This window comes from Nonomuraea sp. B10E15, assembly GCF_039871615.1.
Taxonomy (GTDB): domain Bacteria; phylum Actinomycetota; class Actinomycetes; order Streptosporangiales; family Streptosporangiaceae; genus Nonomuraea.
The window spans coordinates 393,612-489,972 of sequence record NZ_JBDPMB010000004.1; the positions used below are offsets into that span (position 1 = coordinate 393,612).

Consider the following 96,361-nt stretch of genomic DNA (forward strand, 5'->3'; position numbering starts at 1 on the left):
CGCCGGAGAGCACTCCGGCCGGCTTGTCGGCGTCCTCTCCCGTGAACAGGAACGAGCCGAGCACCTTGCGCAACTCGGTGTCGGTGAACTGGCCACCGGCCGAGCGCATGTTCTCCAGGAGCGTGCGATCGTTGTCGAGGGTCTCGTGCTCCTGGGCGTAATAGCCGATCTTGAGGCCGTGACCGGGCCTGACCTCGCCGGTGTCGGGCTTCTCCATGCCGCCGAGCAGGCGGAGCAGCGTGGTCTTGCCGGCGCCGTTGAGGCCCAGGATGACGACCCTGTGGCCGCGGTCGATGGCCACGTCGACGTCGGTGAACACCTCGAGCGAGCCGTACGACTTCGACAGCCCTTCCGCCGTGAGCGGGGTGCGCCCGCACGGCTGGGGCTCGGGAAAGCGCAGTTTGGCCACCTTGTCGCTCTGGCGCTCCTCCTCCGTGCCCGCCAGCAGCCGGTGCGCGCGCCGCATCATGTCCTGGGCGGCCTTGGCCTTGGTGGCCTTGGCGCGCATCTTGTCGGCCTGCGCCAGCAGCGCGCCCGCCTGCTTCTCCGCGTTGGCCCGCTCCCGCTTCCTGCGCTTCTCGTCGGTCTCGCGCTGCGCGAGGTAGGCCTTCCAGCCCACGTTGTAGTGGTCGATCACCGAGCGGTTGGCGTCGAGGTGCAGGACCTTGTTGACCGTGGCTTCAAGAAGGGCGACGTCGTGGCTGATGATCACCAAGCCGCCTTGATGGGATCGCAAAAAATCACGAAGCCACCCGATTGAGTCGGCATCTAGGTGGTTTGTCGGCTCGTCGAGAAGGAGAGTTTCCGCTCCGCTGAAAAGAATTCTCGCCAATTCCACGCGCCGGCGCTGGCCGCCGGAAAGCGTTTGCAGCGGCTGCGTGAGCACCCTGTCGGGCAGGCCGAGACTGGAGGCGATGGAGGCGGCCTCCGACTCGGCCGCGTAGCCGCCGAGCACGTGCATCTGGTCCTCGAGGCGACCGTACTGCTTCACCGCCCGCTCGCGCGTGCGGTCGTCGGCGGAGGACATGCCGAGCTCGGCCTCGCGCAGCTTGCGGAGCACCTCGTCGAGCCCGCGCGCCGACAGGATGCGGTCGCGGGCCAGCACCTGCAGGTCGCCGGTGCGCGGGTCCTGAGGGAGGTAGCCGACGCTGCCGGACCTGGTGACGGCGCCGGACGCGGGCAACCCCTCGCCCGCAAGCACCTTGGTCAGGGTCGTCTTGCCCGCGCCGTTGCGGCCGACGAGCCCGATCTTGTCGCCGGGATTGACCCAGAACGTGGCTTTCTCGATGAGCAGGCGCGCGCCCGCGCGCAGCTCGATATCACTGGCGATGATCATGATGGCGGAACACTCCCGAGCTAGGAAACGAGGGTTGGGGCGTGCGACGCCGATCAATCGGGAGTATGCATACCGATCAGTGTAGGGCCCCCGGAGGGGCCCCACCCCTGGTTAATCCTCCGCCAGGTGCTCCGCGATCAGTGCCAGGTTGCAGATCGCTGCCAGGCCGTACTGCGCCGCGCTGTTGGTCGACACGAACGGCGCCTCGCGCACCGGCGACGGCACCTCGGGGCCGTCGACCAGCGTCAGCTCCCACTTCTCCTGGTGCTGCAGCGGGTTGCGGTTGAGCTGGTCGCCCTCGCCGAGGCGGAACTTGCGCCACGCCCACGCGGCCATCCCGGCGTCGCCGGTGCGCGCCGCCGCGTACGCGGTGAGCCTGCTGTGCGCCTGGATCAGCGAGATCCCGCTCAGCCGCCGGCCCACCTCGGCCTCCTGCTGCTCGGGGGTGGCGAGATAGAGGCGGCAGTACTCCAGCCACGCCTCCTCGAAGCCCGGCACGCCCAGATCGAGCGCGATGAGCTCCGCGCACATCTCCGGCAACCCGAACAACGACGACAGGTGCGAGACGGAGATCTGGTCCCGCGAGGTGTCGAAACGGCCCGTCTCCAGGTTCAGCCGGCCCTCACCCGTCAGGAACCGGCGCGGCATCGCCCCGATGTCGGCCATCGTGCCCAGCAGCCGGTCCCTGGCCCGCTCGTCGCCGTGCCGCTCCCACCGGGTCAGCCACGCCGCCGCCAGCGATCCCCAGTCCGTGCCCAGGCCGACCGACAGCCCGGCCGGGTCGGGGGTGTAGACGTCCTCGCGCACCTTGCGCGTGGGGTCGATCGCCAGGAACGTCTCCTCCGGCGTGCTCAGCTCGTCCATGAGGTCGCCGGTGCGCTCGTCGGCGGTCAGGTAGTGGTGGAAGCGGCGGTAGGCGGCGTTGGAGATGCGCAACTGCTTGCAGCTGCAACCCCAGTGCTGCACGTTGTGCCGGCTGCCCAGGCCCTTCCACCTGCCGAGATGGTAGACGTCGACCTCGCCCGTGTGGCGGGTCATGGCCTCGGCGAACCGGAAGACGTCCGCGCGTCCCGTGCGCAGGTACTGCAGCCAGAGCCACAGGTCGGGCGACAGCTCCGAGTTGTCCCACGCGTAGCCGCCCACGTCGTAACGCCAGGTGTGCCGGTCGGGGTCGTAGGTGTGCATGACGTCGCCGTAGTCCCAGAAGCCGTACCACCTGCGCTGCTCGCGCTCGCGCACGTACAGGTCGAACAGGAAGTCCAGGCGGTCCTCGATCAGGGCGCGCGCCGGCGTGGAACGGTCGGGCAGTCCCCACACGCCGAACACGCCGGCCTGCCTGATCCGCTCCGGGGAGACGCGCAGCAGGCCGGGCTCGTTCATGGCGGCGGCGTGCGCGGCGAGGTCCGCGGCCGAGGGCGTGGCGTCGCAGGCGCGCAGGGTCAGCTCGTGCGTACGCGCCACGCCGTGGGCGTCGCCGAAGCCCGGCTCGTAGTCCTCGTACGTGATCTCCAGGCCCTCGAGCTGCTCGGCGAACGTGTCCTGGCCCATCCCGTCGTGGTAGAAGCGCAGGTCCATGGCCGGCGCGGACGGCGACCACAACCAGACGGTGGCGGTGGCCAGGCCGGTGGCGGCGTTCCTGACGTCGAGGCGGGTGGGGTGCAGGCGCCAGAAGTCGCGCAGCCCGAACCCGAGGCCGCCGCTGACGCCGCCGACGTAGCCGTAGCCGCCCGAGCGCGTCCCCGAGGGGATCGTCACCCACGCGTGGCCCTCCGCGGTGCGCTTGCGCAGCGTGTAGCCGTCGGCCGAGCTCTGGTCGAGGGTGTAGTCGTTCCAGGCGGGGATGAGGTGCAGCCGGCTCGCGACGTCGGGGGCGATCTCCCCGGCGGGCCTGCCCTCGACCTGCGCCCTGCGTACGTGCTCGCCGGGGTCGCGGCGCAGGCCGGTCAGGCCGCGTACCGCCTCGGTGAGGAAGCCTTCCGCGCCGGCCAGCCGTACGTGCCTGTCGTGGAGCGGATCGTGCATGACCACGTCGGCGCGCAGGCCGAGCCCGGCCAGGAAGTCCCGCTCAGGGTCGCCGTCGTAGACGAACGTGTGCATGATCCGCACCTGCTCGGCGCCGGCGTGGAAGTAGAGGCGCACGGTGAACGGCAGCCAGTCTCCGTGCCGGCCCTCCAGCCGCACGACGGCGCGCAGGGGGCCGTCCTGCTCGACGGTGACGCTCTCCACGACGCCCTCGCCCTGCTCGCGGACCACGGCGCCGCCCTCGTCGGGGGTGGGCTCACCCTGCCGGAGGCTGACCAGGCGGACGTTCCTGGCGATCTCGCGGCTCCCGCGCGAGATCGAGCGGGCGACCGTCCCGCCGCCGAGCTCCCAGGTGACCACGCCCGTGCTGACGACCAGCCCGCCGCGCTCGCGGGCGACCGTGACGGCCGTCCCGGACGCGGCGGGCTCGCGACCCGGTTCGAGCCGGTACGCCCGCGCGACGTCCCGCTGCGCCCCGATGGCGTGGGCCGACCACTTGACCGAGCCGTCCGGCCAGGTGGCGGTCACCCAGCTCTGCACGGGCACCTCACGGCCCGCGTCGTCGGCCAGGGCGAACGGCGCGTCCCGTGCCACCGTGCCGCGCGGCCACGGGACCCCCCAGGTCGTCCCCTCCTCACCCGGTCGGTCCAGCCAGCGAAGCTCGGTCATGTGATCTCCTTCAGTCGGGGGCTGCGGGCCCTGCCTCATTCCTTGACCGACCCGATCAGCACGCCCTTGGCGAAGTGCTTCTGCAGGAACGGGTAGAAGAACAGGATGGGCAGGGTCGCGATGACGACGACGGCGAACTTCAGGCCCTGCTCCGGCGGCACCCAGGTCCGGTCCATCTGCGACAGGGCGGTGGCGGCGTCGGTGCTGGTCAGCTGCCGCACCAGGACCTGCAGCGTCCACTTGTCAGGGTCGCTGATGTACAGCAGCGGCGACATGTAGTCGTTCCAGATGGCCACCGCGTAGAACAGCGAGAAGGTCGCGATGACCGGCTTGGACAGCGGCAGGACGATCTTGAAGAACACGCCCATCTCGTTGCAGCCGTCGATGCGCGCGGCCTCCTCCAGCGCCTGGGGCAGCTCCTGGAAGAAGCTCTTGACGATGATCAGGTAGAACGGGTTGATCGCCAGCGGCAGGATCAGCGCCCAGTAGCTGTCGAGCAAACCCAGGTCGCGCACCACCAGGTAGGTGGGGATCATCCCGCCGGAGAAGACCATCGTGAAGATGACCAGGTTCAGGACCAGCGTCCTGCCCGGGAGGTACCGCTTGGCCAGCGGGTAGGCCATGGTGAAGGTCAGCAGCAGCTGGACCACCGTGCCGACCGCCGTCACGACGACGGTCGTGAGCAGGGCGCGGACGAACGTGTCGGTGGCGAAGATGTAGGCGTAGGACTCGGTGACGAACTTCTCCGGCCACAGGAAGAACGGGCGCGAGGAGATCTCCGCCTCGCCCGCGAACGATCCGGCCAGCACGTAGAGCAGCGGCAGCACCGTGATGAGCGCCAGCCCGACGAGCACGACGACGTTGAGGGTGTCGAACGTGCGGCTGGCGAGCGAGCCGTGGTTGTCGACCGGCTGCGTGGCCTTGGTCTCGGTCATGGTCGGCATGCCGGGGCTCCTCAGAACAGTCCACGCTGGCCGAGGCGCTTGGCCAGCCAGTTCGAGCCGAAGATCAGGATGACGCCCGCCACGCCCTTGAACAGGCCGACGGCGGTGGAGTAGCTGATGGCGCCCTGCTGGATGCCGGCGTAGTAGACGTAGGTGTCGAACACGTCGGCCACCGAGCGGTTCAGCGAGGTGGTCATGAGCCAGATCTGCTCGAATCCGGAGTCGAGCAGGTTGCCGGACGCGAGGATCGCCATCACGACGACCGTGGGGCGGATCGCGGGCAGGGTGACGTGCCAGAGCTGCCGGAAACGTCCCGCGCCGTCCATGCGGGCGGCTTCGTACAGGTTGGGGTCCACGCCCGCCAGCGCGGCGAGGTAGATGATCGTGCCCCAGCCGGTCTGCTTCCACAGCTGCTGCAGGATGATCAGCGGCCGGAACCACTCCTCCTGCGCCATGTAGTCGACCTTCGCGGTGTCGCCCAGCACGTCGCGGATCCACCCGGAGATCACGCCGAAGTCCGCCGCGAACAGCAGGTACGTCAGCGACGCGACGATCGTCCAGGACAGGAAGTGCGGGATGTAGATCAGCGACTGGACCGACCGCTTGAGGAGGCTGACACGCAGCTCGTTGAGCATCAGCGCGACGATGATCGGCGCGGGGAAGACGATGACGATGTGCAGCAACGCGAGGAACAGCGTGTTGAACATCAGCCGGCCGAAGTCGGGGCCGGAGAAGAGATCCTCGAAGTGCTTGAAGCCGACCCAGGGGCTGCCCGAGTAGCCGAGGAAGGGCAGGAAGTCCTGGAAGGCGATCGTCACGCCGTACATCGGCAGATACTTGAAGAGCACGAAGTAGGCGACGCCCGGGATGAGCATCAGGTAGAGCCAGCGATAGCGCGCCAGCGCCGCGCGGAGCGGCACCTTGCCGGCCCTCCGCCTCTTCGCCTTGGTGGCCGCCTTCGGTGGAGGCGGCGCCAGGTCGGTGGCCACAGCGGCCTCCTTTCATGTGAGAGGCCCGGGACGCGCGGGCCCCGGGCCTCTCGACGCGACGGCTACTGCCCGAGCTTGGACACCAGGTCGTTGATCTCGGCGGCCACCTGCGTGCCGCCGCTGTCGTACCAGCGCTTGATCTCGGCCTTGAGCTGCTCCTCGGTGAAGGTGCCCGACAGATACTTGATCCGGGCGTCCGAGACGATCGTGTCGATCTGCGCGCCCTTCGCGACGGCGGTGGGCGAGACCACGGGCAGCGCCACGTTGTGCACGGCCGTCTTGAGGTCCTCCTCCACCAGCTCCTTCTGGAGCCTGAGCATCTCCTGGTACGGCTCCCCCGACGGCACACGCTGGTAGGCGATCCCGCCGATGGACACGTCACCCTTGGTGCTGAGCTGGATGAAGGCGTCGTCCACGTCGTTCTGGACGGTCTTGACCGCGGGGTCGTCCTCGTTGATCAGCGCGGCGGTGTCGCCGTTCTCGACCTCGAAGTTGCGGCCCTCGATGCCGTTGGTGAGCAGGACCTGGCCCTCCTTGGTCGCCAGCTTGTCGAGGGTCTTCAGCACGTTGTCGAGCTCCGCCTCGGTCCGCACGCTCTGCTTGGAGATGGCCAGGGAGTCGAGGTAGCCGGTGAACGGGTAGGAGAACTTCTTCCCGTCGGAGCGCTTGAGGTTGCCGACCATGGTGACCTTGTCGCCGTAGGTCTCCTTGTCCTGCTCGTAGAACAGGTCGAGCCACTGCCTGGAGCGGATGTTGACGTCGATGATGATGCCGCCCCTGTTCTGCTGGACGGGGTCGTTCCACTTGGCGGCGTCGAGGGTGGCGAAGTCGGGGTTGACCATGCCTCCGTCGACCATCTTCTTCAGCCACCGGTTGGCCTCGAGGAACTCCGGGGTGTCGAAGCCCGGAACGATCTTGCCGTCGCGCTCGCCCCAGCCGTTCGGGGCGCCGAACCAGGTCTCGATCACGTCGTAAGGGCTGGAGCTGGCGTAGTTGCCCGGCCATTTCGGGATGACGAGGCCGTAGGTGTCCTTCTTGCCGTTGCCGTCCGGGTCCTTCTCCGTGAACGCCTTGGCGATCTCGTAGAGGTCGTCGACCGTCTCGGGCTCGTCGAGGCCGACCTTCTCCAGCCAGTCCTTGCGGATGACGACCGCCGAGCGCAGCAGCGGCCGCATCCGGTAGAGGCCGTAGGTCTTGCCGTTGATGGAGGCGTTGAGCGCCGTCTGCGCGTCGGCGGGCTTGAGGTTCGGGTACTTGTCCAGCTTGTCGGTCAGATCCCAGAACGCTCCGGCTTGAGCGGCCTTGACGAACGCCGGCAGGTGCGGGTCCACGACCATGACCTGCGGGATGTCGTCCGAGGCGAGCGTGACGTTCAGCTTCTCGGTGTACTCGGCGTTGGGCACCCAGGTGATCTTGAGCTTCTTGCCGAGGAACTTCTCGACCGCCTGGTGCATCTCGCCCTTGGGGTCCGGCGCGGTGCCGAACAGCTTCGACATGAAGGTGATCGTGCCGGGGTCCGCCTGGGGCGCGTCCCCGCCGGAGCAGGCGGAGGCGGTGAGGGCGACCGTTAGCGTTAACACACCGGCAAGGAGGCGCCGGCGACGGGATGCGCTCATGAGTTCCCTTTCGAATGCAGTCGCGCCTCGTTCTCCTCGAAGAAGCGCTGGCAGAGCCACGTGTTGAGGTAGATCCACGCGCCGAAGCCGACCACCGGCGCCAGGACGGGCAGCACCGCGGTCGCGTAGGCGATGGACGAGAGCACTAGCAGCAACAGCACGGACGAAGCCGGACGCATGAGCGCTAGCTGTGTCGCTTTGGGCCAGTAGGCCCACAGCGGAAGGTCGTAGTGCACGTAGAGCGGCCCGACGTAAGCCCCCACACCGGCCAGCGCGATGAGCGCCACGAAGGTCGCGATCCGCAACGCCCCCATGCTCGGCCCGGCGGCGGACAGGTACAGGTAGTTGCCGATCAGCACGGTGGCGAGCACCGCGACGGGAAGGATCAGCAACGAGGCGCGGACGAACTCACGCCGGTAGACACTCCAGAAGTCCGCCCAATGAATCGATTCACCACGCGCGTGGCGACGTGCGACGGTGTACGCGGCCATGGTGGCGGGCCCGATTCCGAGGACCACGCCGCCGAGCAGCGTGAGGGCGATCCACATCAGGTTCAGCCTGGCCGCCCAGAAGAGCTCTGAGCAGACCGCTTGCACCTTCATTGACATGGCTGGATGGCTCATCCCGCAGCACCTTCTGACGGCGTGTGCGCGGACACGGGGGCGGAGTGTTGCTCCGTGGTTCCCCCGCCGTTACAGGAGGGTGAACCCCGGTGGTGTTGCGAAATTAGTGTTGAATCGACTCAAAGTCAATGACGCGAAATCCGGAGATTTCCGTACTCGCCGATGAGCGGGGCCATCTGCCGGAACCCGATCTTGCCTCCAGCCAGGGCAGGCCCGCCCACAGAACCGTCGTCCGTCCACCGGAACGAGACCAAATCGTTGACCGAGAACGTGACCTCACCACCGCGTACGTCAATGCGCATCGTGTACGGGCCGTCGGCGTCGAGCACCGAGGGCAGCGGGTCGGCCCCCTGCGCGACCAGGTGGAACCCGTGGCTCTTGCGCAGGTTGCAGGTGTGCAGGGCGCGCTCCGACGCCCACATGCGGCGGAAGTAGGAGACGTGATAGGCGTCGATGTCGCCGTGGTGGTACTGCTCGTAAGGGCCGGTGCGGGCGGCCAGGCCGGGGTCGAAGAGGTCGGCGCCGTTCCTGCCCCTGGCGTGGAAGAACATGATGGCCAGGCCCGGCTCCCTGATCGGCAGGAAGTCCCACTCGATCCGCACGTCGGCGGGAAGGTCCGCGGGACACCACAGCACGACGTTGGCCGCCTGGCCGTCGGACCGCGGCCTGCGGCTCTCCAGGCGCATGCGGCCCTGGGGGAAGGACGTGACCCCGTCACCCTCCATGCGGAAGCCCACCAGGTCTTCCGGGCAGGCCAGGGCGTTGCGGTAGAGCTCGGTCAAGAGGGCTCCTCTCAGAGTCGCGGCGCCCCGGGCGCGTGCGGAGCCCTCGGTCGTGGGGCCCCGCCGGATGAAACGGTTCAGGAATGGAGGCGATAGGGCGCGCTGGACTCGCGGATCACCAGGTCGGGCTGGAAGATGACCTGCCGGTGCCGGTGCTGCTCGGGCTCGGCCACCTCTTCGAGCAGCAAGTCGATGGCCGTGCGCCCCAGCAGCTCGCGCGGCTGCCGCACCGACGACAGCGGCACCGCGGCCGCCGCGGCGAAGTCGATGTCGTCATAGCCGATGATGGCCAGGTCGTCGGGCACGCGCAGTCCGTGCGTGGCCATCGCCTGGAGCAGGCCGAGCGCCATCATGTCGTTGGCGCAGAAGGCCGCCGTGGGCCGCTCGGCGGCCGGCAGCTCCGCCAGTCGCTCGCCGATCGCCCGGCCCTCTGAGACGGTCAGCGTGGGGGCGGTGGCGGTGAGCAGCTCGACGTCGCCTCCGGCCGCGGCCACCGCCCCGGCCACGCCCGCGTGCCGGTCGGCCACCTGTTTGACCGACATCGGCCCGCCGACGAACATGATGCGCCGGTGCCCGCGCTCGACGAGGTGCGCGCCGGCGATCTGCCCGCCCAGCCGGTCGTCGACCGCCACCGAGCACTGCAGCCCGGTGGCCGGGCTGTCGACCAGCACCACGGGAGTGCCCCGGTCGGCCAGCTCCTCCAGCCAGGGCGTCTCCGCCTCGACGGGGGTGATCAGGATGCCCATCACCCGCTGCTGTTCGAGCTGGTCGAGGTGGCGGCGCTCGCGACCGGCGTCACCGGCGCTGTTGCACAACACCACCATCGTGTCGTGGTCGTCGGCCACCGACTCGGCGCCCTGGGCCACGTCCACGAAGAACGGGTTGGCCACGTCGAGCACGACGAGCCCGACCGTGCGGCTGCGGCCCACCCGCAGGTGGCGGGCCACCTCGTTGCGGACGAACCCCAGCTTCTTGATCGCTTCGAAGACGCGTTCGCGGGTGGCGGGCGACACGATCTCCGGACGGTTGAGCACATTGCTCACCGTGCCCACCGAGACGCGCGCCAGCTGCGCGACCTCCTTGATGTTCCTGGTCGCCATCGATCCTCACGAGGCCGTGCCGCTGTAAGTGCATGAGCCGCAACCCGGACGTGGTCCGCGGACGCGGCCACCTGCAGAAACCGCTGCCTGCCGGCGGGGGCGGCCGGACACCGCCCACCGTGAACCCGGCCATCATAGCGGCAATCAAGATTGAATTGAATCGTCTCAACCGGGCCGAACGTGCGGTGGCCCCGCCCGCCTGCGCGAGGCGTGGTCCGGATGGGTACGTTCCCCGTCTCCTGGGTGCGAGGTCGTGGCTTCGACGAGCTCTAAGGCTCGGTGAAGACAGCGGTGTCGAGGTCGAAGCCGACCGGGTCGGGGATGCGCACGGTGGATCCCATGGCGACCCGGGTGACGGTTTGGTACTCGCCTTCTTTGGCGTCGCTGAGCACGGTGACGGTGGGTGGTACGGCGATCGGGTCGACCAGCATCATGACGGGTACGCCGCCCGCGGCGTACATGCGAGGCTTTTTCACCCGATCGTCTTCTACGCTGCTCGGCGAGATCACCTCGGCCACCATCAGCAGACCCGAAGACATCAGCTCCCGCTCGCCCCGGCGACGGCAGTCGGGCGGGGCGAGCACGAAATCGGGCTCGACCGGGGTCCGAGGTCCATCGACGCAGACATCCACATTGCCCGCGAAGCCGTCCCAGCCGCGTTGGACGAGCAGAGGAAGCAACGCACGGTAGATCAGCATCGCGATTCTTGCATGCTCGGGGGTGCCGACGGGGCTCACGATCAATCTCCCATCGATGACCTCGGCGCGGAGGCCGGGAAGGGACGGCAGCGCATCGAAAAGCTCGCGGGCTGTGGCGGGGAGACGTGCGGTGTCGGTCTCGGGCGTGAGCCTGCAGGGGCGCCTGCGTGATGCCATGACCATGTTGGGCTCCCTACGTGTTCGTACAGTTACGAAAGGTATCGCATGGTCGAGGTGCCACACAGCCGACCGGTAGGGCTGCTCGCTGTCACGACGAGCCTTTGCCGCCGCCTCCCGCCAGACCCGGATGCTCGTCATCGATCAGGCGGCTGAGGAGCGCCACCTGATCCCGCCCTGGGAGGGACCCGGCCTATTCGGCGCTGACGCCTGAAGGATCCACCACACGGACGCGGACCGCGCGGAACGTGGCCGGAGTGTCCTTCAGCACCGCCAGTTTCGGGTCGGGCACCACCAGGAACGGCTCGGTCTCCAGGGCCAGCAGGGGCGCGAGCCGCCGGTCGTGCCGCAGGCCGCCGACCGCCCGCCGGTCCCCGCCGAGCACCACCGCGTCCAGCTCCGCCAGGTGCGGCGAGAGAACCCGCACCGCCGTCGCCACCGCGTCGTCGAACGCCTCGGCCGCCTGCTTGCGCCGCCTCCGGGCGTAGCGCTGCTGGGACCATCCCCCGGCCGCCGTGCGTCCCTGCACCAGCCGTGACCCCACCTTCGACGCGACCAGCGCGGAGCCGTGGAAGACGCCGGCGGCGTACCCGCCGAGCCGCACCAGGAACACCCCCACCCGCCGCTCCGCCGACGCGTGGGCGACCAGCCGGGTGACGTGCGGCGGCCCAGGGGGCGACATGGGCGGGAAGGGCACGTGCAGCTCGGCCAGCGCGCCGTCGTCGGCGAGCAGCCGGACCACCCGGTCGTCCCCCGAAGGGGAGAAGGGTCCGTGGCGGCCGGCGAACCCGTCGATCCACGGATGCAGGCGCTCCGGCGGCACGGTCACCCACCGGCCGCCGCCGCTGGCCGGACGCGCGCTCATGATCCGAAGGTTAGCCGACACCATCATGGCCGGGCGGCGCGCCCACGGGCGGGAGGAACTCAGTCGCCGCCCGGGCATCGTCCGCGTCCCCGACCTGATCCGGCAGGTCACGTCGACCAGAAGCTGACGACGCGGCCCCGCGGCGTCAGGGTCTCCCCGGCGCGTGCCCAGGCGAGCGTCAGAGGCGGCAGGCGTAGATGTCGGTGACCAGGATGGCCCGCGCGCCGATGTCCCAGAGCTGGTCCATCACCTGCTGGTGGCCCTTGCGCCGGACCATCGCCCGCACGGCCACCCACCCCTCGCGGTGCAGCGGGGAGACCGTCGGCCCCTCCATGCCGGGGGTGAGGGCGATGGCCTCCTCGATGCGCTCGGCGCGGATGTCGTAGTCCATCATGACGAAGTCGCGGGCGTGCACGACGCCCTGGAGGCGGCGTACGAGCTGGTCGAGGCCCTGCGCCTCCGGCGTGCTCTGCCGCTTGATCAGCACGCCCTCCGAGCGCATGATCGGCTCCCCGAACACCTCGAGGCCGACGTTGCGCAGCGTGGTGCCGGTCTCCACGACGTCGGCGACGGCGTCGGCCACGCCCAGGCGGATCGCGGTCTCGACGGCGCCGTCGAGCTTGATCACGCGTGCGTCGACGCCCTGGTCGGAAAGGTATTTGTCGAGCAGCCCCGCATAGGAGGTGGCGATGCGCCGGCCGTCGAGGTCTTTGACCGACGCCATCGTGCCCGCCATGGCGGCCAGCCGGAAGGTGGAGCCGCCGAAACCGAGCGGCATGATCTCCTCGACCGGCGCGCCCGAGTCGATCAGCATGTCGCGGCCGGTGATGCCGGCGTCGAGGGTGCCCTCGCCGACGTAGACGGCGATGTCACGGGGGCGCAGGAAGAACAGCTCGCAGCCGCTGGCCTCGTCGACCACGACGAGCTCCTTGTTGTCCCTGCGCGGCCGGTAGCCGGCCTCTTTGAGCATGGCTTGGGCGGCCTCGCTGAGGGCGCCCTTGTTGGGTACTGCCAGACGCAGCATGTCAGGTCCTTAGTCGTCTTTGTCGCTTCTCCAGGGCTTGCCGGTGACGGGCGCGTCGCGCCCTAGAGATGCTTGTAGACCTGGTCGAGCCCGATGCCCTTGGCGATCATGAGCACCTGCACGTGGTAGAGCAGTTGTGAGATCTCCTCGGCGGCTCTGTCGTCCGACTCGTGCTCGGCGGCCATCCAGCTCTCGGCGGCCTCCTCGACGACCTTCTTGCCGATGGCATGGACGCCGGCGTCGAGCGCGGCCACGGTGCCCGAGCCCGCGGGCCGGGTGGCGGCTTTCTCTGACAGCTCGGCGAACAGCTCTTCGAAGGTCTTCATGGTCTCTCTCGTCGATTGGCTGACGTGCCTGTCAAGCCTAGTCTGCGCCAGGCACTGGCGCCGCCCGGTGTCCGCCACGCGGGACGCCTGCGCCGACGAGAAGGACACATCGGACGATTCATCGCACTGTACCTCAACCATGATGATCGGCCCGCGAAGGCCCCGGCCCGGCCGCGGACAGGCAAGCAGTGAACATCCGGGTGCCGATGCCGGTGCGGGCACGGCACGGTGCTGTGCGTCGCCGGGCTCGGCGCGCTCCCCCACGGGCGCCTTCCAGGCGTTCGAGGCCGTCCACGTCGACTCCAGCGGTGCTTCACCCGCGGCATCGCCCTCAGCGCTCCCAAGGGCTGGAACGGCGCTGCCCGCCGCACCTGGTGAGGTGCGGCGGGCAGCGCGTGGTCACAGGCGTCAGCGCTCGTAGCGACCGGAGTTGCGGCGGTAGCCGCCCTTGCCGCGCTCACCCGGGCGGTAGCCGTCACGCGGCCCCCGGTCGTCCGGGCGCCCGCCGCCGGAGCGGTAGCCGTCGCGCGGCCCGCGCTCGTCGGTGCGGTAGCCGCGCTCGCGGTCGGCCGAGAACGGGCGGCCGCGGTCGGAGGAGTAGCGCGGCCCCGTGCCGGCACGATCGTCGGAGCGGAACCCGCCCCGCTGGCCGCGGTCGTCCTGGCGGTAGGGGCGGTCGTCGGAACGGTAGCCGCCGCGCGGCCTGCCGTCACGAGGCTCCTGGCCCCGGCTGAAGGGACGCTCGCCCTCGGCGTGCCTGCGCGGACGCCGGTCACCGTCGAAATCCCTGCGCGGACGACGGTCGTCACCCGACGCGAAGGGCCGCTCGCCGCCCTCGTCGTGGCGGCGCGGACGCCGGTCGCCGTCGAAGTCGCGGCGCGGGCGGCGACCGCGGCGCTCGGAGCCGTTGTGGCCGCCGTCGCGGCGGGGCCGCAGCGGCTTGCGCACGTCGGGCTCCCAGACGGGGACGGCCTCACCGCTCGGCGTGCGGGCCCCGGTGACCTCGGCGAGCCTGGGGTGGCCCGGCGTGACCTTCAGGCGGAACGGGTGGATGCCGGCGCGCCGGGTGAGGGCGTCGGTCGAGCGCCGCTCGTTGGGCAGCACCAGCGTGACCACGGTGCCCTTCTCGCCGGCGCGGGCCGTGCGGCCGCCCCGGTGCAGGTAGCTCTTGTGGTCCTGCGGCGGGTCGACGTGCAGCACGAGGCTGATGTTGTCGACGTGGATGCCGCGCGCCGCGACGTCGGTGCAGACGAGCACGCCGATGGAGCCCTCGCGGAACTCGGCGAGGATGCGGGTGCGCTGGTTCTGGCGCTTGCCGCCGTGCAGGCCGCCCGCCTTGACGCCGACCCTGGCCAGCTGCTTGCAGAGCCGGTCGACGCCGTGCTGGGTGCGGACGAAGATGATCGTACGGCCCTCGCGGTTGGCGATCGCGGCCGTGACGTCGAACTTGTCGTCGCGCGTGACCTGCAGCACGTGGTGCTCCATGGTGTCGACCGGAGAGGTCGCGGGGGCCACGGAGTGGGTGATCGGGTCCTTCAGGAAGCGCCGTACGAGCTTGTCGACGTCGCCGTCGAGCGTGGCGGAGAACAGCAGCCGCTGCCCGTCGGCCGGCGTCTGCGCGAGCAGCTCGGTGACGACGGGGAAGAAGCCGAGGTCGCACATGTGGTCGGCCTCGTCGAGGACGCTGACCTCGACGTCGGACAGGGAGCACTCGCCCTGCCTGATCAGGTCGCCGAGGCGGCCGGGGGTGGCGATGACGACGTCGACGCCGCGCCGCAGCGCCTCGATCTGCTTGCCCATGGACATGCCGCCGACGACGACCTTCATGCGCAGCCCGAGGCCGCGGCCGAGAGGCTCGAGAGCGTCGTGCACCTGGAGCGCGAGCTCTCGGGTCGGCACGAGGATCATGGCCTTGGGGCGGCCGGGGGCGGGCCGCACGCCCGCGATGCGGGCCATGGTGGGCAGGCCGAAGGCGAGCGTCTTGCCGGAGCCGGTCTGGCCCCGGCCGAGCACGTCGTGGCCGGCGAGCACGTCGGGGATGGTCGCGCTCTGGATGGGGAAGGGGCTGTCGAAGCCCAGCTTGGCCAGCCCGGTGACGAGCGGCTTCGGCAGGCCGAGCAGCTCGAACTCGGAAGGGCCAGGCTCGGGAGTGGTCTCGCCGAGCTCGGGCATGACAGCGTCAAGCATGGTCACGAAAGTCGTGCCTTTCCGTCGAAGTGGCGCGTCACTTCTGCGAAAGGACGAGCCGGGACGTACGGCGCTGGCCGTACATGTTCAAGGGCACCCGCCGTCGGGGCGGGTCGAGAATGAGGGGGACACACCGGGGCACCGGCCGCAGGCGGCGCTAGACGCGCAATGAGACGTCGGGTGCGTCTGGTGCCAACGCCGGGATGTTATCGGATATTCCCCGGATGGGTCCGGACCTTCCAGAACCCGCTCTGGCACACACTGAAACGGCCGACGCTTTACGCCAGCCGTGACAGCAGCAAAGATCAGACGTTAAAGCCTAGCATACGCAGTTGCTCGCGACCCTCGTCGGTGATCTTGTCAGGCCCCCATGGCGGCAACCAGACCCAGTTGATCTTGACATCGGAGACCATGCCGTCCAGCGCGGAGTGGGCCTGGTCCTCGATGACGTCGGTCAGGGGGCAGGCCGCGCTGGTCAGCGTCATGTCGATGGTCGCCACCGGCTGCCCGCCGTCGGACGGGTCGAGGTTGAGCCCGTAGATGAGGCCCAGATCGACCACGTTGATGCCGAGCTCGGGGTCGACGACGTCCTTCAGCGCCTCCATGACCTCGTCGACGCTCGTGTCACCGTCGAAGCCGGTCGGGGTCTCCACTGGCTTGCTCATGACATCTCCTTCGCCGTCGTGAGTGAACCGCCGGGTCGCATCATGCCTTCGTCGCGCTCACTCACGTGGCAGCGCTCCTCACTACAGCGTCTTTGTAGGCCATCCAGGAAAGCAACGCACATTTCACCCGTGCCGGGAATTTGGCGACGCCCGCGAACGCGACCGCGTCGCCGAGCACCTCCTCGTCGGCCTCCACCTTGCCCCTGCCCTGCATGAGCCGGGTGAACTCGTCGACCACGGAGAGCGTCTCCTCGACCGTCGAGCCGGTGGCCAGCTCGTGCAGCACGGACGCGGCCGCCTGGCTGATCGAACAACCCTGGCCGTCGTAGGAGACATCGAGAATCTTACCGGCGTCGCCCACCTTGACCCTGAGCGTGATCTCGTCGCCGCACGTCGGGTTCACGTGGTGAACCTCGGCGTCGTACGGCTCGCGCAGCCCCCGCCCCTGCGGATGCTTGTAGTGTTCCAGGATCAGCTCCTGGTACATCGACTCGCCGATCATGGCTATGCGAACACCTTCTGAACGTGATGGAGGCCACGCACCAGGGCGTCGATCTCGCCCGTGGTGTTGTACAGATAGAACGACGCCCGCGTGGTCGCCGGTATTCCGAAGCGTAGATGCAGGGGGCGCGCGCAGTGGTGCCCCACGCGGACGGCGACGCCGAACTGGTCGTCGAGAATCTGACCCACGTCGTGCGGGTGGATGCCCTCCAGCGTGAACGCCAGCGTGCCGCCGCGCTCCTCAAGCGTGTCAGGACCGATGAGACGCAGGCCGGGCACCTCGCGCAGGGCGTCGAGCGCGTGGGCCGTCAGCGCGCGCTCGTGGGCCTCCACGGCCTCCATGCCGACGCCGGTGAGGTAGTCGACGGCCGCGCCAAGCCCGATGGCCTCGACGATCGGCGGCGTGCCCGCCTCGAACTTGTGCGGGATGGGCGCGTACGTCGAGCGGTCCATCCAGACCGCCTCGATCATCTCGCCGCCGCCCAGGAACGGCGGCATCGCGTCGAGCACCTCGGCCCTGCCCCACAACACGCCGATGCCCGAGGGGCCGACCATCTTGTGACCGGTGAAGGCCACGAGGTCGGCGCCGAGCCCGGCCACGTCCACCGGGTGGTGCGGCACGGACTGGGAGGCGTCGAGCAGGACGAGCGCACCCACCTCGTGGGCCCGCGCGGCCACGGCGGCGACCGGGTTGACGGTGCCGAGCACGTTGGACTGGTGGGCGATCGAGACGATCTTCGTCCGCTCGGTGATGAGGCCGGGGTCGTAGTCGAGCCGCCCGTCGCCGGTGACCCCGAACCACTTCAGCGTCGCGCCGGTGCGCTGCACGAGCAGCTGCCACGGCACGATGTTGGAGTGGTGTTCCATCTCGGAGATGACGATCTCGTCGCCGGGGCCGAGCGTGAACCGCGGATCGGTGGCGGCGGGGTTGCCGAAGGAGTAGGCGACGAGGTTGAGCGCCTCTGAGGCGTTCTTGGTGAAGACCACCTCGTCGCGCGAGGGCGCCCCGATGAAGCCCGCGACCTTGTCACGGGCGCTCTCGTAGGCGTCGGTCGACTCCGCGCCCAGCACGTGCATCGCCCGGCCGACGTTGCTGTAGTGGAGCGCCAGGTGGTCGCGCATGGTCTCGATGACCTGGTTGGGCTTCTGCGAGGAGTTGCCCGAGTCGAGGTAGACGAGCGGTCGCCCGTCGGGCAGCTCGCGGGAGAAGACCGGGAAGTCCTTCCTGATCTTCTCCACGTCCAAGCCGTCGTATGTCATGCAGACGCCTTCGTGTACTGCTCGTAGCCCTCCGACTCGAGCTTGTCGGCCAGCTCGGGGCCACCCTCCTCGACGATCCTGCCGCCCGCGAAGACGTGCACGAAGTCGGGCTTCACGTACCGCAGGATGCGCGTGTAGTGGGTGATCAACAGCACGCCGGTCTCGCCGGTGGCGCGGAAGCGGTTGATGCCCTCCGACACCACGCGCAGCGCGTCGACGTCGAGACCGGAGTCGGTCTCGTCGAGCACCGCGATCTTCGGCTTGAGCAGCTCGAGCTGGAGGATCTCGTGGCGCTTCTTCTCGCCGCCGGAGAAGCCCTCGTTGAGGTTGCGCTGGGCGAAGGCGGCGTCGATGGCCAGCGCGTCCATGCCGTTCTTCAGGTCCTTGGCGAACTGGCGCAGCTTGGGGGCCTCGCCCTGGACGGCGGTGACCGCCGAGCGCAGGAAGTTGGAGACCGACACGCCGGGGACCTCGACGGGGTACTGCATGGCCAGGAACAGGCCGGCGCGGGCCCGCTCGTCGACCGACAGCTCCAGCAGGTCGACGCCGTCGAGCAGCACCTCACCGCCGGTGATGGTGTATTTCGGGTGACCGGCGATCGCGTAGGCGAGCGTCGACTTGCCCGAGCCGTTGGGGCCCATGATGGCGTGGGTCTGGCCGGACTTCACGGTCAGGTTGACGCCGCGCAGGATTTCCTTGTCCTCGACGGCGACCTTCAGGTCACGGATCTCTAGGGTGGACATGTCTTCTATGACTCCTTCGAGAGCGAGACGAGGACGTCATCGCCGTCGATCTTGACTGTGTATACGTTCACCGGCCGGGTCGCGGGCGGGCCCGTGGGCTTGCCCGTACGGACGTCGAAGCACGAGCCGTGCAGCCAGCACTCCAGCGTGCCGTCGTAGACCTCGCCCTCGCTGAGCTTCACCTCGGCGTGGGAGCAGACGTCGTGCAGGGCGAAGACCTCGCCGCCCCTGCGCACGAGCGCGACGGGGGTCTCCCCCACCTCGACGCCGAGCACCCCGCCGTCGGGGATGTCGTCGAGCGCGCACACCTTCTCGAATGCGGTCATCGGGCCAGCTCCGCCTCCACCGCGCCGAGCACGCGCTCGCGGATCTCCTCGACCTGGATCTTCTCGATGAGCTGACCGAGGAAGCCCCTGATGACCAGGCGGCGGGCCTCGTCGTAGGGGATGCCGCGGGCCTGGAGGTAGAAGATGTGCTCGTCGTCGAGGCGGCCGGACGCGGAGGCGTGCCCCGCTCCCGCGACCTCGCCGGTGAGGATCTCCAGGTTGGGCACCGAGTCGGCGCGGGCGCCGTCGGTGAGGATGAGGTTGCGGTTGAGCTCGTAGGTGTCGGTGCCCTCGGCCTCCACCCTGATGATCACGTCGCCGATCCAGACGGCGTGCGCCTCCTCGCCCTGCAGGGCGCCGCGGTAGTCGACGTTGCTCTTGCAGTTGGGCTGCGAGTGGTCGACGAGCAGGCGGTGCTCCAGGTGCTGGCCGGCGTCGACGAAGTAGACGCCCGACAGGTCGGCGTCGCCGCCGGGAGCGGTGTAGGACACGCTGGGCGACAGGCGTACGAGGTCGCCGCCGAGCGTCGCCACGAAGCTGCGGAAGGTCGCGTCCTTGGCGAGCTGGGCGTGGTGGTGGGAGACGTGGACGGCGTCGTCCTCCCAGTCCTGCAGGCTGACGACCTTGAGCGTGGCGCCGTCGCCGACGACGAACTCGACGTTGTCGGCGTAGATCGCGTGCCCCTGGTGCTCGATGACCACCACGGCCTCGGCGAGCGGCTCCACCTTGACCACGATGTGGCCGAACGTGGCGCCGTCGAGGCCGCCGCCGCGCACCTCGACGCGGATCGGCTCGTCCGGCGTGGCCTCCTTGGGCACGGTCACGACCAGCGCCTTCTCGAAGGCGGAGTAGGCCTGCGCGCTGACCCGGTCGGCCGGCACGTAGGCCTGGCCGATGCGGGGGTCGCCGCGTCCCACCCACTCGGCGGTGACGCCGGCCGGGGTGGAGACCTGGGTGAGCGCCTGACCCGTGATCTCTGCCTTGCCGTTGTGCAACCCCTTCAGGCGCGAGAGCGGCGTGAACCGCCACGCCTCCTCGCGCCCGGTCGGGACGGCGAAGTCGGCCAGGTCGTAGGACGCCTTCTCGTGCAGGGTCGACAGGGGCTTCTCGTTCAGGCCCATCAGCCGACGGCTCCTTCCATCTGCAGCTCGATCAGCCGGTTGAGCTCGAGGGCGTATTCCATGGGCAGCTCGCGCGCGATCGGCTCCACGAAGCCGCGCACGATCATGGCCATCGCCTCGTCCTCGTCGAGCCCGCGGCTCATGAGGTAGAAGAGCTGGTCCTCGCTGACCTTGGAGACCGTGGCCTCGTGCCCCATCGACACGTCGTCCTCGCGGACGTCGACGTACGGGTAGGTGTCGGAGCGGCTGATCTGGTCGACCAGCAGCGCGTCGCACTTGACGGTGCTGGCGCTGCCGTGGGCGCCCTCCTCGATCTGCACGAGACCGCGGTAGGAGGTGCGGCCGCCGCCGCGCGCCACCGACTTGGAGATGACGCTGGAGCTCGTGTGGGGCGCCAGGTGCACCATCTTGGAGCCGGCGTCCTGGTGCTGGCCCTCGCCGGCGAACGCGACGCTCAGCGTCTCGCCCTTGGCGTGCTCGCCCATGAGGTAGACGGCCGGGTATTTCATCGTGACCTTGGAGCCGATGTTGCCGTCGATCCACTCCATGGTCGCGCCCTCGTACGCCACGGCGCGCTTGGTGACCAGGTTGTAGACGTTGTTGGACCAGTTCTGGATGGTCGTGTAACGGCAGCGGGCGTTCTTCTTGACGATGATCTCGACGACCGCGCTGTGCAGCGAGTCGGAGGAGTAGATCGGCGCGGTGCAGCCCTCGACGTAGTGGACGTAGCTGTTCTCGTCGACGATGATCAGGGTCCGCTCGAACTGGCCCATGTTCTCGGTGTTGATCCGGAAATAGGCCTGCAGCGGGATCTCGACCTCGACGTTCGGCGGCACGTAGATGAACGAGCCACCCGACCACACGGCCGTGTTGAGCGCGGCGAACTTGTTGTCGCCCACCGGGATGACCGAGCCGAAGTATTCCTTGAAGAGCTCTTCGTGCTCCTTCAGGCCCGTGTCGGTGTCGACGAAGACGACGCCCTTCTCCTCGAGGTCCTCACGGATCTTGTGGTAGACGACCTCGGACTCGTACTGGGCGGCGACGCCGGCGATGAGGCGCTGCTTCTCCGCCTCGGGGATGCCGAGCTTGTCGTAGGTGTTCTTGATGTCGGCGGGCAGCTCGTCCCAGGACGTGGCCTGCTTCTCGGTCGAGCGTACGAAGTATTTGATGTTGTCGAAGTCGATGTCCGTGAGGTCGGAGCCCCAGGTCGGCAGCGGCTTCTTGTCGAACAGGCGGAGGCCCTTCAGGCGAAGGTCGAGCATCCACTCCGGCTCGTTCTTGAGCGCGGAGATGTTGCGGACGACCTCCTCGGACAGGCCACGCCTGGCCGTCGAACCGGCGGCATCCGAGTCGGACCAGCCGAACTTGTAATTCCCGAGGCCTTCCAGCTCCGGGCGGTCGGTGACAGTCACCTTCCGGTCTCCTTGCTCTTGTCTCTATGTGCGGATTCGCCCAGCGTCTGCGGGCTCACGTGTGTCGTGCAGACCCCGTCGCCGTGAGCGATCGTGGCCAGGCGCTGCACCGGGACGCCGAGCAGCTGCGCGAACGCCTCCGTCTCGGCCTCACACAGCTGCGGGAACTCCGCCGCCGCGTGTGCCACCGGGCAGTGATGCTGGCAGAGCTGGTCGCCCCCCGACTTGGCCTTGCTGGCCGAGGCGGCGTACCCCTCCGCCGACAGCGCCTGCGCCAGCACCTGCACGCGCTGGTCCGCCGGCACCGTCCGCATGGCCGGCTCCAGCCGCCTCAGCAGGCTCGAGACCTGCGAGCGGGCGAAGTCGGCCACCGCTTCCTCTCCCATGCGCTCGGCCAGGAAACGCAGCGCGCTCCCGGCCAGGTCGTCATAGGCGTGCTCGAAAGCACTGCGCCCCGCGTCGGTGATGGCGAACAGCTTGGCCGGCCGCCCGCGACCGCGCTGGCCGCGCGGACGCGCCATGCGAGGCTCGATCATCCCGTCGGCCAGCAGCGCGTCTAGGTGCCTGCGGACGGCGGCGGGCGTGAGCCCGAGCCGCTCGCCGAGCGCTCCGGCCGTGACGGGACCATGCTCCAGAATCAGCCTGGCCACACGGGCGCGGGTGCCGCGCTCGTTACCGGGCTCGCTCAGGTGCATGTTTTTCACAACATCAGTGTGCCGTAATTCCTTCCCGCTTCACAAACGGATCCGGAAACGGGGCGAATGCAATTTCTCACGCAGGGTAGGCTTACCTAACTTGCGGGCGGCCCAGGGCGGCGAAGGTCAGGGCCGAGCCGAGGATGAGCGCCAGCATGACACAGGCCATGGGCACGGCACTGGCGGATCCGACCAGCCCGACCAGCGGGGCCGCGACCGCGCCGAGCGCGAACTGCAGCACGCCGAGCAGCGCGGAGGCGCTGCCCGCCACCTGGGCGGGCTGCGAGGCCAGCGCCAGCGCGCCGGTGCCCGGCAGCACCAGGCCCTGGCCGAGCATGATGACGAACAACCCGCCGACGATGTACCACAGGCCGAGCCCGGCCAGCGCAGCCGACAACAGCAGCGCGGCTCCGGTCAGGCCGATGGCCAGCCCGACGAGCACCAGCCGGGCCGGCGGCACCCGCCCCGACAGCCGGCCGCCCAGCTGGGCCGTGGCGGTGAGGGCCAGCGCGTTGAGCCCGAAGATGAGGGAGTACTGCTGGGGCGTGGCGCCGTACACCTCCTGGAGCACGAACGGCGAGCCGGAGATGTAGCTGAACATCGCCCCGAACGCGAGCCCGGCCGTCAGGGCGGAGCCCATGAACGGGCGGTCACGCAGCAGCCGCCAGAACGTGCGCACGGTGTGTTTGAGGCCGCCGCTCTCGCGCTCGGCCGCGGGCAGCGTCTCGCGCACGCCCGCCAGCATGGCCAGCAGCAGCACCAGGCCGATGAGGCTGAGCACCACGAACACGCCCCGCCACGACGTGAACGCCAGCAACTGGGCGCCCGCGATCGGCGCCAGGATGGGAGCCAGACCGCTCACCAGCATGAGCGTGGCGAAGATGCGGGCGATGGCGGCGCCGTCGTACAGGTCGCGCACGACAGCCCGCACGATGACCAGCGCCGCGCCGCCCAGCATGCCCTGCAGCAGCCGGAACGCGATGAGCATGGGCACCGACGGCGCGAACGCGCACAACAGCGAGGCCGCCATGAATCCGGCCACGCCCACCATCAGCGGCACCCTCCTGCCGCGCACGTCGCTGACCGGCCCGGCGATCACCTGGCCGACGGAGACGCCGATGAGGCAGGCGGTGAGGGTGAGCTGCACCTGCGCGGGGGCGCTGAGCATCTCGGAGGTGATGGCGGGCAGCGCGGGAAGATACATGTCGATGGAGAGCGGCCCGATCGCCGACAGCGCCCCGAGGATCAGCAGCAGCAGCCCGCGGCGGCCCTTTCGCTCATGAACGACGGCGGCGGACGTGGCCTCTGCCACGGACATGGATGCCCCTCTCCCTCGCGGACCGGTGGCCCACGAGGGCCGAAGGATCAAACCAGTGCCGGCTTCTCCTAATTCCCGGTCATCAGATATTTCTTGGGGATTTCATGACCCGGACGAGGAACACGCGATCCGGCCGGGCTCACCTGCGGCCGGGACCGCCCGCCGCAGTCCCTAAACTCGTGGCATGGACTCCCCAGCCGTCGAGATCATCGACCTGGTCAAACGTTACGGCGGCACCACCGCCGTCGACGGCCTCACGCTCCGCGCCGAACGCGGGGCGGTCACCGCGGTCCTCGGCCCCAACGGTGCGGGCAAGACGTCCACGGTGGAGATCTGCGAGGGCTTCCGCGAGGCCGACGCGGGCACCGTCAGAGTGCTCGGCCTGGCGCCCGCGCTGCCCGAGCTGCGGCCGCGCGTGGGAGTCATGCTGCAGGCGGGCGGCGTGCCGCCGGCGATGCGCTGCGCCGAGTGGCTGCGCCTGGTCTCCCGCTTCTACGCCCGTCCCCTCGACACCGGCGCGCTGCTCGCCCGGCTGGGGCTGACGGAGCACGTACGCACCCCCTACCGGCGGCTGTCGGGCGGGCAACAGCAGCGCCTGTCGCTGGCCGCGGCCGTCGTCGGGCGGCCGGAGCTGGTCTTCCTCGACGAGCCGACGGCCGGGCTCGACCCGCAGGCCAGGCACGCCTGCTGGGATCTGGTGGGCGAGCTGCGCGGCGCGGGCGTGTCCGTGGTGCTGACCACCCACCACATGGACGAGGCCGAGCGGCTGGCCGACCACGTGGCGATCATCGACAGGGGGCGGGTCGTGGCCGAGGGCAGCCCCGCCTCGCTCACGGGCGCCGAGCGCCAGCTGCGGTTCAGGGCGCGGCCGGGGCTGGCGCTGGAAGAGCTGCTCAACGCGCTGCCCACGGGCAGCGCGGCCAAGGAGTCGCCCGCCGGGCACTACATCATCGAGGGCCTGGTCGGGCCCGAGCTGCTGGGCACGGTGACGGCCTGGTGCGCCTCCGAGGGCGTCACGGCCGACGACCTGCGCATCGAGCGCCGCACCCTCGAAGACGTGTTCCTGGAGCTCACCGGCAGGGAACTGCGATGACCGCTCGGCCCGCACCCGATGGAGGCGCGATGACCACGCTGGACTTCACCCCCGCGCCCGGCGCGGCGCCGTTCCCGCGCATGGTGTTCGCGCAGGCGCGCGCCGAGGTCCGCGCGACCCTCCGCAACGGCGAGCAGCTGGCGCTCACCCTGGTCCTCCCGGTGTTGCTGCTGGCGGGGTTCTCGATGATGCCGCTGATCGACGTCGGCGGCAGCCGGGTCGACTTCCTGACGCCCGGCGTGCTGGCCCTGGCCGTCATGTCCACGGCGTTCACCGGCCAGGCCATCGCGACCGGGTTCGAGCGCCGCTACGGCGTGCTGAAGCGGCTGGGCGCGACCCCGCTGTCCCGAGCCGGTCTCATGCTCGCCAAGACGGCCGCCGTCGTGGCCGTGGAGGTCATCCAGGCCGTCGTGATCGTGGCCGTGGGACTGGCGCTGGGGTGGCGGCCGCACGGGTCGTTCCTGAGCGCCGCGCTGCTCATCGTCGTCGGCACGGCGGCGTTCAGCGGCCTGGGGCTGCTCATGGCGGGCACGCTGCGCGCCGAGGCGACGCTGGCCGCCGCCAACCTCGTCTACCTGGTGCTGCTGGGCGCCGGCGGGGTGGTCTTCCCGCTGTCGAAGTTCCCCGAGGGGATGAGGCCGGTGCTGGAGATCCTGCCGATCTCTGCGCTGACCGGCGGGCTGCGCTCGGTGCTCGCGCAGGGCGTGGCGCTGCCGATCGTCCCGCTGGCCGTGCTGGCGGCGTGGGCGGTGCTGTCGCTCGGGCTGGTCTCGCGCACCTTCCGCTGGGAGTGAAGGGGAGCCCCGGGCGGCGGTGACCGCGAGGCACCCACGCGGGCCTCATCCGGGTTGCGGCCGGGGCGCTTCGGCGCCGAGGGCTCCGTAGCGGCGCCTGGCCAGCGCGGCCACCACGGTCAGCGGGACCGCCGCGACCGCCGCAAGGCCGAACAGCAGCGCGTACCTCCCCTGGTCGGCCAGCGGCCCGGCCGCCCAGGAGGCGGCGGCGCTGCCCACGAACAGCGCCGAGGCGAAGAACGCGATCGTCGTCCCCCTGGCCTCCGGCACCACCGAGGTGGCCCACGTCTGCAGCGACGAGTGCAGGAACGACCAGCCGCCGCCCAGCAGCAGCGCCGTCACGGTCACGGTCGGCAGGCTCACGTGCACGGTCACGATCGCGAAGCCGGCGCACAGCTGCGCGCCGCCCACCGTCATGAGCACCGGCGCGGGCCAGCGTCCCACCAGCCGCTTGACGAGCTTGGACAACGCCCACAGACCCAGCCCGTACGCGGTGATGGCGAGCCCGGCCACGGCGGCGGCGAACCCGGCGTGCTCCAGCGCGGTGGCCAGGAAGGGCATGACGCCGAGCAGGATCGCCCCTTCGACGAACGCCAGCCCGAACACCAGCAGCGCCCATCCGTGCCCGAGCACCGCGCCCAGGTAGCGGCCCACGCCCCGCGCGGCTCCCGCGGGCCCGGCTCGGGGCGGCTCGGGCAGCGAGCGGAGCGCGTACGCGCAGGCCAGCGCGCAGGCGGCGGGCACCACGAAGGCCACCCGCCAGTTCAGCAGGCCGGCGAGCACTCCGCCGAGGCCGGTGGCCAGGGCGGTGCCGAGGGAGGCGGCGGCCATCAGGTCCGTGAGCGCGCGCTGCCGGACCGGCGCCCGGACCGTGTCGCCCACGTACGTCAGGCTGGTGGGGATCACCGCGCCGAAGCAGGCCCCTGCGACGATCCTGGCCGCGACCAGCGCCCCCAGCACGGGCATGAGCGCGGAGACCAGCCCTGCCAGCGCCGCGCCGAGCAGCGCTCCGCGCATCACCCGCACCCTGCCGAACCGGTCGGACAGCAGCCCCCACAGCGGCTGGGACAACCCGTAGGCCAGGTAGTAGCCGCTGGCGGCGGTGACGGACGCCGACAGGGACACGTCCAGGTCCTTGGCGATCAGCACGAGCATGGGGGTGACGGCGAAGCGGTCGAAGCTGCTGACGAACGACGACACGGACAGGGCCGCCGGCGGCCGCTCGATGCTCACGGGGAAGTCTGGGGGTCTCATACGTCCATAGTTCGTTTGTCTAACTAAATGATCGAGTACCACTCTAAGTGGGCAAATGTCGAAGGGCGTCAGTAGGCTCTTGGGGTTGCCCTTTTCACAGGTGAGGAATCCCGTGTCCGCCTTCGCCCTCGACGAACCGTTCGATCGCCGCCCCGGCCTGTCGCGGGCGGGCAGCGTGCTGCGCGCCGCCGCCGACTCGATACCGCCCTCCAGCCTCGTCCTGCTGGGGATCTTCAGCGTGCAGCTCGGCGCCGGATTCGCCAAGGAGCTGTTCGCGGCGCTGCCGCCGAGCGCGGTGGTGTTCCTGCGCATCGCGGCGGGGGCGCTCATCCTGGGCGCGTTCGTCAGGCCGCGGCTCAAAGGGCTGGCCGGACGTGACTGGGCGCTGGGCATCGGCTTCGGCGTGACGCTCGCGGTGATGAACCTGACCTTCTACGAGGCCCTGTCGCGGCTGCCGATGGGGATCGCCGTGGCCATCGAGTTCCTCGGGCCGCTGGGCGTGGCGGTGGCGGCCTCCCGGCGCAGGATCGACCTGCTGTGGGTGGGCCTGGCCGGCGCGGGCGTGGTGCTGCTCGCGCCGTGGGGAGAGTCGGCCTCGGCGAGCTGGGCGGGGATCGCCTTCGCGATGCTGGCGGGGGCCTGCTGGGCCGGGTACATCCTGCTGTCGGCGGCGGCCGGGCAACGTTTTCCCGGCACGAGCGGGCTGTCGTTCGCGATGATCGTGTCGGCCGTGGTGATCGCGCCCGTCGGGATCACGACCGGCGGGGCGGACCTGCTCCAGCCCGAGCTGCTGCTGATCGGGCTCGGCGTGGGGCTGCTGTCGTCGGTGATCCCCTACTCGCTGGAGCTGCGGGCGCTGCGGCGCATGCCCAAGCAGGTGTTCGGCATCCTGATGAGCATGGAGCCGGCCGCGGCGGCGCTGATCGGGGTGCTGCTGCTGAGCGAGTTCCTGCACGTGCAGCAGTGGGCGGCGATCATCTGCATCGTGGCCGCGAGCCTCGGCTCGACGCGGATGGCCGGCCGCGCGAAATAGCGGCGGCCCTCACACGGCGGGATCGCAAGACGGGCCGCCGCGCGCCCGTGGGATGGGGTCTCGGGCGCGCGGCGGGGGGCTCGGCCTCGGTGGGCGGGTGTGCCGAGCCCGGTGAAGGTCAGCGGAGTGCGGGAGTCCGCGTGACCAGGCTGACGCCACCGCCCGGCAGCGGGGATGGCGTGGTCCGGCGGTCCGATGGACCGGGACGACGGGACAGCCGGGCGCCCGCGCGAGGCGCCGCTCAGCCGGCCCGCATCGAGGTTACCCCGATCGGGGAGCACACGATCCCTAAATGTCGGAACTTACCGCTCGGATCACGGGTTAACCCGGATTGTCGGGCTCAGTGCTCGGCCCAGATGCCGCGTACATGACCGATGTGCTCTTCCATGATCTGGGTGACGGCGGCGGCGTCGCCGCTCTTGAGCGCGTCGAGCAGCGCCAGGTGCTCCCTGGCAGAATCGGCCAGGGAGCCCCGCTCGGAGAGCTGGGACAGCCCGTAGAGCCTGGCCCGGGTGCGCAGGTCGCGCACCACGGAGACCAGGTGGGCGTTGCCGCACAGGGCCAGCAGCTCGACGTGGAAACGCAGGTCGGCGTCGACGTACGCCAGCAGGTCGCCCCGCTCGCTGGCCGAGACGATCTCCTCCGCGGTGGGCCTGAGCCGCTCGAACTCCTCGGCCCGCGCGCTGTCGGCCAGCCTGGCCACCGTGGGCACCTCGATGAGCTGCCGGATCTCGGTGAGCTCGTCGAGATCGCGGTCGGACAGCTCGGTCACCCGGAAACCCTTGTTGCGCACCGCCTCGACCAGGCCCTCTTTCGCCAGGTCGAGCATGGCCTCGCGGACGGGCGTGGCCGAGACGCCGAACTGGGCGGCCAGCACCGGCGCGGAGTAGACCACTCCCGGCCGCATCTCACCGGTGATCAGCGCGGCGCGCAGCGCATGAGCGACCTGCTCCCGCAGGCTCTGCCGCTCCCCCACCATCGGCAGGTCGAGCCGGTCGTCGGCGACCATCCCGCCACCCCCTCCTACGTCCAGGCCTCGTAAGCGGCAGCCGCCACCACGAGGTCCTCCCACGCCATGCCCGTGCCTTTGAACACGCGCGGCCCCGGCCCCACGAGCACTCTTCCGGCGATCAGGTCCGCGAGGTTGCCGGCGAGATGACCAGTGGTGATCGTACCTTGGCGGATCGGGACGATCAGGTCACCCGCCTCTTCCATGGCGGCCGCCCTGGCCTCGACGACCACGGTGGCACGCGCGACGAGATCGCCGTCGAGCTCGCGGGCGCCGGGCTCGTGCGACCCTACGGCGACGACGGTGGCGCCGTCGCGGGCGAGCTTACCGGGGAACAGGGGTTCCCTGGCGGTGGTGCAGCAGGCCACGAGGTCGGCCCCCGTCAGCGCCTCATGGCTCCCGCCGTCCTCGGCCGAGGTCAGCGCCCGCGCGTCCAGCCCGAGCGTGCGGCAGTGCACAGCGAGCGCCTCCGCGCGTCCGGGATCGCGCCCGACGACCGTCACCTCCGCGACGGGCGCCACCTCGCGCAACGCCGCCACGTGCCCCCACGCCTGCGGCCCGCTGCCGTACACCACCAGCCGCCGCGCTCCCGGCTCGGCCAGATGGCGGACGGCCAGCGCCGAGACGGCGGGCGTGCGCAGCGAGGTGAGCGCGATCCCGTCCATGGCCGCGAGCGGGGCCAGCGTCTCGCCGTCCAGCAGCAGGTACGTCCCCTGGATCCGGGGCAGCCCCCGCCCGGGGTTGGCCGGCGCGACGGTGGCGGCCTTCACCCCCGCGTACCGCCCGGCCGCGGCGGGCATCAGCAGCAGTTGCCCGGCGGGCACGTCCACGACCGACCGTTGCGGCGTGTCCTCAGGGTCGAGCCCGGCCCTGAGCGCGTCCTCGAGAACCTGTACGGCCCGCGCGGGCGGCACCAGCCGCTCCAGCGTGGCGGCGTCGAGATACGGCAGTGTGCTCATCGCAGGGTGAACCCCGTTCCCATCGGATCGTCGGGATCGAGCTCGAAGGAGTGCCGCCCGGTCCGGTACGCCATGCCCTCGATCTCCGGGACCACCGCGCCCTCGGCGACGCCGGCCACCCGGGCGCGGAAGGTGCTGCCGACGACGCTCGTGTGGATCAGCGGGCCGCGCAGCCCCGAGTCGTGCAGCAGCGCCAGCCGGGCGGCGGTGCCCGACCCGCAGGGCGAGCGGTCCACCTCCCCGTCGGCGAACACCGCCACGTTGCGCTGGTGCGCCACGCCGTCCACGTCGGGCAGCTCGTCGTAGAAGATCACGCCGTAGACGCCGGAGAGCCGCTCGTCGGAGGGATGCCGGGAGGCGGGATGGCCGGCCAGGCCGGCCTTGACGCGCCGGGCGCGCTCGATGAGCGCGGGCAGGTGCCGCGGCTCCACCGACAGCCCCACCGCCGCGGCGGGCAGGGAGGCGTAGATGGCGCCGCCGTAGGAGACGTCGACCGTCACCCCTCCGGCCGGCACGCCGCGGGCGATCACGAACGACGGCACGCTGACGAACGTCACCCCCCTCACCTGGCCCCCGGAGCAGCGCACCCGCGCCGTGACCCGTCCCGACGGCACGTCGACGACCACGTCCGTCTCGCCGTCGGGAGCCGCGTCGGCCAGGCCCTCGCGCACCGCGTGCACGCCCAGCGCGATCGTGCCGTGGCCGCAGGCGGTGGAGAAGCCGTCCTTGTGCCAGAACAGCGCGCCGAACCGCGCGCCGGAGTCGTCGGGCGGGACCAGGAAGCACCCGTACATGTCGGCGTGGCCCCGCGGCTCGTGGCACAGCAGCCGCCGCACGTGGTCGAAGTCCGACATCGCCGTGGAGCGGCGGTCGAGCACGCTGGAGCCGGGGATCCCGGGCACGCCGCCGGTCACGATCCTGAACGGCTCGCCACCCGTGTGGTAGTCGACCGTCGTGATCACGCGCTCTCCGCTCACAGCTCGAATCCGGCGGGGAAGGGGTCGCGGGGGTCGAGGAAGTACTGGGCGGTGCCGGTGATCCAGGCGCGGCCGGTGATCGACGGCACCACCGCGGCGCCGCCGCCCACGGCGGTCTCCTCCACCAGCCGGCCGATGAACCGGGTGCCGATGAACGACTCGTTCACGAAGTCCCGCCCGAGCGGCAGCTCGCCGCGGGCGTGCAGCTGGGCCATGCGGGCGCTGGTGCCGGTGCCGCACGGCGAGCGGTCGAACCAGCCGGGGTGGATGGCCATGGCGTGCCGCGAGTGCTGGGCGTCCGAGCCGGGCGCGGCGAAATAGACGTGGTGGCAGCCGCGGATGCGGCCGTCCTCCCGGTGCACGGGCTCGTCGGCGGCGTTGACGGCCTCCATGGTGGCCAGACCGGCCGCGATGATCTCGTTCTTGGCCTTGCGGTCGAACGGCAGGCCGTAGGAGCCGAGGTCGACGATGGCGTAGAAGTTGCCGCCGTAGGCCAGGTCGTACGGGATCGTCCCGAACCCCGGCACGGTCACGGCGGCGTCCAGCCGGTCGCAGTAGGAGGGCACGTTGCGCAGCGTCACCGACGTGGCCATGCCGTCCTCGACGGCCACGTCCACGGCCACCAGCCCGGCGGGGACCTCCAGCCGCACGGTGGTGACCGGTTCGGTGACCTCCACCATGCCGGTCTCGACGAGCACGGTGGCCACGCCGATGGTGCCGTGCCCGCACATCGGCAACAGCCCTGACACCTCGATGAACAGCACGCCCCAGTCGGCGTCCGGCCGGGTGGGCGGCTGCAGGATGGCGCCGCTCATCGCCGAGTGGCCGCGCGGCTCGGTCATCAGCAGCGTGCGGACGTGGTCGAGGTGGTCGCGGAAGTAGACGCGCCGCTCGGCCATGCTCGCGCCGGGGATCACGCCCACGCCGCCGGTGATCACACGCGTGGGCATGCCCTCGGTGTGGGAGTCGACGGCGTGGAAAACGCGCTTGGTCCTCATCGCAGCCCTTCCGTCACGGGGTCCTCCGGGGTTTCGGGTGAGGGGGTGGATCGTCCGCGAGGGCCGGATCGGTCGCCTCTACGCCCTCGCTGAGCGCGCCGAGGGTGACCGGCTGGGCGATGGGGCGGCGGGGCGGCTGCGGCGGCTCCCCCGCCAGGCACGAGACGGCGTATCCGCAGATGCGGCCCTGGCACCATCCCATGCCCGGCCTGGCCAGCAACTTGATGGAGCGCGCGTCGGTCGCGCCGAGGTCCTGCGCCTCGCGTACGCGGGCCAGCGGCACCTCCTCGCACCGGCACACCAGCGTGTCGTCGCGCAGCCACCCCTGCCAGCCCGGCCTGACGGGGTAGGCCCGCTGCAGCGCCTGCCCGAACGCCCGCCACCGCGCCCGCCGGCGAGCGAGCACCCCGGGCACCCCGGGCCGCGTCCGGGAACCGGCCACGACGGCCAGGCCGGCGATGCGGCCCTCCAGTTCGGACAGCCGCCACCCGCCGACCCCCGTGGGCTCGCCCGCCGCCCAGACACCCGGGACGGTGGTGCGCTGCGCGGCGTCCACGGTGAGCACCGGGCTGCCGTCCACGTCGTGCCGGGTCCGGCAGCCGAGTTGCGTGCCCAGCTCGATCTGCGGCACGAAGCCGTATCCTGCGGCCACGGTGTCGCACTCGACGACGCGGGTGGCGAGGATGTTCCACCCCTCGTCGAGGCGGGCCACGGTGACGGCCTCCACCTCGCGCTCGCCGTGCGCCGCGACCACCGCCTGGCGCGTGCGGTACGGCACCCGGTGCCGGGCCAGGCCCACCGCGTACCGTGCCGCTTCGCCCGCCTTGTCCAGGGCGAGGAGCGGCCGCCTGGCCAGCCCGAGCCCGCTGCCGGCCTCGAACACGCCCAGCACGCGCGCCCCCGCCCCGGCCAGCCCGACGGCCACGGGGAGCAGGAACGGCCCGGTGCCGGAGACGACGATCCGCCGGCCGGCCACGACGCCGCTGCCCTTGAGCAGCGCCTGCGCGCCGCCCGCGGTGAGCACGCCGGGCAGGTCCCATCCGGGAAAGGGCAGCGGCCGGTCGTGCGCGCCGGTGGCGATGAGCAGCCGCCGCGCCCGGAGAGCGACCGGGAGCTCGGCCTCCCTTCCGTCCTGAGCCGGCGATGACCGTGTGACGCAGTGCACGACCAGGGTCCCGTCCGGTTCGCGGGCGGCGCTCCACGCCTGGTGCCGCAGCAGCACGTCGGCACGCTCGCCGAGGGCCCGGCCCTGGCGCAGGAACCGGCCGAGCCCGGGCTCCGCGCCCGGGACGGCGGAGTGGCGGAAGTACTGGCCGCCGAGCCTCGCCCCGGAGTCCACGAGCGCCACCCGCAGGCCCGCCCGCGCCGCCGTGAGCGCGCCCGCGACCCCCGCGGGCCCGCCTCCGATCACCACGAGGTCGTACGTCACGACGTCGCCACCTCGTCCCCGGGCGCGGCCTCCAGGAGGCAGGCCCGCTCGGGCGCCCGCCCGTTGACGGAGATGAGGCAGTCGAAGCAGACGCCGATCCCGCAGAACAGCCCTCTGGGCCGGCCGCCGAAGCGGGTGCTGCGCCACGACCGCACGCCGGCCGCGTGCAGGGCCGCGCCGATCGTCTGCCCGGGGACGACCGGCACGGGCCGGCCGTCGACCGTGATGTGGAACGTCACTGGTCCTCCTCGGAGAAACGTCCGGGCCGGAAGGGGCTCAGGTCGAGGTCGGGCTTCTGACCGGTGATGAGCTGGGCGAGCAGGTGCCCGGTCGCGGGGGCGAGCCCGATCCCCGCCCCTTCGTGCCCGCACGCGTGGTACAGCCCGGCCACGCGCGGGTCGGCGCCGATGACGGGCAGGTGGTCGGGGCAGTACGGCCGGAACCCGCAGTAGGACCTGATGGCCCGCACCTCGCGCAGCGCGGGGAAGAGCGCGACCGCCTGCCCGGCCAGCCGCGCGAGCACCGGCACCGACGTCGTACGGTCGAAGCCGACCCGTTCCCTGCTGGCCCCGACGAGCACTGTCCCCGCGGGGGTGCCCTCGACGACGGCGGACGTCTCCAGCCCCGCCGAGTCGCTGGCGACGTTCGTGACGTAGGCGGCGGTGTAGACCTTGTGCCTGATCAGCGGCTCGCGCAGGGGTTCTGTGACGAGGACGAACCCGCGCCTGGGCAGGATCGGCAGGTCGACGCCCGCCAGCGCGGCCACCTCGCCGCCCCAGGTGCCCGCCGCGTTGATCACCGCGCCGCCGCGGACGTCGCCCCGCGAGGTGCGCACGCCCGTCACCCGGCCGCCGGAACGCGCGACCCCGGTCACCGCGGCGCCCAGCCGCAGGCGCAACGTGCCGCGGCCGAAGCCGCGCGCCCCGTGCCTGAGCAGGGCGGCGGCGGCCAGCATGGGCTGCACCTGGGCGTCCTGCGGGTAGTGCACCCCGCCTGCCAGGTCGCCGGCGAGGTGCGGCTCGTAGTCGCGCAGCGACCCGGCGGGCACCAGGGTGTGCTCGACGTCATGAGCGGCGGCCTGTCCGGCGGCGAGGTGAGCGAGCCGCTCCTGGACCTCGGGGGTCTCGGCGACGACGAGCCCGCCCTTGGCCTCGAACTCGAACCCGCCGTCCCCGCCGTGCCGCTCCGCCAGCGAGCGCCACAGCCGGTTCGACAGGACGGCCAGCTCCAGCTCGGGCCCTGGTTCCTTGTCGGACACCAGGACGTTGCCCTCGCCCGAGCCGGTCGTGCCGCCCGCCACGGGGCCGCGGTCGATCACGGTCACGTCGAGTCCCGCCCGTGCGGCGTAGTAGGCGCAGGCCGCTCCCACCACGCCGGCGCCCACGACGATCACGTCGGACAAACGCCACCACCTCCCCTCAGTAATATGTCACATAGCCAATAACCTTGAGAAGCCCCTTCCGCCCCGTTCAGGGACCGGCCCTCCGGGCCCTTACCATCGATACGTGAAGCTACCCACGGACCATCCCCACCCCCTTGTGCGCCGCCTGTTCTCCTTCTGGGCGCCCACCGAGAGGTCGATGCGCGGCTGGGCCATGGCCTCCGTGGTGGTCAACGCGGGCATCACGGTGACGGGCGCGGGAGTGCGGGTCACCGGCTCCGGGCTGGGCTGCCCGACCTGGCCCAGGTGCACGCCAGACAGCTTCATCCCGGTCGCGCACCCCGAGGTCTCACCGCTCAACATGGCCGTGGAGTTCGGCAACCGGCTGCTCACCTTCCTGGTGCTGGCCGTGGGGGTCGCGTGCGTGCTGTCCGCGCTGCGGATGAAGCCGCGCAGGCGCTCGCTGGTGCTGCTGGCCTGGCTCCAGCCGGTCGGCATCGTGGCCCAGGCGCTGTGGGGCGGGCTGGTGGTCAACACCATGCTCAACCCGTTCACGGTCGGCATGCACTTCCTCATCTCCAGCGGCCTGATCGCCGCCTGCTGGGTGTTGTACGCCCGCGCGGGCGAGGGCGACGCCCCCGCGCGCCGGGTGACGCACCGCGACATCAGGCGGCTCGGGCACGTGCTGCTCACGGCGGTGTTCGTGCTGCTGGTGGCCGGTGTGGTGGTGAGCGGCACGGGGCCGCACTCGGGCGACGCCATGGCCTCCCGCTTCGACCTGGACATCGAGGCCGTGGCGCGCATCCACGCCGACATCGCCTACGTCGTGGTGGGGCTGACGTTCGCGCTGGCGTTCGCGCTGCACGTGAACAACGCCCCGCGCCCCGCGCGCCGGGCGGCGCTGGTGCTCTTCGCGGTGGAGCTGGCCCAGGGCGTGATCGGCTACACCCAGTATTTCCTCGCCGTGCCCGCCATGCTGGTCCTGCTGCACGTCCTCGGCTCGACCCTGGTCTGGATCGCCGCGCTGAGGGTGGTCACCGCGCTGCGCACCCGTTCCCATGAGGCCGCCTCCGCGGGCCCCTCCCCCACCGCGGCGCACGCCGCCGTCTGAGGGGATGAGCCCGGGTTTGGGGCGTTAGGTCCGCCACTCCCCCGCCCCGACGCGCGCGTGATTTGCACGGAAACGTCCGCCGCGCTCCGCACACCACCGCTCCGCGACGTCGCCTCAGCCGGGAGCGCCGGGAGCGTAGCCCGGCGGCGGTGAGCCCCTGGCGACCGAGCCGGCGGGCATCGACCGCGCCGGGAAGTCCGCCCTGGCGGTGCTCATGCACTCCAGCAGCGCCCGCTGCTCCTCGTGGAAGGTCTGCTCGTCGACCACGTGGCGGGCCGCCCGCTCATGCAGCAGGCCCAGCTCGGTGGCGGCCAGCTGGTAGTCGCGCATCGCGCGCAGCCCCCGCCTGCCGCCGTGGGCCTTGGCCCACTGCCTGGCCTGCCGCCGCCGGGTGAACGCCGACAACATGTAGATGTCGGCCTGGGTGACCAGCTTGGTCGGCTCGTACGGCGGGAGATAGCGCTGGATGAGGGCGACGATGCGCCGCCGGTCCCTGAACACCACGCCGATGAGCACGACCAGCACGACCAGCAGCGTCAGGTAGGCCACCACGAGCCCGGGGAAGCCGCCGTAGGAGGCCAGGCCGTTCCACAGGCCGTGCAGGATCATCGCGGCCGACCAGCCGGCCAGGACGGGGAAGATCCGATCGCCGCCGCCGCGCTGGGCCGCGTAGGCGACCGCGACGCCGATCATGGAGCTGAACAGCGGGTGCGCGAGCGGCGACAGGATGCCTCGCAGCACCACCGTGACCGCCAGCCCTTTGACGCCCGAACCGGACAGCGCGGCGATGTAGTAGCTGACGTTCTCGCTCATGGCGAAGCCGAGGCCGACCATGCTCGCGTAGATGACGCCGTCGGTCGGCCCGTCGAGCTCGGCCCTGCGGAACCTGAGCAGGCCCAGCAGCACCAGGCCCTTCATCGTCTCCTCCACCACGGGCGCGCCGAACGTGGCCGCGATGTTGCGGGCACTGGCCTCCGACAGGCGGGCGGTGTCGATGATGTAGTGCAGGTTGAGCGAGTTGACCACGCCGGCGACCAGCACCGCGATGCCCGCGCCCCACGCGAACGCGAAGATCAGGTTGCTGCGCGGCTCCGGCTCCATCCGGTCGAGCGCCAGCACCGCGGCCAGCAGCAGCGGCACCGGCGCCAGCGCCAGCATGAGGGCGATGAAGAACTGCACCGGCGCGCCGTTGAACACCACGTCGAACGAGAACGAGACGAGGGCGCAGATGCCGGTGAGCACCAGCCCGATGATCAACGCGAACGATGGGCGGTCCTTGAACACCCAGCGTGGATCACGGGTCGCCATAGGGTGACCTTAACGGATCAGAGTGCCGGGGTCCGTGCGGGTCGGAGCAGTGCGGGTCAAGGCCGGGCGTGCCGTGGTCGACCTGGAGCGTGGTGTGGCCGATCTCGAAGCGCTCGTGCAGCAGGCGGGCGAGGCGCGTGCGTACGTCGTGGCAGTCGGAGCCCTCCGCCACGATCACGTGGGCCGACAGCGTGGGATAGCCGCTCGTCACGGCCCAGACATGCAGGTCGTGCACCTCCTCGACGTCGGGGTCGGCGGCCAGCACACCGCCGATCTCGTCGGGGTCCAGCCCGCTCGGCGCCGCCTGCAGCAGCACCCGGCCGGAGTCGCGCAGCAGCCCCCAGCCGGCCTTGAGCATGAGGGCGGCCACCACCAGGGCGGCGATCGTGTCGGCCTGGCGGAAGCCGGTCAGCCAGACCACGACACCCGCCACCGCCGTGGCGATGAAGGCGTACATGTCGTTGAGCACGTGCTGGAAGGCGCCCTCGACGTTGAGGCTGCGCCGGTCGGCCCTGGACAGCAGCCAGACGGCCAGCGCGTTGACGGCGATGCCCGCCAGCGCGGTGAACACGACGACGGGCCCCGACACCTCGGGCGGCTCCATGAGCCGGCGCACGCCCTCGTAGACGAAGTAGGCCACGAGCAGAAGCAGCGTCACGCCGTTGACCTGCGCGGAGAGGATCTCGGCCCGCTTCCAGCCGAACGTGTAGGCGCCCCTGGCCGGCCTGGCGGCGATGCGCATGGCGAGCAGGGCCAGCGCGATGGCGGTCGCGTCGGTCAGCATGTGGGCGGCGTCGGAGATCAGCGCGATCGAGTTGGCGATCACACCGGCGATCACCTCGACGACCATGTAGCCGACGATGAGCGCGAGCGCCCCGGCCAGATAACGCCGGTCGGCGTTCGCGCTCAACGCGTGGCCGTGCCCATGTCCGGGCCCGTGCCCATGACCGGGCCCCCGACCGTGATGATCTCCGCTCATCCGGTCTCCTTCAGATGCTCCCGGCTCAGGTCGAGCAGCATGCGGACATGGGCGTCGGCCAGCCGGTAGTAGATCATCCGTCCGGCTCTGCGGCTGGCCACGATCCCCGCCGTACGCAGCAGGCGCAGCGCGTGGGAGACGGCCGTGTCGGTCACCTCGACGGCGTCGGCCAGGTCGCACACGCACAACTCCCCCGCCTCCAGCAGGGCGTAGAGCAACCGGGCCCGGGTCGGGTCTCCGAGCAGGCGGAACAGCTCGGCCAGCCGGGTGGCCTCTTCCGGCGTCACGAGCCGGTCGCGGGTGGCCGCGACCCTGGCGGCGTCCGGCTCCTGCACCGTGCAGCCGTCCAGACCCGTGATAACACCTGAAGAGCTATTCATATGTGCACTATAAAGACCGGGAAGGGCCCGGCGCAACGGCCGGGCGGAGCGTTCAGGCGAGCAGCGGATCGATCGCGACCGCGAGGAAAAGCAGCGCCAGGTAGGCGTTGGACCAGTGGAAGAACCGCATCGGGCGCAGGGCGACACCGCTCTTGCCGGCGTTGAGCCGGCCCAGCAGGCGGTGCACCTCCCACAGGCACACGGCGCCGAGCACGGCCGCCACGACGGGGTAGAACAACGTGGTGCCGGCCACCGGCCACAGCGCCAGCGAGCACAGCACGGTCGCCCACGTGTAGGCGATGGACTCCAGGACGACCCGCCGCTCGGTGGCCACCACGGGCAGCATCGGCACCTTGGCCGCCGCGTAGTCCTCCTTGTAGCGCATGGCCAGCGTCCAGGTGTGCGGCGGCGTCCAGAAGAACACCACCCCGAACAGCACCAGCGGCGCCCAGGCGAGCCGGTCGGTGATGCCCGCCCAGCCGATCATCACCGGCATGCAGCCCGCGATGCCGCCCCACACGATGTTCTGGGCGGTGCGCCGCTTGAGGATCATCGAGTAGACCAGCACGTAGAACAGGATCGCGCCGGTGGCCAGCAGGGCGGCCAGCGCGTTGGTGGTGAGCCACAGGCCCACGGTGGAGAGCACGCCGAGCACGATGCCGAAGACGAGCGCCGCGCGCGGCGACACCTGGTGCCTGGCCAGCGGCCTGCGGCGGGTGCGGCGCATCTTCTGGTCGATGTCACGGTCGACGTAGCAGTTGAGCGCGTTGGCGCTGCCGGCCGACAGGGTGCCGAACACCATGACGGCGACGGACGTCCACAGCGGCGGCAACCCGCCCGCCGCGAGGAACATCACGGGCAACGTCGTGATCAGCAGCAGCTCGATGATCCGCGGCTTGGTGAGCGCGATGTAGGCCTTGACGATCATGCCGATCGAACGCGGCTCGCCCACCTTCGGGGAGGGGGCCGTCGCCTGCCTGTTGGTGAGCACCGTCAAGGCGCTTCCAGCCTGTGCGGGGTCAACGCGTAACCTCTGATTAGAGCGGATCCATGGGTGGGCGCCGTGACGCCTCTGCGAACAACCAAACTGTAGTCGCAGGGTCGGCCGGTCCGGCCAATGGGGGGGCTTGCGCCCCACGTGGGACGCCGGGGTGGAACGGGAATTGATCGTCACCTCCACTCGGTTAGGGTCCCTGTGGGCGGGATAGCCAAACCGGCGTGACCAATGACAACTAGATTCCGGAGATCGAGCACTTGAGCACCGAACTCGTGCCAGCCCTCGAATGGACCGACCTCGACAAGAAGGCGGTCGACGTCGTTCGAGCCCTGGCGATGGACGCAGTGGAGAAGGCGGGCTCGGGTCATCCCGGCACCGCCATGAGCCTCGCCCCCGCCGCCTACCTGCTTTTCCAGCGCGTGATGCGCCACGACCCGACCGATCCCGGATGGATCGGACGCGACCGCTTCGTGCTGTCATGCGGCCACACCAGCCTGACGCTCTACATCCAGCTCTTCCTTTCCGGCTACGGCCTGTCGCTCGACGACCTCAGGCGGCTGCGCCAGTGGGACAGCCTCACGCCCGGTCACCCCGAGCACGGCCACACGGCCGGCGTCGAGACCACGACGGGTCCGCTCGGCCAGGGTCTGGGCAACGCGGTCGGCATGGCGATGGCGGCCCGCCGCGAGCGCGGCCTGTTCGACCCCGGCGCCGAGCCGGGCGCCTCGCCGTTCGACCACCACATCTGGTGCCTCGTCAGCGACGGCGACATCGAGGAGGGCATCAGCCACGAGGCCAGCTCGCTCGCCGGCCACCAGAAGCTGGGCAACCTCATCGTCATCTGGGACGACAACCAGATCTCCATCGAGGACGACACGCTCATCGCCAAGTCGGAGGACGTCGTCGCCCGCTACGACGCCTACGGCTGGCACACCCAGAGCGTCGACTGGACCGAGAACGGCGACTACGCCGAGGACGTCCAGGCGCTCTACGACGCGCTGCAGGCGGCCAGGTCCGAGACCGGCCGGCCGTCGTTCATCCGGCTGCGCACCATCATCGGCTGGCCCGCGCCCAACAAGCGGAACACCGGCAAGATCCACGGCTCGGCCCTGGGCGAGGCGGAGGTCGCCGCCACCAAGGAAGTCCTCGGCATGGACCCCTCCAAGAGCTTCGACGTGCCGGACGAGGTGCTCAAGCACGCCCGCGCCGTCGCCCAGCGAGGCCGCGCCGAGCACGCGGAGTGGGAGAAGGGCTACGCGAAGTGGCGCGCGGCCGACACCGAGCGGGCCGAGGAGCTCGACCGCATCTCCCAGCGGCAGCTGCCCAACGGCTGGGCAGGGGCGCTGCCGTCGTTCGAGGCGGGCGCCTCGATGGCCACCCGCAAGGCCTCCGGCGAGGTGCTCAACGCGCTGGCGCCGGTGCTGCCCGAGCTGTGGGGCGGCTCGGCCGACCTGGCGGAGTCGAACAACACCACCATGAAGGGCGAGCCGTCCTTCATCCCCGAGGAATACCAGACCAAGGAATTCCCCGGAAACCGCTACGGCCGCACGCTGCACTTCGGCATCCGCGAGCACGCCATGGGCGCCATTCTCAACGGCATCGCCCTGCACGGCGGCACCCGCCCCTACGGCGGCACGTTCCTGGTCTTCTCCGACTACATGCGGCCGGCGGTGCGCCTGGCCGCGCTGATGAAGCTGCCGGTCACCTACGTGTGGACGCACGACTCCATCGGCCTGGGCGAGGACGGCCCCACGCACCAGCCGATCGAGCACCTGTGGGCGCTGCGCGCGATCCCCGGCCTCGACGTCGTCCGCCCGGCCGACGCCAACGAGACCGCGTACGCGTGGAAGGCGGTGCTCCAGCACACCGACCGGCCCGCGGCCCTGGCCCTGACCAGGCAGAACCTGCCCGTCTTCGAGGGCACCAGCGCCGAGGGCGTGGCCAGGGGCGGCTACGTCCTGCGCGAGGCCTCCGACGGCCAGCCCCAGGTCCTGCTCATCGCCACGGGCAGCGAGGTGGAGATCGCGGTGAACGCCCGCGACCTGCTGGAGGCGCAGGGCATCCCGACGCGCGTGGTGTCGATGCCGTGTGTCGAATGGTTCAACGGGCAGGACATCGCATACAGGCAGACGGTCCTGCCTGCGTCGATCCGGGCCCGGGTCGCGGTCGAGGCGGGCGTCGCTCTCGGCTGGCACCAGTTCGTCGGCGAGTGCGGCGAGGTCGTCGGCCTCGAACACTTCGGCGCGTCGGCCCCGTACAGGACCGTGTACGAGCAGTTCGGGCTGACGGCGGAGCGCGTGGCCGCGGCGGCACATGCGAGCCTGGCCAAGCTTGGCCGGGAAAAGGGCGAGACGACGGGAAACTGAACGAACATGAGTGAGATCCTGAACAAGCTGTCCGGCCAGGGCGTCGCCATCTGGCTCGACGACATCAGCCGTGAGCGCCTGCGCACCGGCAACCTCGAGCAGCTGATCCGCGAGAAGAACGTCGTCGGGGTGACCTCCAACCCCACGATCTTCGCCAACGCGCTCAGCAAGGGCGACGCGTACAACGCCCAGCTGCACGACCTCGCCGTACGCGGCGTCGACGTGGGCGAGGCCGTACGCGCCATCACCACCTACGACATCCGCTGGGCCGCGGACGTGCTGCGCCCCGTCTACGACGCCACCGGCGGCGTGGACGGCCGGGTGTCGCTCGAGGTCGACCCGCGCCTGGCCCGCGAGAGCGAGAAGACCGTGGCCGAGGCGCGGGCGCTGTGGTGGCTGGTCGACCGGCCCAACCTGTTCATCAAGATCCCGGCGACGGTCGAGGGGCTGCCGGCGATCACGCAGGCGCTGGCGGAGGGCATCAGCGTCAACGTCACGCTGATCTTCTCCCTCGAGCGTTACCGCGCGGTCATGGACGCCTGGCTGGCCGGTCTCGAGGCGGCGCAGGCCAAGGGCCTCGACCTCGGCAAGATCGATTCGGTGGCGTCGTTCTTCGTCAGCCGGGTCGACACCGAGATCGACAAGCGGCTCGACAAGCTCGGCAAGCCCGAGCTGAAGGGCAAGGCGGGCGTGGCCAACGCGCGCCTGGCGTACGCGGCGTTCGAGGACGTGATGAACTCCGAGCGCTGGCAGCGGCTGCGCGCCGCGGGCGCCCGCCCGCAGCGGCCGCTGTGGGCCTCGACCGGCGTGAAGAACCCCGAATACTCCGACACCCTCTACGTCGACCAGCTCGTCGTCCCCGGCACCGTCAACACGATGCCGGAGAAGACGCTCGACGCCACGGCCGACCACGCCAACGTCTCGGGCGACACCGTGCGCCCCTTCTACGAGCAGGCCTGGAACACCATGGCCGCGCTCAAGGAGGCCGGCGTCGACTACGACGACGTGGTGAAGGTCCTGGAGGACGAGGGCGTCGACAAGTTCGAGGCGTCCTGGAACGAGCTGCTCGAGAGCGTCACCAAGAACCTGGTCCCGTGATGAAGGTCTCCTGCCGCGATGAGGAGGTGGCGTCCGCCGCCGCCTCCCTCGCGGGGCGCCTCGTCGCCGGCGGCGTGCCCGCGCGGCTCGCCGCCGGCGACGCCACGCTGTGGGGTGAGGACGCCGATGCGGGCGCGCAGGCCGGTCGGGGCCGCCCTGCGCGCCCGCGAACGCCGTCCCGCGCCTCGCGCGAGCTGCTGCCCGAGCTGGGCAGGCTCGCCGAGCGAGCACGCGCGCAGGGACTGACGAACGTGGTGCTGGCGGGGGCGGGCGGCTCGCCCGCCGCCGCCGAGGTGATCTGCGACACCGACGACGTGCCGCTCACCGTTCTCGACACGACCGACCCCGGGCAGGTGCGCCGCGCGCTCGCCGAGCCGCCGGACGCCACGATCGTGGTCGTCGCCGACGCGGGCGGCTCGGCCCTGGAGACCGACTGCCTGCTGCGGATCTACGAACGTCACTTCACCGACGCGGGCATCGCGCCGGCCGGGCGCATCGTGGTGGTCACCGGCCCTGGCTCGCCGCTGGAGCGGCGCGCGCGTGAGAGCGGCCACCAGGTGGTGCCGGCCGCCCCGGTCGCGGGCGGCCGTGCTCCGGCGCTGTCGGCGTACACGCTGGTGGCCTGCGCGCTGGCGGGCGCCCGCGTGGAGCGGCTGCTCGACGACGCCGAGCAGGCGCTGCCGCTGCTGTCCCTCGACTCCGGCAACCCCGGGCTCGACCTGGGGGCGGCGCTCGGCGGCGCGGCGCTGGGCGGGCGCGACAAGCTGCTGCTCGAAGACCAGCTCTCGGCCATCGCCGGGCTGCCCGGCTGGATCGAGGAGCTCGTCGCGGGGTCCACCGGCAAGCGGGGCAGGGGCATCCTCCCCGTCGTCGGCGCCGACCCCCGGCGCAGTGGCGACGAACTCGTCGTCGCCATCGAGTCCGACGTCGGCGACGTGCGCGTCGACGGGCCCCTCGGCGCGCAGTTCCCGGTGTGGGAATATGCCGCCGCCGTCGCCGGCCTGGCGCTGGACGTCGACCCGTTCGACCGGCCCGACGAGGCCGGCGCGCGCGACGGCACCCTCGCGCTGCTGGCCCTGCCCGACCTGCCGACCGGCGCTCCCGCGTTCACCGACGGCCCCGTCGAGGTGTACGGCGGGGTCACGGCCAAGGACCTGCCCGGGCTGTTCGCCGAGCTGCTGCACACCGTTCCGGCCGGCGGATATCTGTCGATCATGGCCTACCTCGACCGGCTGGCCGCGTTCGACGCTCCGGTGCCCGACGGGGCCGACTTCGAGCAGATGACCGACGCCTGGATGATGGCCGACGCGGCGACGCTGCGGGCGCTGCTCGCGCTGCGTACCGACCGGCCGGTGACCTTCGGCTGGGGCCCGCGCTGTCTGCACGCGACCGGCCAGTATCACAAGGGCGGCCCCCCGAACGGCGTGTTCCTGATGATCACAGGTGCGGTGGCCGAGGACGTCCCGGTCCCCGGGCGGCCGTACACCCTGGGCCGGCTCCAGCTGGCGCAGGCTCTCGGTGACCTCGGCGCCGTGGAGACCCGCGGGCGTCCCGCCGTACGCCTGCATCTGACCGACCGCGCGGCGGGAGTCGCGCACCTGCTCGCAGCCGCACAGGAGGCTTGAGATGACAGACCCGGCAGCACCCGCGGAGGAGGCCGCCACGGTGGCCACCTCGGCCGCGGGCACCTCCACCACCATGGAAGTCCTGGCGGCCAACCCGCTGCGCGACCCGCGTGACAAGCGGCTGCCCCGGGTGGCCGGACCGTGCGTGATGGTGTTGTTCGGCGTGACAGGCGACCTGGCCAAGCGCAAGCTGCTGCCGGCGATCTACGACCTGGGGAACCGAGGGCTGCTGCCGCCCGGCTTCTCGCTGGTCGGGTTCGCCAGGCGCGACTGGAAGGACCAGGATTTCGCCCAGCTGACGCACGACGCCGTCAAGGCACACGCCAGGACGCCCTTCCGCGAGGAGGTATGGAAGCAACTGCGTGAGGGCATCCACTTCGTGCCCGGCGAGTTCAACGACGACGGGGCGTTCGACGCGCTGGCCATGGCCTTGAACGAGATCGACGAGACACGGGGCACCGGCGGAAACTACGCGTTCTACCTCTCGGTGCCGCCGAAGTTCTTCCCCGTGGTGGTCGAGCAGCTCAAGCGGACAGGGCTGGCCGACGCGCCCGAGGATTCGTGGCGGCGGGTGGTCATCGAGAAGCCGTTCGGTCACGACCTGCGCTCGGCGCACGAGCTGAACGAGATCACCACCTCCGCCTTCCCGGAGAGCTCGATCTTCAGGATCGACCACTACCTGGGCAAGGAGACCGTCCAGAACATCATGGCGCTGCGGTTCGCCAACAACCTCTATGAGCCGATCTGGAACCGCAGCTTCGTCGACCACGTGCAGATCACGATGGCCGAGGACATCGGCATCGGGGGGCGGGCCGGCTACTACGACGGCATCGGCGCCGCCCGCGACGTGATCCAGAACCACCTGCTCCAGCTGCTCGCGCTGGTCGCGATGGAGGACCCGACCTCGTTCGACGCCTCCGCGCTGCGCCGGGAGAAGGAGAAGGTGCTCAAGGCCGTGCGGCTGCCGGCCAACCTCGGGCTCAACACCGCGCGCGGGCAGTACAAAGCGGGCTGGCAGGGCGGCGAGAAGGTCGTCGGCTACCTCCAGGAGGACGGCATCTCGTCGGCGTCCACCACGGAGACGTACGCCGCCATCAAGCTGGAGATCGCCAACCGGCGGTGGGCGGGCGTGCCGTTCTACCTGCGCACCGGCAAGCGCCTGGGCCGCCGGGTGACGGAGGTCGCGGTGGTGTTCCAGCGGGCGCCGCACCTGCCCTTCAGCGCCGACGACACCGAAATACTCGGCCACAACGCGCTCGTCATCAGGGTCCAGCCGGACGAGGGCATCACCGTCAGGTTCGGCAGCAAGGTGCCGGGCACGGCCATGGAGGTGCGCGACGTCTCCATGGACTTCGCCTACGGCGAGTCGTTCCTCGAGTCGTCCCCCGAGGCGTACGAGCGGCTGCTGCTCGACGTGATGATCGGCGATCCCCCGCTCTTCCCGCACCAGCGGGAGGTCGAGCTGTCGTGGAAGATCCTCGACCCGATCGAGGAGTTCTGGGCCACGCAGGGCCAGCCGGAGGGCTACGAGTCGGGTTCGTGGGGGCCGGAGTCGGCCGATGCGATGATGGCCCGCGACGGCCGCGTCTGGAGGAGGCTCTAGTGAGCGGACGCGTTGACACATCCGGTACGGCTGTCGCCGCGAGACCGACGGAGGAGCGCCCGTGACGACCTTCATGTTGTCCGACACCACGGCGGGCAAGATCTCGGCGCAGTTCATGCACCTGCGCCACCAGATGGGCGCGCCCGCCATCGGCATGGTGCTGACGCTCGTGGTCGTCTGCGAGGAGCGCCACCAGTACGACGCCCTGCGCGCCGCCACCGAGGCGGCCCGCGAACACCCCTCCCGCATCATCGTCGTGATCAAGCGTGAGGAGGACGAGCCGATCAGGCTCGACGCCGAGCTGCGCATCGGCGAGTCCACGCCCGGCGAGGTCGTGGTGCTGCGCCTGTACGGCGAGCTCACCGAGCACGCCGACTCCGTGGTCAGCCCGCTGCTGCTGCCCGACACCCCGGTCGTGGTGTGGTGGCCGGGCGCGGCGCCCGAGGTGCCGTCGAAGGACTCCATCGGGGCTCTGGCGCAGCGGCGCATCACCGACGCCAAGGGCCTGGACGAGGGCGGCATCCAGTCGCTGGTGACCAGGGCCAAGGGGTACGCCCGCGGCGACACCGACCTGTCGTGGGCCAGGGTGACGCCGTGGCGCAGCCTGCTGGCCGCCGCGTTCGACCAGCCGGTGGGCCGGGTGCACGAGGGGGTCGTGGAGAGCGCGAAGGGTCACCCGAGCGCGCCGCTGCTGGCCTCCTGGCTGTCGGAGCGCCTCGGCGCGCCGATCGAGGTGGCCGACTCGGGCGGCCCCGGCCTGACGTCCGTGCGGCTGCGTCTGGACGACGGCGAGCTGTCCATCTGCCGGAGCGACGCCCGCCTGGCCACGCTGTCGCGCCCGGGGCAGCCCGACAGGAACGTGGCGCTGGCCCGGCGCCACACCTCCGAGCTGCTGGCCGAGGAGCTGCGCAGGCTCGACAGCGACGAGGTCTACGAGGCCGCGGTCAAGCACTTCGCCCGCACGTACAAGGGATGACCCTGCCTCCCCGGGCGGCTCCGGCCGTCCGGGGTTTCCTGCTGATCCTGGTGAGAGAGTAGTGCTCGTGAGCGTGCCCAATGTTGTCGTACACCGCAACGCCGACGTCCTGGCCAAGGCCGTGGCGGCGCGGATCATCAGCCGGCTGGTCGACGTGCAGTCGGCCAAGGGGGCGGCGTCCATCGTGCTGACCGGTGGCACGGTCGGCATCGCCACGCTGGCCGCCATCGCCGCGACGCCCGCGCGCGACGCGGTCGACTGGCGGCGCCTGGACGTCTGGTGGGGCGACGAGCGGTTCGTGCCCGCGGGCGACAGGGAACGCAACGAGACCGGCGCCCGCGAGGCGCTGCTCGACCACGTCGACGTCGACCCGGAGCGGGTGCACGTCATGCGCGGCCCCGACGCGGGCATGACGGCCGAGGAGTCCGCCGAGTCCTACGCCGCCGAACTGCGCAAGGCCGCCAGGCCGGAGGATCACGGGCCGGTGCCGAGCTTCGACGTGATGCTGCTCGGCATGGGCCCCGACTCCCATGTGGCCTCCCTGTTCCCCGGCATGCCCGCGCTCTACGACACGCGCCCGGTGGTGGCCGTGCACGGCTCGCCGAAACCGCCGCCCACGCGCATCTCCCTGACGCTGCCCGCCATCCAGGCCGCGCGCGAGGTGTGGGTGGTGGCCGCCGGAGAGGAGAAGTCGGGGGCGGTACGCCTGGCCCTGTCCGACTCGGGGCACGTGCAGGTGCCGGCGGCGGGCGCCAGGGGCCGGGGGCGCACCCTGTTCCTCCTGGACCGGGCGGCGGCCGGCAAGATCCCGCCGGGGCTCGGCCGTATGGCCTCGCCGTAGCCCAGCAGTTCCGCCGGCGACCGCGCCGTGAGCCGCGGGCCCTGCCACCGGTCTCTCCCGTGAGCCGGCGGCGCTCGCCGTGGGCCGGGCGGTCGCCGTCCGGTCAGCCGGCCGCGACGAGCGCGTCGATCTCCGCCACCAGGGCCTGCTTGCGCTCCTCGGCCAGGTAGGAGGCCCGGACGCCGTTGCGGGCGAGGTGGGCCAGTTCGGGAGCGCCGAGTCCGAAGACGTCGGCGGCGAGCCGGTACTCCTCGGCCAGGGTGGTGGCGAACATGGGCGGGTCGTCGCTGTTGAGCGTGACGTACAGGCCTTCCTCCAGCATCCGTGGCAGCGGGTGGTCCTCTATGCGGGCGACCTGGCCGGTGCGGAGGTTGGAGGTGGGGCAGACGTCCAAGGGGATCTGCGTGTCGCGCAGGTGGGCGACCAGGCGGTCGTCGGCCAGGCAGGTGATGCCGTGGCCGATGCGTTCGGCGCCGTAGCCCTCGATGACCTCCCAGATCGTCTCCGGCCCGCTCATCTCGCCGCCGTGCGGGACGCTGTGCAGTCCGGCCGCGCGCGCCGCCGAGAAGGCCGAACGGTAGGCGTCACGATATTTCGGGCGCTCCTGCTCGATCCCGCCGATGCCGAAACCTACCAGCGCGGCGGGAGGTTCTTGCAGGGCGTGCTCGACGGTGACCCTGGCGGCCTCCTCCCCGTACTCGCCGGGGATGTCGAAGATGTAGGCCACCTCCACGCCGTACTCGGCCGGCGACCGGCGGGCGGCCAGGTCCAGGGCCTCGGTCACCTCGCGCCTGGGCATGCCGACGACGTGGTGGGCGTAGGGCGTGACCTGCAGCTCGACGTAGCGGGCTCCCTGGGTTGCGAGGTCGCGGGCCAGGCCGAGCACGAGCGTGGCCACGTCCTCCGGCTCGCGTACGAGCGAGTTGACGGCGCCGTACACCTGGGCGAAGTGGGGGAAGTCGCGGAATGCGTAGAAGCGGCGCAGTTCCTCCTCCGTAGCGGGGACCTCGCCGCCGGGGTGGCGGCGCGAGAGCTCCAGCACGGTCGCGACGGAGGCCGAGCCGATCAGGTGCACGTGGAGTTCGACCTTGGGCAGGGCGTCGATGAAGGCGTCGATGGTCATGACGACGACAGTACGAGCGGCTTCACAGGGGAAAACAGACTTTGGCACGAAATTTCACATCAGAATGTTAGTTTTCCGCGTTAGGGTGAGATCCGTGAGCAACGCCGAAGCGTACGAGCGCGGCTTCGCCCGCCTCAGCGCGCACACCGTCGCGCCCCTGCTCGCTCAGGCCCGCGAGACCAGGGCGCCGCGACTGCTGGACGTCGGCTGCGGCACCGGCGTGGTGACGGCGGCGGCGCTCGCGCTGGGCATCGAGGTCACCGCCGTCGACCCCGATCCCGGCATGCTGGAGCTGGTCGCCCGCCGCCACCCGCACGCGACGGTACGGGCGGCCGCGCTGCCCGACCTGCCGTTCGCGGACGAAGCATTCGACGCCATAGCGGGAAATTTCGTCATCAATCGTGTGCCCGACACCGCGGCGGCGCTCGGCGAGCTGCACCGCGTGCTGCGTCCGGGCGGCACGATCGCCCTGTCCTGGTGAAAGTCCGACGAGATGACCGCCACGAGCGTCCTCGCCGACGCCGCCGCCGCCGCCGGCGTCCCGTACGACCCTCCGCCACGCCCCTTCACGGCCCACGACACGCCGCCGCGCTTCACCGCGCTGCTGCGGGCGGCGGGCTTCAGGAAGACGGCCGTCGACACCCTGCGGTGGCGGCACCGCGCCGACCCCGGCTCCTGGTGGGACGACATCGTCCAGGCGGGCGGCCCGCGCTTCGCGGTGATCTCCCGGCAACCGCGGGAGACCGTCGAGCGCGTCAAGGCCCACTACGCCCGGCTCGCGGCCCCGTACGCGCTGGAGGGGTTTCCCGTCTGCGCCCACCTGGCCCGAGCCGCCCGCTGACGTCAGCCGGGGGCGAGCTCCTCGAAACGCACGCCCGTCAGCTCCGTGGAAGCCTCCCAGAGCCGCCGGGCGAGCTCCCGCGACCTGGCCGTCGCGGAGGGCGTGAGCCGCCTGAGCGTGGGGCCGATGTACTCGCCGCCGCGGACGTCCGGCGAGGCCGCGGCGTAGAGCGAGGACACGGCGCCGCGCTCGGGCCGCTTCATCAGCAGGTTCACGACAGGCTTGACCAGCCCGGTGCCGAAGATGCCCGTGGCGGTCATGCCCGGATGGGTGGCGACGCTGATCAGACCCGCGCCGGCCCGCTCGGCGCGGCGCTGGAGCTCGAGGGCGAAGAGCATGTTGGCCAGCTTGGAGCGGGCATAGGCCGCCATCCTGCCGTAATCGTGCCGCATGCCCAGGTCGTCCAGGTCGATCCTGCCCGCGACGTGCGCGTCGCTGGCAACGGTCACCACGCGGGCGGCGGGGGCGGCTAGCAGGAGCGGCAGCAACAACCCGGTGAGCGCGAAGTGGCCCAGGTGGTTGGTGCCGAGCTGCAGCTCGAACCCGTCCCTGGTCTCCCGCCTGGGGACCATGCCGACACCCGCGTTGTTCACCAGCAGGTCGAGCCGCTCGACCCCGGTGGCGAACTCCTTGACGAACTCCCGGACGGAGGCCAGGTCGGCCAGGTCGAGCCGCCCGTACCCGACGTGCGCGCCGGGGGCGGCCCGCCGGATCTCCGCGACGGCCGCGGCCCCCCTGTCCGGGTCGCGCGCCGCCACGACCACGTGGGCGCCGTGCCTGGCCAGCTCAAGGGCGGTGGGCTTGCCGATGCCGGTGTTGGCGCCGGTCACGATGGCCGTCGTGCCCGCGAGGGCGGGCATCGAGGCGGGAGTCCAGCTCATCGCCACTCCTGGGTGGTGCGCAGCGTTTTCTCCACGCTACAAGCCGCCCAGGAACGTCCGCCCCGCAGGCCGGCGCTCCACTCGGGGCCCTCCTCGCCGCTCAGCGCCTCAGCCGCCGGCCCGCGGAGCCTTCCGGCAGGTCAGCGCTCCAGCCGCTGGCGCGCGTGCCGTTCCTCGCGCTGGGCGACCTCGAGCCGCTGCCGGCTGTCGGCCAGCCTTCCGCGTGCCTTGGCCAGCTTGCGCTCCAGCGACGCGACCTTCTCCGCGCGCTCGTCGTGCTCCTTCGCGGCCGCATCGAGCGCCTCGCGCCACTCGCGGTGCGCGGCCTCGGCCTCCTGGCGTTCCCTGGCCTTCTTCGCCTCGGCCTCCTCGCGCTCCCTCGCCCGGGCGGCCTGCTCGTCGGGCGACGGCTTCCTGCGGCCCGCCGGCCGCTCGCGCGGGACCGGAGCGGGGGCGAAACCGCTGTAGCTGAGCGGCTTCGCCAGGGTACCGCGCCGCACCTGCGCGGCCGCGCCGGCGTCGACCATCGCGGCGTCCAGGGTCTGGTCCACCTCGGCGGACGCCGCCGCCGACAGGTCCCCGGCCTGCCTGACGAGCCTGCCCACCGTACGCGTCACCTCGCCGCGGCGGCGAGTGAGCTCGGCCAGCGCGGCGGCGTCCTGCTCCTCCCAGGCCGCCCGCAGCCGCTCCCCCACCTCCAGCAGTTCGCCCAGCTCGCCGGGGTGCTCGCGGGCGACCCTGTTCACCGCCGAGGCGGACACGGTCGGCTTGCGCAGCTTGGCGATCTCGCGCGACAGGCGCACGTCACCCGCGTCCTTGGCCGCGCGGGCCTCGTCCGCGCGGGCGGCGGTGAACTCGGACGGCGGCAGGGCGTAGAGCCGGCCGGCCACCTCGTCAAGATCCACACAGGACAAATACCCCACATCCGCGGGTTTGTAGCGCATAGTGGAAACAGCCCCGAGTCGAACGGAGACATCCGGTGTTCGAGCGCTTCACCGACCGTGCGCGCAGGGTCATCGTCCTCGCTCAGGAGGAGGCGCGGAGGCTGGACCACGACCGCATCGGCACCGAGCACATCCTGCTCGGCCTCATCCACGAGGGCGAAGGGCTGGCCGCCCTCGTGCTCGACGGCTGCGGCGTGGAGCTGGACCCCGTACGCGCCCTCGTCGAGCGCGTGCGGGGCCGCGGCGCGAAGTCGCCGGGCGGGCACATCCCGTTCACGCCGCGCGCCAAGAAGGTGCTGGAGTTGTCGCTGCGCGAGGCGCTGCAGCTGCGCCACAACTACATCGGCACCGAGCACATCCTGCTCGGGCTGATCAGGGAGGGCGAAGGGCTGGCCGCCCAGGCGCTCGTGGACGCCGGCGCGGACCTGGCCGACGTACGCCAGCGCCTGCTGGACCGGGTGGGCCGCGGCTCCAGGGAACGCCCCGGCGAGATGTTCCACTCCGGCGGCGCCGCCCTCAACGAACGGCTCGCGCAGATCCAGGAGAGCCTGGAGCGCATCGAACGCCACCTGGGCATCCAGGGCGTCCAGCCGCCGGCCACGAGGCCGCAGGAGGAAGAGGGCCTAGGCTGAGGCCATCGCGCCCACGGGCAGCCGGGCGGCCACGACGCCCGGGTCCTCGGTGTAGCCGAGCGTGGCGCCCAGAGAGATCAGGAGCCTGCGCATCCTGGCGTTGTCGGCCAGCATGGTGGCCCTGACCTCGGCGTATCCGAGGTCACGGGCCGCGTGCACCAGCATCCTGGCCATCACCGCGCCCAGACCGCGCCCCTGCCAGCGGTCTTCGACCAGGACGGCCATCTCGGCGCTCCCGGGATCGGCGGTGAACATGAGGTTCGCCAGCCCCACGACCTGCCCGTCGTGCCCGGCGACCAGCGAATGCCCCCGATTCCTGTCGCACATCCGGTCGAACACGCGCTCGGGCAGCACCGGCAGTGCGGTGAAGTAGCGGAACCTGCGCGACTCCGGCGAGCACCGGTCATGCAGGTCGCGTACGGCCTCGCGGTAGATCGAGGTGAGCGGGCGGACCGTGACCTCCACCCCGTCGGCGACTTTGATCCCGCGCTCGGCGCCCTCCCGCTCGGCCGCCGGCTGGGCGAGCCGGGCGAACGCGGCCGCCCTCGCCGCCTCGGTCGAGGTGAAGGGCAACTCGCCGCGGCGCAACCTGACCGCGCGCCGGGCGGCCACGGGCACGACGAGCAGGGTGGGGTCGGGAAGATCAGGCACGGGTTCACCATAGATCCACCGGGCGTCGTCCGCGCGCAGCAGCTCGGCCAGCAGCTCGGGCAGCCGCCACGGCATCGAGCGTAGCCGGGAGGCCAGCAGCAGGGCCCTGGTGGGCTCGTCGGTGAGCTCGTGGGCCGTGGCGGGGACCACCTGGACCCGGCGGCCACCGGCCGCCTCCAGAGCCTGGCGCACGGTCTCGGGGTGGGCGGGGATGTCGGCGACGAACTCGTCGACGGTGCCGTCGGTGTCGGGCTGGACGCTCAGCCCGAGGATGTTGCCGCCCCTGTCGGCCAGGGCCGCCGCCAGTGACGCCAGCCGTCCGGGTCGCTCGTCCACCGTGGTCCGGATGCGCAAGAATCCCATGCGACGAGCATGCCTGGTGGCTGTTACACCACCGCTAACGAAGTGTTTCATCGGGATATGTGCCGGTTTATCACGTTATCTAGCGGCACCTGCGCTCATCGGGGTACGCCGCGTGGCGGCACGACGGGCGCCGGACGACCTGCCGAGAGAGGAAGACCCCATGAACGTCCTCTTCCGAGGGGGCCGCGTCTTCACGCCCCACGGCGTTGTGGCGGAGGCGGTGCTCGTACGCGACGGCGTGATCGCCGCGGTGGGCCCCGAGCGCGACCTGGCACGTCCGCCCCACGAGACCGTGGACCTGGACGGCGGGCTGCTGACGCCGGGGTTCATCGACGCGCACATGCACCCGGTGCAGGCGGGCCTCGAACGCGCGAAGTGCGATCTGTCCGAGGTACTCGGACTTGACGCGTATGTCGAAATGATCGCCGCTTATGCTGCGACAAATCCGGATAAAGCGTGGATTGATGGCGGCGGCTGGGATATGTCGGCATTTCCGAACGGGCTCCCCCACCGCGACCAGCTCGACTTCCTCGACCGGCCCGCGTACCTCATCCAGCGCGACCACCACGCCGCCTGGGTCAACGGCCGGGCACTCGAACTGGCCGGCATCACCGCCGCCACCCCCGACCCGCCCGACGGCCGGATCGAGCGCGACGCCGGCGGCGTGCCCGCCGGGGTCCTGCACGAGGGCGCGATGGAGCTCGTCGGCCTGCTCACCCCGCGCCCGTCCGCCCAGGATCTGCTCGACGCGCTGGCACGGGCACAGGAACACCTGTTCTCGCTGGGCATCACCGGCTGGCAGGACGCCATCGTGGGCTCCTACGCGGGCTCCGACGACCAGCTGCCCACCTATGTGGCGGCGGCCGGCTCCGGCCTGCTGCGGGCCCGCGTGGTGGGTGCCCTGTGGTGGGACAGGACGCGCGGCCTGGACCAGATCCCCGGCCTGATCGAGCGGCGGGCCGCAGCCGGCGGACTCGACCGGTTCCGCGCCACCTCAGTCAAGATCATGCAGGACGGGATCACAGAGAACTTCACCGCGGCCACGCTGGAGCCGTACTGCCTGTGCGGCGGCACGGGCCTGTCCTACGTGGACCCGGTCGAGCTCAAGCGCTACGTGGCCGAGCTGGACAGGCACGGCTTCCAGGTGCACGTCCACGCCATCGGGGAGCGGGCGGTACGCGAGGCCCTCGACGGCTTCGAGGGCACCGACCCCGCCAACCGCCACCACATCGCCCACCTGCAGATCATCGAGCCCTCCGACGTGCCGCGCTTCGCCGCCCTGGGCGTCACGGCCAACCTGCAGCCGCTCTGGGCCACCCACCACGCGCAGATGGACGAGCTGACACTGCCGTTCCTGGGCGAACCGCGCGCGTCGTGGCAGTATCCCTTCGCCGACCTGGTCGCGCACGGCGCCCGGTGCTGCGCGGGCAGCGACTGGCCGGTGTCGGACGCCGACCCGCTCCAGGGCATGCACGTCGCGGTGAACCGTACGGAGCCGGGCGGCTCGGTGCACGCCGGCTACCCCACCGCGCAGACCCCGTTCCTGCCCGGCCAGCGCCTCGACCTGGCGACGGCCATGACCGCCTACACGGCGGGCTCGGCCTGGATCAACCGCTCCCCGGCGGGCGTCGTCGAACCGGGGCGCCCCGCCGACCTGGTGGTCCTGGACCGGGACCCGTTCGAACTGCCGCCCGGCGACCTCTGGACGACGCGGGTGCGCATGACGTTCGTGGACGGCGAGCCGGTCCACGAACGAGGCTGACGAGCCCGGGGCCGGGAACGGCGGAAGGGCCCCCGCACGACGCCGGGGCCCTTCCGCTGACACGCCTACCAGGGGGACTTGTTGCTGCGCAGGCGCTCCAGTGCTTCCTCGAGGATCGCCTTGCCGTCCTTGTCGCTCCTGCGCTCCTTCACGTAGGCCAGGTGCGTCTTGTACGGCTCGTTCTTGGGCGGGGCAGGCGGCGCCTCCTCGTCCTGTCCGGCTGGGAGGCCGCACCGCGGGCAGTCCCACAGCTCGGGGACCGCCGCGTCACTGGCGAAACTGGGGCGCGTCTCGTGCATGTTGGCGCACCAGAACGAGACCCGCACTCTCGGAGCTGCCTCGCCGCGCTCGGCCTCCCCCATAGGGCCGGCGCCGACTCGGCTGCCACGGATCGCGTTGCCACTACCCACGGATGAACTCCTCGCTCGATCGCCCCGCGCGCAGACACGGGGGGAGAATCACTGTCACGCGTTGACTTGCTTGCTCAGGGCCGCAGAAGCAGGCCGAGAGCGATGATGCAGACCAACCAGATGATGCCGGTGATGACGGTCAGCCGGTCGAGGTTGCGCTCCACCACCGAGGAACCACCGAAGTTCGACGAGAACCCGCCGCCGAACATGTCGGACAAGCCGCCGCCCTTACCCTTGTGCATCAGGACGAGCAGGATCATGAGAAGGCTCGCCAGGATGAGGGCGATAGAGATTCCGAGTTCCACGGTATGCCTGTTCCTTCAATGCTCTGTTACGCGTGACGATTCAGACTTGCCTCTTGAGGGTACGGCCTGATGTCAAGTCGCACCCCCAGAACGGCTCAGTTAGCCGGGCATATCGGAGAAACGGCAGAGCTTCGTGTACTCCCCGGCGTCGATGCTCGCGCCACCAACGAGCGCGCCATCGACATCGGGCTGAGCCATGATCCCTGCGATATTGCCTGACTTGACCGAGCCACCGTAAAGGATACGGACCGCGGAGGCCACTTCGGAGTCGTAGAGCTCAGCGAGTCTCACTCGCAAAGCTCCGCAGACCTCCTGAGCGTCCTCCGGGGTGGCCACCTCGCCGGTGCCGATCGCCCACACCGGTTCGTAGGCCACCACTATCGATTTTGCCTGCTCGGCCGTGATTTTGCGCAGCGCACCGTCGAGTTGGCCAAGACTGTGCGCGATGTGGCCGCCCTCTTGACGCACCTCCAGCCCTTCGCCCACGCACAGGATGGGCGTGAGCGAGTGCCGGTAGGCGGCCTGCACCTTGGCGTTGACGAGGTCGTCGTCCTCGTCGTGGTACTGCCGCCGCTCGGAGTGTCCGATCGTGACGTACGTGCAGCCCAGCTTGGCCAGCATGGCGCCCGACACCTCGCCGGTGTAGGCCCCGGCGTCATGCTCGGAGAGATCTTGGGCGCCGTAGACGATGCGCAGTTTGTCGCCGTCGACCAGGGTCTGGACGCTGCGCAGGTCGGTGAACGGCGGCAGGACGGCGACCTCGACCTTGTCGAAGTCCTTGTCGCTGAGCCCGAAGGCCAGCTTCTGGACCAGCGCGATGGCCTCGAGGTGGTTGAGGTTCATCTTCCAGTTGCCGGCGATGAGCGGCTTGCGAGTGGTCACGTCACGCCTCCAGAGCCGCGAGTCCGGGAAGGGTCTTGCCCTCAAGATATTCGAGACTGGCACCGCCACCTGTGGAGATGTGCGAGAACCCGTCCTCCGGCAGCCCCAGCCTGCGCACGGCCGCCGCCGAGTCACCGCCGCCCACCACGGTGAAGGCGCCCTCGCCGGTCCGGGCGATCAGGGCCTCGGCCACGGCCCTCGTGCCACCCGCGAACGCGTCGAACTCGAACACGCCCATCGGGCCGTTCCAGAACACGGTCTTGGCGTCGGCCAGCTTGCTCGCGAACAGTTCGCGCGTTCTCGGCCCGATGTCGAGACCCTCCCGATCGGCCGGAATCGCTGTGGCGCCGACCACTTCGTGCTCTGCGTCGGCGGCGAAGGTGACGGCGGCCAGGACGTCGACCGGCAGGACGAGCTCGACGCCCCGCTCGGCGGCCTCGTCGAGGAAGCCGCGGACCTGGTCGAGCTGGTCTTCCTGGAGCAGCGACCTGCCCACCTCGTGGCCCTGCGCCTTGAGGAAGGTGTAGGCCATGCCGCCGCCGACGAGCAGCCGGTCGACCTTGGTCAGCAGGTTGGCGATGACATCCAGCTTGTCGGAGACCTTGGCGCCGCCCAGCACGACCGCGTAGGGCCGCTCGGGCTCCTGCGTCAGCTTCTTGAGCACCTCGACCTCGGCCACGACCAGCCCGCCCGCCGCGTGCGGCAGCAGCTGGGGGACGTCGTAGACGCTGGCGTGCCTGCGGTGCACCGCGCCGAAGCCGTCCCCGACGTAGAGCTCGGCCAGCCCGGCCAGCCGCTCAGCGAAGGCGCGCCGTGTGGCGTCGTCCTTCGACTCCTCGCCGGGCTCGAAGCGCAGGTTCTCCAGCAGGACGACCTGACCGTCCTGGAGCGACTCGACACAACCGCGGGCGCTGTCGCCGACCACGTCGGAGGCGAAGGCCACGTCCTGGCCGAGCAGCTCGCCGAGCCGCCCGGCCACCGGCCGCAGCGAGTATTTCGGCGTGACCTGGCCCTTGGGCCGGCCCAGGTGGGCGCAGACCACGACCTTGGCGCCCGCGCCGGCCAGCGCGCTGATCGTCGGCACGGACGCCCGGATGCGGCCGTCGTCGGTGATCTTCTCCCCGTCGAGGGGGACGTTGAGGTCGGCGCGCACGAGCACGCGCCGGCCCTTCACGTCGAGATCGTCGAGCGTGCGCATGCTCATGGCCTCACTCCGCGAGGCGGGCCCGGTCGCCATATGCCGCCGCCTTCCCCAATCTGGCCCCCACTCTGGTCGCTTCACTCCCGCCGCTCCTCCAGGCGACGGCACTCCCTCGCAGGATCACAGGCCGCGGCCGACCAGCTCGATCAGGTCGGCGAGGCGGTTGGAGTAGCCCCACTCGTTGTCGTACCAGCCGACGACCTTGACCTGGTTGCCGATGACCTTGGTGAGGCCGGCGTCGAAGATGCAGGAGGCCGGGTCGGTGACGATGTCGGAGGAGACGATCGCGTCCTCGGTGTAGCTGATGATGCCCTTGAGCGGGCCCTCGGCGGCGGCCTTGACGGCGGCGTTGACCTCGTCGACGCTGACCTCGCGGCTGACGTCGACGGTGAGGTCGGTGGCCGAGCCGGTGGGGATCGGCACGCGCATGGCGAAACCGTCGAGCTTGCCCTTGAGCTCGGGCAGGACCAGGCCGATGGCCTTGGCGGCGCCGGTCGAGGTCGGCACCACGTTGAGCGCGGCGGCGCGGGCGCGGCGCAGGTCCTTGTGCGGGCCGTCCTGCAGGTTCTGGTCCTGCGTGTAGGCGTGGATGGTGGTCATCAGACCCTTCTCGATGGTGAAGGTGTCGTGCAGGACCTTGGCCATCGGCGCCAGGCAGTTGGTGGTGCAGGAGGCGTTGGAGACGATGGTGTGCTTGGCCGGGTCGTAGGCGCCGTCGTTGACGCCCAGGACGATCGTGACGTCCTCGTTCTTCGCGGGCGCGGAGATGATGACCTTCTTCGCGCCGTTGTCGGCGTGCACCTTGGCCTTGGTGGCGTCGGTGAACAGGCCCGTGGACTCGAGCACGACGTCGACGCCGAGGTCACCCCAGGGCAGCTTGGCCGGGTCACGCTCCTCGAAGACCTTGATCGTCTTGCCGTCGACGGTGATCTCGTCGCTGGTGGCCTTCACCTCGTAGGGCAGCCGGCCGAGGATGCTGTCGTACTTCAGCAGGTGAGCGAGCGTCGCGTTGTCGGTCAGGTCATTGACCGCGACGATCTCGATGTCCTTGCCGCTGGCGGCGACAGCGCGCCAGAAGTTGCGACCGATGCGGCCGAAGCCGTTGACGCCTACTCGGATGCTCACGGGAACCGATCTCCTCGAACAAATGATGGCGGGCTGGTACCTCAACCACGAACCTTATCGGACTCAAATTGGTTTAGACCACTTCAGGTGCCCCGCTGTGAATCGTCGTTCTGTGGGCGCGTTTTGCGAGGTTCGAGTAAAGTGCCCGACTCGTCGGAGTAAATTCGTGATTCTCGGGGGGCTGAGATGTCACACAAGCGGTCCGGCCTGCTGTCCGGACTGATCGTCGGCCTGCTGGCAGGGCTGTTCTGCGCGGCAGGGCTGGGGGCGGCCGTGCTCTTGCAGGAGAGCCTGCCCGGCGACATCACGACGTTCGGCAACGGGCTTCCTCTCCCCTTGGCCCTGTCTCTCGTCATCGCTCTGGCGGTCTCCTTCGCCATGGGCTCGGTGCGCCCGCGCACCTTCGTCCTGGTGCCCATCGCCACGCTGTACGCGGGCGGCGCCGTGGCCACGGGACAGATCGCGGGGCTGGCCATCATGATCGGCTCCGCCCAGCGCGCACCCGGCAGGCAGACCCCCGCCGGTCTGTCCGACATCACCCTGCCCTCCTTCGCCGAAGGCCTGCCCGAGGCGCTGGCCCTCTACCGTGACCCGCTGGCGGAGACCTGGCCCGCCTGGCTCTACATCGCCGTCGCCGCTCTGGCCGCCCTCGTCCTGGTCACCCTCCGGGTCACCCGCGTACGCCGCTCGCAGCGGGCCCAGGAAGCCCAGGCGGAGGAGATCGAGGAGCCTCGCGAGCCGGAGTACCGGGCGCCGTTCGAGCCCGCCCAGGCCCCGGCGCCGAAGCCCACCACCGACCTGTTCACCCCCCGCAAACCGGCCCGCGACTGACCGCCACCGCCCCACCACGGTGCGGCCAGGAAGCCCAGCACAGCTCAACCCGTGACCAGGCGGCCCCTTGACCACTCAGCACAACTCCACCCATGACCAGGCGGGCAGACCGAACCCCCCGCTGTTGCACGAGCCGACCTGTGACCGCCCAGCGCAGAGCCCATGAAGCCCCACCGGGCCAGTGCCCGCACCGCACGCGCCGATCCCGTCAGGCACATCTGCCGGGCGCACCCGGCCACTCTCCGAACCACGGAACCCGGCCGGCAGCGCGCTCGTCACGGCGAGCACCCCGTGAGCCTTCACGACCGGCCAGGACGGACGGCAACGCACGTCGGCGCGTGCGGTGCACTGTGCTGTGCCGTAAGAGATGGCAGAGAGGTCGGTGCGGGGGGAAGCACCGCAACGACGGTCAGGGGGCGAGCATGTCGACGGTGAGATTGGCCTCGGTGTTGGGGATGCCCAGGTCGGAGGCGCGCTTGTCGGCCATGGCGAGCAGTCGCCGGATGCGGCCGGCGATCGCGTCCTTCGTCAGCGGCGGGTCGGCGATCTGCCCCAGCTCCTCCAGGGACGCCTGCTTGTGCTCGACCCGCAGCCGTCCGGCCACGACCAGGTGTTCGGGCGCCTCGTCGCCGAGGATCTCGAGCGCCCGCTGCACCCGCGCTCCGGCCGCAACCGCGGCCCGTGCCGAGCGCCGCAGGTTGGCGTCGTCGAAGTTGGCCAGCCGGTTGGCGGTGGCCCGAACCTCGCGGCGCATGCGCCGCTCCTCCCAGGCGAGCACGCTGTCGTGCGCCCCGAGCCGGGTGAGCAGGGCGCTGATCGCGTCGCCGTCGCGCACCACGACGCGGTCGACGCCGCGCACCTCGCGCGCCTTTGCGTGGATCTTCAGCCGCCGTGCCGAGCCCACCAGCGCGAGGGCGGCCTCCGGGCCGGGGCAGGTGACCTCGAGCGACATCGAGCGGCCCGGCTCGGTCAGCGAGCCGTGGGCGAGGAAGGCCCCGCGCCAGGCGGCCTCGGCGTCGCAGGCCGCTCCCGCCACCACCTGGCGGGGCAGGCCGCGAACCGGCCGGCCGTGGTTGTCGATGAGGCCCGTCTGGCGGGCGAGCGCCTCGCCGTCGCGGTAGACGCGGACCACGTAGCGCGAGCCCTTGCGCAGCCCGGCGGGCGCGAGCACGAGGACCTCCGCCTTGTGCCCGAACACCTCGCCGATGTCCTTGATCAGCCGCCGCGCCGTGGCGTTGGTGTCGAGCTCGGCCTCGATCACGATCCGCCCGCCCACCAGGTGCAGGCCGCTGGCGAACCGCAGCAGCGTCGAAACCTCCGCCTTGCGGCAGCACGGCTTCAGCACCGGCAGGCGGCTCAGCTCGTCTTTCACCACACCTGTCATCGCCATAAGCGTTAGTCCTCCCCCATTCAGACCGGCTCCCGTCAGTCTCTCGCACCTTGGCGCCACGCCGACCAGGATCAACGCTTCTGGAGGAAAATCTCGTCCAGGACGAAGGCAAGACGTCGTGGGTCATGCCGGGGAGAGCCGTCGGCGGCCGCCACATCGGCCATCACCAGCCGGGCGTCGAGGGCGGCGGCGGATTTCTCCAGCGCGCCGGGATCGTCGACGATCCCGGTGTCGGCGAGCACGACGTCGATCGACAGGTCGGGAGCGTGCTGTCGGAGCACCTCCAGATGTTGCTGGGGGGAGAAGTCGTCGGTCTCGCCCGGCTGGGGCGCCAGGTTGAGCGTGACGAGCCGCCTGGCTTTGGTCGCGTGCAGGGCCCTGGCCAGCTCGGGCACCTTGAGGTGCGGCAACACGCTGGTGAACCACGACCCCGGTCCGAACACCACCCAGTCGGCGTCGAGCACGGCCGCGACGGCCTCGGGCCGCGCCGGCGGGTCTTCGGGCACGAGCGAGATCGCCTGCACCCTGCCGGGCGTCAGCGCACACGCCACCTGCCCGCGTACGGTCGAGATGACGCCGTCCAGCTCCACCTCGGCCACGATGTCGAGTGGCACCGACGCCATCGGCAACACCCGGCCGTGCGCGCCGAGCAGCCGGCCGACCCAGTCGAGCCCGGCCACGGAGTCGCCGAGCAGCTCCCACAGCGCGACGATCAGCAGGTTGCCCACGGCGTGCCCGTGCAGCTCGCCCTCGCTGCGGAAGCGGTGTTGCACGACCTCGCTCCACGTGCTGCCCCACTCGTCGTCGCCGCACAGAGCGGCCAGCGCCATCCGCAGGTCGCCGGGCGGCAGCACGCCGAGCTCGCGGCGCAACCGGCCGCTCGATCCGCCGTCGTCGGCGACGGTCACCACGGCGGTCAGCTGGTCGGTGACCATCCGTAAGGCTGACAGGGAGGCGTAGAGCCCGTGCCCGCCTCCGAGCGCCACCACGTTCGGTGCGATCCCGCCCCGGGCCCCGCGCCCATCCGGGCCGGCAGTCAGCGACCCGGCGGTACGGCACGAGGGGTCCGCACCGTCGGCAGCGTCCGCATTCAGGGACCGCACACCCTCATCCGCGACGTCGCCCATCGCTCGCGCGCCATCACCGAGGGGCGCCACGCCGCCGCCCGGGAGGCCCGCACCCCCGCTCGGCGCCCTTACGTCATCACCTGCTACACCATCACCCGCGCCGCTGGCCGGCGAGCCCGCAACGACGGCATCCGAGCCACTTTCCGACGGACGCACGGCAAGCCCGCCGGCACCACTCCCCGAGGAACCCCCGGCACCTTCACCCGGGCCGCTCTCCGCCGGGCCCTCGGTGGCCTCCCCCGCACCACTGTGGGGAGCTCGCGCCCCGCCGGCTACCGGATGCGGCGAGGCGGCTTGGACGCCCTCGTCGGTCACTCCCGACCCACATCCCGATGGCTCACCTGGACCTCCATCCCGCGATCGCGCAGGCGGGCGGCGACCTGCTCGGTCATGGCGACGCTGCGGTGCTTGCCGCCCGTGCAGCCGACCGCGAGCGTGGCGTAGCTCTTGCCCTCGCGCGCGTAGCCGGCAGCGACCACCTGCAGGACCTCCTCGTAGGCGTCGAGGAACTCCTTGGCCCCTGGCTGCCCGAGCACGTAGTCGCGGACCGGGGCGTCGAGCCCGTTCAACGGCCGCAGGTCGGGCACCCAGTGCGGGTTGGGCAGGAAACGGCAGTCGACCACGAGGTCGGCGTCGACCGGGAGCCCGTACTTGAACCCGAACGACACGACGTTGACCCGCAGTCCCGGCCGGTCCTCCCCGCCGAAGAAGGAGACGATCTTGTGACGCAGCTCGTGCACGTTGTGCGACGACGTGTCGATCACGAGGTCGGCGTTGGCCCTGACCTCACGAAGGATGCCCCGCTCCCTGGCGATGCCGTCGACCAGGCGCCCCTCGCCCTGCAGCGGATGCGGCCTGCGGACGTTTTCGAACCGGCGCACCAGCTCTTCGTCGCTGGCTTCCAGGAACACCACCCGCACGCGTACGCCGCGCCCTTCGAGCTCCTCGATGGCGGCGTTGAGGTCGGTGGTGAAGGCCAGGCTGCGCACGTCGACGACGGCCGCCACCTTGTCGGCGGCCAGCTTGACCTTGCCCGCCTCCTCGGCCATCGCGAACAGCAACCCGGGCGGCAGGTTGTCGATGACGAACCAGCCCAGGTCTTCAAGCGCTTTGGCCGCCGTGCTGCGCCCCGCGCCCGACATGCCGGTGACGATGACGAACGCCGGCTCGGTGCTCATTGTCTCACTCCGTCCGCCGGCTCGGCCTCACGAATGTCCATGTCAGCGGCCCTCCCGGCCCCATCACCATAGCGGAGGCGGGCAAGCGGGCGGCCGGCGACGTGAACGTCCTGACATCCTGGCGAGATCAAGGCGAATCTCCCTTCAGCGTCGACACGATCACCTCGGCGATGGACGGGCCGATGCCGGGAACCTCGCAGATCTCGGCGGCCGTGGCCGCGCGGAGCTTCTTCACGGAGCCGAAGTGCTTGAGAAGCGCTTGCCTGCGCGCCGGCCCGAGACCTGGAACGCCGTCGAGCGCGCTCTCCTTCACCGTCTTGGACCTCTTGGAACGATGGTAAGTGATGGCGAACCGATGCGCCTCGTCACGCACACGCTGCAACAGATAAAGGCCCTCGCTTGAACGAGGCATGATCACAGGCTGGTCGTCGCCGGGCAACCAGACCTCCTCCAGCCGCTTGGCCAGGCCGCACACGGCCACGTCGTCGATGCCGAGCTCGTCGAGCGCCCGCTGCGCGGCGGCCGCCTGGGGCCCCGCGCCGTCGACCACCACCAGGTTGGGTGGATAGGCGAACTTGCGGGGCTTGCCCGTCTCGGGATCGATCGGGCCGTGGCCGTCCTCGGTGTCGGGGGCCAGCTCACCGGTGGCGGAGCGTTCTTCGAGGTAGCGGCGGAAGCGTCGCATGATCACCTCGTGGATCGAGGCGACGTCGCCCTCCTTGGTCTTGACGGCGAAGCGGCGATATTCGCTCTTGCGCGCCAGGCCGTCCTCGAACACCACCATCGACGCCACGACGTTCTCCCCCTGAAGGTGGGAGACGTCGTAGCACTCGATCCGCAGCGGCGCCTGGTCAAGGTCGAGCGCGTCGGCGATCTCCTGCAGGGCCCTGCTGCGCGTGGTCAGATCGCCGGCCCGGCGGACCTTGTGCTGGGCGAGCGACTCCTTGGCGTTGCGCTCGACCGTCTCCATCAGCGACCTCTTGTCGCCTCGCTGAGGCACGCGCACCTCGACGCGGGCGCGCCGCTGCTCGGTCAGCAGCTCGGCGACCGCCTCGTGGTCGGGCGGCAGCGCGGGCACGAGCACTTCGCGGGGCATCGCGTCGGGGCTCGCCTCGGCGTACATCTGCAGCAGGAACTGCTCGACCAGCTCGCCCGGCGTGATCTCCTCAACCTTGTCGATCACCCAGCCGCGCTGGCCGCGGATGCGGCCGCCGCGCACGTAGAAGACCTGCACGGCGGCCTCGAGCGGGTCCTCGGCAAGCGCGATCACGTCGGCGTCGGTGCCCTCGCCGAGCACGACCGCCTGCTTCTCGAGGGCGCGCTGGAGCGCCTGGACGTCGTCGCGCAGCCGCGCGGCACGTTCGTACTCCTGCTCGGCGGCCGCCTCGCGCATCTCCTTCTCCAGCCGCTTGATGAAGCGGCTGGTGTTGCCCGCCATGAAGTCGCAGAAGTCTTCGGCGAGCTCGCGGTGCTCCTCCGGGGTGACCCGGCCGACGCACGGCGCCGAGCACTTGTCGATGTAGCCGAGCAGACACGGCCGGCCGATCTGCCCGGCCCGCTTGAACACGCCGGCGCTGCACGTGCGCACAGGGAAGACCCGCAGCAGCAGGTCGACCGTCTCGCGAATGGCCCACGCGTGGGAGTAGGGGCCGAAGTAACGTGTGCCCTTGCGCTTGGCCCCGCGCATGACCTGCACGCGCGGAAAGTCGTCGGCCATGGTGACCGCGAGGTAGGGGTAGGACTTGTCGTCGCGGTATTTCACGTTGAAGCGCGGGTCGAACTCCTTGATCCAGGAGTATTCGAGCTGCAGCGCCTCGACCTCGGTGCCCACCACCGTCCAGTCGACGTCGGCCGCCGTGGTCAGCATCGACTGGGTGCGCGGGTGGAGCGCGGAGAAGTCGGCGAAGTAGGAGTTGAGCCGCTGGCGCAGGCTCTTGGCCTTGCCGACGTAGATCACCCGGCCGTGCGCGTCCCTGAACCGGTAGACCCCCGGGGAATCGGGGATCGAACCTGGTTTGGGCCGGAAACTCAAAGGGCTGCCCGCTGATCTCGCCACGTTTCAAAGACTAGTAGCCCCGACCGACAAGGTTGCCCGGCCCGCCGCGCCCGCGCCATGGCGGGACCGGCCGGCCGCGCCCGCTACGCCAGGGTGATCTGGTCGCCGTCGACCTTGATCTCCTGCGCCGCCAGCGGCTTCTCGGCAGGGCCGTCGGTCACCGCGCCGTCGGCGATCGCGAACTTGCTGCCGTGGCACGGGCAGACGATCGAACCGCCCTCGACGCTGGCGACCGGGCAACCCTTGTGCGTGCACAGCGCGCTGAACGCCTTGAAGTCGCCCTCGGTGGGCTGGGTGACCACGATCTTCTGGTCTTTGAAGATCGTGCCGCCGCCGACGGGGATGTCAGCGGTCTTGGCCAGGGCCCCGCCGGCCTGCGGCGCGCCGGACTCGGGTGCGCTCGACTGAGGTGCGCTCGACTCCGCGGCAGTGCCGGCGTCCTGTGCGGTGTCCGTGCCGCCGCCACACGCGGTGACCGCCAGCGCGAGGCCACTGGCCCCGACACCCGCGATCATCGCCCGGCGGCTCTGAAGGTCGTTTCCCATGCGCCTCACCCAAACGCACCCAGGTGAGAAAATCATGAGACGAGGTTTAGGCGAGCCTGATCTTATCGCCGTCCACGCTGATCTTCTTCTCCTCAAGCGGCCCGCCGGCCGGGCCGTCCGCCACCGAGCCGTCCTCGATGCTGAACTTGCTGCCGTGGCAGGGGCAGTTGATCGTGTTGTTCGAGACCGTGGCGACAGTGCACCCCGCGTGGGTGCACACCGCGCTGAACGCCTTGAAATCGCCCGCGGTCGGCTGCGTGACGACGACCTTCTCGCTTTCGAAGACCTTCCCGCCGCCCTCGGGGATGTCGCTGGTGTCGGCCAGGGCCTTTCCTCCACCGGCCGCCGCCTTGTTCCTCTCCGGCTTCTTCTCCGGCGCGTCAGACGACGGCTCCTCCGCCGGTGGCTCCGCGACCGCTTCCGTCGTCGGCGAACCGTAGCTCGCGCAGGCCGTCAGAATCGCCGCGAGCCCGGCGCCTCCGGCGCCGAGCACCACATTCCGGCGTGTCGTTTCCGTCATGGTGCGTCCTCCCAGATCGGTTCCACTTCAGGTACGGCAGCGCTCCCGCGCCGGTTCAGCGTGCCTGAGCCCAATCCCTGGTAACCACGCACATTTACCTGTTCGGCCCACCGCTTCGCGCGCCAGGTCAGGCGACCACGATGCCGTCGCCCTCGACCTTGACCTGGTACGAGGCCAGCGCGCCGGTGGCGGGGCCCTTGGTGGCTTTCCCGCTGTCGGCGGCGAACTCGCTGCCGTGGCAGGCGCACGCGATGACGTTGTCCTCAGGCGTGCTGACGACGCAGCCCTTGTGGGGGCAGAGCGCGCTGAACGCCTTGTAGACGCCCTGCGTCGGCTGCGTGACCACGATCTTCAGATCTTCGACCAGCGTGCCCCCGCCCACGGGCACGTCGGCCGTCTTGGCGAGAACCCTGCCCTTGAGGCTCGGCTCGGCCTCGGCGCCGCCCGCCCCGCATCCGGCGAGCGCCGCCCCGCACGCCGCCACCCCTGCCGCTCCCAGCACCGCACGCCGCCCGGGCCCGCTGGTCCCCGGCGCGCACCCGCGCCCCGCCGGCGGAGCGTACCCCTGCCCGGCCGCCGGCTCGTGCCCGTTTCCGGGCATGGCTCCGCCCGTCTCCGTAACTGTCATTGTTCTGCCGACCCTTCGCGTCGCCACTGACCCCCTGCAGGTCAGGCCGCTGTCAATGTCAACTTTATGGGCCTGCCCCCTCGGTCCGGTCAGCGGGTGGTAGGCGTCCGGTCAGCGGCGGCGCCGAACCTGCGGTCATGACCCTTTCCTCGACACAGCCGCCCGCCGCGCCCGCCGGGCCCCGATGGTGGCGGCGTCCCTGGGTGGCGCCGCTGATGGTGGTGGCGGCGGCGTTCCTGGCGTTCTCGCTCCCGCCGTACCTGTCCCTGGACCCGAGCCAGTCGCGCGTTCCCGCACCGGACTTCTTCCCGCCGCACTTCGCGGTCCTCTCAGCGCACGTCGTGTTCGGCTCGGTGGCGATGATCACGTGCTGCCTGCAGGTCTGGCCCTGGTTCCGCGCGCGCCATCCGCGGGCGCACCGATGGATCGGCCGCGTGTACGTCTTCGGCGGCTGTCTTCCCAGCGCAACCATGGGCCTGGTGGTCGGGGTGGCCACCCCGTGGGGCCCGGTGACCATGGTCAGCAACGTGCTGCTGGCGCTGCTCTGGCTGGGCTGCACGTTCGCCGGATGGCGGATGGCCAGGCAGCGCAGGTTCGTCGATCACCGCAGGTGGATGGTGCGCAGTTTCGCCCTGACCATGTCCATCATCACGAACCGCCTCTATGGCGTGGCGCTGACCATCCTGTTCATACCGCAGCTAGAAACGACGTTCGGCGGCGACGAGGCCGTCATGGGGAACACGGTGGCGGCGATGAGCGCCTGGCTGGGCTGGGTGCTGCCGCTCCTGCTGGCTGAGTGGTGGCTGGAGCGAGGCGACGCCGCCAAGCGCCGCCGCCTCGCCCGCGGACACGCGGCGACGACGCCGGTGGCCGCGGACCTCCGCACGCCGAAGGGCTGATCCGCCCGGGCCCCGGAACCCGAGCCCGGCGCTGCGCCGCGCGTACGGAGGTCAGTGCGTCAGGATCTTGCGCAGGAAGCGCCCCGTGTGGCTCTCGTCCACGAGGGCGACCTGCTCCGGTGTGCCGCTGGCGACGAGCGTGCCGCCGCGCGACCCGCCCTCGGGCCCCATGTCGACGATCCAGTCGGCGGTCTTGATGACGTCGAGGTTGTGCTCGATGACGATCACCGTGTTGCCGCCGTCGACCAGCCGCCCGAGCACGCCGAGCAGCCGCCGGATGTCCTCGAAGTGCAGGCCGGTGGTGGGCTCGTCGAGCACGTAGATCGTCCGGCCGGTCTGCCGTCGCTGCAGCTCGGAGGCGAGCTTGACACGCTGCGCCTCGCCGCCGGACAGGGTCGTGGCCGGCTGTCCGAGACGCACGTAGCCCAAGCCCACGTCGTTGAGCGTCTGCAGGTGGCGCTTGATCGCGGGGATCGCGTCGAAGAAGCCGAGGGCCTCCTCGATCGGCATGTCGAGCACCTCGGCGATCGTCTTGCCCTTGTAGTGGACCTCCAGCGTCTCCCGGTTGTAGCGGGCGCCGTGGCAGACCTCGCAGGGGACGTAGACGTCGGGCAGGAAGTTCATCTCGATCTTGATGGTGCCGTCGCCCGCGCACGCCTCGCAGCGGCCGCCCTTGACGTTGAAGCTGAAGCGCCCCGGCTGGTAGCCGCGCACCTTGGCCTCGGACGTGGCCGCGAACAGTTTCCGCACGTGGTCGAACACGCCGGTGTAGGTGGCCGGGTTGGAGCGTGGCGTGCGCCCGATGGGCGACTGGTCGACGTGAACGACCTTGTCGACCTGGTCCATGCCGTTGATCCGCGAGTGCCGCCCCGGCACCGTGCGGGCGCCGTTGAGCTCCTTGGCCAGCGCGTTGTAGAGGATGTCGTTGACCAGCGTCGACTTGCCTGAGCCCGACACGCCGGTCACCGCCGTGAACACGCCCAGAGGGAACTCGATGTCGACGCCCTGGAGGTTGTGCTCGCGCGCGCCCTTGACGGTGATCTGCCGCTTCTTGTCGCGCTTTCGGCGGTTGGCGGGAATCGGGATGCTCCTGCGCCCCGACAGGTATTGCCCGGTGAGCGACTCCTCGCTGGTGAGCAGGTCCTGCACCGTGCCGGAGACGACCACCTGGCCGCCGTGCTCGCCGGCGCCCGGCCCGATGTCGACCACCCAGTCGGCCGCCGCGATCGTGTCCTCGTCGTGCTCGACGACGATCAGCGTGTTGCCCATGTCGCGCAGCCTGACCAGCGTGTCGAGCAGGCGCATGTTGTCACGCTGGTGCAGGCCGATGGACGGCTCGTCGAGCACGTAAAGGACCCCGACCAGGCCGGAGCCGATCTGGGTGGCCAGCCTGATGCGCTGGGCCTCTCCGCCCGCGAGGGTCGCGGCGGCGCGGTCCATGGTGAGATAGTCGAGGCCGACGTCGAGCAGGAAGCCCATGCGGGCGTTGATCTCCTTGACCACCCGCTCGGCGATCTGCATGTCGCGGTCGGACAGCTTGAGCGCGGCCAGGAACTTCGCGCACTCGCCGATCGACATCGCCGCCACCTCGGCGATCGACTTCCCTGCCACCGTCACGGCGAGGGTGACCGGCTTGAGCCTGGCCCCCTTGCAGGTGGGGCACGGGATCTCCCGCATGTAGCCCTCGAACCGCTCGCGGGCCGTGTCGCTCTCCGCCTCCGCGTGCCTGCGCTGCACCCATGGGATGACGCCGTCGTAGGTCGTGTAGTAGGAGCGCTGCCTGCCGTAGCGGTTGCTGTAGCGGACGTGCACCTGCTCGTCGTGGCCGTACAGCAGTGACTTCTGGGCCTTCTTGGGCAGTTTCTCCCACGACGTGTCGAGGGTGAATCCGACCGTGTGGCCGAGCGCCTCGACCAGCCTGCTGAAGTATTCGCTGGTGTGGCCGCCTGACCACGGGTGCAGCGCGCCGTCGCGCAGTGTGCGCTCGGGGTCGGGCACGACCAGGTCGGGGTCGACCTCCATCTTGGTGCCCAGGCCCGTGCACTCGGGGCAGGCGCCGAACGGAGAGTTGAACGAGAACGAGCGCGGCTCCAACTCCTCGAACGACAGGTCGTCGTAGGGGCAGTAGAGGTGCTCGGAGTAGAAGCGCTCGCGGTTGGGGTCGTCTTCGGGAAGATCGACGAACTCGAGCGTGATGGTGCCGCCGGACAACTGCAACGCCGTCTCGACCGAGTCGGTCAGCCTGCGCCGGGCCGACTCCTTGACCGACAGGCGGTCGACGATGACCTCGATGTCGTGCTTCTCGTACTTCTTCAGGGTGGGCGGCTCCTCCAGGCGCACGACGGTGCCGTCGACCCTGGCCCGGGCGAAGCCCTTGGTCTGCAACTCGCGGAACAACTCGGCGTATTCGCCCTTGCGGCCCCTGATGACCGGGGCGAGCACCTGGAAACGGGTGCCCTCCTCGAGGTCCATCACCCGGTCGACGATCTGCTGCGGGGTCTGCCTGGCGATCGGGCGGGTGCACACGGGGCAGTGGGGCTTGCCGATGCGCGCCCACAGCAGCCTGAGGTAGTCGTAGACCTCGGTGATCGTGCCGACCGTCGAGCGGGGGTTCTTGCTGGTCGCCTTCTGGTCGATCGACACCGCGGGCGACAGGCCCTCGATGAAGTCGACGTCGGGCTTGTCCATCTGACCGAGGAACTGGCGGGCATAGGCCGACAACGACTCGACATAGCGCCGCTGGCCTTCAGCGAAGATCGTGTCGAAGGCCAGGCTCGACTTCCCGGAGCCGGACAGGCCGGTGAAGACGATCAGCGAGTCTCGCGGCAGGTCGAGCGAGACGTCTTTGAGGTTGTGTTCTCGTGCACCACGCACGATCAGGCGGTCTGCCACGGCGATCCCGGAGGTCGAAAGGCGGATAGGTCCACGGCGGATGGTAGACGGGGGCTCCGACAATTTCGGCGGCGCGGACTCACGTGCGAGTGACCGGCCCCCCAAACGCGTCCATCACAGGTTACGGCCATCTCCCACCTCGCAGGAGCCCTTCACCGCTCAACCTCCTGACCTGCCGCTTTCATCCCCGATCCAGTGGGGACACCCAGGAATGATGAAAAATCCAGACATGGTGGTCCTACCCGCGCTCCAAGCCGAACTCTCCGCCGCGACCGATCGGCTGCTGGCCACGGCCGCGTCGCTCAGTGACGCCGACCTGGCCGCCCCTTCCCTCCTGCCGGGCTGGACGAGGGGCCACGTGCTCGCCCACGTCGCCCAGAACGCCGGCTCCCACCTCAACCTCCTGGCCTGGGCGAGGACCGGCGTACGAACCCCGCAGTACGCCTCGCTCCAGGCCAGGGCCACGGCGATCGAGGCCGCGGCCACCCACCCGGTCGCCCGTCACCTGGCCGACATCGAGGAGGGCGCCTCCCGCGTGGCCGCCGCGATCCGCGACATGCCGGTCGAGTACTGGTCCGCGCACGTGGAGGGCATGCGCCCGCCCCCGCATCCCGCCTGGTACCTCCTCGTACGCCGCCTGCGCGAGGTCGGATTCCACCACGTGGACCTCGACGCCGGGTACGGCCCGGCGGACTGGCCGGAGCAGTTCGTCGCCCGGGAGCTCCACGACTGCCGGGCGTGCTGGCCCCGCGACGGCGGCACGGTGAGCGAACCGGTGGGCGAAATCGTCCTCAGGAGCCAGGCGGGCGGGATCGTCTCCAGGTGGCCGCGGCTCGGCCCCGGCCCCACCGTCGAGGGCGCCCCTGCGGCCGTGCTGGCCTGGCTCACCGGCAGGTCGGGCGGCGAGGGCGTTACGCTGGTGCCCGTGGGGCGGTTGCCGACACCAGACCCGGCGGCGCTTCCTGCGCCTCCGCCGTGGCTGGCGGCTACGGCCCCCGCTGATCTGCCCGCGACGCCCCCGGAGGACTACCCATGACCTATACAGGTGACGTCCAGGTCGGTGGCCCCGCCGACGTGCGAGAGCTGCCCGCGCTCACGATCTCCAAGCTCGCCGTCGGCCCTTACGACAACAACGCCTATCTGCTGCGCTGCACGGAGACGGGCGAGGGCCTGCTCATCGACGCGGCCGCCGATTCCGACCGCCTGCTGGCGCTGATCGCCGACCAGCCGATCCGCGCGGTCATCACCACGCACCAGCACCCCGACCACTGGCAGGCGCTGGAGCAGGTGATCCGGGTGACCGGGGCTCAGGCGATCGCCCATCCGCTCGACGCGCCCGAGCTGCCCGTACCGGTCAACCGCACGGTCGAGCACGGCGACACGATCACCGCCGGCGCGCTCAGCCTTGAGGTCATCCACCTGCGGGGGCACACGCCAGGGTCGATCGCGCTGCTCTACGACGGCGGCGAGGCCGGCCATCACCTTTTCACCGGCGATTCCCTGTTCCCCGGCGGCGTCGGCAACACGCGGAAGGATCCCGAGCGTTTCACCCAGCTCTACAACGACGTGGTGGAGCGCGTCTTCGACCGCCTCCCCGACGAGACCTGGGTCTATCCGGGCCACGGCAAGGACACGACGCTCGGGGCCGAGCGCCCCGCGCTGCCCGAGTGGAAGGCCCGCGGCTGGTAGTCGCGCCCGCAGGCAGGGTCAGTGCCGGGCGGCGAGCACGTGCACGATCCGCTCGGCCGCGAGGGCGGGATCGTCGGCCAGGCCGACGAGCTCGCCCCACGACCACCGGTAGAACCATCCCTCCGAGAGGGGTACGCAGTCGACGGTCTCGGCCAGCAGGATCGTGTCAGGATCGCTGATCCGCAACGCCGGCGGATGGGACCGAAGGGTGGCGGTCAGCCCGCGCTGCTCCAGTTCCTCGGCCAGCTTGGCGAGGAAGTACGTGCGCGTGTGCTCGCGCGGCTGGGCCGGCATGGTTCCATCACATCCGACGGCGGGCGGAAAATCCCATCAGTTGCCGATGCGTTCGGCTTCTTTACGGAGTTCGCGCTTGTAGAAGAGCATCCGCAGCGGGATCGCCGCCACGAGCGCGATCTGCATGCTCGCGCCGATCTTGATGGGCAGGTCGCCCCCTTCCGGCCAGGCGACCCAGAACGTGAGGAACGCCACGTTCACCATGATCCAGCCGAGCACGACCGCCGCGAGCTGGCCCTTCGGCTTGGGATATTCGATCCGGCTGACCATCAGCCATGCCACGCCGAGCACGCCCAGCAGCGCGTAGATGCTCGGCTGGAACAGCAGCACGATCGAGATCACCGTCATGGCGCCCATCGGGATCGGCAGGCCCATGAAGTCGCCGCTCTTGGTCTTCACACAGGCGAACCTGGCCAGCCGCACGACCCCGGCGACCAGCACGGACGCCGCCGCGACCAGCACCGCGGTGAACGGCACCTGATCGGTGAACCCGCCCCAGATCACGACCATGAACGCGGGCGCGAACCCGAAGCTGATCACGTCGGCCAGGTTGTCGAGCTCGGCGCCCATCGCCGACGCGCGGAAGCGCCGCGCGACGAGGCCGTCGAACAGGTCACACGTCGCCCCGATGAGGAGCAGCACGATGGCGGTGGCGAAATAGCTCGGATTGGGCACGAACGGGCCGCCGGCCATCTGGAGCTGCATGATCGCGGAGTAGGCCAGGACGCACACCGCCATGAACCCGCAGACCGCGTTGCCCAGCGAGAGGGAGTCGGCGGCGGACAGGCGGAACGCCTTGCCGACGGGGCCACGAGGCTCTTCCTCATCCGCCTGCCAACTACCGGCGTCAGCCGCGGTCAATTCTGGTCACCCCCGCAACTGTCTTCTCCCCCACGGACACCGCAGGAGTGATCCCTTCGGGAAGGTAGATGTCGACCCGCGAACCGAACCGGATGAGCCCGATTCGCTCGCCCGGCGTGACCTTCGCGCCCGCGCTCAGGTACGGCACGATCCTGCGCGCCACCGCGCCCGCGATCTGCACCATCTCGATGTCGCCCAGCGCGGTCGCGAAATGCCACACCACGCGCTCGTTCTGGTCGCTGTCCTTGTTGAACGCCGGCAAGAACCCACCTGGCACATGCTGCACGGATGTGACATTTCCCGCAAGGGGGGCTCGATTGACGTGAACGTTCAGCGGGCTCATGAAGACCGCGATCCGGGTGCGGCCGTCCGGCCACGGGTCGATGCTCTGCACCACGCCGTCGGCGGGCGACAGGATGCGTCCCTGGCCCGGCGTGCGGTCAGGATCGCGGAAGAACCAGAGCATGCCCCCGGTGAGCGCGCCCAGCGGCACCGCCGCGAGCGCCCATCGCCGGTCTCTGCGCGTCAACAACGCGGTGGCGGCCGCCGCGGCCGCTGTGGGGAAGAGCCACGGGGAGACCCCGCGTGCGAGCCTGACAGATTTTGCGCGGCTCGACTTGGCAGAATCGGACACGTACAACCTTTGGTGGTGGACTGGACTGGGCGCTTTGCTGTGACGTTACAAAGCTAGCAACTATGACACAGCGCAACTACACAAGCAAAGCGCCACGAAGCCCAGCAGCTAGACCTGCTCTGAATGAGCCGCCTCGCCCTTGCGCGTGTCTATACGGGCCTTGACCAGGCTCGCCACGGTGGTGATGACCATGGTGGCACCAATGACCGAGAGCGACACCCAGATAGGAATTTCGGGCGCCCAGGAGACATGGCTGGCATGCAAGGCCTCCATAACCAGCTTAACCCCGATGAACCCGAGGATGAACGCCAAACCATAGCTGATGTAGACGAGCCGCTGCAGAAGCCCACCAAGGAGGAAGTACAGCTGACGCAGCCCCATCAGGGCGAACGCGTTGGCCGTGAAGACGATGAACGGATCCTTGGTGAGCCCGAAGATGGCGGGGATCGAGTCGAGGGCGAACAACAGGTCGGTGCTCCCGATCGCGACCATCACGATGAGCATCGGCGTCACCATGCGCTTACCGTCGATCTTGACGGTGACCTTCGACCCGACGTACCCCTCGGTCGTGGGGAACGCCCCGCGCACCCACCGGAGCAGGACGTTCTCCTTGACCTCTTCCTCTTTGCCCTTGAGGTGGTCACGGACGATGTTGACAGCGGTGTAGATGAGGAAGGCGCCGAACACGTAGAAGAGCCAGCTGAACCGCTGGAGCGCGGCGGCGCCGAGCGCGATGAAGATGCCGCGCATGACGAGTGCGAGGACGATGCCGACGAGCAGAACCTTGTGCTGGTAGGCCCGCGGCACGGCGAACCTGCCCATGATGATGAAGAAGACGAAAAGGTTGTCGACGCTGAGGCTGTATTCGGTGATGTAGCCGGCGAAGAACTCACCCGCCTTGTCGCCGCCGTACGTGGTCCACAACACGACACCGAACGCCGCGGCCAGAGCGACGTAGAAGGTCACCCAGTAGCCGGCCTGCCGCATGGAGAACTCACGGGCTTCGCCGCGGTCGACGATCCACAGATCAACGGCCAGCACGACGAGAAGACCGCCGATCACGGCGATCCAGGCCCACACGGGTACGCTCACTCAACGCCTCCGGCATACACGAACCATTGCCGGAGGTCTCTCCCGCCCGCACCACCCGCGGACCGGCAGCCCCGGGGGCCCCGTGGAGCGGGGCTGCACCGTGATGACGAGGCTGTCGCGAAGGGATACTCCCCTCCCTAACCCAGGCAGTATACGAGAACGCCCTGAGCCCGCCTAATCATCCTTGGGATCTTCCCCGGCATAGACGGTCAGCACGCTCCGCACGGCGTCGTCCTCGCCGGGCATCTCCCGCCCACGCCGCCCGGCCTCCGCGGCGAGGGTCCGCGCAGTTCCCGGTTCTGCGAGCAGCTTCCGTACGGCCCTCCGCAACCCCTCCACGTCCCCATAGCGGACCAGGATTCCAGCATTACCCAAGATCTCTGGAATTCCACCGACATCGGATGCGATCGCCGGTGTGCCCGTCATCAGCGACTCCCGCAGGGTCAGCGGCTGCCCTTCCCAGCGGCTCGGCATCACCAGGGCGACGGCGGCCCGCAACAGGTCGGGCACATCCTCCCGGTGTCCCAGCAACCTCACGGGAAGGCGTTCAGCGTCGATCCTCCGCTGCAGCTCCACGCGCAGGGGCCCGTCACCCGCCACCACGAACAGGGGCACCCTCGCGCCGCCGCGTACGCCACCCGCCTCCGGCCCCACTCCGTCGCCAAGCCCGACCCCGAGCGCAGGCTCGGGCGCGGAGGCAGGCTCGTGAGAGGGCTCAGCCGCAGGGGCGGATCGAAGCTCGGAAGCAGGCCCAGCCGCGGACGTAGGGGGCGGCTCAGGCGCGCGGTCCTCCCACGGCCCGGCTGCGACGTCGAGCAGCGTCTCGAGGCCCTTCTGCTGCGCGAGCCTGGCGACGGTCAGCAGGATCGGCCGTTCGCCGGCGTCCAGTTCGTCCCTGACCTCCTGGGGTGTGCGCCTGGCCGGCCTCGGCACGGGCGCGGGCACCACCGCGGCCCGCACCTCCCTGGCACCGAGCCGCGCCATCCGCGTGCCGAGGTCGGGCGACACCACGACCACCTGCCCGGCGCCCCTGGCCACGAGCCGCTCCAGCACCCCGTAGACGGCCCCGACGAGCCCTCCGGCGGTCAGCGCGTTGTGCAGCGTGACCACCAGCCTGGGCGCGCCCCTCCCCCGCCCACCGGCCTTCCCCGCGTGCCGTGCTCCCCGCGAGCCCGGACGGTCCGCCCCGCCCGGCTCCACTCCCGTCCCAGAGCTCCCGCCCAGACCTGCGACCGCATCCGGTCCAGAGCTCCCGCCGGAAGCGGTGGGCGCACCCGGCGCCGCCACCGCATCCGGGCCCGCCTCCCTGCCTCGCCTGACCAGGGTGCCCGGTCTGGCCAGGGCGGCGAGTGCCCCGGCCCGCAGCCCGTGGGCGTGCACCACGTCCGCGTCGCGCGTCAGCCGCCTGATCGCCAGCACCGCGCGCAGGTCGTTGACCGGATGCGGCCGATCGGCGACGGCGACCTCCACGAAACGCGCACCCGCCCCGGCGTACGAGAACTGCTCCTCCACGCTGCGTGGCCCGAGCACGAGCACCCGGTGCCCCCGCCGCACCAGCCCCTCGACCAACATCAGGACATACCGCCCGGTGCCTCCTGACGTGGTGCCCAGTACGAAAGCCACTCGCACGACCCTCTCCTTCCTCACCGGACCCGCCGGCACCAGCCGCTCACCGCACACGCCCGCCCACCGCACGTCCACTCACCGCACACGCCCGTTCGCGGCACGCGCGCCCGTGCGTTCTAGGTGCTCGCTCACGACCGCCGGGTATCCATCCCGCGGAGCACCGCGCCGCACGCAACCGGCGCACCATCACACCATGCCCGCCGGTCACGTCCGCCTGCGCCGCAGCAGTTCGGCGACGGCCGCGGCGTCGGGCCGGTCCGCCAGGGCCACGACACCGACGCCCACGGCCAGCGCCACGGCCGCCGCCACCACCGCGGCCATCAGGCCTGCCCAGCCGCCGCCCCAGCCCAGCCACCCAGCCACGGACGCCCCCGCCAGGTAACCCAGAACCCCTCCGGCAGCGGCGGCGCCGACGGCCCTGGCGAGCCCCGCCACGGCGCCGCGCCCCCGGGCCTGCACGACCGAAACGAGCAGCAGCGCCCCGCCCACGCTCATGCCCACGCTCATGCCGAGCGCCATCCCGCCGACCTTCCACCCGTCGGGAAGCAGCAGCACGAAGACGACCTGCGCGGCCATCACCACCATCCACCCCGCCACGGTGCCGGTGGCGGCCGCCCGGCCACGGCCGGCCGCGTACAGCACCCGGCTCGCGTGCGCGATGAGCCCGTATCCCACCAGACCGGGCGCGAACAGCGCGATCGCCGCGGCCAGCTCGGGCGCGGGCACCTCGCTCCTGGCCCCGAGGAACACCACGGCCCCCGGTCCCGAGGCGGCGGCCAGCGCCCCGGCGGCCAGCCCTGACACCAGCACCACGGCCCGCGTCGTGCGCGCGGCGAGCGCCGAGAACGCCTCCGGATCGCCGGCCTGCGCGGACAGCCGGGGGAACGCGCTGGTGGCGATGGGCACGGCCAGCACGGCGTACGGCATCAGGTAGATCGCCCACGCGTAGTTGTAGATGGTGATGGCGCCGTTGCCGATCGCGTTGTTCGACAGCAGCAGCACCACGATCATGGCAGCCTGCTGGGCGAGGAGGGCCGCCATGCCGGCCAGGGCGAGCCTGCGCACCCGCACGGCCACGCCGCTGGGGAAACGTAAGGTGGGCCGCCATCGCAGGCCCAGGCGGGCCACGGGGCCCGCCACGGCCAGCACCAGGGACAGCACGCCGAGGCTCGTGCCGATCGACAGCGCCAGCTCGGCCGCCCGCGGCACCTCGGCGGGATCGCGGATCCCGGTGCTGAACGGCACGAACAGCAGGTAGGCCACGATGACCACGATGCTGGACACCAGGGGGGCGACCGCGGGCCCGGCGAAGCGCTTGTGCGACTGCAGCACGCCGTAGAGCACGACGGCGACGCCGTACAGGGGGATCTGGGGGGCGAAGACGACCAGCATCCGGGTGGCGACGGCCGTCACAGCACCGGCGTCGCGGCAGTTGTCGATGACGTCGCCGAAGAACAGCCCGGTGATCGGCTCTGCGAGCAGCGCGGTGAGCACGCCCAGCGGGACGAGCACGACGACCACCCACGTCAGCAGAGCGGAGCTGATCCAGCCTGCCCGCTCGCCGGGCCCGCCGTCGTCAGCCGCGTCCGCGCCGCGCCCGGACGCCCCCGCGAGGACGGGAACGACCATTCCCGCCAGGGCGCCGCCGACGACCACCTCGAACACGATGTTGGGAATCTGGTTGGCCGTCATGTAGGCGGTGGACAGGCAGTTGGTGCCGACCGTCTGTGCGAAGGCATATTGCTTGGCGAAGCCGGCGACGCGTGCCAGCACCGTGAGCGCCCCGATGAGCAGGGCACCCCCGGCAACGCCCCGCGCCGTCACCACCCGCACGCCGCCTCCCCGCGCACGATCATGCTTACGCAGACATCCTGGCAGTTCGTACCGACAGAAGGCGGGTCACGCGGGGCCGACGGGACGGCGGCCCATCATGTCGAGGCGATTGAGCACCGGGTTGCCGGCGATGACCTTGGTGAAGCTGATCTTCTCCGCGGCCGCGGTCAGGGCCACGACGGTGCCGAGCAGGACGTAGCGGCCGGGCCTGCCGAGCTTGGTCACCGCGGCGAGCCCGAGCAGCGCGCCCAGGGAGTTGGCGCCGGCGTCGCCGAGCATGGCGCGCTCGCCGAGGTCGTCGGGCAGCAGCGCGGCCGCGGCCCCGAGCGGGACGGCGGCCAGCGCCGCGGCGGCGGGCGAGTCGCGCAGGACCGAGGCGGCGAGCAGCGGCCCGCCGGCGAGCAGGCCGACCTTGATGGCGCGGCCCGGGCGCAGGTCGAAGAGGTTGGCGAGGTTGGCTGCTCCCGCGATGGCCGCGCCGTTGACCAGGGTGTCGGCGGGACCGTCGGAGACGAGGGCGGCGGCGCCGAGGCCGGCGGCGCCGATGCCGAGGATCTTGACGGCTCCGCTGGTGACCTCGCCGCGGGCGAGCGCGGTCAGGTGCCCCTTGAAGCCCTTGGAGGCCGTGGTGCCGTAGAGGTCGTCGTAGGCGCCGAGCGCGCCGCTGCCGGCGCCCGCGAGCAGCGCGGCGGCGCGTACGCGGCCGGGGATGCCGGGCGCGAGCGCGGCGGCGGCGCTCGCGCCGGCGACGAACGCGGGGCCTTCCAGCAGGGTGATGGGCTCACCGCGATGGTTCTTGCGCGTCCACCTACCGCTCAGCTCGGCCGGCCGGTTGCGGGTGAACGCGGTGTAGGCGGCGCGGGCGGCGACGGCGCCGATCGCGGCTCCTGCTAGGGCGTAGAGCAGGCCACGGGCCCGGCTCGCAGGCATGTCAGCTCCCTGACTCGCTGGTGGGGGATGGAGTGGCGGACGGCACCGCCGGCATGGGGGCCGACGCCCCGATGCCCACGCCGTAGTGACCGGAGCGCCCGGCCAGCTGTTCCTGGAGAGCCTGGACGATCACGACGCGGCCCAGCGGCATGTCGCCCGCGTCGACGGTGGTGACGCGCTTGGCGATGTCGCTGTCGTCGCGGGCGTGGCCGATCGGGTCGCCGGGAACGGCGGTTGCGGCGGCCGGGCCTCCGGCGAGCACCGTGCCGTTGCCGCCCACGTCGAGCCCGTCGGCCATCGAGGCGATCGCCCCCGCCTGGGTCTCCGCGCTCTCCCCTTCGAACGGCTTCTCCGGCGCGAGCACCACGACGAGCGTGGCCCGCTTTCCGGGGTCGCCGTCGATGCTGAGCAGCCCTCCCGTCTCGAAGGCGCTCAGCACCTCGGTGGTGGCGGCGTTGGGGGTGCCGACCTGGGCGGGGTCGGAGGTGACCAGGGCGGCGGAGAGCAACGTGGCGGCGCGGTCCCAGGCGGTGGCGGTCTCGGGGAAGATCATGTTGGCCGGTTTGAGCTGGTTGACCAGGCCGTCGAGCACGCCGGTGCCCTTGGGATCGAGAAACTTCTCCGACAGCGTGACGCGCCCGGAGATCTCCGCGCCCGCCTGGCCGAGCACCTGCTGCGCCGCCTCGCGGATCGTGGTGCTGGAGCCGGGCGTCTCCACGAGGAGCACGCTCTGCCCGGCCAGGTCGCCCGCCACGATGTCGGGCGTCATGGAGGTGATGAGCGTGTCGTTGGCCACCTCACGGCCCTGCAGCGTGTCGATCTGCCCGCGCAGCTCCTCCTTCGTCTTGGTGAGCGCGGCCGTCATCTCCTGCGCCGACTTGACCGCGGGCTCCTGCAACAGCGTGGTGCCCAGCACGATTCCCACCGCCAGGGCCAGGAAGACGGCGACGATGGAGACAAGGTGGTAACGAAAATCGATCACGAGAAGAGTCCGACCAGCCAGAAGATGAACGCGTTCCAGGCGTCTTGCAGGCCGTTCAGCCAGGTCTGGCCGATCGGCGAGAGGAAGAGCGCGACCCCCATGGTGATCAGCGCGGTGATCACCAGCAGGAGGAGCTGCGGGGTGGTGATGCGGCTGCGGTAGAGCCTGCTCACGCCTTTGGCGTCGATGAGCTTGCTGCCGATGATCAAGCGGGTGAGGAAGGTGCTGGCCATGCCGGGACGGCCCTTGTCGAGGAACTCCTCCAGCGTGCCGTGGGTGCCGACCGCGACGATCAGCTCGGCGCCCTTGTCGTCGGCCAGGAGCATCGCGATGTCCTCGCTGGTGCCGGTGGCGGGGAAGATCACGGCTTCGCGGCCGAGCTGGTGGACACGCTCGAGCCCTGGGGCCCGGCCGTCGCGGTAGGCGTGCACGACGAGCTCGGCGCCGCAGGTCAGGGCCTTGCTGGAGACCGAGTCGAAGTCGCCGACGATCACGTCGGGCTGGTAGCCGGCGTCCAGCAGCGCGTCGGCGCCGCCGTCGACGCCGACGAGCACCGGACGGTATTCGCGGATGTAGGGCCGCAGCGTGGCGATGTCTTCTCTGTAGTGGTAGCCGCGCACCACGATGAGGACGTGCCTGCCCTCCATGGAGGTGCGGATCTCGGGCACGCCGACGCCTTCGATGAGGAGCCTGCCCTCACCGCGTACGTATTCCATGGTGTTGACGGCGAACGCCTCGATCTGGACGGCCAGCCCCGCGCGCGCCTCGGCCATGGCGGCCTCGACCGTCTCGACGCTCTGCTCGTCGCCCTTGCCGACGATGTCGTCGTCGAGGTAGACGACGCCGTCGCAGACCCGGACGACGTCGCCGTCCTTGACCCGCTCGAACAGCTCCTGGTTGGCGTTGTCGATGAACGGAACGCCCGCTTCCAGCAGGATCTGCGGCCCCAGGTTGGGATAGCGGCCGCTGATGCCGGCGGCGGTGTTGACCACGGCCGCAGCCTCGCACGCTACAAGAGCCTCCGCGCTGACCCGGTCTACGTCGACATGGTCGATGATCGCAATTTCCCCCGGCTGGAGGCGTTTGGTGAGCCTCTTGGTTCGCCGGTCGATTCTCGCCACTGCCGTTACACCGGGAAGGCTCTCGGCCTTCCAACCGCGGAGGCCCGGCATCCTGCTCCCCGGAACCTTCATCATGACCATCCTGCCAGAGAGAAACCGTGCAGGGGCCACGCATGACGCGGCGTGTCCACTATGTCACCCAGGATCACCTGTCGGCCGCGGCGAGCCCCAGCAGTTCCTCAGCGTGCGCGCGGCCGAGTTCGGAGTCCTCCAGACCGGCCAGCATGCGGGAGAGCTCACGCACCCGCCCCTCGTGGTCGAGCGCCACGACCCCGCTGCGCACGACGCTGCCGTCGCTCGCCTTCTCGACCACCAGATGCTGGTCGGCGAAGGCCGCCACCTGAGGCAGGTGGGTGACCACTATCACCTGCGCGGTGCGGGCCAGCCGGGCGAGGCGGCGCCCGATCTCGACCGCGGCCTTGCCTCCGACGCCCGCGTCGACCTCGTCGAACACGAACGTCGGCACCGGATCCGCGCCGGCGAACACCACTTCGATCGCGAGCATCACCCGGCTCAGCTCGCCGCCGGACGCTCCCTTGTTGAGCGGCAGCGGCGGCGCGGCCGGATGGGCGGCCATCCGCAACTCCACCTCGTCGCGGCCCTCGGGGCCGAACTCCTCGCTCTGGCCGAGCTGGACGACGACCTTGGCGTGCGGCATGGCCAGCGCCGTCAGCTCCTCGGTCACGGCCTGGCCGAACCGCTCGGCGGCGGCCTGGCGCACCTTGGTGAGCTCGGCCGCCAGCTCGGTGAGCCGGTCGGTCAGCTCGTCGCACTCGCGGGTCAGCTCGTCGATGCGCTCGTCGTCGCCTTCGAGCTCGGACAGGCGGGCGGCGGCCCGCTGGGCCCAGGCCAGCACCCCGGCGCTGTCCTCGCCGTACTTGCGGATCAGGCCGGACAGCACCGACCGGCGTTCCTGCACCGCCGCCAGCCGAGCGGGGTCCGCCTCGATCGACTCCGCGTACGCCGCCAGGTCGGTGGCCACGTCGGAGATCAGGTAGCCGGCCTCGGCCAGCCGGTCGGCCACCCCGGCGAGCTGGGCGTCGAAGTCGCGCACCGCTTCCACCGCCGACTTCGCCTCGCCGAGCAGCGAGACCACGTCGTGCGGGCCGCCCGCGGCCTCCATCGGATCGCCGAGCAGCGCCGTGTGCGCCGTGGTGGCGGCGCTGCGCAGCGCGTCGGCGTGCGAGAGCCGCTCCTCCTCGCCGCGCAGCTCGGCGTCCTCGCCCGGTTTGGGGTCGACCTTCTCGATCTCCTCCAGCCCGAAGCGGAGCATGTCGGCCTCTTGCGCCCGCTCCCTGGCCCTCGTGGTCAGCTCCTCGAGCAGCGCGGTGACATCCTTGTGCCGTTTGTACGCCTGCGTGTAGGCCCGCAGCGGCTTGACCAGCTCGTCGCCGGCGTAGCGGTCGAGCGCCGCGCGCTGCCGGGTCGCCTGGAGCAGCCGCTGCTGGTCCATCTGCCCGTGCACCGCCACCAGGTCGTCGGCGAGGTAGGTCAGGGTGCCGACGGGCACCGTGCGCCCGCCGAGCCAGGCCCTGGACCTGCCTTCAGCGGACACGACGCGCGAGATGATCAGCGTGCCGTCCTCGACCTCGCCACCGATGTCCTCGACCTGCTGGGCGACGTGACCGGCCGATTGGACCACGAGCGTGCCCTCGACGGTCGCCTTGTCGGCGCCCGGCCGGATGCGCGAGGGATCGGCCCGGCCGCCGAACAGCAGGCCGAGCCCGGTGACGACCATCGTCTTGCCCGCGCCGGTCTCGCCGGTGACCACGTTGAAGCCCGGCGAGAGCTCGAGAACGGCCTCATCGATGACGCCGAGCCCCTGGATGCGGACCTCCTCGACCCTTGGTCGCACTGCCCACTCCCGTTCACTGCCCTGTCTGATGGTCACCCGGATCGCCTCCGGAAGCCCGCAGCCGCGGTCGCCGCTGCCGGCGCTGGACCGCTGGGGGCGGCCCACCATGCCCACGTGTACGCCCACGTGATCCTACGCGCTCTGCCCTCCATTCATTCAGGGTCGCACCCTTCCGCGCCATCCCTGCACGGGCAGCTCGAACTTGGCCACCAGCCTGTCGGTGAAGGGCGCGCCGGTGCTCTCCACACCGTGCAGGCGCGCCAGGCGTACGGGCTCGGAGCCCCTGCGGACCTCCACGCGCGTGCCGGGCGGCAACTCGAACCTGCGGCGCCCGTCGCACCACAGGACCCCGCACGGCGTGTCGGGCAGGATCTCGACGGCCAGCGTGGAGCGCGGCGAGATGACCAGCGGTTTGGCGAACAGCGCGTGGGCGCTGATGGGCACCATGAGCAGCGCCTCGACCTCGGGCCACACGACGGGGCCGCCGGCGGAGAAGGCGTAGGCGGTCGAGCCCGTCGGGGTGGCGCAGATCACGCCGTCGCAGCCCCACCTGGACAGCGGCCGGCCGTCGATCTCCGCGACGACCTCGAGCAGGCGCTCCTGCTTTTCGACGGTGACCTCGTTGAGTGCCCAGGTGTCGGCCAGTACCTGCCCGTTCAGCCTGGCGACGACGTCGACCGTCATGCGCTCCTCGACGTCGTAGCGCCCCGCCACGACGCTGTCGACGGCCGTGGCCAGGTCGGCGACCTCCGCCTCCGCCAGGAACCCGACGTGCCCGAGGTTGACCCCCAGCAGCGGTGTGCCGGCCGGCCTGGCCAGTTCGGCCGCGCGCAGCAACGTCCCGTCGCCGCCGAGCACGATCATGACCTCGGTGTCCTTGACCGCGCCCGGATCTCCCGGCACGGCCTCGACCCGGTCGCTGCCGATCTCGCCGGCCTCGGAATCGAGCACCCTGACGGTGATGCCGGCGTCGATCAGCCGGTCGACGACGAGGCGCGCGCTCTCGACCGCGGCGTCACGCCCGGTGTGTACGGCGACCAGCACGGTCCGGTTCATTGCGGCCCTTCCTCGACGGCCCGCTGGATCTCTGCGTCGAGGTCGGCGACCGGCGGCTCGCCTTCCCCTTTGCCCAGCCATAGGAGATATTCCACGTTTCCCGACGGCCCCGGCAGCGGGCTCGCGGTCACGCCGCGTACGGTCAGCCCCAGGTCCTGAGCCTTGGCGGCGGCGTCGCGCACGGCACTTGCCCGCAACCCGGGATCGCGCACCACGCCACCCGCCCCGACACGGTCCTTACCCACTTCGAACTGCGGTTTGACCAGCATCACGAAATCGGCTCGCGCTGCGGCCACCTCGGCCAGGGCGGGCAGCACGAGCCGGAGCGAGATGAACGACAGGTCGCCCACGACCAGCGTGGGCGGCTCGCCGACCATGCCGGGGGTGATGTCGCGCACGTTGACGCGCTCCATCACCGTCACCCGCTCGTCGGTGCGCAGGGACCAGGCCAGCTGGCCGTATCCGACGTCGACGGCCAGCACGTGCGCGGCCCCGCGGCGCAGCAGCACGTCGGTGAACCCGCCGGTGGAGGCGCCCGCGTCGAGGCAGCGGCGGCCCTCGACCGCCAGGCTCCCGAACGCTTCCAGCGCGCCGAGCAGCTTGCGCGCTCCGCGCGAGACGTAGTCGGGCCCGTTCTGCGAGTCGGCCACGACGATGGCGGAGGCGGTGTCGACCTGGGTGGCCGGTTTGCCGGCCCGCCGGCCTCCGACGCTGACCCGGCCGGCCTCGATGAGCTGGGTTGCCTGTTCGCGCGACCTGGCCAGCCCTCGGCGCACCAGTTCGCTGTCGAGGCGGATCCTGCGGCTCACCGCTCTCCCGCGGGCCGCTCGCCGGCGCCCTGCCCGCCCGCGGCCTGGCCGCCCGGCTCGTCCACGACCGCCAGCGCGCTCTCCAGCCCGGAGAACGCCTCGTCGAAGATCGCCACGTGCTCGCTCACCGGCTGCTCGCCCAGACGGCCCAGGCCGGTCACGATGGCGTCGACCCGCTCGTCGCCGGTCCCTTCCGGCAGCTCACTCATGTCTTGACGTTAACGCTTCCCGCGAGCGTCCGGGACCTTGGCAGGCCCGTCGGTCGTTGTAGCTCGTACGGGGTGCTACTGATGTGGAACGCTACCGTCCGCGAAAGAAAGAAGGGATGCGCATCATGGCAAGCGTCGAGGAGTGCCGGGCGGCACTGGCCAGGCTCGTCGACCAGTTCGACGAGATCGACGAGGCAGATCGTGCCAAGCACGTCGTCGAGCGCACGGTCAGCTGCCGGGTCTCCGACCTCGACGTGACCTTCTACGGCCGCCTGACCCACGGAGGGCTCGACCCGTTCGCCGAGACGCCGCCGGGTGACGGCAAGCCCGCCGACGTCAAGCTCACGATCGTGAGCGACGACCTGATCGCGCTGGTCGACGGGGAGCTCGATCTGGCCCGCGCGCTGCTCGGTGGGCGGGTGAAGGTCGACGCCAGCTTCGGCGACCTGCTGCGGCTGCGCAGGCTGATCTGAAGGGCCGTTGACCCGCACCATCGCCTAATTAATTAATGGACAAGTTAACTATTGGGCGATACTGTTCAGCAATGCGCTGGATCATCGAGACCGAGGGCCTCTGCCGCGCCTTCGGCGACCACCACGCCGTCGAGGAGCTGAGCCTGGCGGTCGCGCCCGGCGAGATCTTCGGCCTCCTCGGCCCCAACGGCGCGGGCAAGACCACCACGATCAGGATGTTGTCCACGCTGCTCCCGCCGAGCGCGGGCGCCGCGCGGGTGTGCGGGTTCGACGTGGTGACGGATGCGGGAGCCGTACGCCGCCGCATCGGCTACGTGATGCAGCAGGTCTCTCCCATGGGCCACTACCTGCTGACCGGCAGGGAGAAGGCCGAGATCGAGGCGTCCCTCTACCACGTGCCGCGGCGGCAGGTGAAGGCCAGGGCCCGCGAGGTCCTGCAGCTGGTGGGGCTGTCGGACAGCGCCGACCGTCTCGTGGCGGGATATTCGGGGGGCATGCAGAAACGCCTCGACCTGGCCTGCGGCCTGCTGCACCGGCCCGAGCTGCTGATCCTCGACGAGCCGACGCTCGGTCTCGACGTGCAGTCGCGCCATCACATGTGGGAGCACGTCCGATCGCTCTGCGACGAGGGCATGAGCGTTCTGCTGGCCACCAACTACATGGACGAGGCGGACCGGCTCTGCGACCGGCTGTCGATCATCGACCGCGGGCGACAGGTGGCCGGTGGCACACCGGCCGAGCTCAAGGCGGCCATCGGAGCGCCGTCACTCGACGAGGTCTTCCTCCGGCACACCGGGCACGCGCTGCGGGAGGAGGTCGCATGATGGTGACGCAGGAGGTGCTGGCGCTGTCCAGGCGATGGCTGCTCGTGGCGCTGCGCGAACGGCTCAGCCTGCTGTTCAGCGTGCTGCAGCCGGCCGTGTGGCTGGTCTTCTTCGCCGGTGCGCTCGGGGGCGCGGTCGATCCCCGGGTGGTGGGGACGGGCGACTACATCGCGTTCGCTGTGCCGGGCGTCATCGCCTTCACCGTGGTGGGCAACGGGGTGACGGCGGCGATGCCGCTGCTGTTCGACAAGGAGACGGGATATCTGGACAAGTTGCTCAGCATGCCGATCAGGCGCAGCTCGCTGATCCTTTCGCGGTTCCTGTTCCAGACGGGCATGAACGCGGCTCAGACGCTGGTGATCCTGGTGGTCGCGCTGGCCCTGGGCGTTCGTCTGGAGTCCGGGCCGCTGGGGGTGCCGGCGATCCTGGTGGCCACGGCCCTGCTGACGCTGGCGCTCACGTCCGCGGCGATGGCCCTGGCCTGCGCGGTGCCCTCGCACGGCACGTTCTTCGCGGTCACGGGGTTCGTCTCGCTGCCGCTGCTGTTCATGAGCAACGCGTTCGTGCCCCTGTCGGCCATGCCGGCGTGGATGGAGGCCGTGGCCAGGGCCAACCCGCTCACCTACGCCATCGAGGCCATCCGGCTGCTGGTGCTGCGGGGCTGGGGCGGCGGTGTGCCGCTGTCCCTCGCGGTGCTGGTCATAGCCTGCGTCCTGCTCCTCGCCGTCGGCGCCTGGCAGTTCGCCCGCCAGACCGGCGAACGGATCGCATGACCGTGAACCGCCCGCCCGGCATCACCCCATACGATCCAGCACGGGCTTGACGGCGCCCTCGTCGATCTGCCCGTCGCCGGCCGCGGACCAGGCGGCGTCGCAGGCGGCGCGCAGCCCGTCGATCCGCCTGCCATCACCGTCGAGGCACAACACGCCGTCGCACCACCTGGCCCGCCAGCCGCCGCACGAGCCGTCGCGTACCTCGGGATAGGGCCGCAGCAACGTCCCGAGGTCCTCCCCCACGTACGTGGGCCGGTGCCGGGGCGCCGCCGTCAGCACCTCGACCGGCGTGGCCACCCCCGTCAGGACCAGCAGGCTCTCGACCCCGGCGTTGGAGGCCCCCTCGATGTCGGTGTCGAGCCGGTCGCCCACCACCAGCGGCCTCCGGGCCCCCGTACGCAGCATCGACTCCCGGTGCAGCGGCGGATCGGGCTTGCCCGCGTACACCGGCTCGACCCCCGTGGCAGAGGCGATCACCCGGACCATCGACCCGTTGCCCGGCAACTCGCCCCGGCGCGTGGGCATCGTGCTGTCGCCGTTGGAGGCCACGAAAAGCGCCCCCTGCCGCACCGCGAGCGTCCCCTCCGCCAGCAGCTCGTACGACAGGCCGGGCGCGATCCCCTGCACCACGGCGGCAGGGGACTCGGCGGCGGCCGAGACGGGCCGCAACCCTCGATCCCGTACGGCCAGCCGCAGCCCGGACCCGCCGACCACCAGCACATTCGACCCCGGCGGAACCCGCTCCGCGACCAGCCGGGCGGCGGCCTGAGCCGACGTGACCACGTCGGAGGCCGTGGCGGGCGCCCCGAGCTCACGCAGGTGCGCCGCGATGGCCGCCGGCGTCCGGGAGGCGTTGTTGGTCACGTACGCCAGCCGCACCCCCTTCCGCCGCGCCTCCTCCAGCGCCGCCGGAGCCCCGGGCACCGCGTAACCGCCGAGGTAGACCACGCCATCGAGGTCGAGCAGCAGGGTGTCATAGCCGTCGATCAGCACAGCGCCTCTTCCTCTTCGACTCCCACGTCGCGTGAGACTTTAGCGTCGCCCCCGTACGCGAACCGCAGAAGGGACGACCATGTCCGCGGAACCGGACCTCACTACCGAGGAACGCGCCGAACTGTTCGGTGATTTCCCCCGGGACGAGCACGCCGGCCGAGGCCGAGCGGCTCCGGAACACCCGGGTCTTGGCGCGGACGCGCGACGGCGCACCGCGTCGTTCACGAAGGAGGGCTGGAAACGCTTCATGGCCGAGGCGGCCGGCATCGACGCCCGCATGGCCGGATCGCCATCGTTCACGCACGTCACCGATCCGGCCAGCCGCCGCGTACGTCCCGCGACAGCCTGGGTAGGCCGGACGCCTACATCTCCCGGCGTGCCCGCAGGGTCGCGCGGACGCTCTTCAACGCGGACACGTAATGCCGCTCGTCCGGCCGCATCGCGACCGCGATGGCCAGCGGTTCCTGCGCGCCCTTCACGTCCCCGGTCCGCCACAACGACAATCCGAGCCCGAAATAGGCGTAATCCTCTGCCGGATTGGCGTCCACGATCTGGCGGAAACTGGCCGCCGCCTCGGCGTACTGCCGGGAGTTGAACTGCGCCCTGGCCAGCGCCTCCAAGATGCTGCGTGACTCAGGCTCAGCCGCGGCAGCCCTCTCCAGCAGCGCCGCGGCCGCCGCCGGGCTGCCGTCTTTCAGCAACCGCACCCCACGCTGGTACCAGTCGTAAACACCGCCCTCAGGAGCTCCCGAGCTCTCATCGTGAACGTTGCCACTCTGATCCATGCGTGAGGACTCCTTCATCTCTGAATGATGATCCCCGTTCGTCCTGGCGCGGAACGGGACCGACTGCAACCCCGGGGCGACTTCCGGACAGCGTAGACATTTATGGGAGCATGCCCGGTATGGGGACTCCTGAACTGCCGGTGCCTGATGGACTGGTGCTACGGCCCTTCCGTGGTGTGCGTTTCGCTGTCGAAGATCCAGCCAAGGTGACCTCCCCGCCGTACGACCTGATCTCCGACGCCGACGTGGAAGCCCTCCTCAGCTCCCACCCCAACAACGTCGTCCGGCTCATCCTTCCCTGCTCGCCCGCCGGCGATTCGTCCTCCGCTCCCGTCCCCGGGCAAGACACCGAGCCCCGGCCCGTCGCCGGCGCTCCTTCCTCCCCGGAGGCAGGAAGGGAGAACTCCCACCCGGGCACAGGCCCCGCGAGCCCCCGCCCCGGCACAGGACCCGAGGGCTCGCGCACGGGCACGGCGCCCGAGAAGCGCCCCGGCGCCGGGCCTTCCCCGCAAGCCCAGGCGCCGCTCGGAGGGCAACCCGACACCGTGACTCCCCTGCCGGCCCAGGCGCCGCTCGAATCGCGGTACATCGAGGCGAGGGACACGCTGAAGGCGTGGCTGGACTCCGGCGTGCTGGTGGCCGACGACGTGCCGGCGCTCTACGTCTACGAGCAGAGCGGGGCAGGCGTGCTGCAGCGCGGCCTCATCGGCGACGTGGGCCTGACCGACCCCGAGCAGCGCATCATCCTCCCGCACGAGGATGTCATGCCGGGCCCCGTCGCCGACCGGCTCGCTCTCATGAGCACCACTCAGGCCAACCTCGAGCCCATCTTCCTCCTCTACGACGGCGCCAACGGCACCGCCACCCGCCTGGTCGACGCGGTGGCCTCGGATCGGCAGCCCCAGGTGTCGGCCCGCACAGAGGACGGCCTCACACACCGCCTCTGGGCCATCACGGACCCGGAAGAGATCGCCGCCATCAATGCCGACCTCCATGACCGGCAGGCGCTGATCGCCGACGGACACCACAGGTATGCGACGTACCGCGTCCTCCAGCGCCAGGAGCACGAATCCCACCTTCAGGCCGACCCGGCCGGCGAGCCGGCCCCCGACGGTGACGAGCCCACGCCGCCACCGACCGGCCCGGCGCCGGAACGGACCGGGCCCGCAGCCGGACCGATCCGTCCGGTGCCGGAGCCGATCGATCAGGCGTCGCAACGGGTCGACAGCGCCGGGGCTCGGCGGCACGACCCTTCTGCCCAGGTCGATGGCGCCCCGGCCGGTGAGGACGGCCCCGCGGACGCTGGCCGCTCGACGGCCGGGCCGTGGGACTTCGGGCTGGCCCTGCTCGTCGACACCTCCGCGTACCCACCCGACCTGCAGGCCATCCACCGCGTGATCCCCGGGCTTCCGCTGGACGAGGCGGCCGCCAGGGCGAAGGGATCGTGGCGCGTGCACGACTATGACGACCTTGCACTGGGGCTGGCGGCGCTCGAGACGGCGGCGGAGCCGGCGTTCCTGCTCGCCGGGGAGAGCGGTGCGCACCTGCTCACCGATCCCGACCCGGTGCAACTCGCCCACGCGATGCCGCCCGACCGCTCCGGCCGCTGGAACTCCCTCAACACTTCCGTCCTTTCCGAGTTCGTCATGCCCAAGGTGTGGGGAATGCGCGACGACGAGCGAACCGTGCGCATCGTGCATCACGACGCGCGGGCAGCGGCGCGGCTGGCTGCCCGCTCTGGCGGCACCGCCGTGATCCTCAACCCTCTCAAGGCCGAAGAGGTGCTTGCCGTCGCCGCCGGCGGCGAACGGGTGCCCCGCAAGAGCACCTCCTTCGGCCCGAAACCCAGGACCGGTCTGGTCCTGCGCACGTTCGCGATCGACTGAGGCCCCCGCCTCCCTCGAAGCCCCGTACGGAATCGCGCGGACGCGCAGCCCTGCGACCCTGCGGGTTGTGCGCGCTGGCGTACGGGCCCTGCGCGGTGTGCAGGCGCGAGGCCGGGCGGACCAGGGCGAGTGGCCGAGGTCAGCTGGCGCGCGCCAGGTAGGCCACCTGCCTGGGGATCAGAGCGGTGACGGTCCCCTCGGAGCCGGAGGGCGGATCGGCGGCCGGGTCGGCGGGTTCGGTGAGCTCGGCCTCGAACGGTTTGGCGGAGCTCACCTCCACCTCGTACCTCCAGATCTTGGCCGCGGAAGGGCCGAAGGCCCGGCAGCGGAATGCCCCTGTCACCTCGATGAAGTCGCGTGGTTCGACAGTGCGCACGATGGCGGCGACCTCCGGGTCGAAGGTGACACACGGAATGCTGTCCGTCAGGGCGGCGCCGCGCCTGTGCCGTCGGCGGCGCACGATGACACGCCACTTCGTCACGGTGTCGCCGCTCGGCAGCGCGTGCTCCTCGGCCGCCGCTGACAGCCTCCCCACCAGCAAGACCTCGTTGCGGTCCACTTGTCATCCTCCCTGTCGGTGCTCTGGTGGAGATCACTCTCTACGATGAGGAGAAAGCCGGACCGGCTGGAATGCTGTTCTGGGGATAGCGGCTGAACGCGCGGGAGTGCCTGTGGACAACATCACCGCTCTGGGCGGCGACGTCTATGAGATCGACACCAAAATGGCGGGATACTCGGGCATCACGGCCGGCTATCTGATTCTGGGCGATCGACCGTGCCTGGTGGAGACGGGCACCTCGACGTCCGCTCCCGTAGTCCGTGACGCGCTCGCGTCACTCGGCGTCGGGCCGGAGGACCTGGCCACCGTCGTGGTGACCCACATTCATCTGGATCACGCCGGAGGCGTGGGGGACATCGCCAGATTCTTCCCTTCCGCCCAGGTCGTCGTCCACGAGAAAGGGGCCCGGCACCTCGCGGATCCGGCCCGGTTGATGGCCAGTGCGCGCATGGTCTGGGGTGACCGTCTCGACACGCTCTTCGGCGAGCTGTCCCCCACCGAGTCCGAGCGCATCGTCGCCCTCGGCGACACCGGCGCCATCGACCTGGGCAACGGGCGCACGCTGAGCAGCCACTACTCGCCCGGACACGCCAAACACCACGTGGGGCTGGTCGACTCCGCCACCGGAGATCTGTACGTCGGCGACGCCGCAGGCGTCTACTTGCCCGAGACGGGCGACCTACGCCCCGCGACACCCCCGCCGGACTTCGACCTGCGGACGGCGCTCGACTCGATCGCGCTGTTCGAGGCGCTTGGGCCACAACGTCTGCTTTTCAGCCACTACGGGCCGGTCGACGCTGTTCAGGAGACTCTCGAGCGGTCCGCCGAAGAGCTCCGCGTCTGGGTTGACCTCACCCGGCAGGCCCATTCCGAAGGCATGGACCTGGACCACGCCGTCGCCATGGTCAGAGACCGCACCAAGGAGCGCTACACCGCGCTCAAGGCCGACGACCCGACGGCGGAGCACTTCGAGTTGCTGAGCGGAGCACCCTCGAACGTGGCGGGGATTCTCCACTGGCTCGACCGCGTCTCACCGTAACGGGTGATCATCGCGCGTGACGCAGGGCCGACAGCAGCCTTGGGGACGCGACACCCCGCCGCCCCGGATCGGGTAGCGGCGGGGTGTCCGGTGTCAGTCGTCCGTCTTGGGCCGGTCCGAGGCGGGCTCATCAAGTACGTCGCCGAAGTCAGGCTCGATGAACGCCGGTGTGATAGCCGGGGTCTCGCCATCCTCGTCCTTGGCCGCAGGAGCATGCTGCCGGTCAGCAGCGCGACCCGGTGACTTCTCGCCCTGCTCCGGCCCTTCGCCCTCAGCTGCCGGCTTCGCGTCCCGAACGTCTCGGTCCTCGACCCGACCCGCCGCGTCCGCCACATCGACGTCACGAACCTCGGGATCCGCATCGTCCTTCCGGACCTCGACGTCCCGAACGCCGGCGTCACGAGCCTCGGGAGCCTCGACCTCCGCCTCCCGGGCCTCGACGCCCTGAACGCCTGCCGGAGCTCGCTCCGTCCTGGGCTCCTCCTCAGCGGCCGCGCCCTTCTCATCAGGTACGTCCGCCTGCTCCGCGTCGGGCACGTCGACGGCCCTGACCTGCTCCGCCTCCCTCTCCAGGAGACTCCCCGCAGCGAGGTCTCCGGCCTCGGTCCCGCCGTCGTCGGACACTTCTTCGTCGAAGTCCTCCTCGAGGTCCTCGATAACGGACCCGGTCAGCTCCGCGTACCGCTCCGCCGCGTCCGTCTCCCCGTCCTCGTCGAACGCCATCGCCCTCCCGAACCAGTCGGTGGCCGCCTCCTGATGGCCGGCATCGGCCAGTGCGTCCGCATAGGCGAAGGCCAGCCGGGCCGACCACGGCTTGGGCTGCGGGTCGCGCAGCTCGGGCAGGCGCTGCAGGGTGATCACGGCGGCGTCGTGCTGGCCCAGGTCGCGCCGGGCCCCGGATTCGACGATGGTCAGCTCGATGCGTCCGGCCCTGTCGAGACGTTCGGCTTCCGGCGAGCGTACGAGGTCGATGGCCCTTTCCGGACGGCCGAGGCCCCGCTCGCAGTCGGCCATGACCGCGAGGTACACATCCGAGCCCGTCATCCGCCTGGCCGCCCGCAGATCGCTCAGCGCCTCGGAGAAATGGCCCGCGCGATAGGCGACGATGCCTGCGGCCTCGCGTACGACACCGATGCGCGCCGCGAACCTGCGCGCGACCTTCGTGTGCTCATGCGCCCGGTCGGGGTCGTCGTCCTCGAGCGCGCGTTCGGCGGCCACCAGGTGCCGGCCGACGAGGTCGGCGAGGTCACCGGGCAGCGAACGGAGCTCTTCCAGGACTTCCTTGTCGAGTTCGTCCGCGGTGATGTCGGGCGCGACCTCGGGCAACCGCTCGCGCTGTGGCGCCTCGGCCTCGCGATCGGACCTGCCGTACCTGGCTCGGGATCCGGTGCGCTCCTCACGGTCGTCGCGGGAGAACGGCCGGTCACCGCGAGAGCTGCTGTCGCCGCGAGCGCCGTAGCCGCCCTCACGCCGTTCCCCATAACCGCCGCGACGAGGGCCGCGATCGTCCCGCTCCCGGAACGGCCGACGACCGTCATCGTCACGACGGGGACCACGGTCGTATCCACCCTCACGGCGAGAACCGTAACCGCCCTCGCGACGCGGACCACGGTCATCCCTGTCTCGGAAGGGCCGACGACCGTCATCATCACGACGGGGACCGCGATCGTATCCACCCTCACGCCGCGGACCACGATCACTGTCACGGCGAGGACCGTAACCGCCCTCACGCCGCTCCCCATAGCCACCCTCACGACGGGGACCACGGTCGAACCCACCCTCACGCCGCGAACCACGCTCGCCCTCACGACGAGAACCGTAACCACCCTCGCGACGCGGACCCCGATCATCGCGATCCCGGAACGACCGACGACCGTCACCCTCACGCCGCGGACCGCGCGGCTCCCAGTGGCCCTCGTCCCGTCGCGGTTCTCTGTCTCCTCGGTTGCCCCGGCGCGACCTGTCGTCGGAACGGAACGGACGGTCGCCGCCAGAGTCGCGCCCGCGCGAGCCGTAGCCGCCGCTTCGGCCGCCTCCGCCGGAGTGCCGGTCCTCGTTGTCTCCGCGGCCGCGCTGTCCGCCGTCCGATCCGTTATCTCTGTTCACTTCTGGTCCATTTCGTTGGCTCACCCGGCGGACTCACAACAACGGTCTGCCGGGGCTGGTCGCCGCCCGCCCTCGGGCCTGACGCGACGAAGGCCACCTGTGGGGTGGCCCGGTCCTTCCAGGGTAGCAAGCCCTGACACGTCCATGAGCCTGTCGGCAACCGGTTTAATCGTTGGACCGGAAATCGACCAATCGGCAAGACTGGTCCGCATGTCACTTCGCTTCCATGAAATAGCCGAGTCCAACCACCGCACGCTCAATCCTCTGACCGATGAAAAGCTGGATCTTCTGGGCCGGATCTGCCGCATCGCTCCCGGATCCCGCCAACTCGACCTCGCCTGCGGAAAAGGCGAGCTGCTCGCTCGGTGGGCGGCCGATTATGGAGTTCAGGGCGTCGGCGTGGACATCAGCAAGGTCTTTCTGGAAGCGGCCAGAGCCCGCGCCGACGAACTCGGCGTCGCCGGTCAGCTCAATCTGGTGGAGGCGGACGCGGCCACGTACGAAGACACCCCGGAGTCGTTCGACATCGTGTCCTGTATCGGTGCGACCTGGATCGGCGATGGTCTTGAGGGCACGCTGTCATTGATGCGCCGGCATCTCCGGCCGAACGGCATCGCTCTGGTCGGTGAGTGTTTTTGGACAACGCCGCCGCCGCAGGAGGCATACGAGGCACTCGGCATAGCGGATGGCCTGTTCACGTCATTGGCCGGCACGGCAAACCGTTTCGAGAACGCAGGTTTCGAACTTCTGGAAATGGTGCTCGCCGACCAGGACGGCTGGGACAGGTATGTGGCCAGCCAATGGTGGACCATCAGCGACTGGCTACGCGAGAACCCCGACGATGTCGACGCTCCCGCCATGCGCGACTTCCTCACCCGCTCGCGCCGCTCGCACCTTGAGTACGGACGCCAGTATCTGGGCTGGGGTGTTTTCGTGGCCCGCCCGCAACTGCCCTGAGTCGCACATACGGAAAGGGCCCCGACGCGCTTGGCGTCGGGGCCCTTTTCTTCAAAGATTGTCCGGCGGTGACCTACTCTCCCACACCCTCCCGAGTGCAGTACCATCGGCGCAGAGAAGCTTAACTTCCGGGTTCGGAATGTAACCGGGTGTTTCCTTCCCGCCATAACCGCCGTAAC

The 96,361-nt window shown here is 70.9% G+C and carries 92 protein-coding genes, 1 rRNA gene and 1 pseudogene (1 of these 94 running past the window's edge); 25 read left to right on the forward strand and 69 right to left on the reverse strand.

The genetic code is table 11. The features are described from left to right. The 10 genes from ABGB14_RS17440 to ABGB14_RS17485 form a co-directional block, all read right to left on the reverse strand. On the reverse strand, nt 1-1,336 hold the 5' portion of the coding sequence (locus tag ABGB14_RS17440; RefSeq protein WP_347644700.1) for an ABC-F family ATP-binding cassette domain-containing protein. Its footprint begins 263 nt before the window's first position; only the first 1,336 of its 1,599 coding nucleotides appear in the window; its start codon is at nt 1,334-1,336; the stop codon falls past the left edge of the window. Between the two features lie 111 nt (nt 1,337-1,447). Continuing rightward, on the reverse strand, nt 1,448-4,027 hold the full coding sequence (locus tag ABGB14_RS17445; RefSeq protein ID WP_347644701.1) for a Tat pathway signal sequence domain protein: 2,580 nt from the start codon (nt 4,025-4,027) through the stop codon (nt 1,448-1,450). Between the two features lie 35 nt (nt 4,028-4,062). Next, nucleotides 4,063-4,971, reverse strand: coding sequence for a carbohydrate ABC transporter permease (locus ABGB14_RS17450; protein WP_347644702.1), 909 nt, complete (start codon nt 4,969-4,971; stop codon nt 4,063-4,065). A gap of 11 nt (nt 4,972-4,982) precedes the next feature. Next, nucleotides 4,983-5,960 (reverse strand): ABC transporter permease subunit, encoded by a 978-nt coding sequence (locus ABGB14_RS17455; protein WP_347644703.1) that lies wholly within the window; start codon nt 5,958-5,960, stop codon nt 4,983-4,985. 62 nt (nt 5,961-6,022) lie between these two features. After that, entirely contained in the window at nt 6,023-7,540 is a 1,518-nt protein-coding gene (locus ABGB14_RS17460; RefSeq protein ID WP_347644704.1) for an extracellular solute-binding protein, read from the reverse strand. A gap of 32 nt (nt 7,541-7,572) precedes the next feature. Beyond that, nucleotides 7,573-8,199, reverse strand: a complete 627-nt coding sequence (locus ABGB14_RS17465) for a DUF624 domain-containing protein (protein ID WP_347644705.1) — start codon at nt 8,197-8,199, stop codon at nt 7,573-7,575. A gap of 125 nt (nt 8,200-8,324) precedes the next feature. Beyond that, a complete protein-coding gene (locus ABGB14_RS17470; protein ID WP_347644706.1) occupies nt 8,325-8,981 on the reverse strand; it encodes a DUF1961 family protein in 657 nt (218 codons plus the stop codon). 77 nt (nt 8,982-9,058) lie between these two features. Then, entirely contained in the window at nt 9,059-10,081 is a 1,023-nt protein-coding gene (locus tag ABGB14_RS17475; RefSeq protein WP_347644707.1) for a substrate-binding domain-containing protein, read from the reverse strand. 269 nt (nt 10,082-10,350) lie between these two features. Continuing rightward, complete coding sequence (locus tag ABGB14_RS17480) at nt 10,351-10,962, reverse strand: Uma2 family endonuclease (protein WP_347644708.1); 612 nt, start codon at nt 10,960-10,962, stop codon at nt 10,351-10,353. A 187-nt stretch (nt 10,963-11,149) separates the two neighbouring features. Then, nucleotides 11,150-11,821 (reverse strand): acVLRF1 family peptidyl-tRNA hydrolase, encoded by a 672-nt coding sequence (locus ABGB14_RS17485; protein WP_347644709.1) that lies wholly within the window; start codon nt 11,819-11,821, stop codon nt 11,150-11,152. Here ABGB14_RS17485 and ABGB14_RS17490 point away from each other — a divergent pair. Beyond that, nucleotides 11,820-11,948, forward strand: a complete 129-nt coding sequence (locus tag ABGB14_RS17490; RefSeq protein ID WP_347644710.1) for a hypothetical protein — start codon at nt 11,820-11,822, stop codon at nt 11,946-11,948. The two genes, ABGB14_RS17485 and ABGB14_RS17490, sit on opposite strands and share 2 nt — an antisense overlap. A 51-nt stretch (nt 11,949-11,999) precedes the next feature. On the opposite strand, the gene hisG is transcribed toward ABGB14_RS17490, so the two are convergent. The 12 genes from hisG to ABGB14_RS17550 form a co-directional block, all read right to left on the reverse strand. Then, nucleotides 12,000-12,845 carry an ATP phosphoribosyltransferase gene (hisG, locus tag ABGB14_RS17495; RefSeq protein ID WP_347644711.1) on the reverse strand — a complete coding sequence of 282 codons (846 nt, stop codon included), beginning with the start codon at nt 12,843-12,845 and terminating at the stop codon, nt 12,000-12,002. Between the two features lie 62 nt (nt 12,846-12,907). Beyond that, nucleotides 12,908-13,171, reverse strand: coding sequence for a phosphoribosyl-ATP diphosphatase (locus tag ABGB14_RS17500; RefSeq protein ID WP_132593280.1), 264 nt, complete (start codon nt 13,169-13,171; stop codon nt 12,908-12,910). Between the two features lie 408 nt (nt 13,172-13,579). Further along, the gene (locus ABGB14_RS17505; protein WP_347644712.1) at nt 13,580-15,358 is read right to left on the reverse strand and encodes a DEAD/DEAH box helicase; all 1,779 of its coding nucleotides are present in this window, start codon (nt 15,356-15,358) and stop codon (nt 13,580-13,582) included. Between the two features lie 305 nt (nt 15,359-15,663). Continuing rightward, complete coding sequence (locus ABGB14_RS17510) at nt 15,664-16,023, reverse strand: metal-sulfur cluster assembly factor (protein WP_347622244.1); 360 nt, start codon at nt 16,021-16,023, stop codon at nt 15,664-15,666. 61 nt (nt 16,024-16,084) lie between these two features. Then, nucleotides 16,085-16,525: a Fe-S cluster assembly sulfur transfer protein SufU gene (gene sufU, locus ABGB14_RS17515; RefSeq protein WP_132333233.1), complete on the reverse strand. Its 441-nt coding sequence runs from the start codon at nt 16,523-16,525 to the stop codon at nt 16,085-16,087. 2 nt (nt 16,526-16,527) lie between these two features. Continuing rightward, nucleotides 16,528-17,784, reverse strand: coding sequence for a cysteine desulfurase (locus ABGB14_RS17520; RefSeq protein WP_347644713.1), 1,257 nt, complete (start codon nt 17,782-17,784; stop codon nt 16,528-16,530). Next, a complete protein-coding gene (sufC, locus tag ABGB14_RS17525) occupies nt 17,781-18,527 on the reverse strand; it encodes a Fe-S cluster assembly ATPase SufC (RefSeq protein WP_347644714.1) in 747 nt (248 codons plus the stop codon). Before sufC ends, ABGB14_RS17520 begins: the two co-directional genes overlap by 4 nt. A gap of 5 nt (nt 18,528-18,532) precedes the next feature. After that, nucleotides 18,533-18,853, reverse strand: coding sequence for a non-heme iron oxygenase ferredoxin subunit (locus tag ABGB14_RS17530; protein ID WP_347644715.1), 321 nt, complete (start codon nt 18,851-18,853; stop codon nt 18,533-18,535). Further along, on the reverse strand, nt 18,850-19,974 hold the full coding sequence (gene sufD / locus ABGB14_RS17535) for a Fe-S cluster assembly protein SufD (RefSeq protein WP_347644716.1): 1,125 nt from the start codon (nt 19,972-19,974) through the stop codon (nt 18,850-18,852). Before sufD ends, ABGB14_RS17530 begins: the two co-directional genes overlap by 4 nt. Further along, nucleotides 19,974-21,386, reverse strand: coding sequence for a Fe-S cluster assembly protein SufB (gene sufB / locus ABGB14_RS17540; RefSeq protein ID WP_347644717.1), 1,413 nt, complete (start codon nt 21,384-21,386; stop codon nt 19,974-19,976). The genes sufD and sufB overlap by 1 nt, the downstream gene beginning before the upstream one ends. Further along, entirely contained in the window at nt 21,383-22,081 is a 699-nt protein-coding gene (locus ABGB14_RS17545; RefSeq protein ID WP_347644791.1) for a metalloregulator ArsR/SmtB family transcription factor, read from the reverse strand. Before ABGB14_RS17545 ends, sufB begins: the two co-directional genes overlap by 4 nt. Before the next feature lie 91 nt (nt 22,082-22,172). Beyond that, a complete protein-coding gene (locus tag ABGB14_RS17550; protein ID WP_347644718.1) occupies nt 22,173-23,399 on the reverse strand; it encodes a multidrug effflux MFS transporter in 1,227 nt (408 codons plus the stop codon). A gap of 184 nt (nt 23,400-23,583) precedes the next feature. Between ABGB14_RS17550 and ABGB14_RS17555 the strand changes: the two genes are divergently transcribed. Together ABGB14_RS17555 and ABGB14_RS17560 are read left to right on the forward strand one after the other, a co-directional pair. Next, nucleotides 23,584-24,492: an ABC transporter ATP-binding protein gene (locus tag ABGB14_RS17555; protein ID WP_347644719.1), complete on the forward strand. Its 909-nt coding sequence runs from the start codon at nt 23,584-23,586 to the stop codon at nt 24,490-24,492. A gap of 29 nt (nt 24,493-24,521) precedes the next feature. Beyond that, the gene (locus ABGB14_RS17560) at nt 24,522-25,286 is read left to right on the forward strand and encodes an ABC transporter permease (RefSeq protein WP_347644720.1); all 765 of its coding nucleotides are present in this window, start codon (nt 24,522-24,524) and stop codon (nt 25,284-25,286) included. A gap of 45 nt (nt 25,287-25,331) precedes the next feature. Here ABGB14_RS17560 and ABGB14_RS17565 read toward each other — a convergent pair whose 3' ends face one another. Then, a complete protein-coding gene (locus ABGB14_RS17565) occupies nt 25,332-26,540 on the reverse strand; it encodes an MFS transporter (protein ID WP_347644721.1) in 1,209 nt (402 codons plus the stop codon). 112 nt (nt 26,541-26,652) lie between these two features. Between ABGB14_RS17565 and ABGB14_RS17570 the strand changes: the two genes are divergently transcribed. Beyond that, nucleotides 26,653-27,573, forward strand: coding sequence for an EamA family transporter (locus ABGB14_RS17570; RefSeq protein WP_347644722.1), 921 nt, complete (start codon nt 26,653-26,655; stop codon nt 27,571-27,573). A 340-nt stretch (nt 27,574-27,913) separates the two neighbouring features. On the opposite strand, the gene ABGB14_RS17575 is transcribed toward ABGB14_RS17570, so the two are convergent. Genes ABGB14_RS17575 through ABGB14_RS17605 form a run of 7 tightly spaced genes read right to left on the reverse strand, consistent with a single transcriptional unit; the run spans nt 27,914 to nt 34,338 of the window. After that, nucleotides 27,914-28,582, reverse strand: coding sequence for a GntR family transcriptional regulator (locus tag ABGB14_RS17575; RefSeq protein WP_347644723.1), 669 nt, complete (start codon nt 28,580-28,582; stop codon nt 27,914-27,916). 14 nt (nt 28,583-28,596) lie between these two features. Beyond that, nucleotides 28,597-29,541: an ornithine cyclodeaminase family protein gene (locus ABGB14_RS17580; protein ID WP_347644724.1), complete on the reverse strand. Its 945-nt coding sequence runs from the start codon at nt 29,539-29,541 to the stop codon at nt 28,597-28,599. Continuing rightward, nucleotides 29,538-30,503 carry a proline racemase family protein gene (locus ABGB14_RS17585; RefSeq protein ID WP_347644725.1) on the reverse strand — a complete coding sequence of 322 codons (966 nt, stop codon included), beginning with the start codon at nt 30,501-30,503 and terminating at the stop codon, nt 29,538-29,540. The genes ABGB14_RS17580 and ABGB14_RS17585 overlap by 4 nt, the downstream gene beginning before the upstream one ends. A gap of 11 nt (nt 30,504-30,514) precedes the next feature. Beyond that, a complete protein-coding gene (locus ABGB14_RS17590; protein WP_347644726.1) occupies nt 30,515-31,516 on the reverse strand; it encodes a proline racemase family protein in 1,002 nt (333 codons plus the stop codon). Nucleotides 31,517-31,529: 13 nt separating this feature from the next. Further along, nucleotides 31,530-32,945 (reverse strand): FAD-dependent oxidoreductase, encoded by a 1,416-nt coding sequence (locus ABGB14_RS17595; protein ID WP_347644727.1) that lies wholly within the window; start codon nt 32,943-32,945, stop codon nt 31,530-31,532. Further along, nucleotides 32,942-33,184, reverse strand: coding sequence for a (2Fe-2S)-binding protein (locus ABGB14_RS17600; protein ID WP_347644728.1), 243 nt, complete (start codon nt 33,182-33,184; stop codon nt 32,942-32,944). The genes ABGB14_RS17595 and ABGB14_RS17600 overlap by 4 nt, the downstream gene beginning before the upstream one ends. Then, the gene (locus ABGB14_RS17605; protein WP_347644792.1) at nt 33,181-34,338 is read right to left on the reverse strand and encodes an FAD-binding oxidoreductase; all 1,158 of its coding nucleotides are present in this window, start codon (nt 34,336-34,338) and stop codon (nt 33,181-33,183) included. The genes ABGB14_RS17600 and ABGB14_RS17605 overlap by 4 nt, the downstream gene beginning before the upstream one ends. Before the next feature lie 112 nt (nt 34,339-34,450). Here ABGB14_RS17605 and ABGB14_RS17610 point away from each other — a divergent pair, with 112 nt between their 5' ends. Continuing rightward, nucleotides 34,451-35,437 (forward strand): COX15/CtaA family protein, encoded by a 987-nt coding sequence (locus ABGB14_RS17610; protein ID WP_347644729.1) that lies wholly within the window; start codon nt 34,451-34,453, stop codon nt 35,435-35,437. A 114-nt stretch (nt 35,438-35,551) separates the two neighbouring features. Here ABGB14_RS17610 and ABGB14_RS17615 read toward each other — a convergent pair whose 3' ends face one another. The 4 genes from ABGB14_RS17615 to ABGB14_RS17630 are packed head-to-tail and all read right to left on the reverse strand — an operon-like array spanning nt 35,552 to nt 39,101. Beyond that, a complete protein-coding gene (locus ABGB14_RS17615) occupies nt 35,552-36,745 on the reverse strand; it encodes a PrsW family intramembrane metalloprotease (RefSeq protein ID WP_347644730.1) in 1,194 nt (397 codons plus the stop codon). After that, a complete protein-coding gene (locus ABGB14_RS17620; RefSeq protein WP_347644731.1) occupies nt 36,732-37,724 on the reverse strand; it encodes a cation diffusion facilitator family transporter in 993 nt (330 codons plus the stop codon). The genes ABGB14_RS17615 and ABGB14_RS17620 overlap by 14 nt, the downstream gene beginning before the upstream one ends. Beyond that, nucleotides 37,721-38,104, reverse strand: a complete 384-nt coding sequence (locus ABGB14_RS17625) for a metalloregulator ArsR/SmtB family transcription factor (RefSeq protein WP_347644732.1) — start codon at nt 38,102-38,104, stop codon at nt 37,721-37,723. The genes ABGB14_RS17620 and ABGB14_RS17625 overlap by 4 nt, the downstream gene beginning before the upstream one ends. 52 nt (nt 38,105-38,156) lie before the next feature. Continuing rightward, nucleotides 38,157-39,101: a heme o synthase gene (locus ABGB14_RS17630; protein WP_347644733.1), complete on the reverse strand. Its 945-nt coding sequence runs from the start codon at nt 39,099-39,101 to the stop codon at nt 38,157-38,159. A 257-nt stretch (nt 39,102-39,358) separates the two neighbouring features. Here ABGB14_RS17630 and tkt point away from each other — a divergent pair, with 257 nt between their 5' ends. From tkt to pgl, 6 genes are all read left to right on the forward strand, one after another. Continuing rightward, nucleotides 39,359-41,467, forward strand: a complete 2,109-nt coding sequence (gene tkt, locus ABGB14_RS17635) for a transketolase (RefSeq protein WP_347644734.1) — start codon at nt 39,359-39,361, stop codon at nt 41,465-41,467. A 6-nt stretch (nt 41,468-41,473) separates the two neighbouring features. After that, a complete protein-coding gene (gene tal, locus ABGB14_RS17640; protein WP_347644735.1) occupies nt 41,474-42,565 on the forward strand; it encodes a transaldolase in 1,092 nt (363 codons plus the stop codon). After that, complete coding sequence (locus ABGB14_RS17645; RefSeq protein WP_347644793.1) at nt 42,565-44,190, forward strand: glucose-6-phosphate isomerase; 1,626 nt, start codon at nt 42,565-42,567, stop codon at nt 44,188-44,190. Before tal ends, ABGB14_RS17645 begins: the two co-directional genes overlap by 1 nt. A gap of 73 nt (nt 44,191-44,263) precedes the next feature. Further along, nucleotides 44,264-45,793, forward strand: a complete 1,530-nt coding sequence (zwf, locus tag ABGB14_RS17650) for a glucose-6-phosphate dehydrogenase (RefSeq protein WP_347644794.1) — start codon at nt 44,264-44,266, stop codon at nt 45,791-45,793. A 61-nt stretch (nt 45,794-45,854) separates the two neighbouring features. Beyond that, a complete protein-coding gene (locus tag ABGB14_RS17655) occupies nt 45,855-46,769 on the forward strand; it encodes a glucose-6-phosphate dehydrogenase assembly protein OpcA (RefSeq protein ID WP_347644736.1) in 915 nt (304 codons plus the stop codon). A 67-nt stretch (nt 46,770-46,836) separates the two neighbouring features. Beyond that, the gene (pgl, locus tag ABGB14_RS17660) at nt 46,837-47,610 is read left to right on the forward strand and encodes a 6-phosphogluconolactonase (protein WP_347644737.1); all 774 of its coding nucleotides are present in this window, start codon (nt 46,837-46,839) and stop codon (nt 47,608-47,610) included. A 103-nt stretch (nt 47,611-47,713) separates the two neighbouring features. Here pgl and add read toward each other — a convergent pair whose 3' ends face one another. Further along, nucleotides 47,714-48,733, reverse strand: a complete 1,020-nt coding sequence (gene add / locus ABGB14_RS17665; RefSeq protein ID WP_347644738.1) for an adenosine deaminase — start codon at nt 48,731-48,733, stop codon at nt 47,714-47,716. Nucleotides 48,734-48,827: 94 nt separating this feature from the next. On the opposite strand from add, the gene ABGB14_RS17670 reads away from it, so the two are divergent. Further along, nucleotides 48,828-49,214, forward strand: a complete 387-nt coding sequence (locus tag ABGB14_RS17670; protein WP_347644739.1) for a class I SAM-dependent methyltransferase — start codon at nt 48,828-48,830, stop codon at nt 49,212-49,214. A 12-nt stretch (nt 49,215-49,226) separates the two neighbouring features. Further along, complete coding sequence (locus tag ABGB14_RS17675; protein WP_347644740.1) at nt 49,227-49,574, forward strand: hypothetical protein; 348 nt, start codon at nt 49,227-49,229, stop codon at nt 49,572-49,574. 2 nt (nt 49,575-49,576) lie between these two features. Here the strand turns inward: ABGB14_RS17675 and ABGB14_RS17680 are convergent, their stop codons facing one another. Then, nucleotides 49,577-50,455, reverse strand: coding sequence for an oxidoreductase (locus tag ABGB14_RS17680; protein ID WP_347644741.1), 879 nt, complete (start codon nt 50,453-50,455; stop codon nt 49,577-49,579). A 140-nt stretch (nt 50,456-50,595) separates the two neighbouring features. Then, nucleotides 50,596-51,360, reverse strand: a complete 765-nt coding sequence (locus ABGB14_RS17685; RefSeq protein ID WP_347644742.1) for a hypothetical protein — start codon at nt 51,358-51,360, stop codon at nt 50,596-50,598. Between the two features lie 74 nt (nt 51,361-51,434). Between ABGB14_RS17685 and ABGB14_RS17690 the strand changes: the two are divergent. Continuing rightward, a pseudogene (locus ABGB14_RS17690) lies at nt 51,435-51,851 on the forward strand (Clp protease N-terminal domain-containing protein); the annotation flags it as partial. Between the two features lie 171 nt (nt 51,852-52,022). Here the strand turns inward: ABGB14_RS17690 and ABGB14_RS17695 are convergent. After that, nucleotides 52,023-53,045, reverse strand: coding sequence for a GNAT family N-acetyltransferase (locus ABGB14_RS17695; protein WP_347644743.1), 1,023 nt, complete (start codon nt 53,043-53,045; stop codon nt 52,023-52,025). Between the two features lie 160 nt (nt 53,046-53,205). Between ABGB14_RS17695 and ABGB14_RS17700 the strand changes: the two genes are divergently transcribed. Next, nucleotides 53,206-54,807: an amidohydrolase family protein gene (locus tag ABGB14_RS17700; RefSeq protein ID WP_347644744.1), complete on the forward strand. Its 1,602-nt coding sequence runs from the start codon at nt 53,206-53,208 to the stop codon at nt 54,805-54,807. A 65-nt stretch (nt 54,808-54,872) separates the two neighbouring features. On the opposite strand, the gene ABGB14_RS17705 is transcribed toward ABGB14_RS17700, so the two are convergent. The 5 genes from ABGB14_RS17705 to gap form a co-directional block, all read right to left on the reverse strand. Further along, nucleotides 54,873-55,217 carry an RNA polymerase-binding protein RbpA gene (locus ABGB14_RS17705; RefSeq protein ID WP_132632554.1) on the reverse strand — a complete coding sequence of 115 codons (345 nt, stop codon included), beginning with the start codon at nt 55,215-55,217 and terminating at the stop codon, nt 54,873-54,875. 74 nt (nt 55,218-55,291) lie between these two features. Beyond that, complete coding sequence (gene secG / locus ABGB14_RS17710) at nt 55,292-55,522, reverse strand: preprotein translocase subunit SecG (RefSeq protein WP_347644745.1); 231 nt, start codon at nt 55,520-55,522, stop codon at nt 55,292-55,294. A 99-nt stretch (nt 55,523-55,621) separates the two neighbouring features. Next, a complete protein-coding gene (gene tpiA / locus ABGB14_RS17715) occupies nt 55,622-56,404 on the reverse strand; it encodes a triose-phosphate isomerase (RefSeq protein WP_347644746.1) in 783 nt (260 codons plus the stop codon). 1 nt (nt 56,405) lies between these two features. After that, nucleotides 56,406-57,602: a phosphoglycerate kinase gene (locus tag ABGB14_RS17720; protein ID WP_347644795.1), complete on the reverse strand. Its 1,197-nt coding sequence runs from the start codon at nt 57,600-57,602 to the stop codon at nt 56,406-56,408. Nucleotides 57,603-57,725: 123 nt separating this feature from the next. Beyond that, nucleotides 57,726-58,730 carry a type I glyceraldehyde-3-phosphate dehydrogenase gene (gene gap, locus ABGB14_RS17725; protein ID WP_347644747.1) on the reverse strand — a complete coding sequence of 335 codons (1,005 nt, stop codon included), beginning with the start codon at nt 58,728-58,730 and terminating at the stop codon, nt 57,726-57,728. A 186-nt stretch (nt 58,731-58,916) separates the two neighbouring features. Here gap and ABGB14_RS17730 point away from each other — a divergent pair, with 186 nt between their 5' ends. After that, nucleotides 58,917-59,561, forward strand: coding sequence for a hypothetical protein (locus tag ABGB14_RS17730; RefSeq protein WP_347644748.1), 645 nt, complete (start codon nt 58,917-58,919; stop codon nt 59,559-59,561). A 409-nt stretch (nt 59,562-59,970) separates the two neighbouring features. Here the strand turns inward: ABGB14_RS17730 and whiA are convergent, their stop codons facing one another. The 7 genes from whiA to ABGB14_RS17765 all read right to left on the reverse strand — a co-directional run bounded on the left by whiA (nt 59,971) and on the right by ABGB14_RS17765 (nt 66,978). After that, complete coding sequence (gene whiA, locus ABGB14_RS17735) at nt 59,971-60,951, reverse strand: DNA-binding protein WhiA (protein ID WP_026214667.1); 981 nt, start codon at nt 60,949-60,951, stop codon at nt 59,971-59,973. Between the two features lie 71 nt (nt 60,952-61,022). Then, nucleotides 61,023-61,940: a uridine diphosphate-N-acetylglucosamine-binding protein YvcK gene (gene yvcK / locus ABGB14_RS17740; protein ID WP_347644749.1), complete on the reverse strand. Its 918-nt coding sequence runs from the start codon at nt 61,938-61,940 to the stop codon at nt 61,023-61,025. A gap of 449 nt (nt 61,941-62,389) precedes the next feature. After that, nucleotides 62,390-63,256 (reverse strand): RNase adapter RapZ, encoded by an 867-nt coding sequence (rapZ, locus tag ABGB14_RS17745; protein ID WP_347644750.1) that lies wholly within the window; start codon nt 63,254-63,256, stop codon nt 62,390-62,392. Between the two features lie 127 nt (nt 63,257-63,383). Then, nucleotides 63,384-65,288, reverse strand: coding sequence for an excinuclease ABC subunit UvrC (uvrC, locus tag ABGB14_RS17750; RefSeq protein WP_347644796.1), 1,905 nt, complete (start codon nt 65,286-65,288; stop codon nt 63,384-63,386). Between the two features lie 107 nt (nt 65,289-65,395). Beyond that, nucleotides 65,396-65,857, reverse strand: coding sequence for a Rieske 2Fe-2S domain-containing protein (locus tag ABGB14_RS17755; protein WP_347644751.1), 462 nt, complete (start codon nt 65,855-65,857; stop codon nt 65,396-65,398). A 46-nt stretch (nt 65,858-65,903) separates the two neighbouring features. Continuing rightward, nucleotides 65,904-66,353, reverse strand: coding sequence for a Rieske (2Fe-2S) protein (locus ABGB14_RS17760; RefSeq protein WP_347644752.1), 450 nt, complete (start codon nt 66,351-66,353; stop codon nt 65,904-65,906). Nucleotides 66,354-66,504: 151 nt separating this feature from the next. Then, a complete protein-coding gene (locus tag ABGB14_RS17765; RefSeq protein ID WP_347644753.1) occupies nt 66,505-66,978 on the reverse strand; it encodes a Rieske (2Fe-2S) protein in 474 nt (157 codons plus the stop codon). Between the two features lie 164 nt (nt 66,979-67,142). Here ABGB14_RS17765 and ABGB14_RS17770 point away from each other — a divergent pair, with 164 nt between their 5' ends. After that, a complete protein-coding gene (locus ABGB14_RS17770) occupies nt 67,143-67,904 on the forward strand; it encodes a DUF2306 domain-containing protein (RefSeq protein WP_347644754.1) in 762 nt (253 codons plus the stop codon). Between the two features lie 51 nt (nt 67,905-67,955). Here ABGB14_RS17770 and uvrA read toward each other — a convergent pair whose 3' ends face one another. Continuing rightward, entirely contained in the window at nt 67,956-70,796 is a 2,841-nt protein-coding gene (uvrA, locus tag ABGB14_RS17775; RefSeq protein ID WP_347644755.1) for an excinuclease ABC subunit UvrA, read from the reverse strand. Nucleotides 70,797-71,025: 229 nt separating this feature from the next. Here uvrA and ABGB14_RS17780 point away from each other — a divergent pair, with 229 nt between their 5' ends. Then, nucleotides 71,026-71,832, forward strand: coding sequence for a maleylpyruvate isomerase family mycothiol-dependent enzyme (locus ABGB14_RS17780; RefSeq protein ID WP_347644756.1), 807 nt, complete (start codon nt 71,026-71,028; stop codon nt 71,830-71,832). Next, nucleotides 71,829-72,485, forward strand: a complete 657-nt coding sequence (locus ABGB14_RS17785; RefSeq protein WP_347644757.1) for an MBL fold metallo-hydrolase — start codon at nt 71,829-71,831, stop codon at nt 72,483-72,485. The genes ABGB14_RS17780 and ABGB14_RS17785 overlap by 4 nt, the downstream gene beginning before the upstream one ends. 18 nt (nt 72,486-72,503) lie before the next feature. On the opposite strand, the gene ABGB14_RS17790 is transcribed toward ABGB14_RS17785, so the two are convergent. The 13 genes from ABGB14_RS17790 to ABGB14_RS17850 form a co-directional block, all read right to left on the reverse strand. Further along, complete coding sequence (locus ABGB14_RS17790; RefSeq protein WP_347622287.1) at nt 72,504-72,779, reverse strand: hypothetical protein; 276 nt, start codon at nt 72,777-72,779, stop codon at nt 72,504-72,506. A gap of 36 nt (nt 72,780-72,815) precedes the next feature. After that, on the reverse strand, nt 72,816-73,640 hold the full coding sequence (pssA, locus tag ABGB14_RS17795) for a CDP-diacylglycerol--serine O-phosphatidyltransferase (protein ID WP_347622288.1): 825 nt from the start codon (nt 73,638-73,640) through the stop codon (nt 72,816-72,818). Further along, nucleotides 73,627-74,280 carry a phosphatidylserine decarboxylase gene (locus ABGB14_RS17800; RefSeq protein ID WP_347644758.1) on the reverse strand — a complete coding sequence of 218 codons (654 nt, stop codon included), beginning with the start codon at nt 74,278-74,280 and terminating at the stop codon, nt 73,627-73,629. The genes pssA and ABGB14_RS17800 overlap by 14 nt, the downstream gene beginning before the upstream one ends. Nucleotides 74,281-74,382: 102 nt before the next feature. Beyond that, nucleotides 74,383-75,366, reverse strand: a complete 984-nt coding sequence (locus tag ABGB14_RS17805; protein WP_347644759.1) for a TerC family protein — start codon at nt 75,364-75,366, stop codon at nt 74,383-74,385. A gap of 174 nt (nt 75,367-75,540) precedes the next feature. Next, a complete protein-coding gene (locus ABGB14_RS17810; protein ID WP_347644760.1) occupies nt 75,541-76,995 on the reverse strand; it encodes a glycosyltransferase family 4 protein in 1,455 nt (484 codons plus the stop codon). Nucleotides 76,996-77,196: 201 nt separating this feature from the next. Then, complete coding sequence (locus tag ABGB14_RS17815) at nt 77,197-78,825, reverse strand: lipid II flippase MurJ (RefSeq protein WP_347644761.1); 1,629 nt, start codon at nt 78,823-78,825, stop codon at nt 77,197-77,199. A 66-nt stretch (nt 78,826-78,891) separates the two neighbouring features. Then, a complete protein-coding gene (locus ABGB14_RS17820; RefSeq protein WP_347644762.1) occupies nt 78,892-79,755 on the reverse strand; it encodes a hypothetical protein in 864 nt (287 codons plus the stop codon). 1 nt (nt 79,756) lies between these two features. Next, nucleotides 79,757-80,737, reverse strand: a complete 981-nt coding sequence (locus ABGB14_RS17825) for a copper transporter (protein ID WP_347644763.1) — start codon at nt 80,735-80,737, stop codon at nt 79,757-79,759. Continuing rightward, nucleotides 80,734-81,930 carry a putative cytokinetic ring protein SteA gene (steA, locus tag ABGB14_RS17830; protein WP_347644797.1) on the reverse strand — a complete coding sequence of 399 codons (1,197 nt, stop codon included), beginning with the start codon at nt 81,928-81,930 and terminating at the stop codon, nt 80,734-80,736. Before steA ends, ABGB14_RS17825 begins: the two co-directional genes overlap by 4 nt. 73 nt (nt 81,931-82,003) lie before the next feature. Next, on the reverse strand, nt 82,004-83,713 hold the full coding sequence (recN, locus tag ABGB14_RS17835; RefSeq protein WP_347644764.1) for a DNA repair protein RecN: 1,710 nt from the start codon (nt 83,711-83,713) through the stop codon (nt 82,004-82,006). A gap of 156 nt (nt 83,714-83,869) precedes the next feature. After that, nucleotides 83,870-84,769, reverse strand: a complete 900-nt coding sequence (locus ABGB14_RS17840) for an NAD kinase (RefSeq protein ID WP_347644765.1) — start codon at nt 84,767-84,769, stop codon at nt 83,870-83,872. After that, nucleotides 84,766-85,578: a TlyA family RNA methyltransferase gene (locus ABGB14_RS17845; RefSeq protein ID WP_347644766.1), complete on the reverse strand. Its 813-nt coding sequence runs from the start codon at nt 85,576-85,578 to the stop codon at nt 84,766-84,768. Before ABGB14_RS17845 ends, ABGB14_RS17840 begins: the two co-directional genes overlap by 4 nt. Continuing rightward, nucleotides 85,575-85,787: a hypothetical protein gene (locus tag ABGB14_RS17850; protein WP_347644767.1), complete on the reverse strand. Its 213-nt coding sequence runs from the start codon at nt 85,785-85,787 to the stop codon at nt 85,575-85,577. Before ABGB14_RS17850 ends, ABGB14_RS17845 begins: the two co-directional genes overlap by 4 nt. A gap of 125 nt (nt 85,788-85,912) precedes the next feature. Between ABGB14_RS17850 and ABGB14_RS17855 the strand changes: the two genes are divergently transcribed. The 3 genes from ABGB14_RS17855 to ABGB14_RS17865 all read left to right on the forward strand — a co-directional run bounded on the left by ABGB14_RS17855 (nt 85,913) and on the right by ABGB14_RS17865 (nt 87,857). Next, entirely contained in the window at nt 85,913-86,260 is a 348-nt protein-coding gene (locus ABGB14_RS17855) for an SCP2 sterol-binding domain-containing protein (protein WP_347644768.1), read from the forward strand. A gap of 71 nt (nt 86,261-86,331) precedes the next feature. Further along, nucleotides 86,332-87,084 carry an ATP-binding cassette domain-containing protein gene (locus tag ABGB14_RS17860; RefSeq protein ID WP_347644769.1) on the forward strand — a complete coding sequence of 251 codons (753 nt, stop codon included), beginning with the start codon at nt 86,332-86,334 and terminating at the stop codon, nt 87,082-87,084. Then, nucleotides 87,081-87,857, forward strand: a complete 777-nt coding sequence (locus ABGB14_RS17865) for an ABC transporter permease (protein ID WP_347644770.1) — start codon at nt 87,081-87,083, stop codon at nt 87,855-87,857. Before ABGB14_RS17860 ends, ABGB14_RS17865 begins: the two co-directional genes overlap by 4 nt. 21 nt (nt 87,858-87,878) lie before the next feature. Here ABGB14_RS17865 and ABGB14_RS17870 read toward each other — a convergent pair whose 3' ends face one another. Continuing rightward, nucleotides 87,879-88,850, reverse strand: a complete 972-nt coding sequence (locus tag ABGB14_RS17870) for an HAD-IIA family hydrolase (RefSeq protein WP_347644771.1) — start codon at nt 88,848-88,850, stop codon at nt 87,879-87,881. 362 nt (nt 88,851-89,212) lie between these two features. Then, nucleotides 89,213-89,635 carry a tetratricopeptide repeat protein gene (locus tag ABGB14_RS17875; RefSeq protein WP_347644772.1) on the reverse strand — a complete coding sequence of 141 codons (423 nt, stop codon included), beginning with the start codon at nt 89,633-89,635 and terminating at the stop codon, nt 89,213-89,215. A gap of 119 nt (nt 89,636-89,754) precedes the next feature. Between ABGB14_RS17875 and ABGB14_RS17880 the strand changes: the two genes are divergently transcribed. Further along, nucleotides 89,755-91,521: a DUF1015 family protein gene (locus ABGB14_RS17880; protein ID WP_347644773.1), complete on the forward strand. Its 1,767-nt coding sequence runs from the start codon at nt 89,755-89,757 to the stop codon at nt 91,519-91,521. A gap of 139 nt (nt 91,522-91,660) precedes the next feature. Here ABGB14_RS17880 and ABGB14_RS17885 read toward each other — a convergent pair whose 3' ends face one another. Next, entirely contained in the window at nt 91,661-92,080 is a 420-nt protein-coding gene (locus tag ABGB14_RS17885) for a single-stranded DNA-binding protein (protein ID WP_347644774.1), read from the reverse strand. 112 nt (nt 92,081-92,192) lie between these two features. On the opposite strand from ABGB14_RS17885, the gene ABGB14_RS17890 reads away from it, so the two are divergent. Continuing rightward, nucleotides 92,193-93,119: an MBL fold metallo-hydrolase gene (locus tag ABGB14_RS17890; protein WP_347644775.1), complete on the forward strand. Its 927-nt coding sequence runs from the start codon at nt 92,193-92,195 to the stop codon at nt 93,117-93,119. A gap of 93 nt (nt 93,120-93,212) precedes the next feature. Here the strand turns inward: ABGB14_RS17890 and ABGB14_RS17895 are convergent, their stop codons facing one another. Continuing rightward, a complete protein-coding gene (locus tag ABGB14_RS17895) occupies nt 93,213-94,445 on the reverse strand; it encodes a hypothetical protein (protein WP_347644776.1) in 1,233 nt (410 codons plus the stop codon). A 990-nt stretch (nt 94,446-95,435) separates the two neighbouring features. On the opposite strand from ABGB14_RS17895, the gene ABGB14_RS17900 reads away from it, so the two are divergent. After that, entirely contained in the window at nt 95,436-96,182 is a 747-nt protein-coding gene (locus tag ABGB14_RS17900; RefSeq protein WP_347644777.1) for a methyltransferase domain-containing protein, read from the forward strand. Nucleotides 96,183-96,242: 60 nt separating this feature from the next. Here ABGB14_RS17900 and rrf read toward each other — a convergent pair. Further along, nucleotides 96,243-96,359: ribosomal RNA gene (gene rrf, locus ABGB14_RS17905) — 5S ribosomal RNA — on the reverse strand. Between the last annotated feature and the right edge of the window lie 2 nt (nt 96,360-96,361).

What these genes read in the sequence shown, in the direction of transcription:
- ABGB14_RS17445 (WP_347644701.1), bottom strand. Translation starts at nt 4,027, where the DNA reads ATGACCGAGCTTCGCTGGCTGGACCGACCGGGTGAGGAGGGGACGACC.
- ABGB14_RS17450 (WP_347644702.1), bottom strand. Translation starts at nt 4,971, where the DNA reads ATGCCGACCATGACCGAGACCAAGGCCACGCAGCCGGTCGACAACCAC.
- ABGB14_RS17465 (WP_347644705.1), bottom strand. Translation starts at nt 8,199, where the DNA reads ATGAGCCATCCAGCCATGTCAATGAAGGTGCAAGCGGTCTGCTCAGAG.
- ABGB14_RS17475 (WP_347644707.1), bottom strand. Translation starts at nt 10,081, where the DNA reads ATGGCGACCAGGAACATCAAGGAGGTCGCGCAGCTGGCGCGCGTCTCG.
- ABGB14_RS17480 (WP_347644708.1), bottom strand. Translation starts at nt 10,962, where the DNA reads ATGGTCATGGCATCACGCAGGCGCCCCTGCAGGCTCACGCCCGAGACC.
- ABGB14_RS17490 (WP_347644710.1), top strand. Translation starts at nt 11,820, where the DNA reads ATGATCCGAAGGTTAGCCGACACCATCATGGCCGGGCGGCGCGCCCAC.
- ABGB14_RS17485 (WP_347644709.1), bottom strand. Translation starts at nt 11,821, where the DNA reads ATGAGCGCGCGTCCGGCCAGCGGCGGCGGCCGGTGGGTGACCGTGCCG.
- hisG (WP_347644711.1), bottom strand. Translation starts at nt 12,845, where the DNA reads ATGCTGCGTCTGGCAGTACCCAACAAGGGCGCCCTCAGCGAGGCCGCC.
- ABGB14_RS17500 (WP_132593280.1), bottom strand. Translation starts at nt 13,171, where the DNA reads ATGAAGACCTTCGAAGAGCTGTTCGCCGAGCTGTCAGAGAAAGCCGCC.
- ABGB14_RS17505 (WP_347644712.1), bottom strand. Translation starts at nt 15,358, where the DNA reads ATGCTTGACGCTGTCATGCCCGAGCTCGGCGAGACCACTCCCGAGCCT.
- ABGB14_RS17510 (WP_347622244.1), bottom strand. Translation starts at nt 16,023, where the DNA reads ATGAGCAAGCCAGTGGAGACCCCGACCGGCTTCGACGGTGACACGAGC.
- sufU (WP_132333233.1), bottom strand. Translation starts at nt 16,525, where the DNA reads ATGATCGGCGAGTCGATGTACCAGGAGCTGATCCTGGAACACTACAAG.
- ABGB14_RS17520 (WP_347644713.1), bottom strand. Translation starts at nt 17,784, where the DNA reads ATGACATACGACGGCTTGGACGTGGAGAAGATCAGGAAGGACTTCCCG.
- sufC (WP_347644714.1), bottom strand. Translation starts at nt 18,527, where the DNA reads ATGTCCACCCTAGAGATCCGTGACCTGAAGGTCGCCGTCGAGGACAAG.
- ABGB14_RS17530 (WP_347644715.1), bottom strand. Translation starts at nt 18,853, where the DNA reads ATGACCGCATTCGAGAAGGTGTGCGCGCTCGACGACATCCCCGACGGC.
- sufD (WP_347644716.1), bottom strand. Translation starts at nt 19,974, where the DNA reads ATGGGCCTGAACGAGAAGCCCCTGTCGACCCTGCACGAGAAGGCGTCC.
- ABGB14_RS17545 (WP_347644791.1), bottom strand. Translation starts at nt 22,081, where the DNA reads ATGCACCTGAGCGAGCCCGGTAACGAGCGCGGCACCCGCGCCCGTGTG.
- ABGB14_RS17550 (WP_347644718.1), bottom strand. Translation starts at nt 23,399, where the DNA reads ATGTCCGTGGCAGAGGCCACGTCCGCCGCCGTCGTTCATGAGCGAAAG.
- ABGB14_RS17555 (WP_347644719.1), top strand. Translation starts at nt 23,584, where the DNA reads ATGGACTCCCCAGCCGTCGAGATCATCGACCTGGTCAAACGTTACGGC.
- ABGB14_RS17560 (WP_347644720.1), top strand. Translation starts at nt 24,522, where the DNA reads ATGACCACGCTGGACTTCACCCCCGCGCCCGGCGCGGCGCCGTTCCCG.
- ABGB14_RS17565 (WP_347644721.1), bottom strand. Translation starts at nt 26,540, where the DNA reads ATGAGACCCCCAGACTTCCCCGTGAGCATCGAGCGGCCGCCGGCGGCC.
- ABGB14_RS17575 (WP_347644723.1), bottom strand. Translation starts at nt 28,582, where the DNA reads ATGGTCGCCGACGACCGGCTCGACCTGCCGATGGTGGGGGAGCGGCAG.
- ABGB14_RS17580 (WP_347644724.1), bottom strand. Translation starts at nt 29,541, where the DNA reads ATGAGCACACTGCCGTATCTCGACGCCGCCACGCTGGAGCGGCTGGTG.
- ABGB14_RS17590 (WP_347644726.1), bottom strand. Translation starts at nt 31,516, where the DNA reads ATGAGGACCAAGCGCGTTTTCCACGCCGTCGACTCCCACACCGAGGGC.
- ABGB14_RS17615 (WP_347644730.1), bottom strand. Translation starts at nt 36,745, where the DNA reads ATGGCGACCCGTGATCCACGCTGGGTGTTCAAGGACCGCCCATCGTTC.
- ABGB14_RS17620 (WP_347644731.1), bottom strand. Translation starts at nt 37,724, where the DNA reads ATGAGCGGAGATCATCACGGTCGGGGGCCCGGTCATGGGCACGGGCCC.
- ABGB14_RS17625 (WP_347644732.1), bottom strand. Translation starts at nt 38,104, where the DNA reads ATGAATAGCTCTTCAGGTGTTATCACGGGTCTGGACGGCTGCACGGTG.
- tal (WP_347644735.1), top strand. Translation starts at nt 41,474, where the DNA reads ATGAGTGAGATCCTGAACAAGCTGTCCGGCCAGGGCGTCGCCATCTGG.
- ABGB14_RS17645 (WP_347644793.1), top strand. Translation starts at nt 42,565, where the DNA reads ATGAAGGTCTCCTGCCGCGATGAGGAGGTGGCGTCCGCCGCCGCCTCC.
- zwf (WP_347644794.1), top strand. Translation starts at nt 44,264, where the DNA reads ATGGAAGTCCTGGCGGCCAACCCGCTGCGCGACCCGCGTGACAAGCGG.
- add (WP_347644738.1), bottom strand. Translation starts at nt 48,733, where the DNA reads ATGACCATCGACGCCTTCATCGACGCCCTGCCCAAGGTCGAACTCCAC.
- ABGB14_RS17675 (WP_347644740.1), top strand. Translation starts at nt 49,227, where the DNA reads ATGACCGCCACGAGCGTCCTCGCCGACGCCGCCGCCGCCGCCGGCGTC.
- ABGB14_RS17680 (WP_347644741.1), bottom strand. Translation starts at nt 50,455, where the DNA reads ATGAGCTGGACTCCCGCCTCGATGCCCGCCCTCGCGGGCACGACGGCC.
- ABGB14_RS17695 (WP_347644743.1), bottom strand. Translation starts at nt 53,045, where the DNA reads ATGGGATTCTTGCGCATCCGGACCACGGTGGACGAGCGACCCGGACGG.
- ABGB14_RS17700 (WP_347644744.1), top strand. Translation starts at nt 53,206, where the DNA reads ATGAACGTCCTCTTCCGAGGGGGCCGCGTCTTCACGCCCCACGGCGTT.
- ABGB14_RS17720 (WP_347644795.1), bottom strand. Translation starts at nt 57,602, where the DNA reads ATGCGCACGCTCGACGATCTCGACGTGAAGGGCCGGCGCGTGCTCGTG.
- ABGB14_RS17730 (WP_347644748.1), top strand. Translation starts at nt 58,917, where the DNA reads ATGTCACACAAGCGGTCCGGCCTGCTGTCCGGACTGATCGTCGGCCTG.
- whiA (WP_026214667.1), bottom strand. Translation starts at nt 60,951, where the DNA reads ATGGCGATGACAGGTGTGGTGAAAGACGAGCTGAGCCGCCTGCCGGTG.
- rapZ (WP_347644750.1), bottom strand. Translation starts at nt 63,256, where the DNA reads ATGAGCACCGAGCCGGCGTTCGTCATCGTCACCGGCATGTCGGGCGCG.
- ABGB14_RS17755 (WP_347644751.1), bottom strand. Translation starts at nt 65,857, where the DNA reads ATGGGAAACGACCTTCAGAGCCGCCGGGCGATGATCGCGGGTGTCGGG.
- ABGB14_RS17765 (WP_347644753.1), bottom strand. Translation starts at nt 66,978, where the DNA reads ATGCCCGGAAACGGGCACGAGCCGGCGGCCGGGCAGGGGTACGCTCCG.
- ABGB14_RS17770 (WP_347644754.1), top strand. Translation starts at nt 67,143, where the DNA reads ATGACCCTTTCCTCGACACAGCCGCCCGCCGCGCCCGCCGGGCCCCGA.
- ABGB14_RS17780 (WP_347644756.1), top strand. Translation starts at nt 71,026, where the DNA reads ATGGTGGTCCTACCCGCGCTCCAAGCCGAACTCTCCGCCGCGACCGAT.
- ABGB14_RS17785 (WP_347644757.1), top strand. Translation starts at nt 71,829, where the DNA reads ATGACCTATACAGGTGACGTCCAGGTCGGTGGCCCCGCCGACGTGCGA.
- ABGB14_RS17790 (WP_347622287.1), bottom strand. Translation starts at nt 72,779, where the DNA reads ATGCCGGCCCAGCCGCGCGAGCACACGCGCACGTACTTCCTCGCCAAG.
- ABGB14_RS17820 (WP_347644762.1), bottom strand. Translation starts at nt 79,755, where the DNA reads ATGCCTGCGAGCCGGGCCCGTGGCCTGCTCTACGCCCTAGCAGGAGCC.
- steA (WP_347644797.1), bottom strand. Translation starts at nt 81,930, where the DNA reads ATGAAGGTTCCGGGGAGCAGGATGCCGGGCCTCCGCGGTTGGAAGGCC.
- ABGB14_RS17840 (WP_347644765.1), bottom strand. Translation starts at nt 84,769, where the DNA reads ATGAACCGGACCGTGCTGGTCGCCGTACACACCGGGCGTGACGCCGCG.
- ABGB14_RS17850 (WP_347644767.1), bottom strand. Translation starts at nt 85,787, where the DNA reads ATGAGTGAGCTGCCGGAAGGGACCGGCGACGAGCGGGTCGACGCCATC.
- ABGB14_RS17855 (WP_347644768.1), top strand. Translation starts at nt 85,913, where the DNA reads ATGGCAAGCGTCGAGGAGTGCCGGGCGGCACTGGCCAGGCTCGTCGAC.
- ABGB14_RS17860 (WP_347644769.1), top strand. Translation starts at nt 86,332, where the DNA reads ATGCGCTGGATCATCGAGACCGAGGGCCTCTGCCGCGCCTTCGGCGAC.
- ABGB14_RS17865 (WP_347644770.1), top strand. Translation starts at nt 87,081, where the DNA reads ATGATGGTGACGCAGGAGGTGCTGGCGCTGTCCAGGCGATGGCTGCTC.
- ABGB14_RS17875 (WP_347644772.1), bottom strand. Translation starts at nt 89,635, where the DNA reads ATGGATCAGAGTGGCAACGTTCACGATGAGAGCTCGGGAGCTCCTGAG.
- ABGB14_RS17880 (WP_347644773.1), top strand. Translation starts at nt 89,755, where the DNA reads ATGGGGACTCCTGAACTGCCGGTGCCTGATGGACTGGTGCTACGGCCC.
- ABGB14_RS17900 (WP_347644777.1), top strand. Translation starts at nt 95,436, where the DNA reads ATGTCACTTCGCTTCCATGAAATAGCCGAGTCCAACCACCGCACGCTC.